Consider the following 112,919-nt stretch of genomic DNA (forward strand, 5'->3'; position numbering starts at 1 on the left):
CCGGCCCGGCGACGGCGATGGTGAGCTCCTGCTTCCAGTCCTCGGGCATCTCGGCGAACCGGGCGACGCCGCCGAACAGCCAGAGGGTGATGGACTCGATCTCGTAGCCGTACTCCATGGCGACCAGGGAGTGGCCGAACTCGTGAAACAGGATGCAGGCGAACAGCCCGGTGGCCGCCGCCGCCCCCAGCACCCACGGCATCGATCCCGCGGTCAGCGCCTCGACGGGCATCGCGACGTCGAAGAGGCCGTTCAGGACGTCGACGAGGTTCCCCACGTCCGCCCCGATCAGCCACGCGAACAGCGGAAGCACGACGAGGAAGGTCAGATCCAGCCTGATCGGAATGCCGAACGCAGTCCCGATGCGGATTCCACGCATACGGGTCGTTGCGCCGGAACGGACTTAACTCTTGTACGGCGTGTCCGACACGACTTAGTTGGTCTCCGGTCTACCACCGCCCATGAGCCAGGAGTCCACTGCTCCGGTCGTCAGGCGCGCCGTCGACGTCGAGTACGAGTCCGTCGACGCCGCTCCCGGCCTCTCGAAGGGGGTCTTGATCGACGAGGACGACGGCGCACCCAACTTCGCGATGCGCCGGTTCACGCTCGACCCCGGCGCCGAGGTGCCCAGACACACCAACGCGGTCGAACACGAACAGTACGTCCTCGAGGGGGAGTACGTCGTCGGCATCGACGGCGAGGAGCACACGGTGTCGGCGGGCGATTCGCTGCTCGTCCCCGCGGGCGTCGTCCACTGGTACCGCAACGAGAGCGACGGGATGGGCGCGTTCGTCTGTGTCGTCCCCAACGGCGACGACACCATCGAACTCGCCGCCGAGTCGAACGGCTGAAATACCCGGTTCCCGTAGCGCTCCCCGTGTCACGGCAGGTCGGCCGCGTCGAGACGCTCTTCCTCCACGGGCGCGACGACGACGTTCTCGTCGCCGTCACCCGCGACGGCGAGCGGGTGTTCCGGGGTGTCCTCGACCTCAAGGAGACGGACGCCGGTCCCCGACCCGGACGCTTCCGGATCAAGCGCGGGTCGACGGAGGAGCCACGCGACCCGAGCCAGTTCGTCGAACTCGCGCGCCGGGCCGAGCACATCCGCATCTCCCAGCAGACGTCGGCGACCGACCGGGAGCGGATCGGCGACATGCTCGACGGCTACCAACTCGACGCGCTGACGGTCCGGACCTGTCGCTACTGCGCCTCCGAGGGTCGGTACTCGCCCATCACGGAGGACACCGCGATCAAAGCGGATCGGGATCACATCTGTCCCGACTGTGCGAAACGCGAACTCGACGGCGAACTCGCCTACGCCGGCGGGTTGACGGGTGCGGCACAGGACCGTCTCGAGGAACTCCTGTTGGAGGTGCAGGACCTGGACCGCATCGTCAACCTCCTGCAGGGCGAACTCGATCCGGACCTCACGAAGTTCGACGAGATCGGCGCGACCGTCGACGACGTCGACCCCGTCCCGACGAGCGAGTTGGACCTCCACCCGGACCTGAAAGCACAGGTCACCGGCCGGTTCGACTCCCTGCTCCCCGTCCAGAGCCTCTCGGTCCGTAACGGCCTCATGGACGGCGACGACCAGCTCGTCGTGAGCGCGACGGCGACGGGGAAGACGCTGGTCGGCGAACTCGCTGGCATCGACCGCGCGCTGAAGGGAAACGGAAAACTGCTCTTTCTCGTCCCGCTCGTCGCCCTCGCCAACCAGAAGGCGGAAAACTTCGAGGAGCGGTACGGCGACCTCGTCGACGTGACGATCCGCGTCGGCGGCAGTCGCGTCACCGACGACGGCACGCGCTTCGACCCCTCGGCCGACGTGGTCGTCGGCACCTACGAGGGGATCGACCACGCGCTCCGGACCGGCAAGGACCTGGGTGACGTGGGGACCGTCGTCATCGACGAGATTCACACGCTGAAGGAGGGCGAACGCGGCCACCGCCTCGACGGGATGATCTCGCGGCTGAAGGGGTACTGCGAACGTCGGGCCGATCGGCGCGGCAACTACACCGGCGCGCAGTGGATCTACCTCTCGGCGACCGTCGGCAACCCCGAGTGGCTGGCCCGACAACTCCGCGCGACGCTCATCGAGTTCGAGGAGCGACCAATCCCCATCGAGCGCCACGTCACCTTCGCCGACGCCCACGAGAAGACCCGGATCGAGAACCGCCTCGTCCGCCGGGAGTTCGACAGCAAGTCCTCGAAGGGGTATCGCGGCCAGACGATCATATTCACCAACTCCCGGCGGCGGTGTCACGAGATCTCCCGCAAACTGGAGTACGACTCCGCACCCTACCACGCCGGCCTCGATTACGGCCGTCGCAAGCGCGTCGAGCGCCAGTTCGGCGATCAGGATCTGGCGGCCGTCGTCACGACCGCCGCCCTGGCCGCCGGCGTCGACTTCCCCGCCTCGCAGGTCGTCTTCGACACGCTGGCGATGGGGATCGAGTGGCTCTCGGTCCAGGAGTTCGAACAGATGCTCGGCCGGGCCGGTCGCCCCGACTACCACGATCAGGGGACCGTCTACCTGCTGGTCGAACCCGACTGTGCCTACCACAACAGCATGGAGATGACCGAAGACGAGGTGGCGTTCAAGCTGTTGAAAGGCGAGATGGAGGACGTCCGCACCGAGTACGACCTGTCGGCGGCCGCCGAGGAGACGCTGGCCAACATCGTCGTCGCGGGCACGGGAGCGAAACGCCTCAACGACCGGATGCTCGGCGACGTACCGACCAAACGCGCCATCGCCAAACTGCTGGAGTGGGAGTTCATCGATGGTCTGGAACCGACGCCGCTGGGGCGGGCAGTGACCCGACACTTCCTCGCGCCCGACGACGCCTTCGCCATCCTCGACCGGATCCGGCAGGGACTGGACCCCTACGACATCGTGGCCGAACTCGAACTCCGGGACGAGGACCGGTAGTCATTCACGATAGGACTCCATGCGGTCGACCCACGACTCGGGGAGCGGCCGCGATCCGCCCTCCTCGGGGTCGACGTACACCTGCACCGTCTCGGCGGTCGCGGCGACTCGCTCCCCGACCCGGACCTCGTACGCGGCGGTGACGCTCGACTCGCCGATCTCCCGGACGCCCATCGCGACCGTCACCGCCCCGTCCTCCAGTGCGACCTCGCTGCGGTAGTCGATCTCTAAGTTCACGAGGACGGTGTCGATGTCGTCGAGGCCGACGCCCAACACGTCGGCGTAGTAGTCGACGCGCGCCTGTTCCAGATACGTCGCGTAGACGGCGTTGTTGACGTGGCCCATGGCGTCCACGTCGCGGAAGCGAACGCCGAGTTCCGTCTCGTACTCGAAGTCGGACATACACGCCGTGTGGACGACCGGGCAGTTGTGCCTACCGGACTGCGGCGGGGATTTATACGCTCGACCGCCCACGCTGGGACCGATGTCCACCACACCTCCGTCGCCGCCCGCAGCGGTGACCGTCGTCGGCGCGGGGACGATGGGCCACGGTCTCGCCCTCCAGTTCGCCCGTCACGGTGCGACCGTCGTGCTCGTCGACCACCGACGGTCGAACCTCGACGACGCCCGAGACGGCGTCGACGACACACTCGACTTCCTCGGTTCGGCGGGGTTGCTCGACGCCGATACGGATCCCGACGCCGTTCGGGACCGCATCGGCTATACGCTCGACCTCCCGACCGCCGCGGGCGACGCCCCGCTCGTCGTCGAGACGGTGGCCGAGGACCTCGACGTGAAGGAGTCGGTGTTCGAGGAACTGGCCGCCCACGCGCCCGACGAGGCCGTCCTCGCCACCAACACCTCGGGCATCCAGATAACCGACGTCGCCGCGGCGGTGCCCGACGCCGCCGACCGGGTCGTCGGCTGTCACTGGTGGAACCCGCCGTACCTCCTGCCCACCGTCGAGGTGGTTCGGGGCGCGGAGACGAGCGACGACACCGTCGACCGGACGGCGGCGTTCGTCGAGGCCGTCGGCCGCGACCCCATCGTCGTCGAACGCGACGTGCCGGGATTCGTCTGGAACCGGATCCAGTTCGCCGTCCTCCGGGAGTGTGTCCACCTCGTGACCGAGGGGGTCGCCTCCCTTCCGGACGTCGAACGGGCGGTCCGGGACGGCTACGCGCTGCGGACCGCCGCTATCGGTCCCTTCGAGACGGCCGACCTCGCTGGTCTCGACCTGTTCCGGACCATCGCGTCGAACCTCTACCCGCACCTGAGCGACGCGGACGAACCCGGACCGTTGTTCGACGACCGGATCGACGCCGGGCGCGGCGGCGTCGACGACGGTGCCGGCTTCCACGAGTACGACGACCCGCCCGCGGACGTGATCCGCCGGCGAAACCGCCGAGTGGCGGCGATCAGGCGGGCGGTGGAGGATTAGCGTGACGATTCGAGGGGGACGAAGGCGTCGGCGTCTGCGGTCAACCAGTGGGTGAGCCGTTCGGTCTCCGTCGCCTCCGGCGGGTAGAGCGTGCGTCGGTCCGCCGCGCCGTCGTACGTGACCACGACGGCACACAGGCGACCGGTGTCCGCGTCGTGGTCGCCGTCCGGGGCGGCGGGACCGGGCGTGGAGGTGTTCGACATGTCGCGTCCGGTGATAGGTCGTCGTCACCTTTAGTCACTGCTATGTCGGGTTCGTCTCCGTCGGTACCGCTCGTAGCGCTCCGTACCGCCTACGTCCGCTCCGGAGGACTCCCAAGCGTTTCGATTGGAGATCACGGCCCGACCGCCGTCTCCGCGGGCGACGACGATCGGTCGCTCGAATGTTTAAATACGGTCGAACACAACCGACGGACGACTCGTGACCTCGAGCGACCCGATCCGATCCGAGGATCTCGAACCGGGCGCCGACCTCTCGGGAGTGGACCTGTCCGGCGCGTCGCTTCGGAACGTCTCCCTGTCCGAGGCCGACCTCTCGAACGCGAACCTGCGTGGGGCGAACCTGCCGAGCGCCAAGTTGGATGGGTGTGACCTCTCGGGGGCCGACCTGACGGGGACCGATCTCCGGTCGGCCACCCTCGACGGTGCCAACCTGGACGGTGCGACGCTCGCGAACGCGGAGCTGCTGGAGGCCGACCTGACGGCGACGACGTTAGTGGAGGCGGATCTCTCGTCCGCGGAGTTACGGCACGTCGACGCGTCGGGTGCCGACCTGACACGCGTGACCGCCGTGGAGACGGATCTGTCGAACGCGACTTTCGAGGAGGTGACCCTCGCGTTCGCCAACCTGTTCGGGTCGACCCTCTCCCGAACCACGTTCGTCGGTTCGGACCTCACGAACGCAAACCTCGCTACCGTCACCTATTCGAGCGCGAACTTCTCCGAGCGCGACCTCTCGGACACCGACCCGAGCGGTGCGACGACGTCGCGCTCCGACCGGACCGACGCCCCCCGATTCGTCGGGGTCGACCTCTCGAACGCGGAGTTCGCCGACGCGGACCTCGTCGGAGCCGACTTCTACTGGTGTGTCCTCTCGGGAACGGACTTCGACGGTGCGGATCTCGACGCCGCGAACTTCGTCGAGACGGCTACCGACGACGCCGTCGGTCTCGACGAGACCGTGGGTCTCTCCCGATCGGATCTCACTTCGGGTACCGTACTCGATTCCATCTCACTCCCGGGGATCGATCTCTCCGGTGTGGACCTCTCCGAGGCCTCGCTGGCCGGTGCAGACCTCTCCGACGCATCGTTGGACGGCACCGACCTCTCCGGTGTGGACCTCTCCGAGGCCGACCTTCGGGCGGCCTCCCTCGGGTCGGCGACGCTCGATGGGGCGAACCTTCGGAACGCCGTTCTGGTCGGCGCGAACCTTGGCGGCGCCGATCTCTCGGACGCCGACCTCCGCGGTGCGTCGGTGCGGGGTGCCGATCTGTCGGGCGCTCGCCTCCGTCGAACCGATCTCGGGAGTTCGGACCTCGGCGATGCGATCCTCGCCGACGCCGATCTCACGGATGCGTGTCTCTTCGAAGCCGACCTCTCGAATACCATCCTCGACGACGCCGACTTCACCCGTGCCAACCTACTGAACGTCGATCGGCGACCGCCGTTGCCGGACGGGGAACGCGAACACGCGGTCACCGAGGCCGACATCCAGCCGAAAGTCGACCTCGGCGGGAAGCGACTCGCGGGGATGGATCTCGCCGGCAGCGTTCTGTGGGGTGCGGACCTCTCCGAGGCGGACCTCTCCCACGCGACCCTGGCGGACGCGGACCTCACGAAGGCGACCCTCTCCGGGACCGATCTCTCACGGGCGGACCTGTCTTCGGCTGACCTCGCACGGGCGGACCTGTCCGGTGCCCGGATCGAAGGGGCCGACTTCTCGAACGCCGATCTCGAGGCGGCTGATCTCACCGGCGTCTTCGGAGGCGAGCTCTACTCCACCTCGTTCGACGAGGCCGGGCTACACGCCGCGACGTTCGTGGATGCCGATATCCCGGACACGACGTTCACGGATGCCGATCTCAGCGATGCCGATCTCAGCGATGCCGATCTCAGCGAGTCGGTGTTCGGCGGTGCGGATCTCGACGGCGCGACGTTCTCGAACGCGTCGCTGCGCGGAAGCACGGTGTCGAACGCGGACTACGGGAACGCGGAATTCGACCCGCTGGTTCGGCTCAAACTGTCGCTGAACGTTCTCTGACCGCCGATCAGGTGTCGGCGACGACCCTGGCACCGACGCCGACGAGTCCGCCGGCGACACCCACTGCGGCGACTGCGAAGACGGCCCGGACGCCGACGGCGTCGGCCACCGGTCCGAACACCACCGGCGCGAGGAACTGGCCGAGGTAGCCGACCATCGCGACGTACGAACTGAACTGGCCCTGTCGCCCGGGGGGGACCAGTTCCTCGACCCACAGTAACACCGTCGGGAACACGACTCCCTGACCGAGGCCGAACAGGACGACGGGAACGAGGGCGGCCGTCGCCGTCGTCACGACCGTCGCGACGGCTAACCCGACCGTCCACGCGCCCAGCGCGCCCAGCGTGAGCCGCCGGTGGTCGAACCGGCGCGTGAGCCGGTCGTAGACGTAGGCACTGGCACCGCCGGCGATCCCGAGCGCCGAGAGGTAGAGGCTGATGCCGAGCGACGACGCCACGCCGAACGTCTCGAGGACGCGCGGGTAGTAGACGACGATGGCGTAGAGCAACAAGTTCGCGGCGAAAAAGAGACCGTAGACGAGGCCGAGCAACGGTGTCGACCGGGTGACACGGGCGAGCGCCCGGACGCCGCTCTCGTCGTCTTCCCGCGGGGCGACTGCCGGTTCCGGCACGGTCAGGACGGCGACGGCCCCCAGCGGAAGCGCGAGGAGGTAGACTCCGAACGGGCTGTGCCACGAGAGGGTTCCGAGGACACCGCCGACTAGCGGCCAGACCGCCGCGCCGAGGCTGTTTGCGCTGCCGCGCAACCCCATCGCTCGGTCCTTCGCTGCCCCCTCGTAGAGGTTGTAGATCAGTACCGTGATCGACGTGTAGACGAACGTGACGGCGACGCCGAGGACCGCCCGCGAGACGAGCAACGTGGGGAACGACTCGACGACGAGGCCGGCGCCGCCAGCGATCCCGTAGAGCGCCAGTCCGAGGACGTACGGTCGTCTGGGGCCGAACCGGTCGATCAGCCCACCGGCGACCGGGCCCGCGAGAACGATGAAGAGGCCGTGGGTCGTGATGACGAGGCCCGCGAGCGACTGGGAGACACCCAGACTCTCCCCAACTTGGTTGACGACCGGACCGAGAATCGCCCCGGCCATCACGGTGAGCGTCCCCGAGGCGACGACGACCCAGAGGGCGTTCGACGGCGAACGCCAAGACGACACACGGGCGGCCGCCTCTTCGCTCATATGGGACGTCCCGACCTTCGGATCGTGCCGGCAAGAGCGTGCCGTCCCCGGAAGCCCGTTCCCGGTCTCCGCCGCGGTCCCAGCCGTCGGCACGAGCGAACCCTATTTGTCGGTTCCTGTGGTGTGTTCGCCCGTGTACTCCGACGACGAGGAGGTCGCGGTCTTCACCGCACTCGCACACGCGACCTTCCACGTGTACGAGCTCTCGATCCCGCTGTTCATCCCCGTCTGGCTCGACGTCTTCTCGGCGTCGACGGCGACGCTCGGTATCGTCGTCGGTGCGGGGTACGCGTTGATCGGGGTCGGTGCGCTCCCGAGCGGCGTCCTCTCGGATCGGTTCGGCTCCAAGACGCTCGTCGTCGTCGCCGTCGGCGGCATGGGCGGTGGCTTCCTCGTCCTCGCGGCCGCTCGGGGTGTCGCCGGTCTCGCGGCCGTGCTCCTGTTGTGGGGGGCCGCGGCCAGCATCTACCACCCCGCCGGGCTGTCGCTCATCAGTCGCGTCGCGGAGAACCGAGGGGCCGTCTTCGCGTACCACGGCGTCGGCGGCAGTCTCGGCACCGTCGTCGGTCCGGCGGCGACGGCGGTGCTTCTGGCCGTCGTCGACTGGCGACTCGCCGCCGTCGGCCTCGCCATCCCCGCCGCGGCGGTGGTCGTCTCGGGCTCGCTCTCGGGCGTCGAGGACGCACGGGGGAGCGACGGCGGCGTGACCGACCTCCCCGAACTCGTCGCCGACACCCGCGCGCTGTTCACCGCCGGGTTCGCGCTCACGCTGGTCGTCGTCATGCTGTACGGGACCTACTACCGCGGTCTGCTGACCTTCCTGCCCGAGTCGCTGTCCGGACTGGCCGTCTTCGACGCCGTCGTCCTCGCCGGGTGGACCGTCGACCCAACGCAGTACGTCTACGCCGGCCTCCTCGCCGTCGGAGCGGTCGGGCAGTACGCCGGCGGTCGACTCACGGACCACGTCCGCCCGGAACTGGCACTCGTCGGTGCCCTTGGAACCCTCGCCGTCGCCGCCGTCGCGTTCGTCCCGGCGTCTACGGTCGGCCCAGCCCCGTTCCTCCTCGTCTGTGGCGTCCTCGGACTCGTCCTGTACGCCGTCGCGCCGATCTACCAGGTGGCGATCGCCGTCCGGGCACCGGAGGACAGCCACGGCCTCTCCTATGGCTACACGTACCTCGGGATGTTCGGCGTCGGTGCCCTCGGGGCCGCCATGGCCGGGACGGTCCTCACTCGCGCCGGGACGGGGGCGCTGTTCTCGACGCTCGCGCTCCTCGCGGCCCTCGCGGCGGCCGTCGCGGTCCTCCTCGTGCGCCGTCGCGTGTGATCCCCGCGACCGACCGTGTTTTATCCGTTCCCGTCCACCTCCGGGTATGTCCAAGGGCTGGACCCACGTCGACCTCGCGGACGTCGCCCCGAACCCCGAGAAGCCCGGCACCCGCATGGCGCTCTCGCCGCCCCTCGGTATCGAGGCGTTCAACCTCAACGTCGCGGTACTGGGGACGGGCGAACGCCTCTCGGAGAACCACTACCACTACCACGAGAACCAGCAGGAACTGTTCCTCGTCGTCGCCGGACGCTGTCGCGTCGAGACCGAGCGCGAGGGGTTCGAGATGGGGACCGACGAGGCCGTCGCCTTCGACGACGGCGAGGCGGGCGCACACGTCGTCCACAACCCGTTCGACGAGCCGTGCCGACTCGTCGCGGTCGGGTGGCCCCAGGACGGTCGGTATCCCGTCCACCAACTGCTGACGACCGAGGAGCTCCGCGAGTCACGGGACGATGATTCGGGCGACGCCGCCGACGCCGAGTGAGGCCGGTCCGCGGCGTCTCTCGCCCAGGTTGGAACGCCACGCCTCGGCCCGGCCAGCGGTATCCTGTTCCAGCCCCATACTGAGAACCCGTTTTTCGCCACCCCCCACGATATCGGCGTCTTCGTCTTCTATGACGGATTCTTCCTTGCAGTCATCGCCGTCATCGCAAGTGCCTACCTAACGGCACGGCACCACCTTGATCTGGGCCTCCCCGCTGACGCTCGTGGCCAGTTGGATACGGTCGCAACGATCGGCCTCTCCGGATCCTCCCTGCTGTATCTCCTCGGGATCCTGCTTTCACTCACGTAACTCACTCGGTGGACCACCCACAACGACCGACGTAACTCGTCAGTACACCGAGATCGTACAGGGAACCCACGAAATGGAATCACCTCGGGGGCTCAGTGAAGCCGAACTTCGGGGACTCAGATCTCAGTCGGAGTGACTTTCACTCATTCTATTCGGCTGATTGATATCGGGCGGTGTGGACATATGCGACCGTTGTGCTGACTACACGCTCCACTTCTCACTTCCCTCCATGATCACACGTATATCAACACTTCACGCGACACGCCAGATATCGAAGCCGACACCACGGCGAGAGCGCGGTTCCGGTACGCGCCCCGGACGCCCCCGATTCCTGCGGGCGGTCGGCGCGACGTTTGCCGCTGCCCTCACCGGTCGTGCGGTAGCCCACGGCCCCGGCCGGCACGTCCGGTAGTATTTAAGTTCCTCCGGCTTCTCGTCCGCGTATGACTATCGTCGCCTGCGTCGACAGAAGCGAGCACGCCACGGAGATCATCGCGGAAGCGGTTCGGCTCGGCGAGGCGTTCGACGACCGGATTCACGCCGTCCACGTCCTCTCGAAGGACGAGTTCGTCGACCTCCAGCAGACGAGCGTCAAAGACACCGGTGCGGAGGTATCCGCCGGTCGGATCGAGTCGCTCGCGGCCGAAATCGCCGCCGACGCCCTCGCCGACGCCGGTGCGAGCGGCGAGGCCGTCGGCCTCGTCGGGGACCCCGCAAGCGAGATCGTCGGCTACGCCGCGGACCTCGACGCGAGGTACGTCGTGCTCGGCGGGCGAAACCAGTCGCGAGTCGGGAAGGCCCTCTTCGGGAGCGTCGCTCAGTCGGTCCTCCTCGACTCGGCGCTTCCGGCCGTCCTCGTCCGCAGCACCGAGTGACCCGTCACCCCCCGTTCCGTTAGCCTTTAGCCACCGGCCGTGCAAGCCCGCGCAATGACTACGCAGGCCCTCGAGCAGCGTGACCTCGCCGTCGTCATCGGCCTCGAGGTCCACGTCCAGCTCGAAACCGACACGAAGGTCTTCTGTGGCTGTTCGACCGAGGCGGGAGACGACGAGGAGCCAAACACCCGGACCTGTCCGGTCTGTCTGGGGCTCCCCGGTGCGCTCCCCGTCCTCAACGAGGCGGCCGTCGAGGCCGCGGTGAAGGTCGGACAGGCGCTGGACGCCGACGTCGCCGAGGAGACCCGGTTCCACCGGAAGAACTACTACTACCCCGACCTGCCGAAGAACTTCCAGATCACGCAGTACGACGCGCCGATCTGTGCCGACGGTTCGCTCGAAGTCGCCGTCGAGGACGACCGCCGGGAGATCGGCATCGGCCGCGCACACCTCGAGGAGGACCCCGGAAGCCTCCAGCACGAGGGTGGCAACATCGAGACGGCCGACCACACCCTCGTCGACTACAACCGCGCCGGCACGCCGCTGATGGAGATCGTCACCGATCCCGACTTCCGGGGCCCGGAGGAGGTGCGGGCCTTCCTCGCGAAACTCGAGGAGGTGCTCGAGTACCTGGGCGTCTTCGACGCCTCCCGCGACGGGAGTCTCCGGATCGACGCCAACATCTCGCTGGTGCCGGCCGACGAGATGGCCGACGACGGCAGCGTCGACGACGCGGTCCTCGCCGACGCCAACCGGACGGAGGTGAAGAACATCTCCAGTCACAAGGGCGCGGAGAAGGCGCTGGCCTACGAGGTGACCCGGCAGAAGAACGCCGTCGAGCGGGGGCGCGGGGTCGAACAGGAGACCCGCCACTGGGACGAGAGCCGCGGCATCACCGTCTCGATGCGCTCGAAGGAGGAGGAGAAGGACTACCGCTACTTCCGCGAGGCGGACCTCCCGCCCTTGCGGGTCTCGGACTGGACGGAGCGGCTATCGATCCCGGAACTGCCCGACGCCCGCCGCGACCGCTTCCGCGAGGCGTACGGTCTCGACGCGGAGGCGGCGTCGAAACTCACCTCGACCAAGGAAGTCGCGGACTTCTTCGAGGACGTGGCCGATCGGTTCGACCCCGACCTCGCGGCGACGTGGGTCGCCGACGACCTGCTGGGCGAACTCAACTACCGCGACATGCAGGTGACGGACGTCGAGGGGCGCCTCGACGAGTTCGCTCGGCTGATCGAACTCGTCGACGCCGACGAGATCACGGAGAAGAACGCCCGCGAGGTGGTGTTGCGGACGATGCTCGACGAGGGGATCGGTCCGGACGCAGTCGTCGAACGCGAAGGGCTCGGGAAGGCCGACGACGACGCCGTCGCGACGGCCGTCGTCGAGGCCATCGAGGAGAATCCCGACGCGGTCGAGGACTACCACGCCGGCGAGGGGGGTGCGCTCAACTTCCTCGTCGGACAGGTGATGAGCAAGACGGGGGGGAGCGCCGACCCCGGTACCGTCAACGGCCTCCTCCGAGAGCGACTGGACGACGCCGGCGACTGATTCGCGCCACGGGGCACGCGTCACACGCCGCGAGGCGCGGCCGGCCACCGCCCCGCGTGCGCGTTCGCCCCCGCGCTGTCTGTCGATCACGGGCACGAAAGGTTTAGACGGGTGGTCGGCGTACGACTCGCCGATGAACCGCGGCCCCGAGTTGATAATCACCGAGAAGGACAACGCCGCCCGTCGCATCGCGGAGATTCTGAGCGACGGGAGCGCGGAGAGCGACCGCGTCAACGGTGTCAACGTCTACAAGTGGGGTGGCAAGCGCTGTATCGGTCTGTCGGGTCACGTCGTCGGTGTCGACTTCCCGCCGGAGTACGACGGCTGGCGGGACGTGGAACCGGTCGAACTCGTCGACGCGGAGATGGAGAAACGCCCGACACAGGAGAACATCGTCGCCGCGCTCCGCCGTCTGGCGCGAAACGCCTCCCGGGTCGTCATCGCGACGGACTACGACCGCGAAGGGGAGTTGATCGGGAAGGAGGCGTACGAACTCGTCCGCGAGGTCAACGACGACTCGCCGGTCGACCGGGTCCGTTTCTCCTCGATCACCGACCGCGAGGTGACCGAGGCGTTCGCCGACCCCGACGACCTCGATTTCGACCTCGCCGCCGCGGGCGAGGCCCGACAGATCGTCGACCTGATGTGGGGGGCGTCGCTGACGCGCTACCTCTCGCTGTCGGCCGGCCAACTCGGCGACGACTTCATCTCCGTCGGCCGGGTGCAAGGACCGACGCTGAAACTGATCGTCGACCGCGAGCGCGAAATCGACGCCTTCGATCCCGAGGACTACTGGGAACTGTTCGCCGCCCTCTCGAAGGACGACGAGTCCTTCGAGGCGCAGTACTTCTACCTCGACGACGACGACAACGAGGCCGAACGCGTCTGGGACGAGGCCGACGCGGACGCGGTCGACGCCGACCTCTTGGGGGCGTCGGCGGCGACCGTCGAGGAGGTGCGCAGGCGCACCCGGACCGACGACCCGCCCGCACCGTTCAACACGACGCAGTTCATCCGCGCCGCGAGCGGGATCGGCCACTCCGCCCAGCGCGCGATGAGCATCGCCGAGGACCTCTACACCGCGGGTTACATCACCTACCCCCGGACGGACAACACGGTGTACCCCGAGGATCTGGACCCCCGCGAGTTGCTCGACGCCCTCTCTTCGGGCCGGCGCTTCGGCGACGACGCCGCTTCCCTGCTGGACGCCGATGACCTCACGCCGACCGAGGGCGACGAGGAGACCACCGACCACCCGCCGATCCACCCGACGGACGAACTCCCCGATGCGAGCGACCTCTCGGAGGACGAGTGGGAGGTGTACGAACTCGTCGTCCGGCGCTTCCTCGCGACCGTCGCCGACGCGGCGACGTGGGAGCACCTGCGCGTGGTGGCGACCGTGGCGGGCGAGACGGAGCGCTCGCTGAAGGCCAACGGCAAGCGACTGGTCGACTCCGGCTACCACGCCGTCTACCCCTACCGGTCGACGAGCGAGAACTACGTCCCCGACGTGACCGAAGGCGAGGAACTCGCGGTGACCGAGTCGCGCCTGGAGGAAAAGCAGACCCAACCCCCCCGTCGATACGGCCAGTCCCGCCTCATCGAGACGATGGAGGACATGGGAATCGGGACGAAGGCGACCCGCCACGACGTGATCCAGAAGCTCTACGACCGGGGGTACATCGAGGGCGACCCGCCGCGGCCGACCCGTCTCGCACGCGGCGTCGTCGAGGCCTCCGAGGAGTTCGCCGACCTCATCGTCAGCGAGGAGATGACCGCCCAACTGGAGGAAGACATGCAGGCCATCGCCCGTGGCGAGGCGACCTTAGAGGACGTGACCGACGAGTCCCGCGAGATGCTCGGGCGCGTCTTCGACCGCCTGATGGACTCCCGCGAGGCGCTTGGCGATCACCTCCGCGAGTCGCTGAAGGCCGACAAGACCGTCGGCCCGTGTCCGGAGTGTGGCGACGACCTCGTGATTCGGCGGAGCCGGCAGGGGTCGTACTTCGTGGGCTGTGACGCCTACCCCGACTGTGAGAACACCCTCCCGCTCCCCTCGACGGGCAAGCCGATCCTGCTGGACGACGTCTGTGGCGAACACGGCCTCCACGACGTGAAGATGCTCGCCGGCCGCAAGACGTTCGTCCACGGCTGTCCGCTCTGTGCCGCCGAGGCCGCCGAGGAGGAACCCGATCTGATCGTCGGCCCGTGCCCGGAGTGTGGCGACGACCACGGGGGCGAACTCGCGGTCAAGCGCCTCCGATCGGGTGGACGACTGGTCGGCTGTACGCGCTACCCCGACTGTGACTACTCCCTTCCGATGCCCCGCCGCGGCGAGGCCGAACTCGTCGACGAGACCTGCGAGGAACACGGCCTCCCGGGGATCCGAATCTCCTACGAGGACGAGGACCGCGAGCCCTGGGATCTGGGTTGTCCGATCTGCAACTACCGCGAGTATCGGGCCCGGCAGGAGGGGACGGAACTGGAGAGTATCGACGGCATCGGCGAGAAGACCGCCGAGAAACTGAACGACGCGGGCATCGAGGACGTGGCCGGACTGAAGGCGGCCGAACCCGACGCGTTGGCCGACGAACTCGACGGTGTCGGCGAGGAGACGCTCCGGGACTGGCAGGCCGACGCGGACTGACACCGTCGGCGAGTCGGGCCCTTTTTATCGGCTCCACGGAGTACACTTCGGCAATGAGTACGCCGTGGGACGAGTGGGACCACGTCCTCAAGGTCGACCCCGACAAGGACCTCGTCGCGGGCGAGACGTTCGAGGACGTCTGTGCCACCGGAACTGATGCCATCGAAATCGGGGGGACGACCGGGATGACCAAAGAGAAGATGACGGCAGTCGTCGACGCCTGCGCGAAGTACGGCGTCCCGCTGTACCAGGAGCCATCCAACCCGGCGGTCGTCATCGACGACGACGCGTTGGACGGCTACCTGATCCCGACGGTGTTCAACGCCGGCGACAGTTTCTGGGTCACCGGTGCGCACAAGGAGTGGGTGCGCATCGAGAACGGCCTCGACTGGAGTCGGACCTACACCGAGGCGTACATCGTCCTCAACCCGGACTCGTCGGTCGCGGAGTACACGGAGGCCGACTGCGACCAGTCGGCCGACGACGTGGCCGCCTACGCCGCGGTCGCGGAGAAACTGTTCGGCCAGGAAATCGTCTACATCGAGTACTCCGGGACGCTCGGCGACCCCGAGGTCGTGAGAGCGGCCGCGGACGCGCTCGACGAGGCGACCCTCTTTTACGGCGGCGGTATCGGCGACTACGAGTCGGCCCACGAGATGGGTCGGTACGCCGACGTGGTCGTCGTCGGTGATCTGCTCCACGAAGAAGGCTGTGACGCCGTCCGTGAGACGGTCGAGGGCGTCTCCGACGCCCACGAGTAGCCCCCACGATCACGTCGGTTCGGCCCCCGGTTCGGTCGTCTGCATCCCGCTTTCGTTTCGGTTCTCGGTCCCCTCGACCGGTAGCGTCTCGCTCCAGACCACCAGGGCGACGACGCCGCCGTAGAACCGCACGGCTCCGGCGAGGAGATGCCCGACACCAGGGATCGCTGTGGTGGCCGCCGCGAGCACGATCGCACAGACCCCCGTGACGACGGTGACGAGCGAGCCGAGTAGCCACGCCCGCAGGGTGGCAATCGAGAGCGCCCGTCTGCGGATCCGGCCGACCGCGAACGCCTCGGCCACGTCATCGGTCGTGGCGTACGCCGTCAGCCCGACGGTCGCGAGGTAACCACAGACGGGAAGCACGACCGCCCCGGCGAGGGCGAGGGCCCCCGAGAGCGGTCCCGACGTGAGCGATGCCACGACCGCCGCGGGCCGGAGTGTCGCCGGCGCTCGCCACCGGAGGGACGCCGACGCCGCGCCGACGCCGGCCGTCAGGAGGACCGCGGCCGGGAGGTGGTACGCGACGACGACGCCGGCGGCCCGCGTCCCAGTCCCCACGAGCGACCGTGGGTCGTCGAAGGCCGGGAGCGAGCCGTCGTCGAAGTCGGTCCGGAGGAGGCGGACCGCGTATCCCGCGAGGAGGACGGACGGGAGTACCAGCGGGGCGGTCGCGACGAGCAGTGCGCCGACGAGGACGGTCCGTGGCCACTCGTCCGTGCGGAGCGGCCACCGAACCAGCGAATCGAAATCGTCTGTCATCGGTCCGGGGCGGGGTGGCCGCGTGATCGAGCATAAACCCTCGCCACCGGGTTTTTACTCGGCACCGCGCCAAGGGCCGCCGATGGAGATCACCGACGTACGCGTCGAACGGATCGAGGTGCCGCTGGAGCGACCGCTGGGCGTCTCGCGGGACCGCTCGCTCGACGCGCGCGGCGCGGCGTTCGTCGTCGTGGAGACGGACGCCGGAATCACGGGCATCGGTGAGGGCGTTGGGCCGGAGCCCTATATCGTCGAGCGCATCGTCGAGGAGAAGTATGCGCCCCGCCTGATCGGCGAGGATCCCCTCGATATCGAGCGCCACTGGGCGGCGATGGTGACCGACGACGTGTACAAGGATCGGAAGGGACAGGGTCTCTCGGCGGCCAGCGGCGTCGACATCGCGCTGTGGGACCTCGCGGGCAAACACCACGGCGTCCCCGTCTACCGACTGCTGGGTGGTCCCGTCGACGGCGACCTCAAACCGTACGCGAGCGACCTGTTCTGGCAGGATCCCGAGACGATGGCCGACCGCGCCGAATCCTACGTCGACCGCGGGTTCGCGGGCGTCAAGACCCACCTCGGCCGCGGCATCGACGCCGACGAAAAGCGGGTCGCGGCGCTGCGAGGGGCGATCGGTCCCGACACGGCATTGATGGTCGACATGAACTGCGGGTACGACCGACCGGACGCCCGCCGGGTCGGTCGGATGCTGGAGGAGTACGACGTCTACTGGTACGAGGAGCCCCTGTCGCCGTACGACGTCGAGGGGCTGGCCGCCCTGCGGGAGGAACTCTCCGTCCCCATCGCCGCCGGCGAGAACGAGTACACGAAGTGGGGTTTTCACGACCTGTTCGAGGCCGACGCCGTCGACTACGCCATGCCGGACGTGATGCGCTGTGGCGGCATCACGGAGGCGAAGAAAGTCTGTGCGCTCGCCGAGACGTACGGCACGGTCGTCACTCCCCACTGTTTCACCACCGGTGTCGGTCTCGCGGCGTCGATGCACGTCATGGCCGCGTCGCCGGCCTGCGAGTGGTTGGAGTTCGACCCAACCGACTTCCCGGTGTACGAGGCGCTGTTCGAGACGCCGCCGACGCTTTCGGACGGTCGGATCGCCCTCCCGGAGGAACCGGGGTTGGGCGTCGCCCTCGATCCGGACGTGATCGGCGAGTACCGCGTCGACTGAGTCGTCACGCGGTGTGGGGCGTCGCTACCGAGCGCGAGCGAAAACGGGCGCGTTTAAGGCACGTGATCCGATACGGATAGGTATGGAAAACCGAACGCACGCGGCCGACGCCGTCGCCGGCGAGACGGCCACGGTCGCCGGCTGGGTCCACGAGATCCGGGACCTCGGCGGCATCGCCTTCCTGATCCTCCGGGACCGCACCGGCAAACTCCAGATCAAGTTCGAGAAAGACGAGATGGACGATGGACTGGTCGAGACGGGGCTCGGCGTCCACCGCGAGAGCGTCGTCGCCGTCACGGGCGCGGTCGAAGAGGAGCCACGCGCGCCGACCGGTCTCGAACTCGTCCCCGAGTCCGTCGAGGTGCTCGCGGACGCCGACCCCGAACTCCCGCTGGACCCTTCGGGGAAGGTCGACGCCGAACTCCCGACCCGGCTGGACAACCGCACCCTCGACCTCCGCAAGCCCGAGGTGAAGGCCATCTTCGAGATCCGGAGCGAGATCCTGCGATCCGTCCGGGAGTACTTCCGATCCGTGGGGAGCACGGAGATCAACACGCCGAAGATCGTCGCCACCGGCACGGAGGGCGGCACCGAACTGTTCCCGATCACCTACTTCGGGCAGGAGGCGTTCATGAACCAGTCGCCACAGCTGTTCAAGCAGTTGATGGTCGGGAGCGGACTGGAGCGGATCTTCGAGATCGGCCCGATCTTCCGCGCCGAGGAGCACAACACCCCCCGCCACCTCAACGAGGCGACGATGATCGACTTCGAGTCGGCGTTCGTCGACCACCACGAGGCGATGGACGTCTGTGAGGGGACGCTCAAAGCCGCCTACGAGGGCGTCGCCGAGAACTGCGCCGACGAACTCGACCTACTCGGCTACGACGACTTCGCCGTCCCCGAGGCCGACTTCCCGCGGCTCACCTACGAGGAGGCCATCGAGCGGATCAACGCCACGGGCGAACTCGACGAGCAACTCGTCTGGGGCGACGACCTGCCCACCGAGGCCGAGAAGGCGCTCGGCTCGGACGTTGGCGGTCACTACTTCATCACCGACTGGCCCTCCGAGATCAAGCCCTTCTACATCCAGGACTACGACGACGACCCGCAACTGTCGAAGGGCTTTGACCTGATGCACCCGCGGATGGAACTGGTCTCGGGCGGACAGCGTGAGCACCGCTACGACGAACTCGTCGCCGGCTTCGAACAGCAGGGACTCGACCCCGAGCAGTTCGACTACTACACGAGGATGTTCAAGTACGGGATGCCGCCCCACGCCGGGTGGGCCTACGGCGTCGAGCGACTCGTGATGACGATGCTCGGGTTGGAGAACATCCGCGAGGCCGTGCTGTTCCCGCGAGACAGGCAGCGTCTGAGTCCGTAGGACGAAGACGATCCTGTCGAGCGGGTGCAGGGAACGAGCGGAGCGACGTGAGCGTGTTCACACGGGATCGACAGAGACTGAGTCCGTCGGAGCATCCGTGTCGGTCGGGCGAGGTCGGTGGGACCTGCGAGTCCCGTCAGCCTCCGTCCGATTCGGACCCGAGGAGGTCGTCCGCCACGTCGTCGATCCGGTTCGACGCTTCCTCGGCACGATCGCGGACCTCGGCGGTCCGCTCCTCGAAGTCCACCCGTCGCCGTTCGCCGAGATCTTCGTCGTACTCCAGCACCGTCGACGCGCGGGCGAGGTGGACGTACAGTTCTTCGATGTGAGCCTTGAGCGCCGCCGGGTCGTCCGGGAGTTCCTCGGTCGGCGTGAAGAACGACTCGTCCTCGAGGACATCGCTGGCCTCGACCATCGTCTCCGGTAGGTCGGATCCCTCGTCGTCGCGCATGTCGTGGAATCACGCTTACGACGGCACTTGACTCCACCGCCGCGCCGGTGGTCGGCGGCCGTGGTTCGACGGCCCGTTGTGCGTTCGTGTCCGCTCCGGCGGCGAGGAAACGTTGATGGTGACGACGTACGGTCCGTGGGGACGATGAGCGACGGGAGCCACACGAGGCTACCGCCGAGGATCGACCTCCGACCCGCCGAACCGGTGGACCGCAGCGAGATGACCGACCTCTGGGAGCGGCGCACCGGCTTCGAGATAACGAAGGTCCTCGACGCGGTCTTCGACGACGAGAAGCCGGCCCACGGGGTCGTCGCCACCGAGGTCGAACGGGTCGTCGGGTTCGGGGTCGTCATCCGTTTTCCCCGTGACGCGGCGGTCGACTGGGTCGACGTGGCGCTCGAGGGACGCGATCTGGGCGAGTCGGTGGCGGTCTTTCACGCCGGCGTCGTCGCGCCGGAGTGGGAGGGCAACGGCATCGGAACGGCGCTGATGCGGGCGCGTCTCGACTTCGTCCGGGACGCGTACGACGTCGACGCGGCGGTCGGGATCGCCTGGCTCCGTCCACACACGCGGGACGCCTCGGCGCTGTTCGAGCGGACGGGGTTCGAGCGCCACGGGACCGACGAGACGTACTATCGGCGCGTGGACCGCCCGGTCTGTCCCGACTGTGGCGACGTCTGTGAGTGTCGCGCGGCGGTGTACGTGTGGACGCCCGACGGGTAGAGCGGCGTGAACGGGCGTCAGTGACGTGGGCGGCCGGTTCCGACACGCCTTAATCCTCGCCGCCGCCTCGTCACCGTATGGACGACGAGTGGGCGGACCACGCCACCGTGTTCGTCCCCGGACACGTCACCGGCTTCTTCAGCCCCTGTAGCGCCGACGATCCGGTTCGTGCCGGGTCGCGCGGTGCCGGGGTGACGCTCTCGGACGGCGTCCGGGTGACCGTCCGGGTCGACGACGCCGCGCCGGAGCCGCGACTCACCCTCGACGGCGACCCGCTGTCGATGCCGCCGGTCGAGACGGTGTTGGCCTCCCTCGACGCCGACGGCGTGTGCGTCTCGGCGGAGAGCGACCTCCCCCTCGGAACGGGCTTTGGCGTCTCGGGGGCGATCACCCTCGGGGCGGCGCTCGCGGCGAACCACGCCCTCGACCGCGGTCGGTCGGAGAACGACCTCGTCGCGCTTGCCCACCGCGCCGAGGTGCTGGCGGGGACCGGGCTGGGCGACGTGGTGGCACAGGCTCGGGGCGGGGTTCCGATCCGCCTCGATCCCGGCGCGCCGCCTCACGGCCGTCTCGACGGCGTACCCGCGACCCGGCGCGTCGAGTACGTCACGTTCGGCGACCTCTCGACGGCCGACGTGCTCGCCGGCGACACCGATCCGCTCGTCGACGCCGGGGACCGCGCGCTGTCGCGCCTGGTCGATCACCCGACGCTCCCCGAACTGCTCGCGGCCGCCCGACGGTTCGCCCGGGAGACGGATCTGCCGACCGACCGGGTGCGTGGCGTCGTCGACGACGTGGTCGACGCGGGCGGCGAGGCGTCGATGGCGATGCTGGGCGAGACGGTGTTCGCGCTCGGGACCGGCCTCTCCGATGCGGGCGTCGACGCCGACGCGTGTCGAACCTGCGAGGCTGGCGCACACCTCGTCGCGCCGGACCGGTCCTGATCGCGGCGTTTTTATTCGGTGCGGGACTTCGAGCGAGCATGGCCGAGGCCGAGATTCCGGACGACCACCCCCGCCACGACTCGCTGGTGACGCGCCACCGCATCGAGGACGGCGTCGACGAGGGTATCACCAGCAGACAGGGGCTGATCGCACAGGGGCGCGGCGAGGCCTTCGACTACCTGCTCGGCGAGCGGACGCTCCCCTCGGCGGACGACGCAGCGCGGGCGGCCGCCGCCCACCTCCTGCTCGCCGAGCACCCCGTCGTCTCGGTGAACGGCAACGCGGCGGCGCTCGTGCCGACCGAACTCGTCGCCCTCGCGGCGGCCGTCGACGCGGACTTGGAGGTGAACCTGTTCAACCGCACCGAGGATCGGGTGACCGCCATCGCCGAGTACCTCCGCGACCACGGCGCGACCGACGTGAAGGGGCTCCGGGCCGACGCCCGCCTCCCGAACCTCGACCACGAACGCGCCAAGGTCGACGCCGACGGCATCGCCGACGCCGACGTGGTCCTCGTCCCTCTGGAGGACGGCGACCGTGCGTCGGCGCTCGCCGCCCTCGGCAAGGTGGAGATCGTGATCGATCTGAACCCGCTGTCGCGATCGGCACGGGTCGCGGACGTGCCCGTGGTCGACAACATCCTGCGGGCGGTCCCCGCGATCACCGCCCACGCCCGTGATCTGGCGGACGCCGACCGCGAGACGCTGACGCGGATCGTCGACGACTTCGACGCCGAAGCCACCCTCGCCGCCGCCGAGCGGGTGATCCGGAGTGGCGATCTGGAGTCCGACTGAGCCGTTCGGAACCTCCCGTAGACGACGGCGACCCACCGGACCGGGTCGAGTCGTCGGCGCACCGTCACCCGGTCGACCCCACGTGCCGTGGTATCGTTCCTCGACCGACGAATCCATCGCCCGGTAGCTACATGTCGGCTCCGGACGACGTGTCGGTGTGACTCTCACTCGTCCGTGGCCGCCGTACTTCTTCGGCGTCTACCACTGGCGCGAGCGACTCCGTCGGATCGCCCGCTCGGTTCTCGTCCTCGTCGCGTCGGTCGTGGCGTTTCGCCGTGGCGGGCGGGTGGTCCGCGCCGCCGCGGCGGTCCTCGGGATCGGTGCGTTCGTCCGAGGGGCCGATACGACTCGTCGTCTCTGTTCGCCACCGCCGTGGACGCTCGACCGACCGAAGTACGACGCTCTCGGTACGGTCCTCGCTCTCGACGACGCCGACCGTGTCCTCGACGTGGGGTGTGGCTCCGGCCGGTCGCTGGTCGGTCTCGCCCCACACCTGCCCGACGGCTGCCGGGTCGTCGGCCTCGACGTGTTCGACGACCGGATCATCCTGGGCAACGGGCCGCAGTTGGCGCGGCGGAACGGCGCTCGCGCTGGCCTCGACGTCGCGCCGGTCGCGGGCGACGCCGCGCGCCTCCCCGTCGCGGACGGGGCGTTCGACGCCGTCACCGCCTGCCGGGTGACCCACGACCTCCCCGCAGCCAAGCGGGACGCGGCGTTCGCGGAACTCCGGCGGGTGTGTGCCGACGACGGGACGGTCGGCCTGCTGGAACTGCCGATCACGCCCGACGGCGTCGACGACCACGAGACGTACTGGCGGCGCTGTCTCGAGGACGCCGGCCTCGCGGTCCGACGGGTCGTGACCGTCGACCGGCCGGCGCGCGAGGGGTCCTACGTCGCCATCGCCGCGACGCCGAAGGCGTGAGAATCGGCGGGCTTTAGGGTGCCATCCTCCTGTGAACGGGTATGAGTCACGAAGAGTTCCCCACGGACCGGCCAGCGGTGGTGACCTGCGGGTTGCCGTACGCCAACGGCGACCTCCACATCGGGCACCTGCGGACGTACGTCGGCGGCGACGTCTACGCGCGCGCCCTGCGCAAACTCGGCCAGGAGACGGCCTTCGTCTCGGGGTCGGACATGCACGGCACGCCCGTCGCGGTCAACGCCGAGGAGGCGGGCGTCTCCCCCGAGTCGTTCGCGCTGGACTGGCACGAGACCTACGAGGAGACGTTCCCGAAGTTCCGCGTCGACTTCGACAACTACGGCCACACCCACGACGAGACGAACGTCGAACTGACGACCCAAATCGTCCGTGCGCTGGCGGAGAACGACCACCTCTACGAGAAGGAGATCATGGTGGCCTACGATCCGGCCGAGGACCAGTCGCTCCCGGACCGCTACGTCGAGGGGACCTGTCCCTACTGCGGGGAGCGCGCCCGCGGCGACGAGTGCGACGAGGGGTGTGGCCGCCACCTCGAACCCGGCGAGATCGAGGACCCACGGAGCACGATCACCGGGAACCCGGCGGAGTACCGCGAGCAGACCCACGAGTTCTTCCGTGTCTCCGCGTTCCAGGAGTATCTCGGGGAGTTCATCGACCGTCTCGAGGGTACCCCGAACGCCCGCAACCAGCCCCGGGAGTGGATCGAGGGCGAACTCCGCGACTGGTGTATCACCCGCGACATGGACTGGGGGATCGACTATCCCGACGGCGAGGAGCCACGCTCCTCGGAGAACCGACCGGAGGACGGTGACGGCGAGAGCGATCTGGTCCTCTACGTCTGGGTCGACGCCCCCATCGAGTACGTCTCCTCGACGAAGCAGTACACGGAGCGCGTCGGGGCCGATGTCTTCGACTGGGAGGAGGCGTGGAAGGGCGAGGGCGGCGAGATCGTCCACGTCATCGGTCGGGACATCATCCAGCACCACACGGTGTTCTGGCCCGCGATGCTCTACGGGGCCGACTACGCCGAACCCCGGGCCGTGATGGCCAGCGGGTTCATCACGCTCAACGGGCAGGGGTTCTCCACCTCGCGCAACCGCGCGGTGTGGGCCGACGAGTATCTCGACGAGGGGTTCGATCCCGACCTCGTCCGGTACTACCTCGCCACCAACGGCGGCTTCCAGCAGGACGTCGACTTCTCGTGGGAGCGGTTCCGCGAACGCGTCAACAACGAACTCGTCGGCACGGTCGGCAACTTCGCCTACCGGGCGCTCCTCTTTGCCCACCGGGAGTTCGGCGGGACGCCCGACCCGGAGGCCGGCATCTCCGAGGAGGTGCGCGAGCGCATCGAGGCGGCCATCGACGAGTTCCGAGCCGCCGTCAACGACTACTCGGTGCGGAAGGCGGGCGACGCCGCCGTCTCGCTGGCCGCCTTCGGCAACGAGTACATCCAGCGCAACGAGCCGTGGAACCTCGTCGACGAGGACCCCGACCGCGCGGCGCAGGTCATCCGTGACTGCGTGCAGGTCGCGAAGGCCGTCTCCGTCCTCTTCGCCCCGGTCGCGCCCGGCTCCTGCGAGCGCCTCTGGTCGCAGGTCGGCGGCGAGGGTTCGGTCACCGACGCCGAGGTCGGAGCGGCGCTGGAGCCGCCGGCCGCCGACCTCGACGAACCGACGGAACTGTACGAGAAGATCCCCGAGGAACGCGTCGAGGAACTCAACGCGAAACTGGCCGAACGCGTCGAGGCGGCCGACGGTGAGAGCGACGACGGGGACGGCGCTCCCGACTCCGACTCCGACTCCGACCTCGACCCCGTCATCGACGACCGGATCGACTTCGACACCTTCGAATCGCTCGATATCCGCGTCGGCGAGATCATCGAGGCCGAGGGGATCGAGGGTGCGGACGACCTCGCCCGACTCGTCGTCGACATCGGCGTCGAGGAGCGACAGATCGTCGCCGGCATCAAACGGCTCCACGACCTCGATTCGCTGCCGGGGACGCGCGTGATCGTGTTGGCGAACCTGGAACGTGCCGAACTGTTCGGCGTCGAGTCGGACGGGATGATCCTCGCGGCCGGCGAGGAGGCCGACCTGCTGACGACGGTCGGGGACGCGGTCCCCGGCGAGCGGGTTCGCTGATCCCCGTCGCAACCGGCTTTTTGACCCACCCCGTCGAAGGACGCGGTATGAGACGAGCGAAGATCGTCTGCACGCTGGGTCCCGCCTCGGACGACCGGGCGACGATCCGCGAACTCGCAGACGCAGGCATGGCCGTAGCCCGCCTCAACGCGAGCCACGGCTCACACGACGAACGCGCCGAACTCGTCCGACGCATCCACGCCGTCGACGAGGCCATCGACGATCCACTCGCGTCGATGCTCGATCTGCAGGGGCCGGAGGTCCGGACTGCTCTCCTCGACGAGCCGATCGATCTGGCGGCGGACTCGACGGTCCGGTTCGTCGAGGGTGACGCCGCGACGCCCGAAGAGGTCGGCCTCTCCTACGCCATCGGTGCGGTGGACCCGGGCGATACGGTCCTCCTCGACGACGGCAGGATCGAGACGCGGGTCGAGTCGGTCGACGGCGAGACCGTGACCGCGAGCGTCGTCTCCGGCGGCGAACTCGGGAGTCGGAAGGGCGTGAACGTCCCCGGAGTCGACCTCGACCTCGACGTGATCACGGCGTCGGACCGCCGCGACCTCGAGGTCGCCGTCGAGGAGGACGCCGACTTCGTCGCGGCGAGTTTCGTCCGCGACGCCGACGACGTCTACGCCGTCAGTTCCGCCATCGAGGACCTCGGGGGCGACATCCCCGTCGTCGCCAAGATCGAACGCGCGGACGCGGTCGACCACGTCGAGGGCATCGTCGACGCCGCCTACGCCGTGATGGTCGCCCGGGGTGACCTCGGCGTCGAGTGTCCCCTCGAACACGTCCCGATGGTCCAAAAGCGGATCATCCAGAGCGCACAGGACGCGGGCGTCCCCGTCATCACGGCCACGGAGATGCTGGACTCGATGGTCTCCTCGCGCCGGCCGACGCGGGCGGAGGCCTCCGACGTGGCCAACGCCGTCCTCGACGGGACGGACGCGGTGATGCTGTCGGGCGAGACGGCCATCGGCGAGCATCCCGTTCGCGTCGTCGAGACGATGAACCGGATCGTCCAGGAGGTTGAGGGGAGCGACGCGTACACCGAGTCGACCGAGCGGCGAGTGCCGAAGGCGGCCGAGGGCTCCCAGACCGAGGCGCTGGCGCGGGCGGCCCGGTATCTCGCGCGCGACCTCGGGGCCGCGGCCGTCGTCGCCGTCTCGGAGTCGGGGTACACGGCCCGCGCGACGGCGAAGTTCCGCCCCGAAGTCCCGGTGGTGGCGACGACACCCCGCGACCCCGTCCGCCGCCAACTCGCGCTCTCGTGGGGGATCGACGCCCAGTACGCCCCCTACCGCGACGACATCGACGACATGATCGACGCCGCCGTCGACACGGCCATCGACGCCGGGGTCGCTGAGAGCGGTGACACCGTGGTCGTCCTCTCGGGGATGATGACCGAACTGGAGGGGACCAACACCACGAACATGCTGAAGGTCCACGTCGCCTCCGAAGCGGTCGCCACGGGCCGGAACGTCGTCGGCGGGCGGGTCACCGGGCCGGTGTTTCGCTGTGCGGACGGCGACTTGTCGGGTGTGCCGGCCGGGGGCATCGTCGTCCTCCCCGCGACGTTCGACGGGGAGTTCTCCGGCGACACCGACCGCATCGGCGGGGTCGTCGACGCCCGTCCCGGTATGACGAGCTACGCGGCACTGGTCGCGCGCGAACACGCCGTCCCGATGATCAGCGGTGCGCCCCTCCCCGACGAGGTGGCCGACGGCGCGACGGTCACGCTCCACGCCGACCGGGGCGTCGTCTACGACGGCGACGTACGGCCACACGAACACTGACGCGGTCGGTACCCCTTTCACTCGGCGGCCGTTATCGGGCGCTATGAGCCAGCGACCCGACGACGCCACGGACGCCGAGGGCGAGAACGGTGAGTCCCAGTGGCGGTTCGCCGTCGACGACGTCGGCGAGGACGCCCCCGAACCGGACACTATCGACCCCGAGACGCCCGTCTTGGAGAACGTCGTGTTCGTCCTCCTCGGCGTCGCGCTCTCGGTGTTCGTCTTCTACGCGGCCGTCGGAAGCCTTTGATTCCGGCAGATCGTCAATAGTCTTTTGTTCGTACTGACGAAACCACAGGTATGATATCTCTCGATTCACAGAACCGGATCATCCTTCTGGTTCTCGGGCTTCTGGTGCTTCTCGCTCCGGTGGTCCTCCTCGTGTTGACCCTCGGCTTTCTCGTCATCACGGGCGACCTGATTCTCGGACGGGTCACACCCCTCGAGTTCCTCGAACTCTATGTCATCGACTTGGCGGTGTTGCTGGCCGTCGGCTACGGCGTCTACCGGCTGACCCTGTGGCTGGTCGCCCACCGCATCCCCGAGTCCCTCGACGATCTGGAGGCGGCTGCCGCCGCCGAGGACGACGACGAGGACGTCGACTGAGTACCGGCGGTCACCTCGGTACGCCGGATGTCCGTCGATCCGAGTCGCCGCCGTGACGACCGATGAGGAGACAGGTACGTTATATACGGTTCTTTCATTGACGAACCGTCATTCAAACCGGCTAGTTTATGCTGTTCCGTCGAATAAGTACGGGCACTACGGAAGCATGGACCCACACAGGGACGTCCGATCATATCGGTACACGCGCGGACGATCGACCAGCGTCGTGACCGACGACGTGGACGAGGCCGAGCGATGAAGGAACTCGAACGCGACCTCGGACTCCCGTCGGTTCTCGCGATCAGTATCGGCGCGATGATCGGCAGTGGCATCTTCATTCTGCCGGCGCTCGCCCTCGAAATCGCCGGTCCTGCGGTGATTCTCGCGTACCTCCTCGCCGGGTTGCTCGTGGTGCCGGCCGCCCTCTCGAAGTCGGAGATGGCCACCGCGATGCCCGAAGCGGGGGGGACGTACATCTACATCGAACGCGGGATGGGTCCACTGCTCGGAACGGTCGCCGGCGTCGGGACGTGGTTCTCCCTCTCGTTCAAGGGGGCACTCGCCCTCGTCGGCGGCGTGCCGTACCTCCTCCTCCTCTTCGACCTGCCGCTGAAACCCGTCGCCCTCGGGTTGGCGGGAGTCCTGATTCTGGTGAACCTGATCGGCGCGAAACAGACCGGGCGGCTCCAGGTCGCTATCGTCGTCGTCATGCTGGCGGCGCTGGGGTGGTTCGCCGCCGGGAGCGCGCCGGGCGTGCAGTCGGCCAACTACGCCGACTTCTTCGCCGACGGGATCGGCGGCCTCCTCGCCGCGACCGGACTCGTGTTCGTCTCCTACGCCGGGGTCACGAAGGTCGCGAGCGTCGCCGAGGAGGTCGAGGATCCGAGTCGGAACATCCCGCTCGGCATCCTCGGCTCGCTCGCGTTCACGACCGTCCTGTACGTCGCCATCGTCGCCGTGCTGGTCGGCATCACCGATCCGGGAACCGTCGCCGGATCGCTGACGCCGGTCGCCGACGCCGCGGCGGTGACACTCGGGGAGGTCGGTGTCGTCGCGGTGATCCTCGCGGCCATCCTCGCACTCGTCTCGACGGCCAACGCGGGCATCCTCTCCTCGTCGCGCTACCCGTTCGCGATGAGTCGGGACGGTCTCGCCCCGCCGTCGCTGTCGGGCGTCAGCGACCGATTCGGCACGCCGGTCACCTCGATCACGCTCACGGGTGCCGTGTTGTTGGTGCTCATCGCCTTCGTCCCGATCCTCGACATCGCGAAACTGGCCAGCGCGTTCCAGATCATGGTGTTCGCGCTGATCAACGTCGCCGTCGTCGCGTTCCGCGAGGGGAACGCCGAGTACGATCCGCCGTTCAGATCGCCGCTCTACCCGTGGATGCAAGGCTTCGGCGCGGTCACGGGTGTCCTCCTGTTGACACAGATGGGGCCGATCGCGCTCCTCGGCGCCCTCGTCATCGTCGTCGGGAGCGTCCTTTGGTACGCCGCCTACGTCCGACCGCGGGTCCGCCGGGAGGGCGTCGCGACGGACGCGATCCGCCGACAGGTCGGCCGGGACGCACTCACGGACGTCGCGGACGCGACCGAGGACGGCACCCACGAGGTGCTCGTCGCGCTCCCGAAGGAGATCGGCCACGACCGCGAACGCGCCCTCGTCGCCCTGGCCGCCGACGTCGTGCGTCCCGACGACGGGCGCGTGATCGTCGTCCGGTTCGAGGAGATTCCGGACCAGGCACCACTCACCGAGGACGCCACCGTCCAGTCCTCGGCGGACGTCTCCTTCGAGACGCGGATCGAGGCGCTCGCCGACGAGGTCGGCGTCGCGGTCGAGGCCGACGAGGTCGTCAGCCACGACACGAAACACGCCATCGTCAACTTCGCAGAGGGGCACGGCATCGACGCGATCCTCGCCGAACACGAACCGCTCCGCCTCCGCTCGCGACTGCTCGGCGACCCCGTCGACTGGGTCGTCCGACACGCACCCTGCGACGTGCTCCTCGTCGACAACCTCGGCTACGACGACCCCGAACACGTCGTCCTCGCGGGCGACGGAACCCCGTTCTCGCCGCCGACCGTGACCGTCGCGGGTGCCGTCGCGGACGCCAACGGCGGCCACATCTCGCTGTGGTACCCCGACGACACCGACACCACGGAGCAACACCGAACCACCATGGACGACTACCGGACGGACCTCTCGGAGACGCTGTCGGTGCCGATCCGTGCCGGTTCCGCCTGGCCCGACGGCGGGACACGGTCACCGCCCGACCTCCTCGTCCGAAGCGGCGACGATCACCGGCTTCGGAGCGCCCTCTTCGACGACGACTCGTTCGTCCCGAATCCCGGCTGTACGACCGTCACCGTCTACCCGCGGGCCGATCGTCGACCACCCCTCGGGCGTCGGTTGCTCGAACGGTTCGTCTTCTGACGACCGCGTCGGTCGCCCCCGATATCGCCGTCAGCGCGCCGTCTCGATCCCCGTTCGCACGCCGTGGCGAAGCCTGTCCGCGACGTCCGAGAGCGCCCGCGCCGCCCCGACGCCGACCCGGGTGGCCGCCCCGCGTAAGCGACCTCCTCCGGCCCGAACCGCGCCCGCGAACCGTCGGCCCGAACGGGCGGTTCGCCCGCGGACGAAGACAGAGCCGACGAGCAGTGCGACGACCGACGCGGCCGCGTACCGGCGACACCCCGACGCGGTCGCCCGTACCCGCGAGGTGACCTCGGTCGCGAGGGTTCGTCCGGCGGCGACACTCCGCTCGACCCCTCGGCGGAGCCCGCCGATGGCAACCGACGCGGCGTCGCGCCCGGCCGCCCCGACCCGTGCCAACCCCTCGGTCGCCGTCGCCGCGGCCGCCCGAACCCTGCCCGTCTCGGGGTCGGCGTCACCCTCTGTCTCGTCGGGGGCCTCCGTCTCCACGTCCCTCAGGACGCTCCTCGCGATGCGGTCGGCACCGTTCTCGTAGTTCGGTGCCCCCGGCGGCGCGGTGACCGCCTCCACGACGTCGAACGGTGTCTCGGCGACGGCGAACCCGTCGAGGTCGAACCGCTCGATCCGGTCGGCCACCGCCCGCTGTTCGTCGGTCGCGGGGTGGACGATACACGGGGTTTCGGCGACGGCCGCGTCCATCACCGTCGAGTAGCCCGAACAGATCACGAGGTCGGCCGCCCGGAGGTAGGGGAGCAGCGACGGGGTCGTCTCCCAGTCGTCGTCGGCGACGTTGGTGACGTCGTAGTCGGGGGCGTCCAGCGTCCCGGCGATCCGGTCGAGTTCCGAGTAGTGGCTCGGCACGACGAAGACGTCGGCGACGTCCCGGGGCTCCGGCTCGGCCGCCCCGGTCAGCGCGACCGGCGGGACTCGGGTCACGCCGTCGGGTTCCGACTCGGTGCGGGGCCACACCGCCGGATAGAACAGGCGTTCGGCGGCAGTGCGCTGGACGTCGGTGTGGAACGCGGCCCCGGCGCGTTCGATCCGGTCGTCGTACAGCGCCGGGAGGTCGTGTTTCAGGGCGTACAACCGCGTGTCGGTCCTGACGGCCGCCATCGCCGCGAACATGTCGTCGGTGACGACGGCGTCCGGATCCGTCTCCCGGAGCCAGCGGACGAGTTCGGTCACGCGTGCCGTCGTCGCGGGGAGGCTCCGGGCGAGGACCCCCCGCAACGACCCCCCTTGGTACGTGTCGATGTAGTCGACTGCCGTCGGTTCGAACGCGTCGTAGCCGTTGAGCGCGACGAACGCCTGGCCGGCACCGCCGCCGGCGACGGACACCTCGGCGCCCGCGTCGGCGAGGGCGTTCGCGACGGCCAGCATCCGGGTCGCATGGCCCGCCCCCTCCGGGTAGTGGACGACCGCGATGCTCGGGGATGTGGTCATACCGGAGGGGACGTGCGTCCAGTTATCAGCCTTGTGGCCCGACCAGAATAGTAATGTTCGTCGTGTCGAAACCGTTGGCACGATGAAGGACGGCGAACTGGACTCCGTCGACAGGTCGATCCTCTACTACCTCCAGCAGGACGCCCGGCGGACGTCGTCGAGCGACATCGCGAAGCAACTCGATCTGTCGTCGAGCACCGTTCGGACGCGGCTCAACAAACTCGAGGAGAGCGGCATCATCCGGGGCTACCACATCGACATCGACTACGATCTGGCGGGCTACCCGCTGTACACCAAGATCATCTGCACGGCACCGGTCACCGAGCGTGACAGCCTCGCGAACGAGGCCCGGAAGATCCACGGCGTCACGGCCGTCCGCGAGATCATGACCGGCAAGCGCAACGTGTACGTCAACGCCATCGGCGAGGATCACGACGACCTCAACCGCATCGCCGAGGAGCTCGACGACATCGGCCTCGAGATCGTGGACGAACAGCTCATCCGGGACGAGTACGTCTGTCCGTACCACGGCTTTCTCGACGCCGGTGACGGCTCCCCACCCGTCGACGCCGACGACGACGTGACCGAGCACTGACCTGCGATCGGGGTCGATCCGGCGGCCGGTAGTATAAACGCACGCGGCCCAAACCGTCGGGTATGGTCGTCCCCATGGACCTCCTGCAGACGGGGATCGAACTCGGGCCACAGACGCTCCCGCTGTTGCTGGTGGCGGCGGGGCTCGTCCTCTCCATCGCGGAGGCGATGGCTCCGGGAGCCCACTTCGCCGTGCTGGGGGTCGCGCTGCTCGCCGCCGGTCTCGTCGGGATGGTGCTCGGCCCGCTCGCCGGTCCGGCCGTACTCGGCGTGCTCGTCTTCGTCTTCGGCGCACTCGCGCTGGTCGGCTACCGTCGGTTCAACTTCTACGGCGACGCGGCCGCCGGCAGGACGAGCGACTCGGACTCGCTCCGTGGTCGGACTGGGCGCGTGACCGAGCGTGTCACCGAACAGTCCGGCGTGGTGAAACTCGACAGAGGTGGGTTCGACCCCAACTACGCCGCCCGCTCGTTGGACGGCGAGATCCCCGTCGGGGCGGAGATACTGGTCGTCGATCCCGGTGGCGGAAACGTGCTCACCGTGGCCTCGCTCGACGACGTCGAGGACGACATCGACGCCGAACTCGCCCGCGGGCGGGAGGAGGGGGACGGGACTGCGGAATCGGGATCCGAGAGCGACGACGAGGACCCCGAGGACGAACCCGAACGGGCCTGACGGGGTTCGAACGCCACCCGACGGGTGGCCGGTGTCACCGTGGCGTTTAAATCGCCGCCGCTCCGAACGACACACAATGGCTTTTGAGGAGTTGCTGAGCGATCCGGTGATTCAGAAGTACCTCCACGAGCTCGTCGGGCCGACGGGGATGCCGGTCGCCGCCGCGCCGCCGGACGGCGAGGTGACGGACGAGGAACTCGCGGAGGAACTCGAATTGGAGTTGAACGACGTGCGTCGCGCCCTCTTTATCCTCTACGAGAACGACCTCGCCAAGTACCGTCGCGTCCGCGACGAGGACTCCGGGTGGCTCACGTACCTCTGGACGTTCGAGTACGAGAACATCCCGGAGAACCTCGAAGAGGAGATGCACCGCCTGCTCGACGCGCTGGAGGAGCGCCTGGAGTACGAGCGAACCCACGAGTTCTACCTGTCGGAACCGGCGGGCATCCGCTTCGAGTTCAGCGAGGCGATGGAGTTCGATTTCCAGTGTCCGGAGACGGGCGCGCCGCTCGAACCGATGGAGAACGACGAACTCGTCGAGGCGACCGAACGGCGTATCGAGGAGCTCCGAAACGAACTCAACGTGGACGTCACCCGCTGATGGTCGTCCTCGCAACCAAGTGTTACGTCGAGGGCGACGCCCGCGAGCGGGCACTCGACGGGATGGACGCGCTGGTCGACAACGCCATCGGTGACCTCGACGTCGAGTGGGAGGTCGGCGTCCGCCACGACGACTTCGTCTCGGTGACCATCACCGGCGACGACGCCGTGGCCGCGCGCAACGCCCTCGGCGAGGAGTGGGGGACGATCGGCACCGGCTTCGAGGACGGCGAGACGTACGTCGGGACGCTGATGTCGTGGGACGAGGGGGGGATCGTCCTCGACGCCGGCGAGCGGATCCGGATCCCGGCCGACGAACTCGGACTGGGGCCGGGGTCGCCGTCACAGATCCGGGACCGCTTCGGGTTGGTCCAGCACCTCCCCCTGCGCTTCACCGCGGGCGACCCGCCGCGTCTGGCCGACGTCGAGCGCGACCGGCTGTTCGGGTGGGCTCGCGGCGACACCGGCCGGCTGAACGTCAACAGCGCCACTCGTGGTGAGGTGCGGGCGACGGTCAACCGCGCGGGCCACGCCCGCGACATCGTCACTGTCGAGCGATTGGGGCTACTCGAACAGAGCGTCGTCTGTGCCGAGGGGACCGACCCGCCGGGACTGCTCGCCAGCGTCGGCGAGTACCTCCCCGCGGAGCTGAAATGCGTCATTCCCGGATAGATGAACCGGCGTCACCTGCTCCCGCTCGCGCTCGCCGCGTTACTCCTCACGTCGGGATGTGCCGGCTTCTTCGGCGGGGGGTCGGTCTCCGCCGAGCAACTCGACGAGGACCCGCCGTCGCCGTACGTCTGGAGCAGCGACGTCGACGCCCACATCACGATCACCGAGGACGCCCAGTTCCAGGCCGTGTACGCACTCGACGACTCCTCGATGGAGTTGTTCCGTCGCGACGGCTTCGGCGGCCGAAACGCCATCCCCGTCTCGGCGGTCCGCTATCGCTATCCCAACGGAACGGTGATCTCGGGGACGGAACTCGTCGCCCGCGGCGGCTCGGTGAACCGGTCTCGCGAGCGTGTGTCGGTGACGCTGCCCGACGACGCGCCGGCCGACGGCGGCGGCCAACTCGCCTTCACCTCCTCCAGTACACCCAAGCGGTTCAGCCTCCCGACGTTCGTCAACGGGTCGTACGCTGTCGTCCTGCCGCCGAACCGTCGTATCGCGGTGTTCCCGTTCGGGCAGGCCAGCCCCGGCGGGTACGAGGTCGAAGCCGAGGGTGACCGCCGGATCGTCCGCTGGGAGAGCGTCGAGACCGACGCCATCTCGGTGCAGTTCTACCTCCAGCGCGACCTGCTGATCTTCGGTGCCGCGGCGGCGGTGCTGGTCGCGGTGGGCATCGGTGGCGGGTTCTACTACAAGCGCCGCATCGAGGCGCTCCGGCGGCGACGCGAGGAACTTGGTCTGGACGTGGAGACCGGCGACGACGAGTTCGGCGACGACCCGCCACCCGGGATGGGGTAGCCGGACACCGAGCCCACGCCCGATCGGTGTCACGGTAGTTTTCAACCTCGGCCACCTACGTCGGCGTATGCGAGTCGCGGTCGTCACCGTCGGCGACGAACTACTCTCCGGGGATACGGTCGACACGAACGCGTCGTGGCTCTGTGACCGCCTCGACGAGCGTGGGGTGTCGGTCGAGCGTATCACTACGGTTCCGGACCGCGTCGCCGACATCGCGCGCGTCGTCAACGAGTACCGCGCGGAGTACGACGCCGTCGTCGTCACCGGCGGCGTGGGTCCGACCCACGACGACGTGACGATGGAGGGTGTCGCCACGGCGTTCGGCCGCGAGGTGGTCCACAGCGAGGCGGCCGAGGAGTGGTTGACCGACCACGGCGACTACGCCGCCGCCGACCTCACCGAGGGGACAACACACCTCCCCACCGGGGCGCGGCTGCTCCCCAACCCCGAGGGTGTCGCGCCGGGGGCCGCCCTCGACCGGGTCTACGTCCTGCCGGGCGTCCCCGACGAGATGAAGGCGATGTTCGAGGGTATCATCGAGGAGTTCGAGGGCGACCGCACCCACGTCGAGGTGGTGCGGACGGCCGAACCCGAGAGCGCACTCATCGACCGTATCGAGGCCGTCCGCGAGGAGTTCGACGTGACCGTCGGAAGCTACCCCGGCGACGACGTTCGCCTGAAACTGACCGCGGCCGACCCGGAGACGGCGTCGGCCGCGGCCGCGTGGCTCCGACAGCGGGTCGACCCCGCCTGACCGCCTATCGCCCGAGATACAGCAACCAGAGGACCGTCAGTGCGAGACTGGCGAGCAGTACGGCCAGACCGGTCTCCGCGATGGGGAGGGGTTCCCCGTTCTGTAGCGGAAAGAGTGGGTTCATACCCGTCCCTATCAGTGGCAGTCGCTTAAGTTTTCGTCACCAGTCGCGTCGCTTTTTCCCCGCCGGCCCCTAGCCCTCAGTATGCGAATCGGCTTCGTGGTCAACCCCATCGCCGGCATGGGCGGGCGGGTCGGCCTGAAGGGGACGGACGGGAAGGTCGAGGAGGCCCGCGCCAAGGGGGCCGACCCCCGGGCACCGGACCGGGCGAGCCGTGCGCTCGCGGCCATCGCCGATCGTGTGGGCGACGCGACGCTGGTTACGTGGGACGATCCGATGGGTGCGGCGCTCGCCCGCGAGGCGGGCTACGACCCCGACGTGGTGGGCGAACCATCGGACACGGAGACGGACGCCGACGACACGCGAGCGGCGGTCGAGGCGTTCCTCGAGGCGGGCGTCGACTTGGTCTGTTTCGTCGGCGGGGACGGCACCGCGGCGGACGTGGCCGACGCCCTCTCCGGGACCGACGTGCCGATGCTCGGCGTGCCCGCGGGCGTGAAGGTGTACTCCTCGGTCTTCGCCGTCTCGCCCGAAGACGCGGCGGACGTAATCGCAACCTTCGAGCGAATCGAGCGCCGGGAGGTGATCGACATCGACGAGGACGCCTACCGCGAGGGGTCGGTCGACCCGGAGCTCCGGGCGGTGGCGCGAGTGCCGGTCGGCGAGGACCTCCAGTCGTCGAAACAGACGGGCAGCGGCAACGTCGAGTCGCTGGCGGAAGGGTTCGCCGCCGAGGTCGACCCCGAGGTGACGTACGTCCTCGGGCCGGGGAGCACCGTCGGTGCGATCAAGGCGGCGCTGGGGTTCGAGGGCTCGCCGCTCGGGGTCGACGTGTGGCGCGACGGCGAGGTGCTCGCGGCCGACGCGAGCGAGTCGGCGATCCTCGACTGTCTGGGCGAGCGCAACGTGATCGTCGTCTCGCCCATCGGCGGGCAGGGGTTCGTCTTCGGCCGGGGGAACCCACAGCTCTCACCGGCGGTCATCCGTCGGTGCGAGGTCGAAATCGTCGCCTCGCGGACGAAACTCGACGATATCGGGCGGCTCCACGTCGACACCGACGATCCGGACCTCGACGCCGAACTTCGGGGGTGGGCCCGCGTTCGCGTCGGTCGCTTCGAGTCCCGACTGCTGGAAGTCGCCTGAATCGCCGGACATCAACAGCATTTATGATGTATTATGGCGAATGGTGAAGATTAAGGTCTCTGGATGGGATACGTGTCGTATGGAGACACGGAAAGTCCAACGGCTGGGACCGTCGACGCTGGCGATGACGCTCCCGGCGGAGTGGGCCAAGGAACACGACGTCGAGAAAGGCGACGAGGTGTCGCTTCGGATGGGCGGAAAGGGGACGCTGACCGTCCTCCCGGAGTCGGCGAGCACCGAGGGGTCGACCGCGACGATCAACGCCGACAACCTCGACGCTGGCGCCCTCGAACGAGCCATCGTCGCCCAGTACGTCCTCGGGCGGCGCGTCATCCACATCACGAAGTCAGAGGGCGCACTCGACAGCGAACATATCAACGCCGTCTACCGGGCCGAGACCCAACTGATGGGCCTCGGCGTCATCGAGGAGACGCCAGAACGGATCGCCATCCGGTGTTCGGTCGACCCCGAGGACTTCACGCTCGACAACCTCCTCGAACGCCTCGAGAACACCGGCGGGACGATGCGCAACGAGTCGGTGAAGGCCATCGCCCACGGCAACGCGGACTTGGCCGAACGGGCGCTGAACCGCGAGCGACAGGCGAACAAGATATTCGTCCTCCTGCTTCGTCTGATCTTCATGGCCTACCAGAACCCGAACCTGGCGCGGGCGGTCGGTCTCGAGTCCGGGTTCCCACTGATCGGCTACCGCTCGGTGGCGAAGAACCTCGAACTCACCGCGGACAACGCCGAGGACATCGGCAACATCGCCCTCGACGCGACGAACAACACCCTCGACGTCGACGGGTCGACGATGCGGCGCATCCGTGACTACACCGAGCAGGTCGACGAGATCACGGCGACCGCCGTCGAAGCCGTCGTCGAACGCGACTACGACAAGGCCATCGCAGTCGGGCGGATGTTCGAGGAGATCAGCGACCGCGAACTCGAGATCATCAAGGACCTTCCCGACATGACGAAGGTCGAACTCCTGCGGACCCGCGAGGTACTCGTCAGCCTCCAGCAGACCGCACAGTACGCCATGCGAAACGCGGAAATCGCCGCCAACCTCGCGCTCAACGAGGAGTCGGAACACGTCGCGATCGAGTAGCGGCGCCTACCTGACCGGTTCCGTCACGTCGCCCGGCGAGCGCACACCCAGGAGGCCGCCGTCGTCGGTGGGGACGGGTGTCGGCGTCGCGGTCGGTTCGGCGGTCGGCGTCGCCGTCTCTCCGTCGTCGAGGAGGCCACCGTCGTCGGTGGAGGCGGGTGTCGGCGTCGCGGTTGGGGTGGAAGTCGTCGTTCCGCCGTCGCCGTCTGTCGGCGTCGCGGTTGGGGTGGAAGTCGTCGTTCCGCCGTCGCCGTCTGTCGGCGTCGCTGTCTCACTCCCGTCCCCGTCGTCGGCCGGCGTCGGCGTCGCCGTTCCGTCGTCACCCTCGGCCCCGTTCGACCCCTCTTTGTTGCCGAAGATGTCCGTCTCGATGGTCTCCGTGTAGGTCAGGGGATCCATCGGTATCTCGACCGTGCCCGTCGGGAGCTCGACCCGCGCGGCGAAGTCGATGCGGGGTTCGGTCACCTGGTCGTCGTTCAGGTGGGTCACCCACCACTCGTCGATGTTCTCGTTGTTCAACACCGTCGTCGCGCGGATCGTTCGGGTCTCGCCCGGCGGGATCACGCCGTGGCCCTCGGTCGCTCCCGACCCCATCTCGACGCCGTTCATCGTCGCCTCGTAACCGAGTTCGGAGACGGGGACTGGGTACGGGTTCGGGTTGGAGACGACGAAGCGCATGTCGATCCGGGTCGCCGACTCGTCGACCGACCCCCACTGGGCGCTCGTCTCCTCGATGTAGAGGATCGGTTCGCCGTTCGCTCCCTCCTCGCCGACCGGTCGGCGCTCGGTGGAGTTGAACGCCGAGATGATGTCGGTCTCGATGGTCCGCGTCACCTTCGGCGCGCCGAAGGACGCCCCGAGTACCGAGGAGTGGACGTCGGCGTTGACCGCCAGTTCGGTCCGCTCGCCGTTTCGGATGTGGCTCACCCACCACGGCGGGATGCGCTCGTTGGCGAGGCTCGTCGTCATCGGCACCGTCGACTCGCCACGGGGGATCGAGACCCCGTCCTTGACACCGGTCGCCATCCGGATGCCGTTCATGTCGACGGCGTAATCCACCGTGAGGCCGCCGAGATTTGCCCCGATCGGGTTCGGGTTGGAGACCCGGAGGTCGCTCTCAATCACCGTCGCCGTCTCGTTGACCTCGCCGAACCGGTTGTCGACGCCGTCGACCGACGGTTGACTGAAGACGAGAACGGCGACGGCGGCGAGGAGGATCACACCGACGACGAGCAGTCGCCGGACCGAGAGGTGTGAGCGGAGCCGAGAGAGCATACCGCCCCCACGAACGGGCCGGTGATACGAGTTGTGGCTCCGGCGGCGAGCCTACGAGACTTTTTAACCCTCCGGTCGTAACGCGCAACCGCTCCGAATGTCTCGACACGCAGCCAGACCTCCCGGTGACCGGGCCGACCTCGACTGGTGTCACGAGGCGGTGCAGGGTGTCTCTCGAACGTTCGCGTTGACCGTCGACGTACTCGACGAACCGATGGCGTCGTACATCTGTATCGGCTACCTGCTCTGTCGCGTCCCCGACACGGTCGAGGACGCCGACCACATCCCGCCTGCGGCGCAGGCACGACTCCTCCGCGAATACGACGCGGTCCTCGACCCCGACGACGACACCGACCCCGAGGCGTTCCGGACGTCGGCCGACGAGTGGCTCCCGGCGCCCGACGAACGGACCGACGACTGGGAGGTCGTCGCCAGCACCCCACGGATCGTCCGAACCTTTCGGGCTCTCCCCGACGACGTGCGCGAGGCGGTCACGCCGCCCGCCCGCGAACTCGTCCAAGGGATGGCGATGTTCGTCGAGCGCTACGCCGACGAGGGCGGACTCCGCATCCAGTCCCGCGAGGAACTGGAGGAGTACTGCTACTACGCCGCCGGCACCGTCGGCACCCTCGTCACCAACCTCCTGGCGCGTGGCGATCTCAGCGAGGGTCGTCGCGCCCGCCTCTACGACACCGCCGAGGAGTTCGGCCTCCTGCTCCAACTGGTCAACGTCGCCAAGGACGTGTACGACGACTTCACCGAGGAGGACAACGTCTACCTGCCGGCCGAGTGGCTGGCGGTCGAGGGGGTCCCACAGGAGGCCGTCGTCGACCCGGCCCACGAGTCCGGTGCAGCGGCGGTCGTCCGTCGCACCGCCCGCCACGCCCGCTCCTACCTCGACGACGCCCAGACGTATCTGGAGACCGTCCCGACGACCGACGGCAACACCGTCGCTGCGTGGGCGATTCCGTTTCTGCTCGCCGTCGGAACGCTTCGTGAACTCCTCGCCCGCCCGGAGGACGCCCTCTCCGAGACCGGCGTGAAGATCTCGCGCCAGGAGGTGTTCGCCGTCGTCACCGAGATGACGACCGCCGACTCCCGTGCACCCCTCGGCGACCTTCGCGAGGACATCGCCGGCCAACCCTTCCACCGGGCGAGCGGGCAGGCCGACTAAGTGACGACGGCGTAGGTCATCAGGAACCCGAAGTACAGCGCCACGAGCGCCGCCAGTGCGAGCAGTCTGAACCGCTGGAGGTCGGCCACCTCGGACTCGTGGGCGGCCTCGAAGGCCTCGCGCTCGGCCGCCGACAGATCGGCCGCGTGGTCGAGGCCGCGGTGGAGGGATAGATACTCCTCGTCAGCGAACGGCCGTCCGCACCGCTCACAGACGTGTGCGGACGCGCCGGGCGGGACGTGTGTGTCGTCGGTCGGGTCGATAGTGTCGTCGGTCGTAGTCATGGGCTCGGTCACGAGGCGATGAAGGGCGGCGGGACGTACGGTTCCGCGACGATCCAGAGGCTGAGCATGGTGTAACAGACCATCACGGCGGTCACGCCGTACTGACTCCGGACGGCCTGCAGGCGCGAGGGGAACATGTCGTACGCGGTGGCGTGGGCGACCCAGACTGCGAGGAGGTGTCCGAGCAGGACACAGGCGAGTTCGACTCCGCCGAACCACGAGGGGAGGGCGGCCAACTGTGGCGGCGTCGCCGGCGGAGAGAGGGGCGCGGCGGCGACGGCCGACAGCGTCGGCCCGAGCACCAGCACCGACCCGACGTTGTGCGCGAGGTGGTAGCCGGCGGCGATAGGAAGTAAGGAGGGGGCGAACCGGCGCGCGAGATACGTCGTCGAGAGGTACGTCTCCGCCCGTCGCCGGCCGAGTCGCGCCGCCGCGCGGTAGGCCAGGTAGAACAGGGCCACCCCCGCGAGATACGCGCCGACGTAGACGGCGAGCGCCGGGACGCCGACACCGGCGACTGCGCGCGCGCCGGCCGCCCACGCCCCGGTCGCGACGAACCCGTCGTACGTGGTGACGAAGAGGAGGGTGACGACGAAGGCCACGTCGTCGCGGCCGTCGAGGGTCACGTGGGGGAGCGCGCCGCCGGGGAGGCGCAGATGGAGGCGGCCGTCGTTGACGCCGACCGGGGCGAGCCACCCGTAGAACCGGAAGGCACGCGCCAGGGGGTCGACGCTCTCGAACCACCGGTCCGCGCCGACGACGGCGCTCCCGGCGACGGTCGCGGCGGTGTACGCCACGAGGACGGTCGCGAGCAGACGTGGGTCGTCCGCCAGCGGTGTCGCGACTTCGATCCACACGAGAGCGAGGAGGCCCGCGACGCTCGGCCACGACCCCAACCGGTCGGAATACGACCGGTCGAGCGAGGGGACACGCGCCGCCAGGGCGCGAAAGGGATTGAGCGTCGGCCACGAGTTCCCCAGCAGGTAGGTCGAGGCGACGTACCCGCCCCACCAGCCGACCCAGACGACGAGGACCGCGAGGTTGCGGACGCCGGTCGACGGCCCGACGTAGCCGACTGCGACCGTGACTCCGAGGAGGAGGACGGCACCGCCGCCCGCGAGCGACCGGACGATCCGGCCGGGTGTCGGTAGCGGGCGTCCCCAGTCGTGGACGGCGTCGACCAGTCGTCGGTCGGTGACGAAACTCGCGAGCAGGAACGAGACGCCGACCACGCCGCCCCCGGTGAGCAAGAAGAGCCACGTCGGGACGGTGATCGGGTCGCGCCCGGTACCGCGGAGGCCACCGCTGTGGGCGGCCGCGACGCCGGCACAGCAGAGCAGGAGTGCGATGCTGACGCTGACACCGACCCCGAGTGCGACGCGACGCTGACGCTCGATCATCGACAGGTGATTTGGCCGTCGTCGCCGTGTAGTTTCCGGAACCGATCGGGTCGCCGGCGGTTGGGAGGATTTTTGGTAATCGAATCTCAACGGGAGCGTATGAGTACCGATCACGGCGGGGACGACCACGAACATCACCTCCCGGCGGTGGAGGACTGGCCGAGGGGGTTCGGCGAGGCGAGTTGGTGGCCGTTCATCACCGCGTTGAGTGCCGGTGGCATCTACCTCGGTGCCGCCCTGTTCATCGTCGCAGGCGGTTCCGACTCGACGATCAACCCGATGTACGCGCCGCTGCTCACGGCCTCGAGCGTCGGCGGCTTCCTCTTCGGGCTGTACGGGTGGGTCTACCACGCGTTTGTCTCCGAATTCTGGTCGAGCGACGCCGACGAGACGAGTTCGTCCGCACTCCGTTGGGGAATGATCGCCTTCCTCGGCTCCGAACTCGCGACGTTCGGTGCGGTGTTCACGTACTACTTCTTCATCCGTGCGGGGACGTGGCCGCCGGGCGAACTCCCCCACCTGACGGGATCGCTCGTCATCATCAACACGGTGATCTTGGTCGCGTCGAGTCTCACCCTCCACTGGGCGCACGTCGCCATCCGGAACAACGACCGCCGCAAGTTCCTGATCGGACTGCTCGCGACGCTCCTGCTCGGTGTCGTCTTCATTGGGGGTCAGGTATACGAGTACTACGAGTTCATCGTCCACTCGCAGTTCACGGTCACCTCGGGCTTTTTCGGCTCGGCGTTCTTCGGGTTGACCGGGCTGCACGGTCTCCACGTCTCGCTCGGCGGCGTCCTCCTCGCCATCGTCACGGTCAGGGCGCTCGCGGGGCAGTACTCCGCCGACCGACACGTCTCGGTCAGCACCGTCTCGATGTACTGGCACTTCGTCGACGTGGTGTGGATCTTCCTCGTCGTCATCCTCTACCTCGGTGCCTCGCTCGGGGCGTAACCGTCCCCCGGCGTCGCCGTAGATTTATGTAGGTTCACGCGGCAGACGTGGACATGGAGGATTTCGAGCAGCTCGTATCGTCGCTCACGCCCAGAGAAGAGAACGACGAGATCAAACTCTACCAGAACACCGTCTCCGTCGCCTGTCCCGTCTGTGAGGACCCGTTCGACGACCTCGTGGTCTGCAAGAACGAGGCGACCAGCCTCGAACAGATCGAACCGCTGGACATCTGCGTCACCATCCACGACGGCAGTCCGCTCCTGTTCACGCACAAGCACTGAGCCCCACACCGCAGTCCTGCGGATTCGGCCCCTCCACAGCACGTAAGCCGCTCGGCCACCGACCGCGTGGTATGCCACGCGAAGTCACCCACACCGCGACCGGGCCGAAGATCATCACCCCCGACGACATCGACGACGACAAAGGCGACGTCGCCGTCTGTCTGTGTGGACTGAGTGCGGCGTACCCGTTCTGTGACGGCTCGCATCGACGGGCCGAGGGTGAGGACCCGGACGAACGGTACAAGTACGTCGACGGGGAGCGCCGACGGGTGACCGTGGCCTTCGCCGACGAGGAGGAGTGAGTCCGCCGCCGGAAAGTATTTGCGTCGCTTTCCTCCATATTCACGCGATGGACGGCGAGATTCTCGACGCGGTGACCGAGTGGGGAACCCGTTCCGTCGGGGACGGCGTCAGTGGGTTGTACACTCTCGCCGACGCGGACTTCTCCGGGGCCGTGACCGACGGGACCGCGTGGGCCTTCTTCCTCAACGGTCGGGTCGTCGGCGTCTTCGACGGCGACGTCGACGACTTCGAGGACGCCTCGTTGACTGCGTACACGGCCCCCGACATCTCGCTGCCGCTGTTGTACACCATGCAGGTGGGTGGTGGCGAAACGCGGGGCCAGTACTACTCGAACGAGACACCGCTGTCCGAGATCGACGACACGCTCTCTACCGGCAACTTCGTCGGCTACGTCGAACTCTCGGAGAACGTGCTCTCGGGGGACTACTACGTCGTCTACTACGGCGGGCGGTCGCTCCCGGTCGCCTTCGTCGGCAACGAACCCCGGCTCCTCACCGGCGACGAGGCGTTCGACCGCGCGGCCGACGAGGTCGGTATCTACTCCGTCGTCGACGCGGACGTGACGGTCGTCGACCTGCCCGACCGTCCCGATCCGGTCGACGAGGGGACTGGAACGGCGGTCGCGGCGGGAGCGGTAGACTCCGAAGATAGCGACGGGACGGTCGTCGAGGGCGCGGCGGGAGACGACGAGGAGACGGTCGAGGAGGGGACGACCGATCGGTCGCCGTCGAACGCCGGCACTGGTGACGACGCCGGCGGTGGAGTGAGCACCGATACGGTCGCGGACGACGACCGGGCCGACGCTCCCGGCGACGGGACGGTGTCCGAGAGCCCGGACGTGGACCTCGAACCGGCCGTGGAGGCCTCGACGGACGCTTCCGAGACGGCCTCGACGGAGCCCGACGTGACCGACGCCGACGATTCGGCCGTCACGGAATCGACCGCGAGCGGGACGCCAGCGGTACCGACCGACGTCGGGGCGGCGGGAGAGACCGAGACCGAATCGGATGTCGGTAGCGACACACCGGATGCCTCGACGGCGGGCGCGTCGGTCCCCGACCACGACGCGTCCGACGAGGTCGACCGTCTCCGTCACGAACTCGCCGACGTCCGGGACACACTCGCGGAAACGGCGTCCGAACGCGACGAGTACCGCGAGGAGGTCGAGCGACTTCGCGACCGGATCGAGCGCTTGGAGGCGGGGAGGACGGAGACGGATCCGGACAGCGGGACGGAACGGACGCTCGCGCCCGAGGAGGCGATCGCAGGGACGAACCTCTTCGTCAGATACGAGGACAAGTCCGGTGCGACGGTCGAGCGCGCCGCGGCGGGCCGCGTTCCCCCGGAGGAGTTGCGTGCCAACCTCCGGATCGAATACCACACCGAGTTCGAGACGGCGGACGTTCGGGTCGACGGTCGGCCGTTCGAAGCGTTCCTCCGCGGGACGGTCGAACACCGGTTCACCGAGTGGCTGTTGACCGAGTTACTCTACGAGATCCGACGGGTCGACGCCGGATCCGGCGTGTCGAAACTGTACGAGGCGGTCGAACGGATCGACCGGATCGACCTTGACGGCGAGGTGGCCGTCGATACCTCCGAGTCCGACGCTGATGCCGATGCCGAGGGGACGGCCGTATCCTTCGACGTGGTGTGCCGGGACAAGATGGGCGATCCGCTGTTCGTCGCCGACTTCTCGGACTCCCGCGATCCGACGCGGGCGCCGACGATCGAGTCGATCCTGGACGGGGCGACGTCGGTCGGTCGGTCAACGCCGTCGCTCGCGGCGGCGGCCGTCGTGACGACGAGTTTCTTCGATGCCGACGCGATGGAGGCCGCGGTCGACGCAACCAGAGGTGGGTTGTTCAGTCGGAGTTCGCGACGGAGTTACGTGAAGATCTCACGCAAACACGGGTTTCACCTGTGTCTGATCGAGGCGCGAGACGAGGACTTCTTCCTGACAGTTCCGGATCTCTAACTCTGGATCTCGGCGGTCTCTTCGATCTTCATCGAGTCGAGTTTCTCGACGATGGAGTCGATCTTCTCGTCGAGTTCGTCGACGAAATCCGCGGTGTCCTCGGTAGTGATCGCACCCTGGCTCGACGGTTCGATGAGGTTTTCCTCCTCGAGGACGCGGAGAGAGTACCGGACCTTGTGGTGAGGGTATCCCGTCTCGTTGGACATCTTCACGATACCGATCGGTTCGTTCCCGATGACCATCTTCAGCACCTGAAGATGTCGTTCCAGCATATCGACTTCTTTCTCGAGCCTGTCTATCATGACACTTGTTAACTTGTCGTTGCGGGTTTTAAAAGTTGCTGTGAGTGTCGGCGATCGAAAACCGGCGTTTGATAGTCGGAATGGGAGAGGTTAACGCTTCGGGTCGGCGTCGAAGTTGCGGGAAACCGCTCCGATACCGTCGCATCGGGCGTTTCGCGCCGTGTGTGTCCGTGATCACGGGGGGTCGCCGGAGTGATGGGCGTATCGTAATCGGTTTAGCGAGTCGGACGAAACGCACGGTCGGATATGACTGTCACCATCGTCGGATCCCAGCTCGGAGACGAGGGCAAGGGTGCCCTCGTCGACCTGTGGGGTGGGAACGCCGACATCGTGGTCCGGTATCAGGGCGGGGACAACGCCGGCCACACCGTCGTCGAGAGTGGTGAGGAGTACAAACTCTCCCTGGTTCCGAGCGGGGCCGTTCGCGGAAAGATCGGCGTCCTCGGCAACGGCTGTGTCGTCAACCCGCGGACGCTGTTCGACGAACTCGACGCCCTCCGTGACCGTGGGCTCGACCCCGACGTCCGCGTCGCGCGCCGCGCCCACGTCATCATGCCGTACCACCGCGTCCTCGACGGCATCGAGGAGGAGGCGAAAAGCGACGACGACCTGGAGGCCGGGACCACGGGCCGCGGGATCGGCCCGACCTACGAGGACAAGGTCGGTCGCCGCGGGATCCGGATCGGCGACCTGCTCGATCCCGACGTGTTGTGGGACCGCTTGGAGTACGTCGTCCCACAGAAGCGCGCGGTCGTTGAGGACGTCTTCGGCATGGAGGCCGGCGAGGAGTTCGACGTCGACGCGCTCCACGAGGAGTTCGCGGCCATCGGCCGCCGCCTCGACGAGGAAGGGATGACCGTCAACGCGGGCGACTTCCTCGGCGATAAACTCGACGCGGGCGAGAACCTGCTGTTCGAGGGCGCGCAGGGCACCTCTATCGACATCGACCACGGCATCTACCCCTACGTCACGTCCTCGAACCCGACTGCCGGCGGCGCGTCGACGGGCACCGGCGTCGGGCCGACGGTCGTCGGACAGGGAGAGGTCGTCGGCATCGTGAAGGCCTACCTCTCGCGGGTCGGCACCGGCCCCCTGCCGACCGAACTCGACGGCGACGACGAGGACCTGGCCGACTACATCCGCGAGAAGGGCGGCGAGTTCGGCACGGTCACGGGTCGGCCGCGCCGCATCGGTTGGCTCGACGTGCCCATGTTGCGCCACGCCGCCCGCGTGAGCGGCTTCACCGGCATCGCGGTCAACCACCTCGACGTCCTCGCCGGGATGGACGAGGTGAAGGTCGGCGACGCCTACGAACTCGACGGCGAGCGCTTGGAGACGATGCCCGCGACGACCGAGCGGTGGGCCGACTGCGAGCCGATCCTGAAGGAGTTCGAGCCGTGGCCCGAGGTGGACTGGGCTGCCGTCGCCGACGACGGCTACGACGCGCTCCCCGCGGCCGCACGAACCTACCTCGACTACCTGAGTTCGGAGGTCGGCGCACCCATCTACGCCGTCGGCGTCGGCCCGGACCGCGCCGAGACGGTCGAACTCGTCGACCCCTTCGAGCGGGACGCGTAGGCCGCCCCGCGACGACGCGGTGCGTTTTTGTTCGTCCCGGCACTGACTCCCGACGTGCACCGCTCGATCCGCTACGCCGTCGCCCTCCTCGTCGGCATCGGACTCGCCGCCATCGCTGGCGTCGTCTCCGATACGCACGGTCTCTCGTTGCTCTCCGTCGCAGTCGTCTACAGCGCCACCACCGCCCTCGTACTCGCCCACCGGGGCACCTGGGCCGACCTGTCGAGTCGAACGACGGAGTCGTCACGGAAACTCGGAGCCGTCGGCGGCGGCGTCGGCGCCTTCGCGGGGTCGACGCTGCTACAGGTGTCCATCCCGGTCGGCGTGACCGGACTCGGGTTGTATCTGTTCGGCATGGCCGTGACCGTCGCGGACGTGTCGCCGGTCGCCGACGGCTGACACCGCCGGTGTCCGGTTCGTCGCCGGGGTAATCTTTTACCGTCGGATCGCCGACGTACACACATGGTGACCACGACCGAGCGGGACGGCATGACGTGGTACGAGTGCGAGACCTGCGGTATGCTGTTCGACGCCGAGGAGGACGCGGCCCAACACGAGGATCACTGCGACGGCGACGAAGCCGACCCGTCCTACCTCCAGTAGCCTCACTCCTCGACCAGTTCGTACGACTGTTCGCCCCAGTCGTCCTCGACGAACACGAACACGCGGCCCCGAACCACCGACGGTTCGGCCTCGATCCGGCACCGCATCCCGTCCGGCGTGGCGACGGTGACGCCGGGGAAGAGTTCCTCGGCCTCGCCGCCGTCGAGGACGATCCGTCCCACACCCGTCGAATCTAGGATGTCGTCGTGGGTCTTCCGGTCGTTGACGTAGATCATCACGCCCTCGGTCCCTTCCGAGTCGGTGACGAGGACGTGTACTTCTTTTCCGGGACCGGTCGTGAGCGTCTCGCCCGCCGTCTCGGGCACGCCGCGGTAGAACGTCGTCCGTCCGTCGAGATACTCGACTTCCACCCCGCCGTCGAGGAGGTCAACGGAGAGGGTGCTGGGCGCGACGTCGTTGCGGATGGTCATACGCCCGTTACCGTCCGCCCGGGCAAAAACGTCGCGTCACGGGACGGACTTATGACCGAGCCGTCCCTCCTCGGCGGTGTGTTCCGATCGGACGACTCCGTGTGGCGTGTGGCCGCGACGACTGGGCTGGTGTATCTGCTCGCACTCGGTGGCCTGTTCGTTCTGCTGTTCCTGGTGCCGTACCTGCTGTGTTGAAACAGACGGGCGTGGCGCTTACGCGAACGCCGGCGACGTGCCGTGGTCGGTCGATTCGGCGCTGATCTTCTCCCACGCAGACACGAAGTCGTCCATGTAGATTTCGGTCCGGTCGTCGCGGATAGCGAACATCCCGGCCTCGGTGCAGACCGCCTTGATGTCGGCTCCCGAAGCGTCGTCGGCCATGTCGGCCAGTTCGTCGAAATCTACGTCGTCGGCGACGTTCATGTCCCGGGTGTGGATCTTGAAGATGATCTCGCGCCCCTCCTCGTCGGGCTTGGGCACCTCGATGAGGCGGTCGAACCGGCCGGGTCGGAGGATGGCGGGATCGAGCATGTCGAAGCGGTTGGTCGCGGCGATGATGCGGACCTCGCCCCGTTCCTCGAAGCCGTCCATCTCGGAGAGGAGTTGCATCATCGTCCGCTGGACCTCGGCGTCGCCCGAGGTCTTCGAATCCGTTCGCTTCGACGCGATGGCGTCGATTTCGTCGATGAACAGGACGGCCGGCTCGTTCTCGCGGGCCACCTCGAAGAGGTCGCGGACGAGTTTCGCACCCTCGCCGATGAACTTGTGGACGAGTTCCGATCCGGCCATCTTGATGAAGGTAGCGTCGGTCTGGTTGGCGACGGCCTTCGCGAGCATCGTCTTGCCCGTCCCCGGTGGGCCGTGCAGGAGGACGCCCGACGGCGGGTCGATGCCGACGTCCTCGAACATCCCGGGGCGTTCGAGAGGCATCTCGACCGTCTCGCGGACTTCCTTCATCTGCGCTTCGAGGCCGCCGATGTCCTCGTAGCGCACGTCCGGGCTGTGGTCGACCTGCATCACGCGGGCCCGAACGTCCGTCTCCTTGTCGAGGCGCTTGACGACCGAGAGGGAGTTGTTCACCGCGACCCGCGCGTCGGGTTCGAGGTCGGATCGCATCTCGTCAGTGACCTCCGTCACCGCCTCTTGGTTGTTGCCGTGCTGTTTGATGATGACGCCCTCGTCGGTCATCTCTTGGACCGTCGCGACGAACAGCGGCGACTGCTTGAGCTTCTTGTTCTCGTGGGTGAGCCGTTCGAGTTTCTGCTGGTACTTGTTGTTCTCGGCGTTGGCGTCCAGCAACTTGTCCCGCATCTCCTCGTTTTGTCCCTCCAACACGTCGAGGCGCTCGCGGAGCGCTTCGATCTTCTCCTGTTGAGACGCCGCCTCCTCGTCGTAGGGGAGGTCGACCTCGTCCACAGTATCGGTCATTGCGCGTTTTAACGCGCAGACTCATAAGAGACTTCGGGTGCGTGCGGTCTTCGCCGCCAGCCGTCCCCGCTCGACCCGTGGCGACCGACGATATATAACTCGTGAAAATATCTGGAGATAGCAAATATTATCACACTGTATGCCCGAGCGAAACACGACATGAGCACGACCGAGGACGTTCCACGCGACGCCGCATCGGATCGGTGGGCCGACGTGCGCGATTTGCCGCCCAGCGCGAAACTCGTCGCGAAGGTGCTCGACTACAACGAGACGTTGAGCCAGAGTCAACTCGCCGACGAGACGTTGTTACCGCCGCGGACGGTCCGATACGCCTTGAGCCGACTCGAAGACGCCGACGTGGTCGAGACACGGATTTCGTTTTCCGATGCCCGAAAGCGGCTCTACTCGCTGAAGATTTAACACCGAGAGGGCACCTATCCGGCCCCGTGACCGACGACGTCCGCGCGGCGCTTCGTGCGCTCGCGACCGACGGGTGTGTCGACGGCGACGGCGGGCCAGCGGCCGTCGTCGACGAGGCCGAGACGGCTTGTGGCGACGCCCGCGACGCCGCGGCCTTCCTCGTGGACGGCGGCCTCGACCGACTGCGCGCGGCGGTCGACCGTGCTGACTCGGAGACGGCGCGTCGAGGACGGCGCACGCTCGACGACCTCCGTCGGTTTCGGCTGGCCGTCGCGGACCACTTTCGCTCCGGTCGCGGAACGGTTTTGAGTCCCGGCGAGAAACGATCGGAGCGATGACTCGGGTGATCCACACCGGCGACACCCACGTCGGCTACCGACAGTACCACTCGCCGGACCGCCGGCAGGACTTCCTCGACGCGTTCGAGGCGGTGATCGACGACGCCGTGGACGCGGACGTCGACAGCGAGGGGCCGGACGCCCCTCTGGCCAACGGCGGAGCCGTTGACGCGGTGGTCCACGCCGGCGACCTGTTCCACGACCGCCGGCCCGACCTCCCCGATCTGCTCGGGGTGCTCTCTGCGCTTCGGGACCTCTCGGCCGCCGGCGTGCCCTTTCTGGCCGTCGTCGGCAACCACGAGGCGACCCGCGGGAGCCAGTGGCTCGATCTGTTCTCCGACCTCGGTCTGGCGACGCGACTGGACGACACCCCGACCGTCGTCGGCGACACGGCCTTCTACGGTCTCGATCACGTCCCCCGGTCCCGGCGCGACGACCTCGACTACGACTTCGTCCCCCACGACGCCGACACCGCCGCCCTCGTCGCCCACGGTCTGTTCACCCCGTTTCCCCACGCCGACTGGGATACGGAGACGGTACTCGAGGAGGCGACCGTCGACTTCGACGCCGTGTTGCTCGGCGACAATCACGTCCCCGACCGTGCCGAAATCGAGGGGACGTGGGTGACCTACTGCGGGTCGACTGAGCGCGCAAGCGCGGACGAACGCGACGCGCGTGGGTACAACCTCGTCGAGTTCGGGCCCGACGCCGGCGGCGACGCGACCGTCGACATCCGGCGGCGGTCGCTGGATACGCGCCCGTTCGTCTTCGTCGACGTGGAACTCTCCCCCGGCGAGGGCGTCGACCGCGTCCGCGAACAGGTCCGTCAACACGACCTCTCGGAGGCGGTGGTCGTGGTGACCATCACCGGCGACGGCGACCCCGTCGCCCCAGCGACCGTCGAGGAGGCCGCGGTCGAGGACGGTGCGCTGATCGCGCGCGTCACCGACCACCGGGCGGTCGGCGGCGACGCGACGGCCGCCGCCCCCGACGTGGACTTCGCCGACCCGGACGCCGCCGTCCGGGAACGACTCCGCGGGATGGAACTCTCCTCGCTCGGTCGTCGCCTCGACGAGACGGTCCGCGACGACGCGGTGGCCGACTCGAACGTCCGCGACCGGGTCGCCGAGTTCGTCGCCGACGCCGACCCGGTGGCGGTGGTCAACGACGAAGTCGACGAGGCCGACGGTGACTCGTCCAGTGATGCGGACGACGAGACACCGGACGCCAACGCGGACGACCCCGAGGACCAGGTGTCGATGGAGGACTTCCTGTGAAGTTCGATCGGATCCGGCTGCGGAACTTCCGGCCGTACGCCGACGCGGACCTCGATCTACGGGACGGCGTGACCGTGATCCACGGCCTCAACGGGAGCGGGAAGTCGTCGCTCTTGGAGGCGTGCTTCTTCGCGCTGTACGGGTCGACGGCGCTCGATGGCACCCTCGACGAAGTTATCTCCAACGGCGAGGAGGAGGCCGAAATCGACCTGTGGTTCACCCACGCGGACGGCGACTACCACGTCCACCGCCGCCTCCGGACGTCCGGCGACCGGACGACGACCGCCGACTGCGTCCTCGAGGGACCTGACGTGGCGGTCGAGGGCGCGCGCGACGTGCGGGCGTTCGTCGCCGACCTCCTCCGGATGGACGCCGAGGCGTTCGTCAACTGCGCGTACGTCCGACAGGGAGAGGTGAACCAACTCATCAACGCCTCGCCCGAGCAGCGACAGGACGTGATCGACGACCTCCTGCAGTTGGGGCGGCTGGAGGAGTACCGCGAACGCGCCGCAGACGCCCGCCTCGGCGTCGAGGACGTCCGCTCGGAGAAGCGGGGCGAACTCCGGAAGGTGGAGTCACAGATCGAGGCCAGAGAGGAGAAGGGTCTCTACGCGGCGCTCGACGAACTGGAGGGCCACCTCGCGGACGTCGACGAGCGGATCGAACACTACGAGCGCCAGCGGCAGAAGGCCGAGCGGACGAAAACCGAGGCCGAGGCGGTCCTCGAGGAGTACGAGGCAAAGCGGGCGGACCTCGACGCCGTCGAGGACGACATCGCGGAGTTGGAGACGACGATCCGGGAGGCCGAGAGCGAGCGCGAGGACCACCGCGAGGCGGTCCGCGAGGTGCGCGAGCGGATCGTGGAGTTGGAGACCGAACTCGAGACGCGTCTCGACGCGACGGAGTTGGACGAGGCGACCAGCGACGCCGTCGAGGCGCGTCGGGAGGAACTGGCCGAACGCGAGGAAGAGGTCCGGGACGCCCAGTCCGAGGCGAACGCGTCGGCGACGGCCCTGCGAAACCAGGCGGAGAACCTGGCGGCGAAGGCCGACGACCTGGCCGACCGCGCCGACGAAGCCGACGCGCGGGCTGTGGACCGTCGCGAGGCGGCGACGGAGCGCGAGGACGCCGCGGCGGAGCGGGAAGCCATCGTCGAGAACCTCGACGCGGAGGCGGCGGACCTCGAAGGCGAGTTCGACGACGCCCCCGTCGACCGCGGCGAGGCGGCTGACCGACGGGACGAGTTGCGCGAGCGCCGTGGCGAGACCCGCGAACGGGTCGCGGAGCTTGAAGCCACGCTGTCGTCGGCCCGCGACCGGGTCGACGAGGCCGAGGACCTGCTCGACGCCGGCAAGTGCCCCGAGTGTGGACAGCCAGTCGAGGACTCCCCACACGCCGACCGGATCGAGGAGTACCGCGAGCGGGTCGACGGCGTGGAGTCCGACTTGGCCGACACCCGCGAGCGGGCGGCCGACCTCGACGACCGGATCGAAGCGCTCGACGCCCTCGTCGAGGCCGAGGACCGATTAGCCGACATCGACGCCGAGCGCGACCGCCTCGAGGAACTGGCGGCGGCGGACCGTGAAGCGGCCGCCGACTTCCGTGACGACGCCGAGGAGGCCGGCACGGAGGCCGCCGACCTCCGTGAGCGGGCGGCGGAGACTCGTGAGGTCGCCGCCGAGAAGCGTGCGGAGGCGGCCGACGCCGAGGAGCGTGTCGAGGACCTGACAGCGGAGCTCGACGCAATCGAGGACCGTCGGGACCGCCTCGATGCGATCGAAGAGCGACTCGACCGGATCGACGACTGCGAGGCGACGATCGAGCGCCGCAGCGAGAGCGCCGAACGGATCGCGGAGACGAACGAGGAGCGTCGCGACCGACTCGCCGAACTGCGGGAGCGCCGCGACGACCTCCGCGAGGCGGTCGACGACGACGCGGTCGAGGCAGCCCGCACGAACAAGGAGAACGCCGCGTCGTACCTCGAAGACGTCGGCGAGAAACTCGACGAACTGTCCGACCGGCGCGACGAACTGCAGGCGAAGACCGGGGGTGTGCGAAGCGAGATCGACGCGCTCGAGAGGCTTCGGGACGAACGCGACGAGTTGGCCGACCGCGTCGCCGCCCTCGACGACCTCCACGAGGAGTGTTCGCAGTTGGAGGCCACTTACGGCGACCTACGGGCGGAACTGCGCCAGCGCAACGTCGAAACCCTCGAACGTCTACTGAACGAGACGTTCGACCTGATCTACGGCAACGACGCCTACGCCCACCTCCGGCTGGACGGCGACTACGAACTCTCGGTCGTCCAGAAGGACGGCAGCGAACTCGACCCTGCACAGCTCTCGGGCGGCGAGCGCGCCCTGTTCAACCTCAGCCTTCGGTGTGCGATCTACCGTCTGCTGGCCGAGGGAATCGACGGTGCGGCCCCGATGCCGCCGCTCATCCTCGACGAACCCACCGTCTTCCTCGATGCCGGCCACGTCTCCCGACTGGTCGACCTCGTCGAGGAGATGCGCGACTTGGGTGTGGCACAGATCGTCATCGTCAGCCACGACGAGAAACTCGTCGGCGCGGCCGACGACCTCGTCCGTGTCGAGAAGGACCCGCGGACGAACCGCTCGACGGTGTCCCGGTCCCGGCCGGCGACCGTCGCCGAGGAGTGATCACTCACGCAGCAGCGACACTGCCTCCCGCGTCGTCTCGGTGGCGTCGTAGCCCCGCTCCCCCGCGACGCGCGCCTCGGCGATCAGCCCGGCGGCCCGACACTCCGCGAGCAGTCCGTGCAGGTCGCTCTCACAGAGGTCGTACGCCTCCAAGAGCGTCCGCACGGCGAGCGGTCCCCGATCGGCGAGTTCGACCAGCAGGCCGAGTGCCTGTTCGTCGGGGGTCGCGGTGAGGAGCCGTCGAACCGACGCCGGCACCGCACCGGCCGCGGTCACGAGCGGCGACGCCTCGTCGTCGACGGTCAACGCGTCGTTCGGCAGGTAGCGTTCGCTCCCGGTTTCGGGGTCCCGGACGAGACTCGACTCCGACGACTGCTTCACGAGCAGGAACGTCCTCCCATCGTCGTCCCGGACGGTTCGCATGGTCGACGGGTGGTGTGGGGCGGAGTTAGGCGTTCCGCTCGTCGGCCCCGTCGTCATCGGGACCGGTCGCTTCGCCCTCCTCGCCGTGGCGCGTCTCGAACGCGCGGTAGTGTTGGTAGACGCGGACGCCCGCGACGGCTCCGACGGCAACCGCGGCGAGGCCGAGGGTCCACTGGCCGCGGAAGTACACGAGCATGGGTCCGAGGGCGAAGCCGAACACCGCGACGTTCGCCAGTAGAACGCTCCGCCAGAACGTCTCCATGATCTCGGGGTCGACGTCCGTCTCGTCGGTGTCGGGCGTGGGGATCCGCGGCAGGTCCTGCTCGGGGTCGCCCCAGCGGGACTCCGGGTCGACTTCGGGGTCCGGTTGCTCGGGTTCGTCCGGCCACGGATCGAGCGGCACGCTGAGAGCGTGCGAGCGCGGCGGCAAAAGGGTTCGGTTGCGGCCTTACGCGTACTCGTGGACGGACACCGCCCTCGACGACTCCACCCACGCGAGGGGGTTCTCCGCGTCGTAGAGTACCGTCCCATCCTCGACTTCGTACGCCTCGACGGTGTCGGTCCCGTCGTGATCCGGACGTCGGTCGTCAGCACTGTCCCACCTGCCTTCGTCGACGTGGTCGGACATCGTCACGGAGATTTGGTAGGGAATCACATGGTATATGTCTTTTCGTCGTGGCAGACGTTCCGTCCCGAGTGGCTGGGTTTTTACCGGGAAGCCCCGAAGGGGTCGGCATGACTCAGACCGAACTCACCGGGTCTTGGGGCACGACGGACGCCGAGAGACCCGACGCTGAGGCGGTCGCCGTCGCCGGTGACGCGGGGCAGTCGGTCGCGGAAGTCGTCGACGCGGCGGACCTGAAATTTCCGGACCCCGAGGGGACGGTCGACCTCTCGGTCACGCAGGTGGACTACACCGTCGAGGGAGGGGGTGCCGAGGAGTACCCCGTCGTCCACCTGTTCGGCCGACGGGCGGACGGCACGGCCGAACACGTCCGGGTGCTCGGGTTCGAACCCTACTTCTACGCACCGACGGCGAGTCTCGACGACGACGACCTCGACCGCGACGTGATCACGCGCACCGAGACGGGGTACGAGAGCATCCGCGGCGAACCGCTGACGAAGATCTGCACGCGGACGCCCCGCGACGTGGGGCAGATCCGCGACGAGTTCGACCACTTCGAGGCGGACATCCTCTTTCCCAACCGACTGCTGATCGACAAGGACATCGGCGGCGGCGTTCGGGTCCCGGTCCGGCGACTGGAGAGTGGTCCGATTCAGGTCCCACACGACGAACTGGCCGCGGTCGGTCCGCCCGAGGCCGACCTCAGGGTGAACACCTTCGACATCGAGGTCGACGACCGCTCGGGCTTCCCCGAGGAGGGTGAGGAGACGGTCGTCTGTCTCACCAGCCACGACTCCTACCGCGACGAGTACCTCGCGTGGCTCTACGAGGCCCCCGACGGCGACGGGGCGGTATCCGATGGCCTCGACTACGACGCCCTGAGCGACGGGATGGACGTCGACGTCCGGTCGTTCCCGACCGAAGCGGCGATGCTCGATGCCTTCCTCTCCTACGTCGAGGAGACCGACCCCGACGTACTGACGGGGTGGAACTTCGAGGACTTCGACGCTCCGTATCTCATCGACCGACTGGAGACCGTCGGCGCGCGCCCGGACGTAGACGCCGATCTGAACCCCGAGCGTCTGTCGCGGATCGACGAGGTGTGGCGGAGTGACTGGGGCGGCCCCACGGTGAAGGGACGGGTCGTCTTCGACCTCCTGTACGCCTACAAACGCACCCAGTTCACCGAACTGGAGTCGTACCGCCTCGACGCGGTTGGCGAACAGGAACTCGGCGCGGGCAAGGAACGCTACACCGGCGACATCGGCGACCTGTGGGAGGATGACCCCGAGCGCCTGTTGGAGTACAACCTCCGGGACGTGGAACTCTGTGTCGAACTCGACCGCAAGCGCGATATCATCTCTTTCTGGGACGAGGTGCGGACGTTCGTCGGCTGTAAGTTGGAGGACGCCCCTACGCCGGGCGACGCCGTGGACGTGTACGTCCTACACAAGGTCCACGGGGACTTCGCCCTCCCCTCGAAGGGGCGGGCCGACGCCGAGGACTACGAGGGCGGCGCGGTGTTCGACCCCATCACGGGTATCAAGGAGAACGTCAGCGTCCTCGACCTGAAGAGCCTGTACCCCATGTGCATGGTCACCATCAACGCCTCCCCGGAGACGAAAGTCGACCCCGAGGACTACGACGGCGACACCTACCACGCCCCCAACGGGACCCACTTCCGGAAGGAGCCGGACGGCGTCATCCGGGAGATGGTCGACGAGTTGCTGGAGGAGCGCGAACAGAAGAAAGCCGAGCGCAACGACCACGCCCCCGACAGTCAGGCCTACGAGCAGTACGACCGGCAGCAGCAAGCTGTCAAGGTAATCATGAACTGTTTCACGTCCGACACCGACGTGTTGACGCCCGACGGTGTCAGAAATATCCGGGACCTCGCGGTCGGCGACGACGTGTACTCGATCGACCCCGAAGCGATGAGTCTGGAGGTGAAACCGGTAACCGAGACCCACGCGTATCCGGACTACCGCGGCGATCTCGTCGACATCGAGACGAGTAAGATCGACTTCAGCGTCACGCCCAACCATCGGATGCTCGTCCGGAAGGACGACACCAACGGTGTCTCGTGGGACGACTTCCGGTTCGTCGAGGCCGGCGACCTGACCGAGTCGTCACACTACGAACTGCCACACGGCTGGGACGCCCCCGACGGTGAACGAGTTGACACCGTCGATCTGACCGAACTCCTCGACGGCGACTACGAGGTGTGGGCGAACAACGAGGTTCACGGACACACGCTCGCTGCCGAATTCGGCTGGTATCCGGACAAGATGGAAAAACAGGGCAGCGACGGGACGGGATACGTCCTCTCGGCCGCGCAGTTCGACGACCACCGAGAGTATCTGGACGACCACTGCTCCGAGTTCTACGTCCACGCCGAGCGTGGTCGGAAGTGGATACCCCGATTCTACGACGGCGACGACTTCCTCGAACTGTTGGCGTGGTACACCACCGAAGGATCGGTGTACACGTCCGAAGACAAACAGTTCGACGACGCGTTCCGCGGGTCGGCCACGACGGTGAACATCGCACAGGACGTCGTCGCCGACGGCGGTGACGTGGACGAGCACACCGCAATCGGCGAACTCCTCGATCGGATGGGGTTCGACCACTACGCCGACGAGCGAGGATACCAGTTCACCTCCCGACTTCTCGGGCGATGGCTCGAAGAAGCGTGTGGCGAGAACAGTTTCGAGAAGCGGATTCCGGAGTTCGTGTTCGAGGCGAGCGCAGAACAAAAAGAGCGATTCCTCGACACGCTGATCGCCGGCGACGGCGACCGGCAGGTGAACAGTTGGCGGTACTCCACGGCGAGCGAACGACTACGTGACGACGTGCTCCGCCTGTGTGCTCACCTCGGCCTGACCGCGAACTACAACCGCGATGGCGACACGTGGCGCATCTACTGCACCGAGAACGCCACGAACAGTTTCCGGATGCACCGCTCGGGCGGTCGAAGCACCGCCGCCGACGGCGCGTACTGTGTCACCGTCGCGGACAACAACACGCTCCTCGCGGGTCGGAACGGTACATTCCAGTTCGTCGGCAACTCTCTGTACGGCGTTCTGGGATGGGACCGGTTCCGTCTCTACGACCGGGAGATGGGCGCGGCCGTCACCGCCACCGGCCGCGACGTCATCGAACACACCCAGTCCGCCGCCAACGACGTGGGGTACGAGGTGGCTTACGGCGACACCGATTCAGTCATGTTAGAAATCGGAGAGGGAACCGTCGCCGACGAGGTCCCCGACGAGGTACGGGAGGCCCACCCCGACGCCGACGAGGCGGACCTCCGGCGCATCGCCGGGGCCATCGAGACGGGCTACGAACTCGAGGAGAGCATCAACGACTCCTACGACGCCTTCGCCCGCGAGGAGTTGAACGCCCACGAACACCGCTTCCAGATCGAGTTCGAGAAGCTCTACCGGCGGTTCTTCCAGGCGGGCAAGAAGAAGCGCTACGCCGGCCACATCGTCTGGAAGGAGGGAAAACACGTCGACGACATCGACATCACGGGCTTCGAGTACAAGCGCTCTGACATCGCGCCGATCACCAAGGAGGTTCAGCGACGGGTCATCGAGATGATCGTCACCGGCGACGACGTCGACGACATCGAGGAGTACGTCCACGACGTGATCGCCGACTTCGAGGCAGGGAACGTCGATTTAGACGACGTGGGTATCCCCGGCGGGATCGGCAAGCGACTCACGGCCTACGACACAGACACGGCACAGGTCCGGGGCGCGAAGTATTCCAACCACCTCCTCGGGACGAACTTCCAGCGGGGGAGCAAGCCAAAGCGCCTCTACCTGAAGAAGGTCCATCCCGAATTCTTCCGGCGATTGGAGGCCGAGGAGGAGTTCGATCCACAGACCGACGACCTCTACGCGTCGTTCAAGCGCGACCCCGACGTGATCTGTTTCGAGTACGCCGACCAGATCCCCGAGGCGTTCGAGATCGACTGGGACAAGATGCTGGAGAAGACGCTCAAGGGACCGATCGAGCGGATCATCGAGGCACTCGGCCTCTCGTGGGACGAGGTGAAAAGCGGCCAGCGACAGACCGGACTCGGCCAATTCTGAGCCGGCTCTTCCGGCTGTGAAAATATTCCTTTTCGATACGGAAACTCGAAGGGGGAGAATGCGTAAGCATTATGCGTGTTACACTCCACCCGTACCATAGGGAAATGGCAACACTACAGATCAACAACCTTCACGCGGAAGTCGCAGAAGAGGACGGCGAAACAATCCTCCGTGGCGTCGATCTCGAGGTCGATTCGGGCGAGATTCACGCCCTGATGGGCCCCAACGGATCGGGTAAGTCGACCACCGCGAAGGTGATCGCCGGTCACCCGGCCTACGAGGTCACCGACGGCGAGATCACCCTCGTCCTCGACGACGAGGACCTCGACGACATCGACGGGGAGGAACCCGACGAAAAGCGGACGTGGAACCTCCTCGAACTCGAACCCAACGAGCGCGCGGCACTCGGCATCTTCCTCGGTTTCCAGTATCCGGCCGAGATCGAGGGTGTCACCATGACGAACTTCCTCCGACAGGCGCTCAACGCCAAACACGAGGAGCGCGAGGAGCTGTTCGAGGAGGAGGAAGAGGAGGCCGACGCCGACGAGGACGACGCCGGCTACGACACCTCCCCGATGGAGGGTGACGTCGACGACGGCGAGATCGGCGTCGCCGAGTTCCAGCAACTGTTGAAAGAGAAGATGGAGCTGCTGGACATGGACGAGAAGTTCGCCCAGCGCTACCTCAACGCCGGGTTCTCCGGCGGCGAGAAGAAACAGAACGAGGTGCTGCAGGCGGCGATCCTCGAGCCCTCGATCGCGGTGCTCGACGAGATCGACTCCGGCCTCGACATCGACCGGCTGCAGGACGTCTCCGAGGGGATCAACGCCCTCCGCGACGAACAGGGCACGGGTGTTCTCCAGATCACCCACTACCAGCGCATCCTCGACTACGTCGAACCGGACCACGTTCACGTCATGATCGATGGCGAGATCGCGAAAAGCGGCGGTGCGGAACTGGCCGAGAAGCTCGAGGACGAAGGTTACGACTGGGTCCGCGAGCAGGTCTACGAGGCGGCGTAACGTGAATAGTTTACGCACAAGCATATAAGCAAACAGGATTAACAACATACGTATGAGCTCGAACGAGGATCTCAAAGACACCAACACCGAAGCGCGATTCGAATTCAAGAAAAAGGAGCGCTCCTCCTTCCAGGCGGAGAAGGGCCTCACCGAGGAGACGATCCGCGTCATCTCGGAGGACAAGGGCGAACCGGAGTGGATGCTGAAGCGGCGTCTCCGCGCACTGGAGCACTTCCAGGAGATGCCGATGCCCACGGACTGGCCTGGCCAGCCCGACCTGAGTGAGGTCGACGTCGACGAAATCGTCCCGTACATCCGGCCCGACGTCGAGACACGCGAGAGCGTCGACGACTGGACGGACCTGCCGGACGACATCAAGGACACCTTCGACAAACTGGGTATCCCCGAGGCCGAGAAGAACGCCCTCTCGGGTGTCGGCGCGCAGTACGAGTCCGAGGTCGTCTACCAGAACATGCAGGAGCAGTGGGAGGAGAAGGGCGTCATCTTCTGCAACATGGACGAGGCCGTCCGAGAGCACGAGGACCTCGTCCGCGAGCACTTCATGACGAAGTGCGTCCCCCCGAGCGACAACAAGTTCGCGGCGCTCCACGGCGCCATCTGGTCCGGTGGGTCGTTCGTCTACGTCCCGGAGGACACCGTCGTCGAGATGCCCGTGCAGGCGTACTTCCGGATGAACTCAGAGGGGATGGGTCAGTTCGAGCACACGCTCATCATCGCCGAGGAGGGGTCGGAGGTTCACTACATCGAGGGCTGTTCGGCCCCGAAGTACTCCGCGTTCAACCTCCACTCCGGCGGCGTCGAGGTGTTCGTCGGTGAGGACGCACACGTCCAGTACTCTACGGTCCAGAACTGGTCGAAGAACACCTACAACCTGAACACGAAGCGTGCGCTCGTCGAGGCCGACGGGCGCATGGAGTGGATCTCCGGCTCCATGGGGTCGAAGGCGACGATGCTCTACCCCGCCTCGATCCTCAAGGGTCGGGGCGCGTCGGACAACCACATCACCATCGCCTTCGCGGGCGAGGGTCAGAACATCGACACCGGGGCGAAGGTGTACCACAACGCCCCGGAGACGAAGTCGACCATCGAGTCCAAGTCCATCTCGAAGGACGGTGGCCGCACCAACTACAGAGGACTGGTCCACATCGCGGACGGCGCGTCGGACTCCTCGACCGCCGTCGAGTGTGACGCGCTGATGTTCGACAACGAGTCCACGTCGGACACCATGCCGTACATGGAGATCAACGAGTCGAAAGTCGACGTGGCCCACGAGGCGACCGTCGGGAAGATCGGCGACGAGGACATCTTCTACCTCCAGAGCCGTGGCCTCGACGACGACGACGCAAAGCAGATGATCGTCTCGGGCTTCATCGAACCGCTCACCGAGGAACTGCCTATCGAGTACGCGGTCGAACTCAACCGTCTCGTCGAACTCGAGATGGAGGGGAGCCTCGGATAACCATGAGTGCGCAGGTACCAGCCGACCTCTCGGAAGCGACGGTCCACCAGATCGCGGAGCGCCGCGACGAGCCGGACTGGCTCCGCGAGACGCGGCTCAAGGCGCTCAAGGCGATGGATCGCCTGGAGATGCCCGACGTCATCAACACGCCCGGACGTCGGTGGACCGACCTCGACCAACTCGACTTCGGCGAACTGGCCGACCCGCTCAACCAGTCCGACGACACCGAACGCGTCACGGACGAGGGCGTCGAGGTGCTGTCGTTCACCGAGGCGATGGTGGAGTACCCGGAGCTCCTCGAGGAGAACTTCGGCTCCGTCATCGACCCGGAGACGAACTACCTGACCGCGCTGTCGGTCGCGCTGTTCACGACGGGCACCTTCGTCTACGTCCCCGAGGGCGTCGACGCCGAGGACGTGACCATCCGGACGGACATGAACTCGCGGTCGCTGTTCAGCCACACGCTCGTCGTCACCGAGGACTCGTCGTCGGTGACGATCCTCGAGCGGATCGACACCGGCGACGAGGCCGTCGAGGGCGAGCGCTACTACAGCAACCTCGTCGAGGTCGACGCGGGCGAGAACAGTTACGTCCAGTACGGGTCGCTCCAGACGCTCGATCGGGACACGTACAACGTCACGCTCAAGCGCGGCGACGCCGACGTGTACGCGACGATCGACTGGATCGAGGGCAACCTCGGCTCCCGGCTTACCCGCTCGGACATCGAGACGGAGCTCAACGGCGACAGCTCCGAGAGCCAGATCGTCGGGGCCTTCTTCGCCCACGAGGACCAGCACTTCGACGTGAACGCGCGAGTGTGGCACGAGGCCGAACACACCACGGCCGACCTGGTCACGCGGGGCGTCCTCGACGACACGGCGCGCTCGGTGTACGAGGGTGTCCAAGACGTCGGCCGTGACGCCTGGGACACCAACTCCTACCAGCGGGAGAACACGCTTATGCTGAGCGACGACAGCGAGGCCGACGCCTCGCCGAAGCTCATCATCAACAACCACGACACCGAGGCGTCCCACTCTGCGACGGTCGGACAGGTCGACCAGGAGGACCTGCTGTACCTGACCTCCCGATCCATCTCCGAGCGCGACGCCCGGAACATGCTCGTTGAGGGCTTCTTCGTCCCCGTCTTCGAGGAGATCGCGGTCGACGAACTCCGAGAGGACCTCCAGTCCCGGATCAGGGCCCGCCTGCGCGAGTAGTTCCGAGGACTGGAACTGGACCGCTCGACGGGCACAGGGAACGCCTTAAGTTCCCCTCGCCCCGAACACGTCGTATGACCGTCCCGGCCACACGCGTCGTCGTCCGGAGGTGGCACGCACCGCCATGAGCGTCAGCCACCGGGTCGGCTCCGACCACCAACTCGCCCGCCTGCTCCAGATCGGTATCGTCTTGGAGGAAGTGGTCGAGGCCCGCGCCCACCACCACTACCAGTCGCTCGACACGGAGGCGGAGGCTGCGACGCTCGACCCCGAAATCGAAGCCCTGCTCGCCGGTGCCGCCGAGGAGTCGGCCGTCCACCGCGAGCGGTTGGAAGAGTTGATCGCCGACCTCGACGCCGAGAGCGTCCCGTTCGAGGACATCGAGCGACTCGTCGAGGCACAGTACGGACAGACCAAGCCCGACGACTTCGACGGCGTCCTCTACGATCAGCTCTGCAACGAGGAGACGGCGTACAAGTTCTACGACGATCTGGTAGCGGCGATCGAGGCCAGCGACGCGCGATTCTCGATCGACCGCGACCGGGTCCTCGACACCCTGCGATCCATCCGCGAGGAGGAGGCCGAGGGGGTCGAAGAGGTGACGACCATCATGGAGGAACGCGACTAGCGATGAACACGGCAGACCAGTACCTCAAGGCGATCTACCTGATTCAGGAGATGGAAGACGGTCCCGCGTCGACCGGGACGCTTGCGGACATGCTCGACGTGAGTCCCGCGAGCGCCAACGAGATGATCGGCAAACTCGAGGGCCGCGGCCTCGCCGACCACGAGAAGTACAAGGGTGTTCGCCTCACCGACGAGGGCATCGCCCGCGCTCGGGACGCGCTACAGACGTACTGCATCATCGAGCGGTTCCTCGCGAACGTCCTCGACGTGGAGGATTTCCGTGCCGAGGCTCGCGATCTCGAAGCCGTCATCGACGACACAGTGGCCGAGCGCCTCGATACGATCATCGACCGCAACCCCAACTGTCCGGACTGTTTCGACGCCGAAAGCGACGCCTGCCGGGAACTCGAAGTCGAGTGTGAGCGGCCGGCGGACTGATCGCGAACGGCCGGATTTATATCTCGTGCGCGTCGAGTGACGACCGAAGTGCCGATGCAGTCCCGTGGTGTAGTGGCCAATCATCTGGGCCTTTGGAGCCCAGGACGGCGGTTCGAATCCGCCCGGGACTATACTTTTCAAAGAACGAATCTAAGGAATAAATAACCGACTCTGGATTCGACGCAGTGCACGGAACGTAGGGAGGCGACCGTGATCAGAATCGACGCGACCGTTTCCAGTCTATGTGACAGTCTCGTCCCCTGTTACGTCCGTCCCTTTCTCACAAAAATTCCCGAACGTTTATATGAGATGCTTGGGCGTGTATCTACGTACCATGTCAGCGTCTCGCAGCCCAATACAAGCGTTCGGCCAAGGGATGGCCAACTGGTCGGAGAAGTGGATCCCGAACCCGTTCCTGTTCGCTGTACTGCTCACGATCATCGCGTACATCGCGGCGAACGTCGCGACACCAGACGGTCCGATCGAAAACGTCCGGAACTGGTACGGCGGGTTCTGGACGCTACTGACGTTCGCGATGCAGATGGTGCTCATCCTCGTGACCGGATACGCCGTCGCGGACTCCGATTTGGTCAGTAACTACCTCGACAAGCTCGCCGCGTGGCCGGACAACAACTCGCAGGCGGCGGCCCTCACCGGCGTCGTCGGCATGTTCGGCGGCTACTTCCACTGGGGCGTCGGCCTCATCGTCGGGGCGATTTTCGCCATCTTCGTCGCCCGCGCCGGCTACAAGCGCGGGAAGACGTTCCACTACCCCATCCTCTGTGCGGCCGGCTACACGAGTCAGGTCATCTGGCACGTCGGTCCCTCGACGAGTGCGGGATTGCTCTCCGCGACGGAGGATCACCCCTTCGTCGACACCATCGGCGTCGTCCCGCTCTCGGAGTCGGTGTTCACCGTGTACGCCCTCGGCATCGCCGTCCTCGTCCTGATCACGGTCACCATCACGCTGTACTTCCTCGCTCCAGAAGAGGAGAACGCGACCGGCATCGAGGACTACGCGCCCAGCCTCCTCGACGCCGACATCGAAGCGCTCTCGGAGCCGACCGACCCCGAACCCCAGACCGACGGCGGCGTCGAGCAGGCCACGCCCGCGGATCGGATCAACGACAGTCGGCTCATCGCGTACCTCCTCGCCCTCGGGATGCTCGTATACATCGTCGACTACCTCGCACAGGTCGGCACCATCGGCGAGGCGCTCGACCTGAACCTGTTCAACTTCATCTTCATCACGCTCGGCCTGTTCCTCCACAAGACGCCGCGGGCGTACATGGAGGCGATCCGCGACGCCACCGAAGGTGCGGCGGGCATCATCCTCCAGTTCCCGTTCTACGCCGGCATCCTCGGCATCATCAGTGGCTCCGGCCTGTCCGACCTCATCGCCGAAGCGCTCCTCGACATCGCGACGCCCGCCACCTTCCCCGTCATCGCGTGGCTGCTGGGCGGCGTTATGAACCTGTTCGTCCCGAGTGGCGGTGGTGAGTGGGGGATCATCGGCGGCATCATCGGCGGCACGGCCGTCGAACTCGGCGTTCCGCCGGGCAAGGCCATCATCGCCTACGGCACCGGCGACATGTGGACCAACATGTTCCAGCCGTTCTGGGCCATCCCGCTACTCGGCCTGACGAAGGTCCGGGCCCGGGACATCCTCGGCTACACGATGATCATCATGATCGTGCTGACGCCGGTGTTCGGGCTCGGACTGTACTTCCTGCCGTACTGAATCGCCCGCGTTCCGCGAGGGATCGGTCCCTCGCTCCCGTCAGTACCAGACGCTCCCGGCCGTGACGTTGATGTCCTGACCGGTGACGTGTCGCGCCTTCTCGCTCGCGAGATACGCGACCATGTTCGCGACGTCCTCCGGATCGACGAGGTCGCCGAGTGCGGCGTCGTCGGTGAACACGCGGCGCTTGGCCTCCTCGTAGGGGACGTCGAGTTCCGCGGCCTGTTCCTCGATCACGTCCCGGATGCGGGGCCCCTTCGTCGCACCGGGACACACCGCGTTCGCGGTGACGCCGTCGTCGCCGAGTTCGAACGCGAGCGTCCGCGTGAATCCGATGACGGCCATCTTCGAGGCGGTGTACGGCGTGCGGTTCTCCAGCGGTCGCTTCCCGCTGATCGAGGAGATGTTGACGACGCGGCCGGCGTCGCTCGCCCGGAGGTGATCGACTGCGTGTTTGGTCGTCCGGAACATCCCGGTGACGTTGACGTCCATCGTCGACTCCCACTCCGCGACGGTCACGTCTTCGACGGGTGCAGTCGGCCCGGCGATGCCGGCGTTGTTGACGAGGATATCCAACCCCTCGAACGCCTCGACCGTCTCCTCGATCGACGACCGGACGGAGTCCTCGTCGGTGACGTCCGTCCGGACGGGAAGCGCCCCCTCGCCGATGGCGTCGGCCGTCTCTCGGATCCCGTCGCCCCGGGCGGCGACGGCGACGCTCGCTCCGTCGGCGGCGAGCGTGAGCGCGATTTCGCGCCCGATACCCTGGCTGCCGCCGGTGACGAAGGCGGTTCGATCCTCCAGTGGCTCACTCATCGCGCAGGCGGGCCTCCGCGGAGAGTTGGTGGCCGTGTGTTCCCTCCAGTTCACAGATGCGGGCGGCCCACTCCGCAACCTCCGCCGCGCCCTCGGCGGTCGCCTCCTGGTGGGTGAGCGTCTTCAGGTACGTCCCCACCCAGATGCCGCCGCTGTAGCGGGACACCTCGAGCGTCGGGAGGCTGTGGTTGGTACCGACCGCCTTGTCCCCGAACACGACCGGGGAGTGTTCGCCGATGAACAGCGACCCGTAGTTCCGGAGGCCGTCGACGAGGTCGCGGGGCGAGTCGACCATCAACTGGAGGTGTTCCATGGCGTACTCGTTAGCCGCCTCGACGGCCGTCTCGCGGTCCGGAACGATCAGGACTTCGCCGTTCTCCGCCCACGACTCGCGGGCGACCTCCTCGGTGCGGAGCCCCGGCAACTGGTCGTCGACGGCCTCCATCACGGCCCGGGCGTGGTCCTCGTCGAGGTCGATCAGGACGGGACGCGAGTTCGGGTCGTGTTCGGCCTGTGCGAGTAGATCCGTTGCGACGAGGCCGGGGTCGACGGTGTCGTCGGCGACGATCAGCACCTCGGTCGGCCCGGCGAGGAAGTCGATCCCGACGTGGCCGTACACCTGTCGCTTGGCCTCCGTCGTGAACACGTTTCCGGGGCCGGCGATCTTGTCGACGCTCGGGATCGTCTCGGTGCCGTAGGCCATCCCCCCGATGGCCTGTGCGCCGCCCGCGACGTACACCTCGTCGGCTCCCGCGCTGTCCATCGCGTACAGTTGTGCGGACTGGATGGTGCCGTCGGACTGTGGCGGCGCACAGGCGACGACGCGGTCGACCCCGGCGATCGTCGCGGGGACGATCGACATCGCGGGTGCGGCGACCAGCGGGTGGCGACCCCCGGGGACGTAGACGCCCGCGGTCTCGATCGGAACGATCCGCTGTCCGAGGTAGACACCGTCCTGGAACTCCTTCTCGAAGGACTGGATGTGATCGCGCTGTTCCTCGTGGAACCGCCGGACGTTGGCGATGGTGTGGTCGATCGTCTCGCGTTCGTCCTCGGTGAGGTCCTCCCGGGCCGCCTCGATCTCGGCCTCCGAGACGCGGAGATCCTCCCGGTCGACCTCGTCCCACCGCCGTGTGAACTTCCGGATCGCGTCGTCGCCGTCCGCCCGTACGTCCGAGAGGACGTCGTGGACCGCGTCGGTCACGTCCTGTGGGATCTCGAGCGAGACGTCCGCCGCTTCCTTGAGATACGTCCCATCGGGATGCATACATCGTGCTTCCCCTCGAGCGTATAAAAGACTGCGTTCGGCACGCCACCGACCGGGACCACCCGGATTGATCGCCGTCCCGACGAGACGGCGGGGAACGGAACGGAACGGATACACGGCGTCCGTTCGACGGAGCGCCGGTTTCCTCCACCCACCTATATCACTGCCTCGCACGTACCACCGCACGATGGCTCCCTACGAGGCCTTCGACGAGGACGTGGAGGTCCACGGTCGGACGGTTCTGGCCGTCGTCGACGACGCACTCGCCCGCTTCTCGGAGACGTACCGGGAGACGGCCCGCGACGCCCTCGCGGCCAACGGTATCGACGACCCGTCGACCGAGGAGTGGTATCCACAACAGGCCTGGCTCGACACCTTCGAGACCATCGCCGACGACCTCGAACCGCACATTCTGGATCGTCTGGGCGAACAGATCCCCGACGTCGCGGCGTGGCCGTCGGCCCCGTCGACCGTCGCCGACGGACTCCGGTCCATCGACGACGCCTACCGCGACAACCATCGCGGCGGCGACATCGGACACTACGAGGTCGAGGCGACCGGCGACCGTACGGCGACGGTGACCTGTCTGACACCCTACCCCTGCGAGTTCGACCGGGGGCTGGTTCGTGCCGTTGCCCGCCGGTACGCGCCCGTGGAGTCGTTCGTCTTCGTCGAGGAGCGTGGGGACCAGTGCCGGCGGGACGGCGACGACGTCTGTATCTACACCGTCTCGTGGTGATCACTCCCCGTCCTCGTACTGCTCGATGGCCTCGATCAGTTCCGCGGCCGAGTGTCGGGTCGCCAGCTCGAGGAGCGTCTCGACGTCGTCGTACGTTCGGGATAGTCGCCGGATGCGGTCGTACTCGGCCGTGCCCGGTTCGACGCCCGCCGCGTCCAGTCGGGACAGCGCTCGATCGAGGGTGCGCCGCGTCGTCGCCATCTCGCGGGCGACGTACTGCTGAAAGACGTTCTGGACGACGTACCAGAGATCAGTCGCGGCCTCGAACTGCACCCGCCGCCCGCCGCCGCCGGACGACCGACGACGGATCAGTCCGACGCGCGTGAGCGTGCGGGTCACGTTGCTGATGGTCGATTTCGCGTACCCCGTCTCCTCGACCAGTTCCGGAATCGAAAGGGGTTCGATCGCGAAGTAGAGGACCCCGTACACCCGTCCCGCGCTCCGACTCAACCCGTACACCTCGACCGACCGCTCTATCGACTCGATCACCTCCTCTCGGACCGCCTCGCGGTCGGCGTCGGTCATCGTCGGTCCCCGCTCTCCGCCCGGTCGAGCCACCATCCTGTCACGTCCGCACCGACGGAGCGTAAGTATTAAATTGTTTGGTCTGTTTGTTTGGTTTGAGCCGAACAAGCGAAACGAACCGCTCGCCCTCGGCTCTCCCCCTGACGCTCCGACGGTTCGCGCGTCGGTCTCGATCCGACACACCGGACTGTCTCCCTCCACGAACCATGTCATACCACACGCTCCGCACTCGTCCACGCTGTGAACGCTTGGCCGACCGGTCGGTGAATGATCCGGTCGCCGTCGGCCTTCCGGTCACCCTCCTCCTCGCCCTCGTCCACCCCTTCTGGACGCTCGCGGCCCTACTCGCCCTCGCTGGCGGCTACTGGCTGTCCGTCGGTCGTCGACCGGACTCGTCGTAACGCCTAATAGTCGAACACCCCTTTTTTCGGTAATGACTGACTCACGAACGCAATGGAGGTGGGAGTGTGGGGATTGAGATCAAGGAGTCCGCCGTCTCGGACGAGGCGTTCGAGGAGATGAAGGGGTTCGTCTCGGACTACCTCGCGGCCAGCGTCGAGGCCGAAGAGGACGGCGGCCGGATGCGGTGGTACCCGTGGCACAGCGCCGAGTACCGCTTCAACCACACGCTGAACGTGGTCGACTTGGCGACCGAGATCGCGGACCGCGAGGGCGCCGACGTCGACGTCGTCCGCGTCGCGGCGCTGTTTCACGACATCGCGAAACTCGAGGCGGCCCAAGAGCGCCACGCGGACGAGGGTGCGCGCGTCGCCCGCGAGTATCTCGACACGCGCGGCGACTACCCCCAGTCGTTCGTCGAGCAGGTGACCCAGTCGGTTCGCGACCACTCGTACCAGGGTCCCCTCGACGACGTGTCGATGGAGACGCAGTGTCTCATCGAGGCCGACGTCCTCGACAAGGTGGGGGCCAACGGTGCGGTGTTGATGCTCCTGCGGATGGGGTACGAGTCCCGCACCCACATGGACGCAAACGAGATGGTCGAACGCGTCGTCGAACGCGGCCACGACGCCGCCGACCGGGTCCAGAGCGACGCGGCCGAGAGCATCGCTCATCAGCGACTGAAGCGTGTCGTCTGGTTCCGGGAGTGGCTCGAAGAGGAAGTGCCGGGTATGGACCCGGTGTAAGTTAGTAGTCGCCGGTTTGAGCCGTCTCGGCCCCGGTTTCGCCCCGACCGGCGGTCGACGCCGGCTCCGGCAGTTCGTCGCGAACGTCCTCGCGGCTCTCCTCGGCGATGACCTCCGCGTACGCGTCGGGCATCACCTTCGTGAAGTTCCGGACCTCGACGCCCCACTCGGAGAGCAGCGCTTCCGCGCGGTCGCTGTCGGTGTAGTCGGAGTGGTTCTCGACCAGTCGGCGGAGCATCGTCTCGTCCGACTCCTTGAGTTCGTCCTCGACGGTGACCATCCCGGTGTTGACACGCCCCTCGAACTCGTCGTCGGGGTCGTAGACGTAGGCGATGCCGCCGGACATGCCGGCCGCGAAGTTCCGCCCCGTCTCGCCGAGGACGGCCACGACGCCGCCGGTCATGTACTCACAGCCGTGGTCGCCGACACCCTCGACGACCGCCTTCACGCCGCTGTTGCGGACCGCGAAGCGCTCGCCCGCGAGGCCGTTGACGTACAGTTCGCCCTGGGTCGCTCCGTACAGACAGACGTTGCCGACGAGGATGTTCTCCTCGGGTTCGTACGCGGCCGTCTCGGGCGTCCGGACGATCACCTTGCCGCCCGACAGCCCCTTGCCCACGTAGTCGTTTGCCGCGCCGACGAGCTCCATCGTCACGCCGTCGGCGAGGAAGGCCCCGAAACTCTGCCCGGCGACGCCGTCGAAGGTACACGAAACGGTGTCCTCGGGCAGGCCGCTCTCGCCGTATCGCTGGGAGATGCGGTTCGACAGCATCGCACCCACCGCCCGGTCGCCGTTTTCGATGTCGCGGCGCAAGTGGACGGGTTCGCCCTCCTCGATGGCGTCCGTCGCCGCCCCGATCAGGTCACGGTCGATGTGGGTCCCGACGTCCGCGTGTTTCTGCTCGCGGATCTTGTGGCGCTCGTCCCCCTCGGGGTCGGCGATGATGGCCGAGAGGTCGAGGTGTTTGGCCCGGGGGTGGTCCGTTTCGACCTGTTCGAGGAGGCCGGGCCGACCGATCATCTCCTCGAGGCTCCGGAAGCCCAGGTCGGCCATGATCTCGCGGAGTTCCTCGGCCAGGAAGGCCATGTAGTTGATGACGTGATCCGGCTGTCCAGAGAACCGCTCGCGGAGGTCCCCGTCCTGCGTGGCGACGCCCGTCGGACAGTTGTTGGTGTGACAGATGCGCGCCATCACACAGCCCGAGGAGATGAGGCTGGCCGTCCCGAAGACGTACTCCTCGGCTCCCAGAAGCGCAGCGACGGCGACGTCGCGACCGGTCATCATGCCGCCGTCCGCGGAGATGCGGATGCGGTCGCGGAGCCCCGTCGCCCGGAGCATCTGGTTGGCCTCCGCCAAGCCGAGTTCCCACGGCAGGCCGGCGTTCTTGATCGACGTCTTGGGCGACGCGCCCGTACCCCCGGAGTGTCCGGAGATGTGGACCACGTCGGCGTTGGCCTTGGCGACGCCGGCTGCGATGGTACCGATCCCCGCCTCGGCGACGAGTTTCACGTTGATGTCGGCCTCGGGGTTGGCCGTCTTCAGGTCGTGGATCAGCTGTTTGAGGTCCTCGATCGAGTAGATGTCGTGGAGCGGCGGCGGCGAGATGAGACCGACACCCGGTGTCGAGTAGCGGACGTGGGCGATCATCTCGTTGACCTTCTTGCCCGGAAGGTGACCCCCCTCGCCGGGCTTGGACCCCTGGGCCATCTTGATCTGTAGCTCATCGGCCGAGGAGAGGTAGTTCGAAGTGACGCCGAACCGACCCGATGCCACCTGTTTGATGTTGCACTCCTTCTCCGTCCCGAACCGTTCCGGCGGTTCACCCCCCTCGCCGGTGTTGGACTTCCCGCCGATGCGGTTCATCGCGATGGAGTTGGTCTCGTGAACCTCCGGCGACAACGAGCCCAGCGACATGGCGGCCGTCGAGAACCGCTCGACGACCTCGTGGACCGGCTGGACCTCCTCCAGTGGGACGGGGTCGCGGTCGCTGTCGAACTCCAGTAGGCCACGCAGCGTCTGGAGGTTCTCCTGCTGTTCGTTGATCATCTCCGCGAACTCCGTGTACTTCTCGTAGTTTCCGGAGCGGACCGCCTGCTGGAGCGTCCCGACCGTCTTCGGGTTCCACTGGTGGTGGATGCCGTCCGAGCGGTGTTCGTACTCGCCCTGCCGTTCCAGGTCGGGGTCGTCGCCGTAGGCGACCGCATGGCGCGCGAGCAGATCCTCCTCGATCTGGTCGATACCGATCCCCTCCGTCCGGATCTCCGTCCCCTCGAAGTACTCGCGGACGAAGTCCGAAGAGAGCCCGACCGCCTCGAAGATCTGTGCGCCCTGGTAGCTCTCGACGGTCGAGATGCCCATCTTCGCCATCGTCTTCAGGAGACCATCCTCGAGCGCCTTCGTGTAGCGGTCGATGGCCGCCTCCTCGTCGGCCCCGTCCGGTCCGGCGACGATGTCACAGATGCTCTGGTAGGCGAGGTAGGGGTTGACCGCGTCGGCCCCGTAGCCCACGAGCGTGGCGAGGTGGTGGACCTCGCGGGGGTCGCCCGACTCGACCACGAGTCCGGCGTGGTTGCGAAGCCCGTTCCGGACCAGCGCGTGGTGGACGCCGCCGGTCGCGAGCAGACTCGGGATCGGAATCCGGTCGGGACCGGTGTTTCGATCCGAGAGGACGACGATGTCCGCGCCGGCCTCGATGGCCTCGCGGGCGTCGCGGCGTAGGTCCTCGACGGACTCCCGCAGGCCGGTCCCCTCCTCGTAGGTCATGTCGACGACGGTCGACTCGAACTCGCCGTCGTAGGCCTTGATCTCCTCGGTCTGGGCGTCGGTCAGCACCGGCGAATCGACGACGAGTTGGCGGGCGTGTTCCGGCGACTCGTCCAGCAGGTTGCGCTGGGGGCCGAGCCGGGACTCCAGACTCGTCACCAGTTCCTCGCGGATGTAGTCGATCGGCGGGTTCGACACCTGCGCGAACAGCTGTTTGAAGTACGTGAACAGCGGGCGGTTGAAGTCCGACAGCACCGACAGCGGCGTGTCGTCACCCATCGACCCGACCGGGTCCTTGCCGTCCTCGGCCATCGGCTCGACGAGGTGGTCGAGTTGGTCGTACGTGTAGCCGAAGGCGGCTTGCTCGGCCCGGAGCGTCTCGACCCGGCCGCGGGGTTCGTAGTCCTCGCTCGCCGTCTCGCCGAGGTGGCGCTGTTCCTGTTCGATCCACTCACCGTACTTCTCGTCGGTGAGGTCGTCGAACACCTCCTCGTCGGGGACGATCCGACCCTCCTCGGGGTCGGCGACGAGCAACTGCCCCGGCTGGAGGCGGTGACGTTCCTCGATGTCCGCGGGATCGATGTCGAGCGCACCGGCCTCGCTGGCCATGATGAGTCGGTCGTCTTCGGTCACGTCGTACCGGCAGGGTCGGAGCCCGTTGCGGTCGAGGGCGGCGGCGATCCGGTCGCCGTCCGTGCCGACGACCAGGGCTGGCCCGTCCCACGGTTCGACGAGGCTCGCGTGGTAGTCGTAGAACTCCTTGCGGTCCTGGCTCATCTCCTCGTCCTTGCGGAAGGCCTCGGGGATGAGCATCCGGAGGGCGTGGGGGAGGTCACGGCCGCCTTGGACGAGGAGTTCGAGTGCGTTGTCGACGGAGGCGGTGTCGCTCTGGTTGGGGTCGTTGATGATCGGCTTCAGCGTGTCGAGGTCGTCGCCGAAGTCCGGATGTTCGAGGTCCGTCTCCCGGGCCCGCATCCAGTTGATGTTGCCGCGGATGGTGTTGAACTCGCCGTTGTGGATGATGTTGCGGTACGGGTGTGCGAGATGCCACGCGCCCAGCGTGTTCGTCGAGAACCGGGCGTGGACGAGCACGAGCGTCGACTTGACGCGCTCGTCGACGAGGTCGGGGTAGTACGTGGGGAGCTGGGTCGCCTTCAGGAGTCCCTTGTAGACGAGCGTTTCGCGGTCGAGCGAACAGATGTAGAACCGGTCGGCACCGGCCGAGTCGAGCTCGTCGATGGCGTTCTCGACGGCCCGGCGCGCGACGTAGAGCGCGCGGTCGAACTCGTCGTCATCCATCCCCTCGGTCGGCCGGATGAACGGCTGGTAGACGTCCGGCTCGGAGTCGAGCGCGGTCCGTCCCAGTTCCGTATTGTCCGTCGGCACGTCCCGCCAGTGGAACACCTCGACCCCGTGTTCGGCCAGCGTCCGCTCGAAGATGGTCATGAGTCCCTGCCGGGCCGCACCATCCTGTGGCATGAACACGGAGCCGACGGCGTACGTCTCGGGCAGGTCGCCGACGACGCCCTCGAAGAACTCGTCGGGTCGCTGGATCATGATTCCCGCTCCGTCCCCGGTGGCCTCTTCGGCCCCCGTGGTCCCCCGGTGTTCGAGGTTGATGAGGAGGTCGATACCGTCGGCGACGGTCTGGTGGGAGTCGCCGCCGTCGAGGTCAAGAACGACTCCTACACCACAGTTCGATCGGTCGTCGGTGGGATCCGCAAGCCCCCGCTGATCGGCGTGGGCGTCTCTCCGCGGCTTGGTCATAGGCGGCTTACCACGCACCCCCTTATCAGCCTGTTCCTGATATCGTAACAGTTCATTAGTCACATACAAGGTAATATATACCATACTAGGAGTGCGGGGAAACCGACCCCCCGGCCGATCCGGGGAATCGTACGGATTATTGTAAGTTATCACCGGTGAGTCGCCGGACCGCCTTGGCGACCCACCGGCAAACAGTTACAACAAACCGTATCAGTACGACCGTGCGAAGTAGGCCGTCTCGACTGCGTCGTCGTCACAGAGGGCGCAGGTCTCGCCCTCGTGGATCGTCTCCCCGGAGTCCTCGAAGGGGACCATGACGATTTCGGCGGCCATCTGGTCTTTGACTTTCGCCTCGCAGCCCTCGTCGCCACACCACGGAGTCTTCACGTAGCCGCCGTGTTGCCCGAGGGTGCCCAGGACGTCCGCCCGGTCCGACGCCTCCCGGACGTTCGCTTCGAGGTTCTCCTCGGCGGCGGCGTACAGTTTGGCGTACACCTCGTCGAAACTCCCCTCGACGGCGTCGACGATGTCCGAGCGATCGGCCTCGACCGACTCGCCGTCCGGTCGGTGGACGAGCGTCGCCGCCGACTCCTCTACCTCGTTCGGGCCGACCTCGATACGGACGGGGACGCCCTTCAGTTCCCACTCGTTGAACTTGAACCCCGGATTGTGCTCGTCGCGGTCGTCGAGTTCGACGCGGATTCCGGCCTCGCGCAGGTCGTCGGCGATACCCTCGGCGTAGTCGAGGACGTCCTCCTTGGTCTCTTTCTGCCAGATCGGGACGATTGCGACCTGTTCGGGGGCCATCGTCGGTGGCAACACGAGTCCCTGATCGTCGCTGTGGGTCATGATGAGCGCGCCGAGTGCCCGCCAGGAGACCCCCCACGAAGTGGTGTGGGCCACCCGCTCGTCCTCGTCCTCGTCGGTGAACGTGATGTCGAACGCCTCGGCGAAACTCCGCCCGAGGTGGTGGCTGGTCGCGCCTTGGACGGACTTGCCGTCGGGCATCAGCGCCTCCACCGTCGTCGTGGTGTCCGCGCCGGGGAACTTGTCGTGTTCCGGCTTCTTCCCGCGGAGCACCGGCATCGCGAGGACGTCTTCGTACAGGTCCTCGTACTGGTCGAGACGGGTCATCGTCTCCGCCCACGCGTCCTCGTCGCTCGCGTGTGCGGTGTGGCCCTCCTGCCAGAGGAACTCCTTGGTCCGGAAGAACGGCTTCGTCTCCGTCGCCTCCCACCGGATCACGCTACACCACTGGTTGATCCGCATCGGCAGGTCGCGGTGACTCCGGATCCACCGGCTCAGATACGGCGCGATGATGCTCTCGCTGGTCGGCCGGACCGCGAGTCGCTCCTCCAGTTCGTCGTAACCGCCCTGCGTGACCCACGCCACCTCGGGGTCGAACCCCTCGACCACGTCCTTCTCGCGTTCGAGGTACGACTCCGGGATGAGCATCGGGAAGTAGGCGTTCCGGACGCCGGTCGCTTTGAACCGGTCGTCGAGTTCGTCTTGGATCCGTTCCCAGAGCGCGTACCCGCGCGGGCGCGTGATGATGAACCCGCTCATGCCTTCCGGCGCGTAGTTCGCCAGTTTCGCCTTCCGGACGACTTCGGCGTACCACTCGCCCGTGCTGTGTTCTTTCGACTCGGTGATCCCGAGTTCCTGATCGTCGCTCATTACCCGAAGGTACGCGAGACGTGGCTTAAAACGTGCGAAGCGCCTACGTCGAGTCCTTACACTCCTCGGCGTACGCGTCGGCCAACCGTGTCGGCTCCGGGAGTTTGTAGCCGTCACACAGGCGTTCGATCAGTCCGACGGCCGTCTCCGCGTCGACCCGGTGGCCCGGGCTCACGTACAGCGGGTTGATGACCGGGTTCGAGTCGTACTGCCGGGACTGGTAGGCGTAGCCGAGGACGGTCCCCTCGGGGGCGTCCACGGACTCGTCGGCCCGAACCGGCGCGCGCCACCCCTCGGGGTTCCCGTCCGTCTCGCCGTCGGCCCGTCCACAGAGGAGGCTCTTGGCGACGCCGACGCTCGGCACGTCGAGGACGACGCCCAGATGCGTCGCGAGGCCCGCCTGTCGGTAGTGGATGCGCCCGCTCCCGTCGAAGACGACGAGGTCCGGCGTCGCCTCCAGTTCTTCGAACGCCGCGAGGATCGGCCCACCCTCCCGAAAGGAGAGCAATCCGGGAACGTACGGAATCGAGAGGTCGGTCACGGCGTGGGCGCGTTCGACCACGTCGCCCCCGCGAAGGCATACGACGGCGCTGACCGCCCGTCCGTCGAGGAAGGCCTGATCGACCCCGGCGACGAGGGGGCGGTCGTCGCCGCCGAGCGTCGCGTCGGCGGACAGCGAGACGGCCGCCGGATCGACCCCCAGGTCGTCGTCGAACCGGGCAGCGTCGGCTACCTCGCGCTGCAGTGCCTCCATCTCCGCGCGGGAGTCCGAGGAGTCGGGGACGAACTCGGGGCAAGCGGGGATCACGTGGTCACCGACGTCCGGGACCGCCGGGACCACCCGGTCCACCGGGACCCCGGCCGCCTCCGAAGGTGAGTCGGTCGGGCACCCGCCGCCGGCCCTCGACCCGCTTGCCGTAGGCCAGTCCGATCACGAGTCCGATCAGGTGCGCGAGGTGGGCGACGTTGCCCTGCCCCACCGACGCCGCCGACTGCGGCGAGAGGAAAAAGAGCACGGAGATGAGCGAGAACCCCGCCGTGAACAGCCACAGCGGTACCGGGATGATGAAGTAGAGGTAGATCCGCAGCCCGGGGTTGAGAACCGTGAGCACGCCGAGAACGGCGAAGATGGCGCCGCTGGCCCCGACGACGCTCACGACGCCAGAGGGCCCCAGACTGCCGAGCGCGATGCTGGCCCCGACGAAACCCAACCCGGCCAGCGCGCCGGTCACTATGAAGAGGGTGGCGAAACGTCTGGACCCGACGTGGCGTTCGACCAGCGGGCCGAAGAAGTACAGCACGATGCTGTTGCCGGCGATGTGGTAGAGGCCGCCGTGGGCAAAAATCGAGGTGAGCCACGTCCAGACGAAAAACAGGCGATCCGACCGCAGGACGAACAGCGCCGACATGACCTCCCGGCCGAACAGGGCACCGACCAGCAACTGCAGCGCGAACGTGATCCACATGAGCCCCAGAAACAGGTACGCCACGTTGCCACGGAAGTAGGCGAGGAGACCGCCCGTGCCGGTCACTCGGTCGAGGTTCGGTAGAGACGACGACAGTCCCCCATCGCTCCCGCCCTCGTCGCGGACGCTGTCGTCGAAGCCGCTGTCGAATACCCCGTCCGGATCGTTCCACTCGTTCAGCCCGGGACAGTCGTGGTTCTCCGGGAGGCGGTGTTCGGCACAGAACGTCTCGCCGCAGCGTCGACACTGATACGGCAAGTCCTCGTGACTGCCGCACTCGTCGCACTGAGCCATTGGTGACTCCTAACGGAGGCCCGATTAAAAAGGGGTCGCTCGTCCGTCGCTCCCGCAGGTTAGGCGAACGTCTCGTCGTAGAGGTCGATTGCGTGTTCGATGGCGTCTTTGGCGGCCGCCTTGTCCTCCCAGCCCAGCGTCTCGACTTCCTTGCCCTCCTCCAAGTTCTTGTACGTCGCGAAGAACTCGTCGATCTCGTCGAGGGTCTGTTGGGGGATGTCGTCGAGGTCGTCGAGGTGGTCGAACCGCGGGTCCTCGGTCGGGACGGCGATGACCTTGTCGTCCTGTTCGCCGTCGTCGTCCATCTTCATCATCGCGATGGGTCGCGCCTCGACGATACAACCGGGGAACGTCGCGTCCTCGACGAGGACGAGGACGTCGAAGGGATCCTCGTCGTCGTAGTACGTCCGCGGGATGAAGCCGTAGTCGCTCGGGTAGTGGACGTTGCTGTGGAGGACGCGGTCGAGGACGACGCCGGGGACGTCCTTGTCGTACTCGTACTTGTTCCGTTCGCCCTTGAGACACTCGACGACGGCGGTGATCGTCTCGGGCGGGTTCGGACCGGGCTCGAGGTCTTCCCACAGATTCACCATGCCGATACGTCGGCAGAAGTGCCAAATAGTCCTTTCGGGACGAATCACGCCAACACGAATGAAAAAGTACATGAACGGCCGACTCGGAGTTCCGGTGACGGTGCTGGCGGGGTTACAGCGCCACCCCGCACGCTTGACACCACTCGGACGCCGTGGCGACGACTCGCCGTCGTCATTCCGGCCCCGAACCAGTCTCGGCAGAAACATGTTCGGGGTCGGTAAAATACGATTCTGCAGTTATACGGCCGAAACGCGCCGTTAACGAGCGAGTTGAGAAGCGTTAAATATCCCGATGACATGTCTGTACGTATGTCAGAGGCACAAACTGTCAGTAGCGGCTCCGGTATCGTTCGCGACCTCACTGCGTTTCAGCACAACATCCTGGTCATCCTCTCGGAAGAACCCATGTACGGACTGGCGATCAAACGCCAACTCGAGGAGTATTACGGGACCGAAGTGAACCACGGCCGCCTCTACCCCAACCTCGACGACCTCGTCGAGATGGATCTGGTCGACAAGAGCGAACTCGACAAGCGGACGAACCAGTACGAACTGACCGAGAAGGGCAACGAAGCAGTGCTCGGTCGTCTCGAGTGGGTCCTCTCGAAGTTCGTCACCGACGACGACCGGGCCGATTCGGTCCGCGCCCTCGTCGACGCGCAGCACTAGCGTTCGGGCATCGCCGTTTCCGTCACTGCGAAGACGTGCTCCAGCGACCGCTCCACCACGGCGCACTGTTCGTCGCTGGGCCACGCGTTCCGCGGGTAGTACTCCGTCAGGAACTCCCGTAACTCCGCCGCCGTCGCCGTCTCGACCCCTCGGGCGTAGTGGTTCCCCATGAAGTCGGCGAACGCCCGCGCGTTCGCGGCGTGGACCTCGCCCGCCCGCTCGCGCACCTCCTCGACGACGGCGGCGTTGTGGTCCTCGACCGACTCCCACTCCTCGGGGTCGCCGCTCCCCGACAGCGGGATTTCGACCGCCCGGTCGGTGTCCTCGATGCTGTCCATCCGCGCCGTGTCGCCGTCGAGCCACTCCGTGGGGTAGAGGACGAGGGTGTCGTCGGCCTCTCGGAGTCGGGCGGTGAACCCGTGTTCGGCCAGCCGCTCGTCCCGGTCGCGTTCGTACGCCGCTGCCTCGGTATCGTCGGTCGCCCGTCGGGCCAGACGGGTGAGCCGTTCGGCTTCCTCCCGGACGTCTCGTGGCAGTTCAGACATCGTCGAGCGCCTCGTTCGCCAGTCCGTCGGCGCGGTCGTTTATCTCTCTCGGGACGTGCTCCAGCGACCAGCGGTCGAACGTGTCGAGGAGTTCCCGGGCCCGGACCCGTCGCTCTCGGAGTCCCGGGTCGTTCGTGTCCCACTCACCCCGGACCTGCTTGACGATCAGTTCCGAGTCGCCGCGCACGTCGACCTCGTCAAATCCGTGGTCCCGAGCGACTTCCAGCGCTCGCACCAGTGCCTCGTACTCCGCGCGGTTGTTCGTCGTCTCACCGATCGCCCCGCTTCCCTCGTCGACGATGCCGTCCCCGGAGACGATCACCCACCCGACGGCGGCGGGACCGGGGTTACCACGGCTCGCCCCGTCGAAGTAGACGTGTGCCCTGCCGCTCGAATCCGCCAGGAGCGCGGTCAAGTCGGTCGGTTTGGCCCCTTGAACGACGACGCTGTCGTCGTAGGCGACCGCGACCGCGTCGCCACGCTCCGCGCGCCACCGCTCGTGGTCCGTGTTCCCCGCTTCGACGGCGACGCCGGCCTCTTCCAACCGCCGTCGCGCCGTGTCGGGATCGCAGTCGATGGTCGGCATCGACGGTCCTTCGTGGGACCGACTCAAAAGGCGGTCGTTCCGCGGACGTGGCACCGGCGCGGCCCGCCGGTCGTCACTCGATGGTGATCGTCGCCGTCGTCGTCTCCCGATCGTTCACTCGGAGGTCGACCTCGTACTCTCCGGGTTCCGAGGGGTTGTCGACCGCCGGGTAGCCGAGGACGATCACGTCGCCCTCCTGGAGCGTGTGGCCGGTGTCGAGTGTCACGTCGAAGGAGTAGGCGTTGTTGTTGACGCCGCTGACGTGGGTCTCGTCGAACCGTCGGTCGATCTCCCCGTCCCCGTCGGTGTCGACGCCGAGGGTGATGGCCTCGTGTCCGGCCGAATCGACGGTGAAGTCCTCACGGGGGTAGGTCGCCCCGACCGCCGTCCACTCGGTCCCGGCCAGATCCTCGCCCACCTCGATCCGGAGCGTCTGGTTGACGTCCGTCGCGTCCGGGGCGTCGTCCTCGACGGCGACCCCTTCGTCGGGGGTCGACGCGTCTCCACCGTCGCCGGATCCGCCGCCCGGGACCGCCGAACACCCGGCGAGTGCGACCATCGCAACCAGTACGACCGCGAGTGCAGTTCGTCTCACGCCCCCATCTGTGTTCGCTCGCCCGATACCTCTGTCGGACTCCGGTGGGCCACAAAACGTGTGTCGGCCGACGGGCCGCCTCCTCGTCGGCCTCTTTCGGCAGTACAGTTAAGTATCACCAAAGTACGACTATAAAAACGCGATGACACGGCCCACCCGCCAGCGGGACGACCGGACGCGATGGCAGGGCGAGGACGAGACGGAGGCCGACGGGGACGTCGACCTCGACGACCTCGACCCGGAGGACCTCGTCAGGACGGCCGACGGCGAACTGATACACGAGGAGACCGGGCTCATCATCGAGGAAGAGCAGATCGACCCCGGCCCGGAGTGGCGGGCGTTCAACCACAAGGAACGACAGGAGAAATCGCGGGTCGGGGCCCCGACGACCCAGACGATGCACGACAAGGGGTTGACGACGACCATCGACTGGAAGGACAAGGACGCGTACGGGCGGTCGCTCTCCTCGGAGAAACGCTCCCAGATGCACCGGCTGCGCAAGTGGCAGGAGCGCATCCGGACGAAGGACGCGGGCGAGCGGAACCTGCAGTTCGCGCTGAGCGAGATCGATCGGATGGCCTCCGCGCTCGGCGTCCCCCGATCGGTGCGGGAGGTCGCCTCGGTGATCTACCGGCGCGCGCTCAACGAGGACCTCATCCGCGGCCGCTCGATCGAGGGCGTCGCCACCGCCGCCCTCTACGCCGCCTGTCGGAAGGAGGGCATCCCCCGATCGCTGGAGGAGATCTCCGAGGTGTCGCGGGTCGAACGCAAGGAGATCGGCCGGACCTACCGCTACATCTCCCAGGAACTCGGCTTGGAGATGAAGCCCGTCGACCCGAAGAAGTACGTCCCCCGGTTCTGTTCGGAACTCGAACTCAGCGAGGAGGTTCAGGCCAAGGCCAACGATATCATCGAAACCACCTCGGAGAAGGGCTTGCTGTCGGGGAAGTCGCCGACCGGGTTCGCGGCGGCGGCCATCTACGCGGCCTCCCTGCTCTGTAACGAGAAGAAGACCCAGCGCGAGGTGGCCGACGTCGCCCAGGTGACCGAGGTCACCATCCGCAACCGCTACCAAGAGCAGATCGAGGCGATGGGCATCCACAGCTAGCACGACAGGTTCAAATCCCGTCCGGCGGTATCGCCCGTATGCGCCTCGACGAGTTCGTCGACATCGAGGCCAACGAACGCGCCGAGCGACGCCGCCTCGCGAAGGAGAAGTCCTACGATATCCTTGACCACGTGGAGTCCGTCGCCGACCGCGTCGAGCGGACGGTGTCTGGCGATTCGATCGTCGGCAGCGTCTCGCCCTCCATCTTCGTCGGGCGGTCGAGCTACCCGGAGGTGTCGACGGGTATCCTCTCGCCGGTCGGCAACGAAGGGTCGGCCGCCGACTTCGTCACCAGCGGCGCGTGGTACGACGACGGTGTCGACTTAGAGGAGGTGTTCCGCCGCCGGACGAGTCTGCTGAACGCCCGCCGGTCGTCGACGGTCGACGTCTCGGAGACGTGGGACGGTTTCGTCGGCGTCGGTCGCGAGGTGGCCATCGCCGACCGCCCGGTCGACGTGGAACTCGGGCTCGGCGGTGACCCCCGCGTCGACTTCGACGCCGACGGTGCCTCGCCGCCGACCGGTCCGCGCGCCCCCGCGGAGTCGGCGTCGCTCGGCGAGAACCCCCACGTCCCGAGACCGATCAAGAAGACCCTCGAGGACGACGACTGGCGCGCGGAGGGGGCGATCACCTATCTCTACCGTCGTGGGTTCGACGTGTACGACGTGAACACGATCCTCTCGGCCGGCGCGCTCGGCCGGGGTGAGAACCGCCGCCTCGTCCCGACGCGGTGGTCGATCACCGCCGTCGACGACACCGTCGGACAGTACCTCCGTGGCTCGTTGCGCGACGCCCCGAGCGTCGACGGCGTGGAGATCCACCGCAACGAGTTCCTCGGCAACGCCTACTGGGTCATCCTCGCGCCGGGACAGTGGGAGTACGAACTCGTCGAACTCAAGGCACCGGGGAGCGTCTGGAACCCGGACCCCGAGGCGGGCATGTGGCTCGCGGCCGACCGCGAGGGGTACGAGGGTCGGACCGGCTACGTCGAGGAGACGGCCGGCGCGTACCACGCCGCGCGGCTGGGCGTCCTCGAACACCTGGAGGATCGGGGTCGGCAGGCGAAGTGTCTCGTCCTCCGGCACGTCTCCGACGACTACTGGGGACCCGCGGGCGTCTGGCAGGTCCGCGAAGGCGTCCGCAACGCCTTCGACGACGACCACGCCACCGCCGAGACGCTCGCCGAGGCGGTCCGGGGTGTCGTCGACTACCTCCCCACCTCGCTGTCGGCGCTCCGGCGGAAATCGGCGATGGTCGCCGGCCTGCAGACGACGCTCTCGGAGTTCTAGAGCGCCGCGAACGCGGGCCCCAGTGGGGGTCACGGTCCGCGTCGACCGTCTCGTCGAACGGGCCGGACGGTGAGAACGCCACGAGACGCCGACGCCCGAGCCCACGAAGCCGGCAGACGGCGAGGAAAGCGTTTAATTAGTACTGTCGGTATCGTGTGTCATGGCTCTGGATCGCATTCTCGCCGTCGGCGACGGCGTCGCGGATGCGCTTCCCTCCTCGGTCGACCCAGTCGTCGTCGGAACCGCGGCCGACGCCCGCCGCCACCTCGACGCGAACGCCGACGCTATCGACGGCGTCGTCACCGCGTACGACCTCCCCGACGGCGACGGACTCGGTCTCCTCGAGTGGATCCGGGTCGATCGTCCCGACCTCCCCGTCGTCCTCTATCCCGAACACGGGAGCGAGCGTATCGCGAGTGAGGCCGTCGCCGCGGGCGTCACCGACTACGTGCCACGGTCCGCGGACGTCGACCTCGGCGAGCGACTCCGAGAAGCCGTCCGGACGCGACCGGACACGGCTGCGGCGAGGCGGTTCCGGCAACTGCGGCGGGCCTTCCCCGACGTGGGCTTTCTCGTCGACGCTGACGGGCGATGTCTGGAGATGTTCGCCGGCCCCGACACGCCCGACTCCCTCCCCGACGACCCGGAGCGGATCGGGGGGAGCCGACACGAGGCGGTCCTGCCCGAATCGGTCGCGGACACCATCTGGGCCGCCATCGACTGCGCGATCGAGACGGGAGCGGTCCGGTCGGTCGAGTACCGACTCCCGGACCGGGGCGACGAGGAGTGGTTCGAGGCGCGCGTCGCCCCCGTGGACGCGGAGACGGCCGTCGTGGTCACTCGACGGATCACCGACCGAAAGCTCGCTCGGCGCGACCTCCGGCGCAAGCGCGCCCACCTCTCGCAGGCCCAAGAGATCGCCTCCTTCGGGAGTTGGTACCGGGACTTCGAGGCGGACACACTCTGGTGGTCCGAGACGGTGTACGACATCTTCGGGTGCTCGCCCGACGACACGCCCACACACGACCTGTTCCTGTCGTCGGTCCATCCAGCCGACCGGGAGCGCGTTCGACGGCGGTGGGACGCCGCTATCGAGGGCGAACCGTACGACGTCGAACACCGCGTCTGCGTCGACGGCGAGGTCCAATGGGTCCGCGAAGTCGCCGAGATCACCTTCGACGACGGCCGGCCCGTCGAGGCTGTCGGCGTCGTCAACGACATCACCGACCGCAAGGCGTACGAGCGCCGACTGGAATCCCACAACGAGCGTCTCGACGTCCTCCAGCGTATCGCCCGCCACGACATCAGAAACCGAATGAACGTCGTCCTCGGCTGCGCGGCGGATCTGCGTCGCACGATCGGCTCCGGCGACTCGGACCGGGAGGCGCTGCTCGACTGCATCGACGACGCCGCACAGCGACTCCTCGACATCGGTCGACAGCTCCGCGACGCCGAGCGGATCGTCGCGGGCGACGCCGACCGCCGACCGATCGACGTGGCGTCGCTCGCGACGGACCTCGTCACCGAGTTCGCCGCCGACAACCCCGACTGCGAGTGGTTCGTGGCGGTCCCCGATTCGCTCCGGGCGTGGGCGACCGCCTCACTCCCCCTCGCGATCACGAACGTCCTCGAGAACGCGGTCGAACACGCGGACGCGACACGTCCCCGTATCGCGGTCGTCGTCGACGACTGCGGGGGTCACGTCGAACTCCGCGTCGTCGACGACGGTCCCGGCATCCCCGAGGTGGAACGTGATATCCTCGTCGGCGAGCGGGAACGCTCACAGGTCGTCCACCCCAGCGGGCTCGGCCTGTGGCTCACGCGCTGGATCGTCGGCAACTCGGGCGGGAGACTCGACCTCGCCGACGGACGCAGGGGTGGCACCGTCGTCACCGTCCGACTCGACCCAGTCGTCGAGGACTGACTCCGATCACACCGGGAGCGGGAGCCACGACAGCCACCTGACGACCACCGGCGTCGGGATCAGCGGCGGGTGGAGCACCAGCCAGTCGAGCAGTGCGAGGCCGGCTCCGTGGGCCACCACCGACGGGAGGATGGACTCGCTGTGGTAGTCGACAGCCCCGAAGAGCACGTCGGTCGGCGCGGACAGGAGCAGTTCGACGGGTGGCTTGTGGACGTGGTGGGCCGCGTAGACGACGGGACTGATGAAGACGCTCTTCGGCCCGAGTTCGCGGATGCCGACACAGAGCAACCCACGGTAGTACACCTCGGCGGCCGCGGCGACGACGAACTGGGCGACTGCGTGGGGGAGGAAGGCGGTCAGTGTCGTGTCGGTCGCCCACATCGGGTAGTACGCTCGGATCGTCGGCAGCGACGACCCGACGACGTAGAAGGGGGTGACGAACAGCGCGAGCACGACGGTGTTCCTGATGGTTCGGCGGTCGACCCGCCACCCCAGGTCACGACCGTGGACGAGAGCCAGTGCGACGGGCACACAGACGAAGACGACCACGTCGCGGACGAGGCGAGCGCCGAGGCTCGTCGGGGGGACGGCCCAGAGCGACCAGACGACAGCTACGACGAGTCCGGCGAGCAGCGAGCGCTGGACCCAGGTGAGTGGGAGCCGACGGGGTGACACCTCACTCCTCGGCCGTGGCGACCGAGCCGGTGCCGATCACCGACCGGACCGCCGAGAGGAACGTCTGTCGCGTGTCGAAGTACGTCTCGTCGACCTCGCCGAGCACCGAGTCGATCGTCCGCGGGCCGTCGGGCGTCCGGATCGTCGCGTCGCCCTCCTTCTCCCGCACGGCGCTCGCTTCCTGTGGCCAGGTGAGCCGCGAGGCCACTCGTGCGAGGGGTGCGCCCTCGACGGGGTCTCCCTCGCCCAGTTCGACCGTGGGCTCCGCCTCGGCGTCGTCCGCGTCGTCAGCCATGCGCGCCACTACTGTTGCCCCCGGGTTAATCCCTTCGGACCGGCCGATCGCCCCGCCGTCACACGCCCGTCTGACGTAGCGTTTTGTGGATGGGTGGCGTAGGGGAGGACATGACCAGTCTCGGGGAGGTCTACCACGGGGACGACCGGAGCGGCCCGAGTCTCCGGCAGATCTACGCGGGCGGGAGTCTCTTTCTCGTCGGCATCACGCTCGTCGTCGCGGGTATCGTCGTCGCCACGACGGACGTGTTGCTCGGTGGCGGAATCAGCTTGTTCGATGTCCGCGAGTACGGCGGTATCCTCGCCGGCCTCGGAGTGCCGGCCGTCTTCCTCGGCATTTCGGCCGTGTTGCCGGCCAAGCGATCGACCCGCGCCGCAGCGGGGATCGGTGCCAGCGTCGCCATCCTCGGCGTCGCGCTCTTCGCCCACGCCTACCCCTGCCGGTGGTCGGGTGCGAACTGCGCGCCCGGCATGGTCGACCTGACCCTGCCGACCGTCGGCATCTACTTCCTGGGCGCGCTCACCACCTTCTGGTGTCTGTTCGTCGGTATCGCCAACTTCAAGACACGAAACGATCCCGGCGGCACCGTCACCATGGAGGTCACCCGACAGGGCGAGACGAAGGTGATCGAAGTCGACCGATCGGCTGCGAGTGGGAGCGTCGGTCTCGGTGGCGGGACCGCCACACCGACGGGAACCGTCAGCACGCAGGTGAGCGACGGCGGTGCGGACGACGACGACGACATCCGCGAAGTCGCGTCGGTCACCGGAACCGACGCCTCCGCCGGTGACGACACCGATCCCACGGCGCCGCCGTCCGGTCCGAGCGGGCCGCCGTCGCCGTCCACCTCCCGGTCGTCCGCAGGGTCTGAGGCCGCCGGCGACGACTCGTGGACCTCGACGACCGCGACCGAGACGTCCACCGACACCTCCGACCGCTACTGTGGCAACTGCGACCACTTCGAGTACGTCCGGACCGAGCGCGGTATCCAGCCCTACTGTGGCTTCCACGACGGCGTGATGGCCGACATGGACGCCTGCGATGACTGGAGCGGCCGCTGACTAGAGACACACACCAGACGACGTATAACCAGTCGTCGGCTACGATCAACCGATGCGATCGACCGACACGCGACGGTGGCAGTTCGTTACGGTTGCGTGCGTGGCGTTCCTGCTCGTCGCGTCCGTCGGATCGTTCGTCGTCGACCTCGGATCGGCTCGTCCCGATCCGGTGGCGTACGACGAGACGGTGAAACTTGGCCTCTCGGCGGAGGTCGAACAGACGGCCGAGCACGCCGGGGCGTCGATTCCCCGAGTCGAGGTGTTCTACTCGCAGTACGAGTACGTGGTCGGCTACACCGGCGTCGGGCAGGCCATCGCGGCGCTCGACGACCCCGGCCGGGAACGACAGTTCGGCTACCCCCTCGCCGTCTACGCGTCGGACTACGCCGGGCGCTCGCCACGCTGTGTGGGTGGCACGCTCGTCACGGCGACGAACCCCGACTGGGCACCGGTGACCGAGATGCGGTTCGTGATCGGGAGCGACGCCCGGGTCGCCGGCGATCAGGTGGTCGTTCCGTTCTCGTCGTCGTCCGACGCGGCCGACTTCGCCGCGGACTGTGGCGGACGGATCGTCGACTGGGACGGCCTCCGCCGAGACCCGCCGTCGGTGACCGGAGCAACCGACGTGGCGTCCGCGGTCGACGACCGACGGGACGCCGCGGACCGACGGACTGCGACGGCGCGAAGGCTCCTCGACCGCGAGGTGTCGGTCGTCGTCGGACGCGACGCGCCGACGATTCGGGCTGCGGTCCGTACGGCACCACCCGACACGACCGTCGTCGTCCCGCCCGGAACCTACGCGGAACGCGTCGTGGTGAACCGATCGATCACGCTCCGAGGCGAGGGGGCGACGCTCTCCGGTGGCGGGAACGGGACTGTCGTCGACGTCCGCGCGGACGACGTGGCCGTCACCGGCTTCACGATTCGGGGTGTCGGTAACGCGACCCGCTCGGCCGACGGGAGCGGCGACGGGAGCGGCGACTGGGACGCACAGATCCAGCGTGGCTACGGCGGCGGCGACGCCGGCGTCGTCGCGAGGAACGTCTCGGGGGTGTACGTTCGGAACGTGACCGTCCACACGCCGGCAAACGGCGTGTTGCTCCGACGGACTCCGGGTACGGTCGTCGAGGGAGTGGCCGTGAACGGGACGGCGGAGTGGGCTGACGGCTTCATGGGCGTCATCGCGATGAACGCGCCCGTCGTGGTGCAGGACTCGGTGATCGATGGGGGTCGCGACGGCGTCTACCTCCACCGTGCGGGCGGCACCGTCGTCCGGAACAACACGTTCCGCGGACAGCGCTTCGGCGTCCACCTCATGTACACCTCCGACACGCTGGTCGCGGACAACGTGGCCCGTGGCCAGGTGTCGAGTGGCCTGGTGGTGATGACCCGCCCGTCCGGGAACGCCATCGTCGGCAACGACGTGCGCCACGCCAACGGCGGTATCTTCGTCGGCGGCGCGCACAGTTACGTCGCGGACAACGTGGTCGCCGACACCGACAGGGGCCTCGTCTCGTATGCCACACAGACGACGTTCGAGCACAACGTCCTCTACGGCAACGGCGTCGGCTTCGCCGTCTCGACGGTCGTGCCGTCGAACCGGGTCGTCGACAACGATTTCGTGGCGAACGACCGACACGCCACCGCCGGCGCGGGTGCACTCCGGTTGTTCACCCACGAGGGGCGTGGCAACTACTGGGAGGGGGCCTACGACCCGACACCCGGCGACGGACCGACGCTCGACCGGGCGTACGCGCCGACTGATCCGATCGACCGCCGACTCCACCGAACCGACGCGGCGGTGACGCTTCGCTCCGCCCCGACCGTCCGGGCGATCCGGTCGTTCCGCGGGACTACGCCCGGTTTCCGCCGGGGGAGCATCGTCGACACCGCACCGCTCGCCCGTCCGGCGAACCCGGCGACCCTCGCTCGTGTCCGTAACGAAACCGGGACGGGGGGTGACCGATCGTGACCGGCAAGACGTTTCTCCGCGTGACGGACGTGACCCGGCGCTTCGGCGACGTGACCGCGCTCTCGGACGTCTCGGTCGACGTCGCGCGGGGAGAGGTCGTCGCGCTCGTCGGGCCGAACGGCTCCGGGAAGACGACGCTGCTGCGCGTGCTCGCGGGGTTGCTCGATCCGACCGAGGGCGCCGTCGGGTACGAAGGACCGTCGGCGGTCCGTCCCATCGGCTACCTGCCACAGGAACCGACGTTCCGCCCCGGGTTCACCGCGCTGGAGACCGCGCGGTTCTACGCCCGTCTCGTCGGCGCCGATCCGGTCGCCCTGCTGGACCGGGTCGGCCTCGAGGCCGTCGCGGACCGCCGGGTCGAAGCGCTGTCGGGCGGGATGACGAGGTTGCTCGGCATCGCACAGGCGCTGACGGGCGATCCGCCCGTCCTCGCCCTCGACGAACCCGCGAGCGGTCTCGACCCGTCGATGAGCCGACTGGTGTTCGACGTCGTCGAGACGCTCGGCGACGAGGGCCACGCCGTCGTCGTCACGTCGCACGACCTCCCGTTGGTCGAGCGATCGGCCGACCGGGTCGTCGTCCTCGATCGGGGGGCCGTCGTCGCGACTGGGACCCCGGCCGAACTCCGCGACCGGACCGGCGACTCGCTTCAGGACGCGTTCGCCTCGTTGGTCGGTGACGAGGACGGGATCACGGCGGTCCGAACTGAGGGGTCGGAGTGACGGGGGCGCTCGACGCGTTCTGGACGGTGTTCGTCCGGGAGGTCCGTGCGGCGTCGCGAACCCGAACCTACGCGTTGCTGGCGCTGGCGGTTACAGCCGTCGTCTTCGGCGTCGCCCGCGGGGGCAGTGGGCCGGCGGCCGGCTACGTTCCGACGGTGGTCGACCTCCTGCTCGTGGTCGAACTGCTCGTACCCGCCGTCGCCTTCGCCGTCGGGTACCGGGCCGTCAGCGACGACGCCGAACGGGGACGGCTCGAGGTACTCGACACTTATCCGCTTCCCGCGCCGTCCTACGTCGGCGGGGTGTACGCCGGCCGGGCCGTCGTCCTGTTGGCTATCGTCTCGGCACCCCTCGCACTACTCGGACTCCACGTCGCGACGACGGCCGCCCCCGAGACGTCCGTCTTCGCCACCCACCGCGGCGTCGACTCGCCGATCCTGTTCGTCCGGTTCCTGGTTCTGACGGCCGCCTTCGCCCTCGTCTCGCTCGCGGCCGCCGTCGCGCTCTCGGCGCTCGCCGGCTCCCGGAGCCGAGCCATCGTTCTCGCCCTCGTGGGCCTCCTCGTGGTGATGGTCGGGGCCGACATCGCCGTCGTCGGCGCGCTGATCGGCGGCGTCGGACCCGACCTCGACGCCCTCCTCGCTCTCTCGCCGACGAGCGCCTACCGTGGGCTGGTGTTCGAGTCGGTGCTGTACGTGGCGTTCGCCGACCGAAGCGCATTCGTCTCGGTTCCGGTCGCGACGGCGAGCCTCGTCGTCTGGTGGCTCGGATCGCTGTTCGTCGCTACTTTGGGCGTCCACACCCGGACGGGCTGAGCCGACGCCACCCGCGCCGCTCACTCCGTCGTCCCACCGTCGTCGTGGAGGCCGGTGTCGACGAGCCGCATGAACCGGTCGACGAGGCGGTCCGCGAGCGACGGCGTGACCGTCCGGAGTAACTCGAGGGTCTCCTCCGGGCGCGTGAGCCCCACCTCGACCTGCCCGCGGTCGCCGTAGGATCGCTCGACGATGTCGGCGTCCTCTAGCGTGTCGACGTGCCACGAGACGGTGCTCCGTGCGATGTCGAGACGCTCCGCCAGCGTCGACGCCGACAGGTCGCCGTTCTCGAGCAACTCCGTCACGAGTTCGCGCGCCGTCTCGCGCCGGTATAGCGAAACCACCCGACGCTCCCACGCGTCGTACTCGGTGTCGAAGTAGTGGGTACGTCCCCGAATCCGCTCGGCGACGACGTCGTCGCGCCGCGCCAGACGGTGTAGGTGGTACTGGGCCTGTCCGGTCGCGATGTCGAGATTCCTGACGAGTTCGTTGAAGTGGACCCCCGGATTCGTCCGGACGTGGTCGCGGATCTGACGTCGCATCTCGCTCATACGAGGATGTAGCGCCGTAGTGACCGATCGTCTACCGCCGATTCCCAGCTACTGGGAACGACTACCCCCGCGCGACGAGTTCCCGAGAGATGGACTCCGCCTCGATGATCTCGCCACCGTACGTCGACGCGAACGCCTCCGCCGCGTCCGACTCGCCGAACGGTACGATAGCCGGTCCCATCGCTCCCTCGACGTCCGTGCCGGCCACCACGTCCAAGTCCTCGGTGACGGTGAACGGCTCCGCGGTCAGGTGTGCCGACAGGACGCGGGTGTCGCCCTCCTCCCGGACCGAGTAGTCGACGGTCGCGTAGTCGGTCAGGTAGGTCACCTGTGGCGTCCAGCCCCGATCGGCCCTCGCGAACCGGTGTCTGAAGGTACAGATCGTACTGCAAAAGCGGGCGGGCGGGTCGTGTCCGTCCGGCTCGTTCTCCCGGTAGTAGGTCTGTCCCACCGGTCCGGGCTGGCGGTCGATCACCATCCCACACTGGTCACAGCTTCCGCCGTCGGTCAACGAGATCGGGTCTGGATCTTCGGTCGAGCCCGCACAGCCGGCGAGCGCGATGGCGGCCGACGCCCCGACGACGACGCGACGGCGGGTCGTGACGAACTGCCGACGATCGGTCATACGTGTCGTTGTGCGGCACGCGACAAATCGTTCGTGGTGTACCCGTCGAAACACCGATCACGCCGTCGTGTCGACGCCGTCGGTGACGACGTACGCGGCCGTCAGGATCACGACGGCGATGGCGAAGTCGGAGAGATGCTCGACGAGGTGGTGAGCGACCATAGGGACCGCTCCGAGGACGGTTCCGATCCCGACCAGTGACCGAACGACGAGGAGTCCGATAGCTCCCGCCAACAGCGTGTACGACCGCGATCCACGGCGTCTGGCCGCGACGACCGCGACGCCGAACAGCGCCACCGTTCCGGCCGTCGCGAGAGCGAGGACGACGAGCAACACGAGCGCTTCCCCGGTACCCAGCCAGTTTCCCATCGGAAGGGGCATCCCGGTTCGTCCCTGTCTCCTCGTCCGTTCAATATGTTGTGGCTCGGACCCACCCGGTGCCGGCCCCCGACGGTCGGTCACGGGAGCCGTCGCGCCACGTCGTCCCAGTGGCTCCCGATCCAGAACTCGGTTCCACACCGCTCACACCGCCAGACCCTCGTCTCGGACGGGTCGGGGGCGTGATCGGGCGTCTCGGCCGTCGGATCGACCCGCTCCAGACGGCCGTTACAGCGGCCACACCGTCGTGGCCGGTCCGGGAGCGAGAGCCGAACGCCGGCCGCCCGGAGTTCCTCACACTGCGCCTCGACGTCCCGCGCCGTGAGGCGGATCGCCCCCTCGGTTCGGGCCGCGAGGTCCGCGTCGCGCGTGACGAGCGTCCGCCCCTCCCGGTCGGCCAGGGCGCGGACGGCGTCGTCGGCCTCGACGCCGCGGTCGAGCGCGTAGGCGGCGTCGTGACCACACATCCGGAGGTACGTCGCCAGTGTCCCGAGCATCGCGTCGAGGAGGAACCGCTCCCGGTCGGTCATCCGAGGAACGACTGCAGCGCCCCCAGCGAGCGCGCGTTGACCACGTCGGCGGCTTCGGCCCACCCGCGACGCGCCGTGTGGACGCCGTAGCGCCGGAAGTCGAGTTCGTCGACGCTGTGGGCGTCGGTGTCGACGGCGATCGGTGCCCCGGCCTCGACCGCCACCCGGACCGCCTCGTCGTTCAGGTCGAGCCGGTGGGGGTTGGCGTTGACCTCGAGTGCGGTCCCCGCGTCGGCGGCGGCGGCCGCGAGGCGGTCGAGGTCCGGATCGAGTCCCGGTCGGTCGTTGATCAGTCGGCCGGTCGGGTGGCCGAGCACGTCCGTCTCGGGGTGTTCGACCGCGGCGACGAGGCGGTCGGTCGCAATCTCCCGATCCTGGCCGAGGCCGCTGTGTGGCGACGCGATCACGATGTCGAGCGCGGCGAGGAGGTCGTCGTCGACGGAGAGGTCGCCCTCCGCGTCGACGTTGGCTTCGACACCGTGGAACACCGTGATGTCGGCGTCGGCGGCGGCCGCCTCGACCGCGTCCACCTGCTCGCGGAGCCGTTCGTCGTCGAGGCCGACGCCGCCGACCATCCCCGGGCCGGTGGCGTGGTCGGTGACCGCGAGGTAGTCGTCGCCCCGTTCGGCCGCCGCCGCGATCATCGTCTCGACCGACTCGGTCCCGTCGGACCACTCGGTGTGCGTGTGGAGGTCCCCCCGAAGGTCCGACTCGACCAGAGGATCGGGGAGTCGCCCCTCACGGGCGGCTTCGAGTTCACCTCGGTCCTCGCGCAGTTCCGGCGGGATCACGGGCAGGTCGAGGGCGTCGTACAGGTCGGCCTCCCGCTCTCCCCCGAGACGGCGACCGGCACGCTGGTCGGCGTCCGTCCCGTCGACCTCGCTCACGTCGAAGACGCCGTACTCGTTGATCTTCAGGTCGCGCTCGATGGCCAGGTTGCGGAGGTGGACGTTGTGAGCCTTGCTCCCCGTGAAGTACTGGAGGGCCGCGCCGAACTCGTCGGGGACGACGACCCGGCAGTCGACCCGCATCCCCCGGGCGCGGACGCTCGCCTTCGTCGTCCCCGACTCGATGGTGTCGTCGACGGCCTCCCAGTCGAGGAAGGCGTCGACGGCCGCGGCCGCGTCGTCGCTCGCCACCAGTACGTCCACGTCGCCGATCGTCTCGCGCCACCGCCGGAGCGACCCGGCGACCTCGACGCGCGCGACGGGGTCGGCGTCGCCGAGGTGGTCGAGGAGGACCTCCGCGACGGGACGGGTGTCGCCCAGCCGCTCTCGCTCCCGTGCCTGCCGCGCGAAGGCGACGTTCTCGAGGATGTTCGACTCGGTCGTCTCGCCGAACCCGGAGACCTCCCGAATCTCGCCGTCGCGGGCGGCCGCCTCCAGTTCGTCCAGCGTAGTGATCCCGAGTGCCTCGTACAGGCTCCCGACGGTCTTCGGGCCGACGCCCTCGACGCTCGTCAGCGCCGCCATGTCGACCGGAAGCTCCTCGCGGAGCTCCGCCAACTCTTCGATCTCCCCCGTCTCGACGTACTCGACGATCTTGGCCGCGAGCGCGTCGCCGACGCCGTCGATCCCCTCGACGGCTTCTTTCCCCTCGGCGACCAGTTCCTCGACCGGTGTCGGGTGGTCGCGGACGTTCTCGGCGGCGCGACGGTAACTGCGCGGTTTGTACTCGACGCCCGTCGCCGCCAGCAGGTCGGCCATCTCCTCGAACCGGGTGGCCACCTCGTCGTTGCGGTTCACGTCCGCCCCCGCGTGTTGTGGCTCGTGTCGTCGTGGCCAAGCGCCTTCCGGAGGAACTTCATCCAGCGCTTGCGGTCTGCGGCCTCCTGTGCCTCGGCCTCGCGTTCGAGGTCGGTGGCGTCCAACCCTTCGAGGGCGTCGAGTGCGCGGTCGATGCCGATGATGCTCTCGGCCAACCGCTCGCCTTCGTCGAAACTCACCGCCCCCTCCTCGATGCGTTCGAGCCGCTGGATGCGCTCGCGCCGGAGGTTCCGCTTCGCCCGCTCGACTCGGTCACGCTCGCCCGGCGGCACCGTCTCGCGGCGCTTGATCTCGAAGACGAACTCCTGGAGGTCCACCTCCTCCCCCTGGACCGCGATGGTCTCGGGGATCTCTGCCCCCACCGTCGCGGCCTCGCGCTCGACGCGTTCGAGGAGTTGTTTGCGCTCGAACTCTTTCACGACTCCCCGTTGGCGGGCAGCTCACTTCGCTCCTTCGCCGTCTCGGTGTACGGCTCCTCTATGTCCGGGTCGCCGCCGAGCGCGCTTCCGGCCTGTCGCGTGACGAGGTCGAAGACCGCGACCACCGGAAAGAGGACGCGCTCGACGGGTCGGATCGGCCGGGCCGTCCGGAGCGACCACGCTTCGGCGTTGCCGAGACCGTACGACTTCGGCAGGATCTCGCCGAAGACGAGGACGACGCTGCTGGCGACGACGGTCGTCAGGAGGACGGCGGTGCCCTCGGCGAAGTGGTTCGCGAAGAGGACCGCGAGGATGCTGGAGATGGCGACGTTGACGACGTTGTTACCGACGAGCAGCGTCACCAGCAGGCGGTGGGGATCCTCGCGGAGGTCGGCGACGATGCTCGCACGCCCGTCGCCGGCGGCCACGCGGCCGTCGAGCCACTCCGTCGAGAGCGAGAAGACCGCGATTTCGGTACTGGAGAAGAAGGCACTCGCCACCAGGAGCCCGACCAGTACGACGCTCACGGCCGTCGAATCCAGCGCGTTCGTGTGATCCCCTCCTCGCGGGTGCCCGAAAAATCCGGCGTGGGTCGAGACGGAACGTTCTTGAATACGGCCAGACCATTCCCGGCAAATGGATCGTCCCGGCGCTGGCACCGGGTCCGGCGGCGTCGAGGTGAGCGTCGTCCTCCCCGCGTACAACGAGGCCGACACCATCGAGTCGACGGTGCGGACGACGCTGTCGGCCCTCGGCGAGTTCCTCCCTCCCGGCACCTTCGAGGTGCTCGTCGCCGAGGACGGCTGTGAGGACCGGACGCCGGCCATCGCCGACCGCCTCGCCGCCGCCGACGACCGGGTGCGTCACGTCCACAGCGACGAGCGCCTGGGCCGTGGCGGCGCGCTCGAACGCGCCTTCTCGACCGCCCGCGGCGACACGCTCGTCTACTTCGACACCGACCTCGCGACGGACATGCGCCACCTCGAGGAACTGATCGAGCGGGTTCGCTCCGGCGACGCCGACGTCGCCACGGGGTCGCGCTGGCTCCCCGGCGAGGTGGCGGACCGCCCGGCCAAGCGGGGCGTCCCCTCCCGCGTGTACAACCGACTCGTGCGCCTCTTCTTGCGCTCCTCCCTTCGGGACCACCAGTGTGGGTTCAAGGCGCTGAGCCGCGAGGCGTTCGACCGCCTCCACGACGACGTCGAGGACGACCACTGGTTCTGGGACACCGAACTCCTGATCCGCGCCCAGCGAGCGGGACTGACCGTCGCGGAGTTCCCCGTTGAGTGGGAGCCGAAAGGCGACACGAAGGTGGATTTGGTGCGTGACGTGTTCGGGATGGGGAGTCAGATACTGCGGCTGTGGTGGCAGGTGTCGGTGAGTCCCCGGATCACCCGGCGGGTGAGCGTCGGCGCGGGGGCGCTCCTGACCGTCCTCGCGCTCGCCCTGATGACGGTGTATCTCGACCCGCAGGCCGTCCTTCGGGAACTGGAGAGCGCCGACCGCGGTCTGGTCGCCGTCGCCGCGCTCGTCTACCTCTGTTCGTGGCCGCTGCGGGGTGCGCGCTACCGCGACATCCTCGACGAACTCGGCTACCGCGAACGCCTCGGCTTCCTCACGGGTGCGGTGTTCATCAGTCAGACCGGGAACCTCGTCTTTCCCGCACGGGCGGGCGACGCCGTCCGGGCGTACGTCGTGAAGGCGCGGCGGTCGATCCCCTATCCGACGGGCTTTGCCTCGCTCGCCGTCGAGCGCGTCTTCGACCTCCTGACGATCACCGTCCTCGGCGCGACGGTGCTCGTCGGCTTCGTCGTCACGGGGTCGACCGACCAGGTGGTGTCGGCCGTCTCCGGCGGCGTCCCCGGCGTCGACCCGCGGAGCGCCCGGGTCGCGCTCACCGTCGCGGCCGGCGTCGCGGTCGCGGCCGTCGTCGCCCTCGCCGTCATCGTCGCCAGCGCGCGCCGCGAGGGGAACCTGATCCGCCGGTCGCTGGCCCGCGTGAGCACTGACTCCTACGCCGACTACGTCGCGGGGATCCTCGAACGCTTCGTCGTCGACGTCCAGACGGTGGCCGCCGACCGCACCGCGTTCGCTCGCATCGGCGCGAACAGCCTCGCCATCTGGGGACTGGACGTGGTGACGGCGATCATCGTCCTTGCGGCGTTCGACGTGGGGTTGGCGCTCCCGACGCTCGTCGCCGTCGGCTTCTTCGCCGTGAGCGTCGGCAACCTCGCGAAGGTGTTGCCCCTCTCTCCCGGCGGAATCGGCCTCTACGAGGCCGCCTTCACCCTCCTGGTCTCCGGGTTGACGCCGGTGGCCGGCCCGACGGCCTTCGGCGCGGCCGTCCTCGACCACGCGGTGAAGAACCTCATCACCGTCGCCGGCGGCGTCGTCTCGATGCTCGCGCTCAACGTCTCCCTGACCGCCGCCGTCGACGAGACGGGCGAGGCCGAGCCGCCCGATCCGGGGCCGGATTCGGACTAGTGAAGCAGGTCGGCGAGGCGCTCGACCCCGTCGATCAGGGTCGGGCTCGGCTGGTTCAGAAGCGAGTCGTCGACGACGTGGACCGTCGGGTCGGCGGCCCACTCCCGGTCGGCGATCGTCGCTGGGTCGACACGCTCGCCGTGCCCACAGACGTGGAGGACCGCGTGGTCGGGGTCCGCGGCCGCCACCTCACTCCCGTCGACCGGCCGCGAGCGCTCGCCCGGATCGACGAACGGGTAGCGCCCGCCGGCAGTGGCGACGGCTTCGGGCACCCAGTTGCCGGCGGCCATCGGCGGATCGGACCACTCCTCGCAGTAGATGGTCGGACGGTCGTCCTCGGGTACGCGCTCCCGGACGCGACGGAGTCGGTTCCGACTCCGCTCGGCCAAGCGCTCCCCCGCGTCCGGGCAGCCGACCGCCCGCCCGAGGGCGGCGAAGCCCTCGATCACCGAGTCGAGCGTGTCGGCCGTCGTGTGGTGGACCGCGATCCCTCGGTCGCGGACGGCGTCGCGGACCTCCGCCTGTAGGGCGTCGCCGGTACAGACCAGGTCGGGATCGAGGTCGTCCAGGCGGTCGAGGTCGGGGTCGAGCCACCCGCCGAGCACCGTCGGATCGCCCGCGTCGTCGAGTTCGCCCCGACAGTGGGCCGTGACACCGACGAGGCGGTCGGCGACGCCGAGTTCCCGTAACGTGACGGTGGCGGCCGGTTCGAGCGAGACGATCCGGGCGGGGTCGGGCATGGTCGTCCCCACGCCCCCGACGGACAAGTAGGTCGGGGCGACGGCCCGACGAAAAGCAGGTCGGGGCGACGGCCCGACGAAAAGCAGGTCGGGGCGACGGCCCGACGAAAAGCAGGTCGGGGCGACGGCCCGACGAAAAGCAGGTCGGGGCGACGGCCCGACGAAAAGCAGGTCGGGGCGACGGCCCGACGAACGAGCGGACCGAGGAATCGGGAATCGACACCGATACTTGCCGTCGGTGGGCAGGTGCGTGCGATGCGGACCTCTCACGACCTCCACGTCGGCGACGCTGCCGACATGGACGCCGTCGCGGACGAGTCGGTCCACCTCGTCGTCACCTCGCCACCGTACCCGATGATCGACCTCTGGGACGACCTCTTTACGGCCCGCGACCCGGACGTTCGTGCGGCTCTGGAGGCGGGCGACGGCGACGCCGCGTTCGAACTGATGCACGCCCAACTCGACGACGTGTGGGCCGAGATCGACCGCGTCCTCGCTCCCGGTGGCATCGTCTGTGTCAACGTCGGCGACGCGACCCGCTCCATCGGCGGCGAGTTCCAGCAGTTCCCCAACCACGCCCGCATCGTCGACGCCCTTCGCGCACAGGGGTTGACGCCCCTCCCCGACGTGCTCTGGCGCAAGCCGACCAACAGCCTCACGAAGTTCATGGGGTCGGGGACGCTCCCACCGAACGCCTACGTCACGCTCGAACACGAGTACGTCCTCCTCTTCCGGAAGGGCGACACCCGGTCGTTTCCGCCGGGCGACGACCGGCGCTACGAGAGCGCCTTCTTCTGGGAGGAGCGCAACCGGTGGTTCTCCGACCTGTGGGAGATGCGCGGCGAGTCACAGGGCCTCGACGACTCGGCCCACGAGGAGCGTCGCGACCGCTCGGCCGCCTTCCCGCTCGAACTCCCGCTTCGTCTGATCCGCATGTTCTCGGTACGGGGCGACCGGATACTCGATCCCTTCGCGGGGACGGGGACGACGGCGCTCGCGGCGATGCACGCCGCCCGGAACTCCGTGGGATACGACCTCGACGGCGACCTGTTCGCCACCCTCGACGACCGGGTTGCGGACCTGCCCTCGGCGTCCCGACGGCGGGTCGCCGCTCGCCTCGACCGCCACCGCGAGGCCATGACCGACCGCGACGGCGACTACCCGGCCGAACACTACGACTTCGACGTGGTGACCGAGCGAGAGCGGCGCATCCGCTTCTACGCCGTCGCGTCGGTCACGACGCGGGAGGCGGGGCGGGCGTACGTTCTCGATCACGTCCCAGTCGACGGGACCGATTTAACTCCCCCCTCCGAAGATGGGGTATGAACTTCGACTCGTTCGTCCTCGCGGCGGCGACGGCCGACCTCGGCGACGAACCGGCGGCCCGACCCCACGCCGACGCCGTCGAGTTCCGGATGGACCTCGCGACCGATCCGCTGGCGGCCCTCGACGACTACGACGGCGACTTGCCGATCATCGCCACCAACCGTGACCCCGCGGAGGGCGGCGAGGCGGCCGACGACGAGGCCGACCGCCTCGCCGTCGTCGAGGCGGCGAGCGCCGTCGACGCGGTGGGGGCGGTCGATATCGAACTGTCGAGCCTCCGTGCGTCCGTGGGTGCGGACACCGCGGTGACCGCCCGCGACCACGGCGCGAGCGTCGTCGCGTCGGTCCACGACTTCGAGGGGACGCCCGCCGAATCCCGACTGACCGACCTGCTCGCAGCCGCCGCCGACTACGGCGACGTGGGCAAACTGGCGGTGACGGCGACCGACCGGGGTGACGCCCTCGCGCTCCTCTCCGCGACGCACGCGGCGACGGTGCGGGGTGACCGCGTGGCGACGATGGCGATGGGCGAGGCCGGTCGGCACACGCGGGCGGTCGCCCCGTGCTACGGGTCGAAGATCGGATACGCGCCCGTGGATCCGGCGGAGGCGACCGCACCGGGACAGTACGACTTGGCGACACTCGCCGACTTGCTCGACCGTCTCGGTGCCCGCCAGCGGACGACCGACCGATAGGGTATAAACGCGTGGCGTACACACCTCGGCGGCATGGTCGACTCGGACCGACGGGCGCTCGTCGCCGTCGCGGCGAGTGCCGTCGGCGCGCTGTTCGGTGTCGCGGGGTTGGGACACGCGTATCTCCGCGAGTGGGCCCGCGCGTTCGCGTGGTTCACGTTCGTCCTCGGGACGGGTCTTCTCCTGATCGCGGCGTTCACCGATCCGACGACGGTGACACTGGAGACGCTCCCGCTCCGGGTGACCCTTCCGCTTGCCGCCCTGCTCTTGGTCCACACCCTCGACGCCTACTACGTCGCTCGCCGGCCCCCGGCGTCCGGGTCCGCGGCGCCCTCGGCGGCCACGGACGGCCCGACCGTCGACTGCCCGTCGTGTGGCCGTGAACTGGATCCGGAGCTATCCTTCTGCCCGTGGTGTGCCGGTCCCCGGACCCCCGACGACGACGCCGACAGCCCGGAGTGACCGCTTACGGAAGTGCAAAGAGAAGGCTCCGCCTTTCAGGGCGGGGAGGATGTCAAGTCCGCAGGAAGTAGACCTGTTTCCGCGCGTCCTTGAAACTGTAGCGCGATCCGACGATGTCGGACTCCTCGAGCCGATTCAGCGCGTAGCGAACCGTCCGATCGGGGAGCAGCGACTCCTCGGCCAGTTGTCCCTGCGAGAGCGGTGACTCGCCTTCCAGAACCTTCGCGACGAGTTTCGCGCTCGGCGGCAAGTCGCGCAGCCGATCGCGGTATTCGGTGGTGGTCAGTTCCTCGTCGCCGACGGAATCCGTCGCTGTGGTGCTCATACCGCTACGTTTCCGGGGGTAGTGGTAAAGGTTGTCTCCATACGTGTGGTAACACAGTAGATTCCTTATATGCCATTAATGACAAGGAGGGCCGAGGCGGTGGCGACGCAGTATCCAGTACGATTTTAACTTCGGGCCGAGAGGCACGTAGCGTGAAAGGAGAGGAGTGGTATCAGGCCGACGAGGTCGCCCAGGAGTACGACGCCAAGCGGTTTTCGCGTGGTGGGCGTCTCATCGACCGCCGGGAGAAACGGGCCGTCCTCGAAGCTCTGAACCCCGTCGAGGACTGCGACGTCCTCGAGATTGCCTGTGGGACCGGGCGGTTCACCGTCATGCTGGCGGAACGCGGGGCCGACATCGTCGGACTGGACATCTCCTCGGCGATGCTGTCGCAGGGTCGCGAGAAGGCCCGCTCCGCCGGTGTCCGCGACCACATCGAGTTCCTCCGTGGCGACGCCGCCCGACTCCCCTTCCCCGACGACCACTTCGACACCGTGTTCGCGATGCGCTTTTTCCACCTCGCGGACACGCCGGCGAAGTTCCTCGCGGAGATGTCCCGCGTCTCGAAAGGACAGGTCTTCTTCGATACGTTCAACGATCGGAGTACGCGCGTCCTCTACAACTGGCTGCTCCCGATGGGGTCCCGGCTCTACGGCCGGGCGGAGGTCGAACGCCTCATCGACGGAGCGGGACTGACGCTCACCGACGCCGGCCACGATTTCGTCCTCCCCTACGGGTTCTACCGCAAGATCCCCAACCGACTGGCGGGGGCGTTCCGGAACGCCGACACCACGGTCGGTGGGACGCCACTGGGTGACGCCCTCGCCTCCGTGTCGTACTGGTGTGCGGAGGTCTGAGACGCGGATAGGGAACTGTCGAGTGGGAATCGTTATGGTGACGGAGTCGGTTGTTCGGGTATGGACCTCTCGGTAGTGATACCGACCCTCAACGGTCGGGACCGGCTCGCCGCCAGCCTCGACGCGCTGGCCGTGCACGTCCCGGACGCGGAGGTCGTCGTCGTCAACGGGCCGTCCACCGACGGCACTACCGGGATGCTTCGTGACCGCGACGACGTGGACGTACTGGTCGAGGTGTCGGCTCGGACGGGGACCGTCGCACGCAACGCCGGACTGGAAGCCGCGACCGGGGACGCGGTGGCGATCCTCCGCTACGACCTCGTCGTCGAACCGTCGTGGCTCGACGGCGTGGAGGACGGGTTGGCGGAGGCGTCGGTCGTCACTGGCCCCACCCACCGCACGCTCGACGGCGGTATGACGACCGAGGAGTCCGAACGGCGGACGGTCGGCTCCCGGGAGGTAACCTACTTCAACGGCGGCAACGTGGTCTTTCGGCGACCGGTACTCGACGCCCTCGACGGCTTCGACGAGTACTTGGAGACCGGCGGCGGCCGCGACGCCGCACACCGCCTCGCCGGCCTCGGCTACGGCGTCGCCTGGCGCTCCGAGATGGGGGTGCGACAGGAGTACTCCGCCGACGGCGGCGTCGCCATCGACGACCGCGGCGGCGAGTTCCGATCGCTCGCCTACCGACTGGTGAAAAACTACGGGGTGCGGCCGGCGGCCACCGGGACAGCCCGGCGCGCGGTCCGGGACGCCGTCGCCGCCGGGCGCGAGGTGATTCGCGGTGACCTCGACCTAACCGAGTGGTTCGCGACCGGGCGGGCCGTCGTCGGGGGCGTCGTCCGCGGGGCCGTCGACGGCGCGGCCGCCAGGCTACGGGATCGATCACCCGCACACAACCCCCACGGTGTCTCCGACCGTGCGGACCGGGCGGTCACGCGCTACGACTGGCGCTGACCGACGTGGTCGCGACACTCACTCGATATCGAGGCCGAGGCACACGGCGTCGCCGACGTCGAGTCCGAACCGTTCGTCGCCGCGGCCGTCGTTGACGTCACACTCGACGTAGCCGTGGCTCCCGACGGTGACGAGTGCCTCGCCGGGGCGGACGGCCGCGAACGTCTCCCCGACGGGCACCCGGTCGCCGTCGACCCGGACCGTCCCGCGGCCGTCGAGGACCGTCCCGGGAACGTTCGTGACGACGTTGCCGAAGTCGTCGACTGCGAGCACCTCCCCCGTCGCCCTGTCGCCGTCGACGCGTGCCTCGGGCAACCGGAGGTCGACACTCGGATCGGCCGGAGTCAGGCGGTCGAGGGCGTCGAGTGTGTCCGGGTCGCCGGCTTCGACCGCGTCGTGGACCGCCGCCGCGAGCGGCGCGAACACGTCTCGGCCGTGGAAGGTGGTCGAGGCGGGGTCGCCGGGGTCGGCGTGGAACCAGTCGATCGCCCCGTCGTCGCCCGCGACCCGCCGCGCCGCGGGGCACAGGAGGCCGTTGTCCGGCCCGACGAACGCGTGGCCGGCCGCCGTCCCGACGAGGACGTCTCGGTCGGTGCCGACGCCGGGATCGACGACCGCGAGGTGGGTCGCCGGTGGGAACGTGGGCCAGACCTCGCGGAGCCAGAACGCCGACTCGCGGATCCCCCCGCGGGGGAGGTCGTGGCTCACGTCCACGAGACGGGCATCGCTCCGGCGCAGCACGACGCCCTTCATCGCGGCCGGGTACGGCGAGCCGAAATCGGAGGCGAGAGTGATCATCCGTTGGTGTCGGTCTCGCTCACGCGCTGGATTCGCTCGATGCCACCGACCTCCTCGATGACGCCCACGACCGGTTCGGGGACGAGATGTCGCCACTCGCCGCCGTCGATCATCCGATCGCGGAGTTCCGATCCTTCGAGCACGTCGCGGTTGTACATGGGCGACTGGCGGACTTCCACGTCCGCCTCCTCGAACAACTGGATGACGAGCGGGTTGTTGGAGTACGCCACGTCGAAGGCGGGGGACATGCTCCGGACGTGGCTCACCCAGACGGAGTTCCGGTCGAGATCCTCGATCGGCACGACGTACGTCGTGAGGTCGAACTCGGCGACGGCCTTCGTCACCATCATCACGCGTTCGCCGGCGGTGAACGGGTTGCGTCTGGAGTGGGAGTGGCCGGCACTCCCGATGCCGAGGACGAGTTCGTCCACTTCGGTGACGATCTCCTCGACCATCTGGTGGTGGCCGTCGTGATACGGCTGGAACCGGCCGATGTAGAACCCCCGCATGGTCTCAGTGTCGACGTACGTGCGCGCATTTATAAAATCGACGAGTCGGACTCCCCACCGAATTACGACGATAGAACCGCCTCAAACTCCCATACTGCTGGCTCGACGGAACGCTGCGTGGGGAGAAAGTATATCAGTTGCGCACCCTTCAGTCAGAGCAACGATACCGTTCTATGAACGACGACACGAACACGGACGAGCGTCTCGCCGATGGCGAGGAACGCAGTTCCTCGGACAGTCGGCCGGAGGCCGACGACAGCGAGGAGCAACGCTCCTCTGGCAACCGGACACAGTCCGGTGACAGCGAGGGCCCACAGTCCGGCGACGACAGGGAATCGGAGATCCCTGGGGAAGCCGGTAACGGCACCGAGCGGGTCGACGACCCGCCCGCCGACGATCCGGACGGGATCGACGAGTGGGGTGACGAGGTTCCCACCCCGTCCGGTCCGGATTCGGACGACGAGTCGGACGAGGAGCGGTCCATCGACGACCTCGGGAGCGACGTCGAAATCGACGCCGAGATCGACGAGGACGCCGAGGACGACCTCCTCGGCGGCCTTCGGATCGACTCGACGGCCGAGATCGAAGTACCCGACCGCCTCGTCGATCAGGTGATCGGGCAGGAACACGCCCGCGACGTGGTGATGAAGGCGGCCAAGCAGCGCCGCCACGTCATGATGATCGGCTCGCCCGGGACGGGCAAGTCGATGCTCGCGAAGGCGATGAGCGAACTCCTCCCCAAGGAGGAACTGCAGGACGTTCTCGTCTACCACAACCCCGACGACGGCAACGAGCCGAAAGTGCGGACGGTCCCCTCGGGCAAGGGCGATCAGATCGTCGAGGCCCACAAGGAGGAGGCGCGCAAGCGAAACCAGATGCGCTCTTTCTTGATGTGGATCATCATCGCCATCGTGCTCGGCTACTCCCTGATCATCGCCGGGAACATTCTGCTGGGCATCCTCGCGGCCGGGATCATCTACCTCGCGTTTCGCTACGGCTCCCGTGGCTCGGACGCGATGATTCCGAACCTCATCGTCAACACCGCCGAACAGCAGACCGCGCCGTTCGAGGACGCCACCGGTGCTCACGCGGGCGCGCTCCTGGGCGACGTCCGCCACGACCCCTTCCAGTCCGGCGGCATGGAGACGCCGAGCCACGACCGCGTCGAACCCGGTGCCATCCACAAGGCCAACAAGGGCGTGCTGTTCGTTGACGAGATCAACACGCTCGACGTCCGCTCCCAGCAGCATCTCATGACCGCGATCCAGGAAGGCGAGTTCGGCATCACGGGCCAGTCCGAGCGCTCCTCGGGCGCGATGGTCCAGACCGAACCCGTCCCCTGTGACTTCGTCATGATCGCCGCGGGGAACCTCGACGCGATGGAGAACATGCACCCCGCGCTCCGCTCGCGCATCAAGGGGTACGGCTACGAGGTCTACATGGACGACACCATCGAGGACACGCCGGACATGCGCCGGAAGTACGCCCGCTTCATCGCCCAGGAAGTCGAGAAGGACGGCCGCCTCCCCCACTTCACCGACGACGCCATCGGCGAGGTCATCCTCGAGGCGCGCCGCCGCGCCGGCCGGAAGGACCACCTGACGCTTAAAATGCGGAACCTCGGCGGACTGGTCCGCGTCGCGGGCGACATCGCTCGCGCCGAGGACGCCGACTACACCACCCGGGACCACATCCTGCAGGCGAAGGGTCGCTCCCGGAGCATCGAACAGCAACTCGCGGACGACTACATCCAGCGGCGCAAGGACTACGAACTCCAGGTCAACGAGGGGTTCGTCGTCGGCCGCGTCAACGGACTGGCCGTCATGGGCGAGGACTCCGGTATCGTCCTCCCGGTGATGGCGGAAGTGACACCCTCTCAGGGACCGGGCGAGGTCATCGCCACCGGCCAACTGAAGGAGATGGCTCAAGAAGCGGTGTCGAACGTCTCGGCCATCATCAAGAAGTTCTCCGACGAGGACATCACCCAGAAGGACATCCACATCCAGTTCGTACAGGCGGGTGAGGGCGGCGTCGACGGCGACTCCGCCTCCATCACCGTCGCTACGGCGGTCATCAGCGCCCTGGAAGGCGTCGGCGTCGACCAGTCGCTGGCGATGACCGGATCGCTCTCGGTCCGCGGTGACGTCCTCCCCGTCGGCGGCGTCACGCACAAGATCGAGGCCGCCGCCAAGACCGGCATGGACCGGATCATCATCCCCGAGGCCAACCTGCAGGACGTGATGATCGAAGACGAGTACGAGGAGATGGTCGAGATCATCCCCGTCAGCCACATCAGCGAGGTTCTCGACGTGGCGCTCGAAGGCGAACCCGAGAAGGACTCGCTGGTCGACCGACTCAAGGACATCACCGGATCGGCGCTCGACAAGCAGAGCGTCAACCAGGGCCCGAGCAGTCCCAGCCCGCAGTAGTCGTGCCAGTGCCGGAGTGGACGGCCTTCGCCGGCTTCGTCGGCGTCGTCCTCGCCGGACTCCTCCTTCTCGCGCGCGCTTCGACCGGCGTCGTCGACACTCCCGACTATCCGACGACGCTCACCGACCGCGTCGGCCCGACGGCGCCGACCGACGCCCCGACGGTGCGGCGGCCGGCGACGCCACCGACGCTCCCTTCCGCCGGGATGTTGTTCGCCAACGTCGCCGTCTCGCAGGGGTTTTTCGCCACCGTACTGATCGTGGGAGCGTGGTACGCGTCGATCCCCGCCTCGGCGTTCGGTCTCGGGGGCGACGCCGTCTCCCCCGCGTCGCTCGGGGTCGGCCTCGGTCTCGGCGTGGCCCTCCACGCCGCCAACACGGTCGGTTCCCGGGTCGGCGAGCGCTTCGGCCTCGGCGACTCGGCCACGCTCCGCCGTGCGATGGCTCCCGACTCGGCGCTCGGGTGGGCCGTGCTGTTCGCCGTCGTCCTTCCGCTGGTCGCGGGGTTCGAGGAACTCCTCTTTCGGGGCGTGTTGGTCGGCGTCTTCGCGGCGGGGTTCGACGTCTCGCCGTGGCTGCTCGCCGCTCTGTCGTCGGTCGCGTTCGCCCTCGGCCACGGCGCACAGGGACGGGTCGGCGTCACCGTCACCGGCCTCCTCGGGTTCGTCCTCGCCGCGGCGTTCGTCCTCACCGGGAGTCTGGTGACCGTCGTCGTCGCCCACTACCTCGTGAACGCCCTGGAGTTCGCGGTCAACGAGTGGGCTTAGGCTTCGAGGGCGCGCAGTCGCTCGGCGACGTCGGGCGGGGTGGCGCCCGGGCCGGTGATCCGGTGATCGGGGACGAACAGCGGCGTGGGATTCGACCGGAGCGCGGTCCGGACGGCCTCGAGGTCCGACTCCTCGTCGTCGTCGAGGCCGGCGAGTCGCGCCAGCCGCGCCACCCCGATCGTCTCGCCGTACGGGACCGTCCGGACGGCCTCCAGCACCTCCCGTTGCTCCGTCGGGACGGTGAGCGCCACCGTCACGTCGTCGAAGTGGTCGTCGTCGCCGTCGAGGTAGTCGAAGATGCGATCCAAGAGCGGGTGATCGGGGTCGGCGTCGGCCGGTGGTGTCTCGGGAAAGGAGACGCTGATGACGCGCCCGCCGGCGACGCCGAGCTGGACCGCCCGCCCCAGCGTCGGTGACTCGTGGGCGTGGATGCCCTCCATGGTGGCGAATGGATCGGTCGACGCAAAAGTGGGACGCAAGCCTTATGTGCAGATAAGTCCGTTAGTGTACAATGATGGGCGCTAATGAGGAAGACTTGAACCCAGCGGTCCGCTCGATCCTGGCGGCCGCGCGCGACCGCTCCGGCGGGACGGAGCGCGTGTCGGTCGACGCCCGGTCGTTTCCGGTGGCGGTCGCCGAGGCCGAAGCGGACGGGCGGGTGCCGGTTATCGCGGAGGTGAAGCCGACGAGCCCCACGACCGAGGGGCGCCGTGACGACGACCCGGTCGACCTCGCGCGGGCGATGGCCGACGGCGGTGCGTCGGCGATTTCGGTGCTGACCGAACCCGACCACTTCGGCGGGTCGGCCGGCGCGTTGACCCGCGTCCGGGCGGCCGTCGACGTGCCAGTGCTTCGCAAGGACTTTATTTTGACGGAGTCCCAACTCGACGTCGTGGCGTCGGATCTGATCCTGTTGATCGCGCGGTTCGTCGACGATCTCGACGAACTCCTCTCGGCCGCCGAGGACCGGGGGTTCCAGCCCCTCGTCGAGGTCCACACACGCGAGGAACTCGACCGTGCGGTCGCGGCCGGCGCGGACCTGATCGGCGTCAACAACCGGGATCTGGCTCGACTCGAGGTCGACCTCGAGACCTTCGAGTCGCTCGCGCCGGGCGTGCCCGAGGACGTGACGCTGATCGCCGAGAGCGGGATCGGCTCGGTCGACGACGTGGAACGGATGCGGTCGGCGGGGGCGGACGCCCTGCTGATCGGCAGTGCGATCATGGACGGCGACGTGACGGCGAACGTGCGGCGACTCACCACACAGCAATGAGTTCTCACACAGGCAAGTTCGGCGAGTACGGTGGACAGTACGTTCCCGAGGCGCTGATGCCCGCCATCGAGGAACTGGAAGACGCGTACGAGCGGTACGTCCTCGACAACGAGGACGGCTTCATGGACGAGTTCCGGGGGCGACTGGCCGACTTCGGCGGGCGACCGACGCCCCTCCAGCGTGCCGATCGGCTCTCGGAGCGCTACGACACCGACGTCTACCTCAAGCGCGAGGACCTCCTCCACGGCGGCGCACACAAGTTGAACAACGCGCTCGGCCAGGTGTTGCTGGCGAAGTACATGGACAAGGAGCGAATCATCGCCGAGACGGGGGCCGGCCAGCACGGTACCGCGACGGCCATGGCGTGTGCTCACCTCGGGATGCCCTGCGAGGTGTACATGGGTCGGCGCGACATCAACCGCCAGCGTCCCAACGTCTTCCGGATGCGCCTCAACGGGGCCGACGTCACGCCCGTGACGGTCGGCCGCGGAACGCTGAAGGAGGCCATCAGCGAGACGATGCGGGACTGGGCCGAGAACGTCGAGGACACCCACTACGTCATCGGCTCGGTCGTCGGTCCTCACCCCTTCCCGGCGATGGTGCGTGACTTCCAGCGCGTCATCTCGGAGGAGGCACGCGAACAGGTCCGCGAGAAGGCCGGTCGCCTCCCCGACTCGGTCCTGACGTGTGCCGGCGGCGGGTCGAACACGATGGGGCTGTTCGCGGAGTTCGTCGACGACGAGGGGGTCGACCTCTACGCCGTCGAGGCCGGCGGGAGCAGTTTGGAGGTCGACGAGAAGGAGGGGATCGCCCCCAACTCGGCGACGCTCTCGACCGGGACCGACGGCGTCCTCCACGGTTCGCGGACCCGCGTCCTGCAGGATCGGGACGGCCAGATCATGGAGTCACACAGCGTCTCGGCGGGGCTGGACTACGCGGGTGTCGGCCCCGAACTCGCCGACCTCGTGGATCGGGAGCGCGTCACCGCCGTCAACGTCGACGACGACGGCGCGCTCGAAGGCTTCCACCGACTCTCGCAGTTGGAGGGGATCATCCCCGCCTTGGAGTCGGCCCACGCGCTGGGCTACCTGGAAGACAACCACGACGCCCTCGGCGACGTGATCCTGCTCAACATCTCCGGACGCGGCGACAAGGACCTCGAGACGGTTCTGGAGGAGACCCACGACCGCGACATCGAGGGCGCGCCGGACATCGAGACGTTCGCCGCGACGGGGGGGTTCCAGTGAGCTCCATCTCCGAGGCGTTCGCCGACGGCCCGGCCTTTATCCCTTACCTCGCGGCCGGGGACCCCGACTACGAGTCGTCGCTCGCGTACGTCGAAGCCCTCGAACGCGGCGGTGCGGACGTGATCGAACTCGGCCTCCCCTTCTCGGAACCCATCGCGGAGGGGCCGACGATCCAGAGCGCCATCGTGCGCTCTCTCGAAGCGGGGATGACTCCCACGCGGTTCTTCGAGTTCGTCGCGGACCTCGACGTCGACGTCCCGCTCGTCTGCATGACCTACTACAATCTGATCGCGCAGTTCGGCGAGGACGGCGAGCGGGGCCCCGAGGCGTTCGTCCGTCGTGCCGCCGCGGTGGGTATCGACGGGTTCGTCGTCCCCGACCTGCCGGCGGAGGAGGCCGGCCCGCTCCGGGAGGCCTGCGACGAGTACGGCTGTGAACTCGTCTTCATCGTCGCGCCGACGACCCGCGGCGACCGACTGGAGCGTATCATGTCGCAGGTGTCGGGCTACGTCTACGTCCAGGCGCGTCTCGGGACGACCGGGGCGCGAACCTCCGTCTCGGATCAGACCGAGGAGAGCCTCGCGCGCATCGCCGACTGGGACGTGCCCAAGGCGGTCGGGTTCGGCATCTCGACGGGTGACCACGCCCAGCGGGTGATCGAGGCCGGGGCCGACGGCGTCATCGTCGGGTCGGCGCTCGTCGACATCGTCGCACAGGGCGCCGAGCGCGACGATCCGGCCGTGACGGTGGCGAGTAAACTGGAGGGCAAGGCCCGCGAACTCAAGGAGGGGGCCCTCCGCGGGGCGTCGACGGCGGACGGACGACCGCATCCGGAACGTACATAAGCACCACTGGTACAGGGTAACACATACTGATGAACACGGGAACACGCGCGCGCCTCCGCCGCATCTCGACGGACGACCGCTACCTCATCGTCCCCATGGACCACGGCGTCACCATGGGCCCGGTGAAGGGGTTGGTCGATATCGAATCGACCATCGACGCCGTCACCGACGGCGGCGCGGACGCCGTCCTCACGCAGAAGGGAATCGCACCCCGCGTCCACGACAACAAGAACGGCTCGGGCTTTATCGTCCACCTCAACGGCTCGACGAACATCGGCCCGGACGAGGCCGACAAGCGCGAGACCGGCAGCGTCGAGGCGGCGCTCCGGGCCGGTGCCGACGCCGTCTCCTTCCACATCAACGTCGGCTCCGAGTACGAACCGAACCAGATGACCGACCTCGCCCGCGTGACCGAGCGCGCGACGGAGTTGGGGCTGCCGACGCTGGCGATGGCGTACGCGCGGGGCCCAGATATCGCCGAGGACGACCCCGAAGCGCTCGCCCACGCCGTCCGCCTCGCCGAGGAACTCGGTGCGGACGTGGTCAAGACGGGATACAGCGGCGACGGCGACAGTTTCGGACCCGTCTGTGCCGGCACCCGCCTGCCGGTCGTCATCGCCGGTGGCAGCCGTGGGACGGATCGCCAGACCGTCGAGATGGTCCGCGGCGCGATGGACGGTGGGGCTGCCGGCGTCTCGATGGGTCGGTCGATCTTCCAACACGACGACCCCGGTGCGATTACCCGCGCAATCGCCGCGGTCATCCACGACGACGCGGGCGTCGACGAGGCGCTCCGGCGGGGCGGCCTGCTCGAAGCGTGATACGGATTATCGTAAGTCAGTACCGGTGAGTCGCCGGATCGCCTTGGCGGCTCACCGGTAAACAGTTACAATAATCCGTATGAGTCCATCCGCCACGTTGAAGCCACGTCCCGTCGAGGTGTAGACAATGACACGGAGCGTGTGGCTGAAGGCCGACGGCGACGTCGGCGACTGGGAGCGACGGAAAGAGCGCATCGTCGCCGGACTGGAGGCCGGCGTCGACTGGGTGCTCGTCGACGAGACGGACGTGGCGCGGGTGCGTGACCTCGGCGACGTGAACGTGGCGGCCTTCCGGGCCGACGCCGACCTCGTCGAGGACGCCGAACCCGAGGGGACGACGGCCGACGCGTACGTCGTCGGCAAGAACGGCGAGGGTGACGGCACGGTCGACCTCCCGCCCGACTTCTCCGGGTCGGCCGACCTCTCGACGCTCCGCCGGGACGGCGACGCCCCGCAGGGAGCCTACGTTCGCATCTTCGACGAGGAGTACGAGGGCTTCGCCGAGGCCGCGGCCGACGAAGCCGAGTACACCATCGTCGTCGCCGAGGACTGGACGATCATCCCGCTGGAGAACCTCATCGCC

General features: G+C 68.0%; 113 protein-coding genes, 1 tRNA gene and 2 pseudogenes (2 of these 116 only partly in view). 75 read left to right on the forward strand and 41 right to left on the reverse strand.

All coding sequences use genetic code 11. The annotated features are described in order from the left end of the window. A protein-coding gene (locus tag NBT81_RS05015) for a CBS domain-containing protein (RefSeq protein ID WP_338741483.1) crosses the window boundary here: on the reverse strand, positions 1-379 show its 5' end (the start). 809 nt of this gene lie to the left of the window's left edge; the window shows 379 of its 1,188 coding nt (coding positions 1-379); the start codon lies at positions 377-379; the stop codon falls past the left edge of the window. A gap of 82 nt (positions 380-461) precedes the next feature. Between NBT81_RS05015 and NBT81_RS05020 the strand changes: the two genes are divergently transcribed. After that, positions 462-851, forward strand: a complete 390-nt coding sequence (locus NBT81_RS05020) for a cupin domain-containing protein (RefSeq protein WP_338741484.1) — start codon at positions 462-464, stop codon at positions 849-851. 26 nt (positions 852-877) lie between these two features. Continuing rightward, positions 878-2,932: a DEAD/DEAH box helicase gene (locus NBT81_RS05025; RefSeq protein ID WP_338741487.1), complete on the forward strand. Its 2,055-nt coding sequence runs from the start codon at positions 878-880 to the stop codon at positions 2,930-2,932. Here NBT81_RS05025 and NBT81_RS05030 read toward each other — a convergent pair whose 3' ends face one another. Then, a complete protein-coding gene (locus NBT81_RS05030) occupies positions 2,933-3,334 on the reverse strand; it encodes a thioesterase family protein (protein ID WP_338741490.1) in 402 nt (133 codons plus the stop codon). It lies immediately after the preceding gene. 82 nt (positions 3,335-3,416) lie between these two features. Between NBT81_RS05030 and NBT81_RS05035 the strand changes: the two genes are divergently transcribed. Next, positions 3,417-4,373 (forward strand): 3-hydroxyacyl-CoA dehydrogenase family protein, encoded by a 957-nt coding sequence (locus tag NBT81_RS05035; RefSeq protein WP_338741493.1) that lies wholly within the window; start codon positions 3,417-3,419, stop codon positions 4,371-4,373. Here NBT81_RS05035 and NBT81_RS05040 read toward each other — a convergent pair. Next, complete coding sequence (locus tag NBT81_RS05040; RefSeq protein ID WP_338741496.1) at positions 4,370-4,576, reverse strand: DUF7511 domain-containing protein; 207 nt, start codon at positions 4,574-4,576, stop codon at positions 4,370-4,372. The genes NBT81_RS05035 and NBT81_RS05040 overlap by 4 nt on opposite strands. Before the next feature lie 217 nt (positions 4,577-4,793). Between NBT81_RS05040 and NBT81_RS05045 the strand changes: the two are divergent. Beyond that, positions 4,794-6,014, forward strand: a pseudogene (locus tag NBT81_RS05045) (pentapeptide repeat-containing protein); the annotation flags it as partial. Positions 6,015-6,137: 123 nt separating this feature from the next. Beyond that, positions 6,138-6,632: pseudogene (locus NBT81_RS17305) on the forward strand (pentapeptide repeat-containing protein); the annotation flags it as partial. A 7-nt stretch (positions 6,633-6,639) separates the two neighbouring features. On the opposite strand, the gene NBT81_RS05050 reads toward NBT81_RS17305, so the two are convergent. Beyond that, complete coding sequence (locus NBT81_RS05050; RefSeq protein WP_338741502.1) at positions 6,640-7,830, reverse strand: MFS transporter; 1,191 nt, start codon at positions 7,828-7,830, stop codon at positions 6,640-6,642. Positions 7,831-7,963: 133 nt separating this feature from the next. Here NBT81_RS05050 and NBT81_RS05055 point away from each other — a divergent pair, with 133 nt between their 5' ends. The 6 genes from NBT81_RS05055 to NBT81_RS05080 all read left to right on the forward strand — a co-directional run bounded on the left by NBT81_RS05055 (position 7,964) and on the right by NBT81_RS05080 (position 15,790). Beyond that, positions 7,964-9,157, forward strand: coding sequence for an MFS transporter (locus tag NBT81_RS05055; RefSeq protein ID WP_338741505.1), 1,194 nt, complete (start codon positions 7,964-7,966; stop codon positions 9,155-9,157). A gap of 46 nt (positions 9,158-9,203) precedes the next feature. Beyond that, positions 9,204-9,644, forward strand: a complete 441-nt coding sequence (locus NBT81_RS05060) for a cupin domain-containing protein (protein WP_338741508.1) — start codon at positions 9,204-9,206, stop codon at positions 9,642-9,644. A gap of 752 nt (positions 9,645-10,396) precedes the next feature. Continuing rightward, positions 10,397-10,828, forward strand: a complete 432-nt coding sequence (locus tag NBT81_RS05065; protein WP_338741511.1) for a universal stress protein — start codon at positions 10,397-10,399, stop codon at positions 10,826-10,828. A gap of 54 nt (positions 10,829-10,882) precedes the next feature. Continuing rightward, the gene (gene gatB, locus NBT81_RS05070) at positions 10,883-12,382 is read left to right on the forward strand and encodes an Asp-tRNA(Asn)/Glu-tRNA(Gln) amidotransferase subunit GatB (protein ID WP_338741514.1); all 1,500 of its coding nucleotides are present in this window, start codon (positions 10,883-10,885) and stop codon (positions 12,380-12,382) included. A 133-nt stretch (positions 12,383-12,515) separates the two neighbouring features. After that, entirely contained in the window at positions 12,516-15,029 is a 2,514-nt protein-coding gene (locus NBT81_RS05075; RefSeq protein WP_338741517.1) for a DNA topoisomerase I, read from the forward strand. Positions 15,030-15,082: 53 nt separating this feature from the next. Next, positions 15,083-15,790: a phosphoglycerol geranylgeranyltransferase gene (locus NBT81_RS05080; protein ID WP_338741520.1), complete on the forward strand. Its 708-nt coding sequence runs from the start codon at positions 15,083-15,085 to the stop codon at positions 15,788-15,790. Between the two features lie 9 nt (positions 15,791-15,799). Here the strand turns inward: NBT81_RS05080 and NBT81_RS05085 are convergent, their stop codons facing one another. Continuing rightward, positions 15,800-16,552: a DUF4013 domain-containing protein gene (locus NBT81_RS05085; RefSeq protein WP_338741522.1), complete on the reverse strand. Its 753-nt coding sequence runs from the start codon at positions 16,550-16,552 to the stop codon at positions 15,800-15,802. Between the two features lie 82 nt (positions 16,553-16,634). Here NBT81_RS05085 and NBT81_RS05090 point away from each other — a divergent pair, with 82 nt between their 5' ends. Beyond that, complete coding sequence (locus tag NBT81_RS05090) at positions 16,635-17,738, forward strand: mandelate racemase/muconate lactonizing enzyme family protein (protein ID WP_338741524.1); 1,104 nt, start codon at positions 16,635-16,637, stop codon at positions 17,736-17,738. A gap of 82 nt (positions 17,739-17,820) precedes the next feature. Further along, positions 17,821-19,122, forward strand: coding sequence for an aspartate--tRNA(Asn) ligase (gene aspS, locus NBT81_RS05095; protein ID WP_338741526.1), 1,302 nt, complete (start codon positions 17,821-17,823; stop codon positions 19,120-19,122). Positions 19,123-19,258: 136 nt separating this feature from the next. Here the strand turns inward: aspS and NBT81_RS05100 are convergent, their stop codons facing one another. Then, positions 19,259-19,573 carry a hypothetical protein gene (locus NBT81_RS05100; RefSeq protein WP_338741529.1) on the reverse strand — a complete coding sequence of 105 codons (315 nt, stop codon included), beginning with the start codon at positions 19,571-19,573 and terminating at the stop codon, positions 19,259-19,261. A gap of 144 nt (positions 19,574-19,717) precedes the next feature. Here NBT81_RS05100 and NBT81_RS05105 point away from each other — a divergent pair, with 144 nt between their 5' ends. The 9 genes from NBT81_RS05105 to NBT81_RS05145 all read left to right on the forward strand — a co-directional run bounded on the left by NBT81_RS05105 (position 19,718) and on the right by NBT81_RS05145 (position 29,950). Beyond that, positions 19,718-20,296: a GNAT family N-acetyltransferase gene (locus NBT81_RS05105; protein WP_338741532.1), complete on the forward strand. Its 579-nt coding sequence runs from the start codon at positions 19,718-19,720 to the stop codon at positions 20,294-20,296. 77 nt (positions 20,297-20,373) lie between these two features. Continuing rightward, positions 20,374-21,240 (forward strand): pantoate kinase, encoded by an 867-nt coding sequence (locus NBT81_RS05110; RefSeq protein WP_338741534.1) that lies wholly within the window; start codon positions 20,374-20,376, stop codon positions 21,238-21,240. A 38-nt stretch (positions 21,241-21,278) separates the two neighbouring features. After that, on the forward strand, positions 21,279-22,034 hold the full coding sequence (locus NBT81_RS05115; protein WP_338741537.1) for a 4-phosphopantoate--beta-alanine ligase: 756 nt from the start codon (positions 21,279-21,281) through the stop codon (positions 22,032-22,034). 157 nt (positions 22,035-22,191) lie between these two features. Continuing rightward, on the forward strand, positions 22,192-22,956 hold the full coding sequence (locus NBT81_RS05120; RefSeq protein WP_338741540.1) for a class I SAM-dependent methyltransferase: 765 nt from the start codon (positions 22,192-22,194) through the stop codon (positions 22,954-22,956). A gap of 41 nt (positions 22,957-22,997) precedes the next feature. Next, positions 22,998-25,115, forward strand: a complete 2,118-nt coding sequence (gene metG, locus NBT81_RS05125; RefSeq protein ID WP_338741543.1) for a methionine--tRNA ligase — start codon at positions 22,998-23,000, stop codon at positions 25,113-25,115. A 47-nt stretch (positions 25,116-25,162) separates the two neighbouring features. Next, positions 25,163-26,911, forward strand: a complete 1,749-nt coding sequence (gene pyk / locus NBT81_RS05130) for a pyruvate kinase (protein WP_338741546.1) — start codon at positions 25,163-25,165, stop codon at positions 26,909-26,911. A 43-nt stretch (positions 26,912-26,954) separates the two neighbouring features. Beyond that, on the forward strand, positions 26,955-27,161 hold the full coding sequence (locus NBT81_RS05135) for a DUF7312 domain-containing protein (protein WP_338741548.1): 207 nt from the start codon (positions 26,955-26,957) through the stop codon (positions 27,159-27,161). Positions 27,162-27,211: 50 nt separating this feature from the next. After that, positions 27,212-27,517 carry a hypothetical protein gene (locus NBT81_RS05140; RefSeq protein WP_338741551.1) on the forward strand — a complete coding sequence of 102 codons (306 nt, stop codon included), beginning with the start codon at positions 27,212-27,214 and terminating at the stop codon, positions 27,515-27,517. Between the two features lie 255 nt (positions 27,518-27,772). Further along, positions 27,773-29,950, forward strand: a complete 2,178-nt coding sequence (locus NBT81_RS05145; RefSeq protein WP_338741554.1) for an amino acid permease — start codon at positions 27,773-27,775, stop codon at positions 29,948-29,950. Between the two features lie 30 nt (positions 29,951-29,980). On the opposite strand, the gene NBT81_RS05150 is transcribed toward NBT81_RS05145, so the two are convergent. Then, the gene (locus tag NBT81_RS05150) at positions 29,981-31,393 is read right to left on the reverse strand and encodes a hypothetical protein (protein ID WP_338741557.1); all 1,413 of its coding nucleotides are present in this window, start codon (positions 31,391-31,393) and stop codon (positions 29,981-29,983) included. 82 nt (positions 31,394-31,475) lie between these two features. Here NBT81_RS05150 and NBT81_RS05155 point away from each other — a divergent pair, with 82 nt between their 5' ends. The 8 genes from NBT81_RS05155 to NBT81_RS05190 all read left to right on the forward strand — a co-directional run bounded on the left by NBT81_RS05155 (position 31,476) and on the right by NBT81_RS05190 (position 37,861). Then, a complete protein-coding gene (locus NBT81_RS05155; RefSeq protein WP_338741559.1) occupies positions 31,476-31,988 on the forward strand; it encodes an Lrp/AsnC family transcriptional regulator in 513 nt (170 codons plus the stop codon). A gap of 62 nt (positions 31,989-32,050) precedes the next feature. Beyond that, on the forward strand, positions 32,051-32,662 hold the full coding sequence (locus tag NBT81_RS05160; protein WP_338741561.1) for an NfeD family protein: 612 nt from the start codon (positions 32,051-32,053) through the stop codon (positions 32,660-32,662). A gap of 76 nt (positions 32,663-32,738) precedes the next feature. Beyond that, entirely contained in the window at positions 32,739-33,263 is a 525-nt protein-coding gene (locus tag NBT81_RS05165) for a transcription factor (protein WP_338741563.1), read from the forward strand. Further along, a complete protein-coding gene (locus NBT81_RS05170; protein WP_338741564.1) occupies positions 33,263-33,934 on the forward strand; it encodes a DUF2110 family protein in 672 nt (223 codons plus the stop codon). Before NBT81_RS05165 ends, NBT81_RS05170 begins: the two co-directional genes overlap by 1 nt. After that, positions 33,935-34,732: a DUF5803 family protein gene (locus NBT81_RS05175; protein WP_338741565.1), complete on the forward strand. Its 798-nt coding sequence runs from the start codon at positions 33,935-33,937 to the stop codon at positions 34,730-34,732. 67 nt (positions 34,733-34,799) lie between these two features. Beyond that, the gene (locus tag NBT81_RS05180; protein ID WP_338741567.1) at positions 34,800-35,486 is read left to right on the forward strand and encodes a competence/damage-inducible protein A; all 687 of its coding nucleotides are present in this window, start codon (positions 34,800-34,802) and stop codon (positions 35,484-35,486) included. Between the two features lie 205 nt (positions 35,487-35,691). Continuing rightward, a complete protein-coding gene (locus NBT81_RS05185; RefSeq protein ID WP_338741569.1) occupies positions 35,692-36,750 on the forward strand; it encodes an ATP-NAD kinase family protein in 1,059 nt (352 codons plus the stop codon). A gap of 79 nt (positions 36,751-36,829) precedes the next feature. Beyond that, positions 36,830-37,861: a phosphate uptake regulator PhoU gene (locus NBT81_RS05190; RefSeq protein ID WP_338741570.1), complete on the forward strand. Its 1,032-nt coding sequence runs from the start codon at positions 36,830-36,832 to the stop codon at positions 37,859-37,861. Positions 37,862-37,867: 6 nt separating this feature from the next. Here NBT81_RS05190 and NBT81_RS05195 read toward each other — a convergent pair whose 3' ends face one another. Further along, a complete protein-coding gene (locus NBT81_RS05195; RefSeq protein WP_338741573.1) occupies positions 37,868-39,136 on the reverse strand; it encodes an LEA type 2 family protein in 1,269 nt (422 codons plus the stop codon). 97 nt (positions 39,137-39,233) lie between these two features. On the opposite strand from NBT81_RS05195, the gene NBT81_RS05200 reads away from it, so the two are divergent. Further along, the gene (locus NBT81_RS05200) at positions 39,234-40,310 is read left to right on the forward strand and encodes a phytoene/squalene synthase family protein (RefSeq protein ID WP_338741575.1); all 1,077 of its coding nucleotides are present in this window, start codon (positions 39,234-39,236) and stop codon (positions 40,308-40,310) included. Here NBT81_RS05200 and NBT81_RS05205 read toward each other — a convergent pair. Both NBT81_RS05205 and NBT81_RS05210 read right to left on the reverse strand, forming a co-directional pair. Continuing rightward, complete coding sequence (locus NBT81_RS05205; protein WP_338741577.1) at positions 40,307-40,594, reverse strand: DNA-binding protein; 288 nt, start codon at positions 40,592-40,594, stop codon at positions 40,307-40,309. The genes NBT81_RS05200 and NBT81_RS05205 overlap by 4 nt on opposite strands. 8 nt (positions 40,595-40,602) lie before the next feature. Next, positions 40,603-41,994 carry a hypothetical protein gene (locus NBT81_RS05210; protein ID WP_338741579.1) on the reverse strand — a complete coding sequence of 464 codons (1,392 nt, stop codon included), beginning with the start codon at positions 41,992-41,994 and terminating at the stop codon, positions 40,603-40,605. Positions 41,995-42,093: 99 nt separating this feature from the next. On the opposite strand from NBT81_RS05210, the gene NBT81_RS05215 reads away from it, so the two are divergent. From NBT81_RS05215 to NBT81_RS05230, 4 genes are all read left to right on the forward strand, one after another. Then, complete coding sequence (locus tag NBT81_RS05215; protein WP_338741582.1) at positions 42,094-42,948, forward strand: heme-copper oxidase subunit III; 855 nt, start codon at positions 42,094-42,096, stop codon at positions 42,946-42,948. A 53-nt stretch (positions 42,949-43,001) separates the two neighbouring features. Then, positions 43,002-43,229, forward strand: coding sequence for a DUF7385 family protein (locus NBT81_RS05220; protein ID WP_425498741.1), 228 nt, complete (start codon positions 43,002-43,004; stop codon positions 43,227-43,229). Positions 43,230-43,300: 71 nt separating this feature from the next. Beyond that, on the forward strand, positions 43,301-43,531 hold the full coding sequence (locus tag NBT81_RS05225; RefSeq protein ID WP_338741586.1) for a CDGSH iron-sulfur domain-containing protein: 231 nt from the start codon (positions 43,301-43,303) through the stop codon (positions 43,529-43,531). Positions 43,532-43,578: 47 nt separating this feature from the next. Beyond that, the gene (locus NBT81_RS05230) at positions 43,579-45,507 is read left to right on the forward strand and encodes a DUF7527 domain-containing protein (RefSeq protein WP_338741588.1); all 1,929 of its coding nucleotides are present in this window, start codon (positions 43,579-43,581) and stop codon (positions 45,505-45,507) included. Here the strand turns inward: NBT81_RS05230 and NBT81_RS05235 are convergent. Further along, positions 45,504-45,809, reverse strand: a complete 306-nt coding sequence (locus NBT81_RS05235) for a hypothetical protein (protein WP_338741589.1) — start codon at positions 45,807-45,809, stop codon at positions 45,504-45,506. The two genes, NBT81_RS05230 and NBT81_RS05235, sit on opposite strands and share 4 nt — an antisense overlap. A gap of 246 nt (positions 45,810-46,055) precedes the next feature. Here NBT81_RS05235 and NBT81_RS05240 point away from each other — a divergent pair, with 246 nt between their 5' ends. The 3 genes from NBT81_RS05240 to NBT81_RS05250 all read left to right on the forward strand — a co-directional run bounded on the left by NBT81_RS05240 (position 46,056) and on the right by NBT81_RS05250 (position 47,990). Next, the gene (locus tag NBT81_RS05240; RefSeq protein ID WP_338741591.1) at positions 46,056-47,387 is read left to right on the forward strand and encodes an adenylosuccinate synthase; all 1,332 of its coding nucleotides are present in this window, start codon (positions 46,056-46,058) and stop codon (positions 47,385-47,387) included. A gap of 54 nt (positions 47,388-47,441) precedes the next feature. Beyond that, on the forward strand, positions 47,442-47,786 hold the full coding sequence (locus tag NBT81_RS05245) for a hypothetical protein (protein WP_338741593.1): 345 nt from the start codon (positions 47,442-47,444) through the stop codon (positions 47,784-47,786). 63 nt (positions 47,787-47,849) lie between these two features. Continuing rightward, a complete protein-coding gene (locus tag NBT81_RS05250) occupies positions 47,850-47,990 on the forward strand; it encodes a DUF7128 family protein (RefSeq protein ID WP_338741596.1) in 141 nt (46 codons plus the stop codon). A gap of 2 nt (positions 47,991-47,992) precedes the next feature. On the opposite strand, the gene NBT81_RS05255 is transcribed toward NBT81_RS05250, so the two are convergent. Continuing rightward, the gene (locus NBT81_RS05255; RefSeq protein ID WP_338741598.1) at positions 47,993-48,421 is read right to left on the reverse strand and encodes a DUF5796 family protein; all 429 of its coding nucleotides are present in this window, start codon (positions 48,419-48,421) and stop codon (positions 47,993-47,995) included. A 51-nt stretch (positions 48,422-48,472) separates the two neighbouring features. On the opposite strand from NBT81_RS05255, the gene NBT81_RS05260 reads away from it, so the two are divergent. Continuing rightward, positions 48,473-48,616 carry a hypothetical protein gene (locus NBT81_RS05260; RefSeq protein WP_338741600.1) on the forward strand — a complete coding sequence of 48 codons (144 nt, stop codon included), beginning with the start codon at positions 48,473-48,475 and terminating at the stop codon, positions 48,614-48,616. An 18-nt stretch (positions 48,617-48,634) separates the two neighbouring features. Here the strand turns inward: NBT81_RS05260 and pan1 are convergent, their stop codons facing one another. Then, a complete protein-coding gene (pan1, locus tag NBT81_RS05265; protein WP_338741603.1) occupies positions 48,635-49,849 on the reverse strand; it encodes a proteasome-activating nucleotidase Pan1 in 1,215 nt (404 codons plus the stop codon). A gap of 159 nt (positions 49,850-50,008) precedes the next feature. Between pan1 and NBT81_RS05270 the strand changes: the two genes are divergently transcribed. From NBT81_RS05270 to rad50, 4 genes are read left to right on the forward strand one after another with little or no spacing between them, the layout of a single operon-like run. Beyond that, entirely contained in the window at positions 50,009-50,269 is a 261-nt protein-coding gene (locus tag NBT81_RS05270) for a helix-turn-helix domain-containing protein (RefSeq protein WP_338741606.1), read from the forward strand. A 26-nt stretch (positions 50,270-50,295) separates the two neighbouring features. Further along, positions 50,296-50,607: a hypothetical protein gene (locus tag NBT81_RS05275; RefSeq protein ID WP_338741608.1), complete on the forward strand. Its 312-nt coding sequence runs from the start codon at positions 50,296-50,298 to the stop codon at positions 50,605-50,607. Then, positions 50,604-51,884, forward strand: a complete 1,281-nt coding sequence (mre11, locus tag NBT81_RS05280) for a DNA double-strand break repair protein Mre11 (protein WP_338741610.1) — start codon at positions 50,604-50,606, stop codon at positions 51,882-51,884. Before NBT81_RS05275 ends, mre11 begins: the two co-directional genes overlap by 4 nt. After that, positions 51,881-54,547 (forward strand): DNA double-strand break repair ATPase Rad50, encoded by a 2,667-nt coding sequence (gene rad50 / locus NBT81_RS05285; protein WP_338741612.1) that lies wholly within the window; start codon positions 51,881-51,883, stop codon positions 54,545-54,547. Before mre11 ends, rad50 begins: the two co-directional genes overlap by 4 nt. Here the strand turns inward: rad50 and NBT81_RS05290 are convergent, their stop codons facing one another. Genes NBT81_RS05290 through NBT81_RS05300 form a run of 3 tightly spaced genes read right to left on the reverse strand, consistent with a single transcriptional unit; the run spans position 54,548 to position 55,598 of the window. Continuing rightward, positions 54,548-54,970: a DUF7346 family protein gene (locus NBT81_RS05290; RefSeq protein WP_338741614.1), complete on the reverse strand. Its 423-nt coding sequence runs from the start codon at positions 54,968-54,970 to the stop codon at positions 54,548-54,550. 25 nt (positions 54,971-54,995) lie between these two features. After that, positions 54,996-55,373 (reverse strand): DUF7322 domain-containing protein, encoded by a 378-nt coding sequence (locus NBT81_RS05295; RefSeq protein ID WP_338741616.1) that lies wholly within the window; start codon positions 55,371-55,373, stop codon positions 54,996-54,998. A gap of 45 nt (positions 55,374-55,418) precedes the next feature. Beyond that, on the reverse strand, positions 55,419-55,598 hold the full coding sequence (locus NBT81_RS05300; RefSeq protein ID WP_338742499.1) for a DUF7331 family protein: 180 nt from the start codon (positions 55,596-55,598) through the stop codon (positions 55,419-55,421). A 107-nt stretch (positions 55,599-55,705) separates the two neighbouring features. Here NBT81_RS05300 and NBT81_RS05305 point away from each other — a divergent pair, with 107 nt between their 5' ends. The 8 genes from NBT81_RS05305 to NBT81_RS05340 all read left to right on the forward strand — a co-directional run bounded on the left by NBT81_RS05305 (position 55,706) and on the right by NBT81_RS05340 (position 66,220). Continuing rightward, on the forward strand, positions 55,706-59,695 hold the full coding sequence (locus tag NBT81_RS05305; RefSeq protein WP_338741618.1) for a DNA polymerase domain-containing protein: 3,990 nt from the start codon (positions 55,706-55,708) through the stop codon (positions 59,693-59,695). A 104-nt stretch (positions 59,696-59,799) separates the two neighbouring features. Continuing rightward, positions 59,800-60,717, forward strand: a complete 918-nt coding sequence (locus tag NBT81_RS05310; RefSeq protein ID WP_338741619.1) for an ABC transporter ATP-binding protein — start codon at positions 59,800-59,802, stop codon at positions 60,715-60,717. A gap of 52 nt (positions 60,718-60,769) precedes the next feature. Further along, positions 60,770-62,197: a Fe-S cluster assembly protein SufB gene (gene sufB, locus NBT81_RS05315; RefSeq protein ID WP_338741620.1), complete on the forward strand. Its 1,428-nt coding sequence runs from the start codon at positions 60,770-60,772 to the stop codon at positions 62,195-62,197. A gap of 2 nt (positions 62,198-62,199) precedes the next feature. Beyond that, complete coding sequence (sufD, locus tag NBT81_RS05320) at positions 62,200-63,414, forward strand: Fe-S cluster assembly protein SufD (protein ID WP_338741622.1); 1,215 nt, start codon at positions 62,200-62,202, stop codon at positions 63,412-63,414. Between the two features lie 124 nt (positions 63,415-63,538). Next, positions 63,539-64,042 carry a ferritin-like domain-containing protein gene (locus NBT81_RS05325; protein ID WP_338742500.1) on the forward strand — a complete coding sequence of 168 codons (504 nt, stop codon included), beginning with the start codon at positions 63,539-63,541 and terminating at the stop codon, positions 64,040-64,042. A 2-nt stretch (positions 64,043-64,044) separates the two neighbouring features. Then, positions 64,045-64,479: a metal-dependent transcriptional regulator gene (locus NBT81_RS05330; protein WP_338741624.1), complete on the forward strand. Its 435-nt coding sequence runs from the start codon at positions 64,045-64,047 to the stop codon at positions 64,477-64,479. 58 nt (positions 64,480-64,537) lie between these two features. After that, positions 64,538-64,610 (forward strand) — tRNA-Gln (locus NBT81_RS05335). 203 nt (positions 64,611-64,813) lie between these two features. Further along, positions 64,814-66,220, forward strand: a complete 1,407-nt coding sequence (locus tag NBT81_RS05340; RefSeq protein ID WP_338741625.1) for a short-chain fatty acid transporter — start codon at positions 64,814-64,816, stop codon at positions 66,218-66,220. A gap of 39 nt (positions 66,221-66,259) precedes the next feature. Here NBT81_RS05340 and NBT81_RS05345 read toward each other — a convergent pair whose 3' ends face one another. Beyond that, the gene (locus tag NBT81_RS05345; protein ID WP_338741627.1) at positions 66,260-67,036 is read right to left on the reverse strand and encodes an SDR family NAD(P)-dependent oxidoreductase; all 777 of its coding nucleotides are present in this window, start codon (positions 67,034-67,036) and stop codon (positions 66,260-66,262) included. Continuing rightward, complete coding sequence (gene hisD, locus NBT81_RS05350; protein WP_338741628.1) at positions 67,029-68,303, reverse strand: histidinol dehydrogenase; 1,275 nt, start codon at positions 68,301-68,303, stop codon at positions 67,029-67,031. The genes NBT81_RS05345 and hisD overlap by 8 nt, the downstream gene beginning before the upstream one ends. Before the next feature lie 187 nt (positions 68,304-68,490). On the opposite strand from hisD, the gene NBT81_RS05355 reads away from it, so the two are divergent. Continuing rightward, entirely contained in the window at positions 68,491-69,042 is a 552-nt protein-coding gene (locus NBT81_RS05355; RefSeq protein ID WP_338741629.1) for a hypothetical protein, read from the forward strand. On the opposite strand, the gene NBT81_RS05360 is transcribed toward NBT81_RS05355, so the two are convergent. Next, positions 69,043-69,567, reverse strand: coding sequence for a GbsR/MarR family transcriptional regulator (locus NBT81_RS05360; protein WP_425498770.1), 525 nt, complete (start codon positions 69,565-69,567; stop codon positions 69,043-69,045). Between the two features lie 206 nt (positions 69,568-69,773). Between NBT81_RS05360 and NBT81_RS05365 the strand changes: the two genes are divergently transcribed. Continuing rightward, entirely contained in the window at positions 69,774-69,968 is a 195-nt protein-coding gene (locus NBT81_RS05365; RefSeq protein WP_338741631.1) for a hypothetical protein, read from the forward strand. A 66-nt stretch (positions 69,969-70,034) separates the two neighbouring features. After that, a complete protein-coding gene (locus NBT81_RS05370; RefSeq protein WP_338741632.1) occupies positions 70,035-70,712 on the forward strand; it encodes an HD domain-containing protein in 678 nt (225 codons plus the stop codon). A gap of 1 nt (position 70,713) precedes the next feature. Here the strand turns inward: NBT81_RS05370 and gltB are convergent, their stop codons facing one another. The 5 genes from gltB to NBT81_RS05395 form a co-directional block, all read right to left on the reverse strand. Continuing rightward, the gene (gene gltB, locus NBT81_RS05375; protein ID WP_338741633.1) at positions 70,714-75,243 is read right to left on the reverse strand and encodes a glutamate synthase large subunit; all 4,530 of its coding nucleotides are present in this window, start codon (positions 75,241-75,243) and stop codon (positions 70,714-70,716) included. A 210-nt stretch (positions 75,244-75,453) separates the two neighbouring features. Continuing rightward, positions 75,454-76,920, reverse strand: coding sequence for a proline--tRNA ligase (gene proS, locus NBT81_RS05380; RefSeq protein ID WP_338741634.1), 1,467 nt, complete (start codon positions 76,918-76,920; stop codon positions 75,454-75,456). 43 nt (positions 76,921-76,963) lie between these two features. Then, complete coding sequence (locus NBT81_RS05385) at positions 76,964-77,728, reverse strand: endonuclease V (protein ID WP_338742501.1); 765 nt, start codon at positions 77,726-77,728, stop codon at positions 76,964-76,966. Positions 77,729-77,732: 4 nt separating this feature from the next. Continuing rightward, entirely contained in the window at positions 77,733-78,680 is a 948-nt protein-coding gene (locus NBT81_RS05390) for a rhomboid family intramembrane serine protease (protein ID WP_338741635.1), read from the reverse strand. Between the two features lie 59 nt (positions 78,681-78,739). Then, complete coding sequence (locus NBT81_RS05395; protein WP_338741636.1) at positions 78,740-79,273, reverse strand: inorganic diphosphatase; 534 nt, start codon at positions 79,271-79,273, stop codon at positions 78,740-78,742. 309 nt (positions 79,274-79,582) lie between these two features. Here NBT81_RS05395 and NBT81_RS05400 point away from each other — a divergent pair, with 309 nt between their 5' ends. After that, the gene (locus NBT81_RS05400) at positions 79,583-79,942 is read left to right on the forward strand and encodes a PadR family transcriptional regulator (protein ID WP_338741637.1); all 360 of its coding nucleotides are present in this window, start codon (positions 79,583-79,585) and stop codon (positions 79,940-79,942) included. Here the strand turns inward: NBT81_RS05400 and NBT81_RS05405 are convergent. The 3 genes from NBT81_RS05405 to NBT81_RS05415 all read right to left on the reverse strand — a co-directional run bounded on the left by NBT81_RS05405 (position 79,939) and on the right by NBT81_RS05415 (position 81,668). Next, entirely contained in the window at positions 79,939-80,487 is a 549-nt protein-coding gene (locus tag NBT81_RS05405) for a DUF7108 family protein (protein WP_338741638.1), read from the reverse strand. The two genes, NBT81_RS05400 and NBT81_RS05405, sit on opposite strands and share 4 nt — an antisense overlap. Then, positions 80,480-81,073 carry a ribonuclease HI gene (rnhA, locus tag NBT81_RS05410; RefSeq protein ID WP_338741639.1) on the reverse strand — a complete coding sequence of 198 codons (594 nt, stop codon included), beginning with the start codon at positions 81,071-81,073 and terminating at the stop codon, positions 80,480-80,482. The genes NBT81_RS05405 and rnhA overlap by 8 nt, the downstream gene beginning before the upstream one ends. Positions 81,074-81,146: 73 nt before the next feature. Further along, complete coding sequence (locus tag NBT81_RS05415) at positions 81,147-81,668, reverse strand: hypothetical protein (RefSeq protein ID WP_338741640.1); 522 nt, start codon at positions 81,666-81,668, stop codon at positions 81,147-81,149. A 142-nt stretch (positions 81,669-81,810) separates the two neighbouring features. Here NBT81_RS05415 and NBT81_RS05420 point away from each other — a divergent pair, with 142 nt between their 5' ends. The 3 genes from NBT81_RS05420 (at position 81,811) to NBT81_RS05430 (ending at position 85,989) form a co-directional block, all read left to right on the forward strand. Continuing rightward, a complete protein-coding gene (locus NBT81_RS05420; protein ID WP_338741641.1) occupies positions 81,811-82,776 on the forward strand; it encodes a transcription initiation factor IIB in 966 nt (321 codons plus the stop codon). 38 nt (positions 82,777-82,814) lie between these two features. Beyond that, entirely contained in the window at positions 82,815-84,065 is a 1,251-nt protein-coding gene (nreA, locus tag NBT81_RS05425) for a DNA repair protein NreA (protein ID WP_338741642.1), read from the forward strand. Positions 84,066-84,225: 160 nt separating this feature from the next. Further along, a complete protein-coding gene (locus NBT81_RS05430) occupies positions 84,226-85,989 on the forward strand; it encodes a hybrid sensor histidine kinase/response regulator (protein ID WP_338741643.1) in 1,764 nt (587 codons plus the stop codon). A 6-nt stretch (positions 85,990-85,995) separates the two neighbouring features. Here NBT81_RS05430 and NBT81_RS05435 read toward each other — a convergent pair whose 3' ends face one another. Further along, the gene (locus NBT81_RS05435; RefSeq protein WP_338741644.1) at positions 85,996-86,664 is read right to left on the reverse strand and encodes a CPBP family glutamic-type intramembrane protease; all 669 of its coding nucleotides are present in this window, start codon (positions 86,662-86,664) and stop codon (positions 85,996-85,998) included. 1 nt (position 86,665) lies between these two features. Then, entirely contained in the window at positions 86,666-86,959 is a 294-nt protein-coding gene (locus NBT81_RS05440) for a DUF5789 family protein (RefSeq protein WP_338741645.1), read from the reverse strand. A 110-nt stretch (positions 86,960-87,069) separates the two neighbouring features. On the opposite strand from NBT81_RS05440, the gene NBT81_RS05445 reads away from it, so the two are divergent. Genes NBT81_RS05445 through NBT81_RS05460 form a run of 4 tightly spaced genes read left to right on the forward strand, consistent with a single transcriptional unit; the run spans position 87,070 to position 91,529 of the window. Then, positions 87,070-88,020 (forward strand): DUF7139 domain-containing protein, encoded by a 951-nt coding sequence (locus tag NBT81_RS05445; protein ID WP_338741646.1) that lies wholly within the window; start codon positions 87,070-87,072, stop codon positions 88,018-88,020. A 52-nt stretch (positions 88,021-88,072) separates the two neighbouring features. Further along, a complete protein-coding gene (locus NBT81_RS05450; protein ID WP_338741648.1) occupies positions 88,073-89,992 on the forward strand; it encodes a NosD domain-containing protein in 1,920 nt (639 codons plus the stop codon). Further along, a complete protein-coding gene (locus NBT81_RS05455) occupies positions 89,989-90,714 on the forward strand; it encodes an ABC transporter ATP-binding protein (RefSeq protein ID WP_338741649.1) in 726 nt (241 codons plus the stop codon). The genes NBT81_RS05450 and NBT81_RS05455 overlap by 4 nt, the downstream gene beginning before the upstream one ends. Further along, on the forward strand, positions 90,711-91,529 hold the full coding sequence (locus NBT81_RS05460; protein ID WP_338741650.1) for an ABC transporter permease subunit: 819 nt from the start codon (positions 90,711-90,713) through the stop codon (positions 91,527-91,529). Before NBT81_RS05455 ends, NBT81_RS05460 begins: the two co-directional genes overlap by 4 nt. Before the next feature lie 20 nt (positions 91,530-91,549). Here the strand turns inward: NBT81_RS05460 and NBT81_RS05465 are convergent, their stop codons facing one another. The 7 genes from NBT81_RS05465 to NBT81_RS05495 all read right to left on the reverse strand — a co-directional run bounded on the left by NBT81_RS05465 (position 91,550) and on the right by NBT81_RS05495 (position 96,325). Beyond that, entirely contained in the window at positions 91,550-92,080 is a 531-nt protein-coding gene (locus NBT81_RS05465) for a winged helix-turn-helix transcriptional regulator (protein ID WP_338741652.1), read from the reverse strand. A gap of 61 nt (positions 92,081-92,141) precedes the next feature. Next, positions 92,142-92,705 carry a nitrous oxide reductase accessory protein NosL gene (locus NBT81_RS05470; protein ID WP_338741654.1) on the reverse strand — a complete coding sequence of 188 codons (564 nt, stop codon included), beginning with the start codon at positions 92,703-92,705 and terminating at the stop codon, positions 92,142-92,144. A 57-nt stretch (positions 92,706-92,762) separates the two neighbouring features. Further along, positions 92,763-93,086 (reverse strand): DUF7471 family protein, encoded by a 324-nt coding sequence (locus tag NBT81_RS05475; RefSeq protein WP_338741656.1) that lies wholly within the window; start codon positions 93,084-93,086, stop codon positions 92,763-92,765. A 77-nt stretch (positions 93,087-93,163) separates the two neighbouring features. Further along, positions 93,164-93,613, reverse strand: coding sequence for a Mut7-C RNAse domain-containing protein (locus tag NBT81_RS05480; protein WP_338741658.1), 450 nt, complete (start codon positions 93,611-93,613; stop codon positions 93,164-93,166). Further along, the gene (gene polX, locus NBT81_RS05485; RefSeq protein WP_338741659.1) at positions 93,610-95,358 is read right to left on the reverse strand and encodes a DNA polymerase/3'-5' exonuclease PolX; all 1,749 of its coding nucleotides are present in this window, start codon (positions 95,356-95,358) and stop codon (positions 93,610-93,612) included. The genes NBT81_RS05480 and polX overlap by 4 nt, the downstream gene beginning before the upstream one ends. Then, entirely contained in the window at positions 95,355-95,798 is a 444-nt protein-coding gene (locus NBT81_RS05490) for a DUF5788 family protein (protein ID WP_338741661.1), read from the reverse strand. Before NBT81_RS05490 ends, polX begins: the two co-directional genes overlap by 4 nt. Further along, positions 95,795-96,325, reverse strand: coding sequence for a DUF21 domain-containing protein (locus tag NBT81_RS05495; protein WP_338741662.1), 531 nt, complete (start codon positions 96,323-96,325; stop codon positions 95,795-95,797). The genes NBT81_RS05490 and NBT81_RS05495 overlap by 4 nt, the downstream gene beginning before the upstream one ends. 109 nt (positions 96,326-96,434) lie before the next feature. Between NBT81_RS05495 and NBT81_RS05500 the strand changes: the two genes are divergently transcribed. Beyond that, a complete protein-coding gene (locus tag NBT81_RS05500; RefSeq protein ID WP_338741664.1) occupies positions 96,435-98,282 on the forward strand; it encodes a flippase-like domain-containing protein in 1,848 nt (615 codons plus the stop codon). On the opposite strand, the gene NBT81_RS05505 is transcribed toward NBT81_RS05500, so the two are convergent. Continuing rightward, on the reverse strand, positions 98,279-99,022 hold the full coding sequence (locus tag NBT81_RS05505) for a helical backbone metal receptor (protein ID WP_338741665.1): 744 nt from the start codon (positions 99,020-99,022) through the stop codon (positions 98,279-98,281). The two genes, NBT81_RS05500 and NBT81_RS05505, sit on opposite strands and share 4 nt — an antisense overlap. A gap of 255 nt (positions 99,023-99,277) precedes the next feature. On the opposite strand from NBT81_RS05505, the gene NBT81_RS05510 reads away from it, so the two are divergent. The 3 genes from NBT81_RS05510 to NBT81_RS05520 are packed head-to-tail and all read left to right on the forward strand — an operon-like array spanning position 99,278 to position 101,505. Next, positions 99,278-100,348 carry a site-specific DNA-methyltransferase gene (locus tag NBT81_RS05510; RefSeq protein ID WP_338741667.1) on the forward strand — a complete coding sequence of 357 codons (1,071 nt, stop codon included), beginning with the start codon at positions 99,278-99,280 and terminating at the stop codon, positions 100,346-100,348. Further along, positions 100,345-101,043 carry a type I 3-dehydroquinate dehydratase gene (locus NBT81_RS05515; RefSeq protein WP_338741668.1) on the forward strand — a complete coding sequence of 233 codons (699 nt, stop codon included), beginning with the start codon at positions 100,345-100,347 and terminating at the stop codon, positions 101,041-101,043. Before NBT81_RS05510 ends, NBT81_RS05515 begins: the two co-directional genes overlap by 4 nt. A gap of 33 nt (positions 101,044-101,076) precedes the next feature. Next, on the forward strand, positions 101,077-101,505 hold the full coding sequence (locus tag NBT81_RS05520) for a zinc ribbon domain-containing protein (protein WP_338741670.1): 429 nt from the start codon (positions 101,077-101,079) through the stop codon (positions 101,503-101,505). A 52-nt stretch (positions 101,506-101,557) separates the two neighbouring features. Here the strand turns inward: NBT81_RS05520 and NBT81_RS05525 are convergent, their stop codons facing one another. Beyond that, positions 101,558-101,830 carry a helix-turn-helix domain-containing protein gene (locus NBT81_RS05525; protein ID WP_338741672.1) on the reverse strand — a complete coding sequence of 91 codons (273 nt, stop codon included), beginning with the start codon at positions 101,828-101,830 and terminating at the stop codon, positions 101,558-101,560. 152 nt (positions 101,831-101,982) lie between these two features. Here NBT81_RS05525 and NBT81_RS05530 point away from each other — a divergent pair, with 152 nt between their 5' ends. Further along, positions 101,983-102,687, forward strand: a complete 705-nt coding sequence (locus NBT81_RS05530) for a class I SAM-dependent methyltransferase (RefSeq protein WP_338741674.1) — start codon at positions 101,983-101,985, stop codon at positions 102,685-102,687. A gap of 60 nt (positions 102,688-102,747) precedes the next feature. After that, positions 102,748-103,647, forward strand: a complete 900-nt coding sequence (locus NBT81_RS05535; protein ID WP_338741676.1) for a glycosyltransferase family A protein — start codon at positions 102,748-102,750, stop codon at positions 103,645-103,647. A gap of 18 nt (positions 103,648-103,665) precedes the next feature. Here NBT81_RS05535 and NBT81_RS05540 read toward each other — a convergent pair whose 3' ends face one another. Both NBT81_RS05540 and NBT81_RS05545 read right to left on the reverse strand, forming a co-directional pair. Continuing rightward, positions 103,666-104,445: an SAM hydrolase/SAM-dependent halogenase family protein gene (locus NBT81_RS05540; protein WP_338741678.1), complete on the reverse strand. Its 780-nt coding sequence runs from the start codon at positions 104,443-104,445 to the stop codon at positions 103,666-103,668. Beyond that, positions 104,442-104,954, reverse strand: a complete 513-nt coding sequence (locus NBT81_RS05545) for a nicotinamide-nucleotide adenylyltransferase (RefSeq protein WP_338741679.1) — start codon at positions 104,952-104,954, stop codon at positions 104,442-104,444. The genes NBT81_RS05540 and NBT81_RS05545 overlap by 4 nt, the downstream gene beginning before the upstream one ends. Positions 104,955-105,127: 173 nt before the next feature. Here NBT81_RS05545 and lonB point away from each other — a divergent pair, with 173 nt between their 5' ends. Continuing rightward, positions 105,128-107,383, forward strand: coding sequence for an ATP-dependent protease LonB (gene lonB / locus NBT81_RS05550; RefSeq protein ID WP_338741680.1), 2,256 nt, complete (start codon positions 105,128-105,130; stop codon positions 107,381-107,383). Positions 107,384-107,391: 8 nt separating this feature from the next. After that, positions 107,392-108,150: a CPBP family intramembrane glutamic endopeptidase gene (locus tag NBT81_RS05555; RefSeq protein WP_338741681.1), complete on the forward strand. Its 759-nt coding sequence runs from the start codon at positions 107,392-107,394 to the stop codon at positions 108,148-108,150. On the opposite strand, the gene NBT81_RS05560 is transcribed toward NBT81_RS05555, so the two are convergent. Continuing rightward, positions 108,147-108,590 (reverse strand): MGMT family protein, encoded by a 444-nt coding sequence (locus tag NBT81_RS05560; protein WP_338741683.1) that lies wholly within the window; start codon positions 108,588-108,590, stop codon positions 108,147-108,149. The two genes, NBT81_RS05555 and NBT81_RS05560, sit on opposite strands and share 4 nt — an antisense overlap. Before the next feature lie 74 nt (positions 108,591-108,664). On the opposite strand from NBT81_RS05560, the gene trpC reads away from it, so the two are divergent. The 5 genes from trpC to NBT81_RS05585 form a co-directional block, all read left to right on the forward strand. Next, positions 108,665-109,423 (forward strand): indole-3-glycerol phosphate synthase, encoded by a 759-nt coding sequence (trpC, locus tag NBT81_RS05565; RefSeq protein WP_338742502.1) that lies wholly within the window; start codon positions 108,665-108,667, stop codon positions 109,421-109,423. Next, positions 109,420-110,670, forward strand: a complete 1,251-nt coding sequence (gene trpB / locus NBT81_RS05570; protein ID WP_338741685.1) for a tryptophan synthase subunit beta — start codon at positions 109,420-109,422, stop codon at positions 110,668-110,670. The genes trpC and trpB overlap by 4 nt, the downstream gene beginning before the upstream one ends. Beyond that, positions 110,667-111,515: a tryptophan synthase subunit alpha gene (gene trpA, locus NBT81_RS05575; protein WP_338741686.1), complete on the forward strand. Its 849-nt coding sequence runs from the start codon at positions 110,667-110,669 to the stop codon at positions 111,513-111,515. The genes trpB and trpA overlap by 4 nt, the downstream gene beginning before the upstream one ends. A gap of 29 nt (positions 111,516-111,544) precedes the next feature. After that, a complete protein-coding gene (locus NBT81_RS05580) occupies positions 111,545-112,336 on the forward strand; it encodes a 2-amino-3,7-dideoxy-D-threo-hept-6-ulosonate synthase (protein ID WP_338741687.1) in 792 nt (263 codons plus the stop codon). Positions 112,337-112,463: 127 nt separating this feature from the next. Continuing rightward, positions 112,464-112,919: the 5' end (the start) of a 3-dehydroquinate synthase II gene (locus NBT81_RS05585; RefSeq protein ID WP_338741689.1), read on the forward strand. Its footprint extends 720 nt past the window's final position; the window shows 456 of its 1,176 coding nt (coding positions 1-456); it begins with the start codon at positions 112,464-112,466; its stop codon lies beyond the right edge, outside the window.

Origin of the sequence: Haloplanus sp. CK5-1, from assembly GCF_037201915.1 — an archaeon.
Classification (GTDB): domain Archaea; phylum Halobacteriota; class Halobacteria; order Halobacteriales; family Haloferacaceae; genus Haloplanus; species Haloplanus salilacus.

Bases quoted from the DNA above. Each gene is read 5' to 3' on its own strand.
- NBT81_RS05020 (WP_338741484.1), top strand. From the start codon at position 462: ATGAGCCAGGAGTCCACTGCTCCGGTCGTCAGGCGCGCCGTCGACGTC.
- NBT81_RS05030 (WP_338741490.1), bottom strand. From the start codon at position 3,334: ATGTCCGACTTCGAGTACGAGACGGAACTCGGCGTTCGCTTCCGCGAC.
- NBT81_RS05035 (WP_338741493.1), top strand. From the start codon at position 3,417: ATGTCCACCACACCTCCGTCGCCGCCCGCAGCGGTGACCGTCGTCGGC.
- NBT81_RS05040 (WP_338741496.1), bottom strand. From the start codon at position 4,576: ATGTCGAACACCTCCACGCCCGGTCCCGCCGCCCCGGACGGCGACCAC.
- NBT81_RS05050 (WP_338741502.1), bottom strand. From the start codon at position 7,830: ATGAGCGAAGAGGCGGCCGCCCGTGTGTCGTCTTGGCGTTCGCCGTCG.
- NBT81_RS05060 (WP_338741508.1), top strand. From the start codon at position 9,204: ATGTCCAAGGGCTGGACCCACGTCGACCTCGCGGACGTCGCCCCGAAC.
- NBT81_RS05065 (WP_338741511.1), top strand. From the start codon at position 10,397: ATGACTATCGTCGCCTGCGTCGACAGAAGCGAGCACGCCACGGAGATC.
- gatB (WP_338741514.1), top strand. From the start codon at position 10,883: ATGACTACGCAGGCCCTCGAGCAGCGTGACCTCGCCGTCGTCATCGGC.
- NBT81_RS05075 (WP_338741517.1), top strand. From the start codon at position 12,516: ATGAACCGCGGCCCCGAGTTGATAATCACCGAGAAGGACAACGCCGCC.
- NBT81_RS05080 (WP_338741520.1), top strand. From the start codon at position 15,083: ATGAGTACGCCGTGGGACGAGTGGGACCACGTCCTCAAGGTCGACCCC.
- NBT81_RS05085 (WP_338741522.1), bottom strand. From the start codon at position 16,552: ATGACAGACGATTTCGATTCGCTGGTTCGGTGGCCGCTCCGCACGGAC.
- NBT81_RS05090 (WP_338741524.1), top strand. From the start codon at position 16,635: ATGGAGATCACCGACGTACGCGTCGAACGGATCGAGGTGCCGCTGGAG.
- aspS (WP_338741526.1), top strand. From the start codon at position 17,821: ATGGAAAACCGAACGCACGCGGCCGACGCCGTCGCCGGCGAGACGGCC.
- NBT81_RS05100 (WP_338741529.1), bottom strand. From the start codon at position 19,573: ATGCGCGACGACGAGGGATCCGACCTACCGGAGACGATGGTCGAGGCC.
- NBT81_RS05105 (WP_338741532.1), top strand. From the start codon at position 19,718: ATGAGCGACGGGAGCCACACGAGGCTACCGCCGAGGATCGACCTCCGA.
- NBT81_RS05110 (WP_338741534.1), top strand. From the start codon at position 20,374: ATGGACGACGAGTGGGCGGACCACGCCACCGTGTTCGTCCCCGGACAC.
- NBT81_RS05115 (WP_338741537.1), top strand. From the start codon at position 21,279: ATGGCCGAGGCCGAGATTCCGGACGACCACCCCCGCCACGACTCGCTG.
- metG (WP_338741543.1), top strand. From the start codon at position 22,998: ATGAGTCACGAAGAGTTCCCCACGGACCGGCCAGCGGTGGTGACCTGC.
- pyk (WP_338741546.1), top strand. From the start codon at position 25,163: ATGAGACGAGCGAAGATCGTCTGCACGCTGGGTCCCGCCTCGGACGAC.
- NBT81_RS05135 (WP_338741548.1), top strand. From the start codon at position 26,955: ATGAGCCAGCGACCCGACGACGCCACGGACGCCGAGGGCGAGAACGGT.
- NBT81_RS05140 (WP_338741551.1), top strand. From the start codon at position 27,212: ATGATATCTCTCGATTCACAGAACCGGATCATCCTTCTGGTTCTCGGG.
- NBT81_RS05145 (WP_338741554.1), top strand. From the start codon at position 27,773: ATGAAGGAACTCGAACGCGACCTCGGACTCCCGTCGGTTCTCGCGATC.
- NBT81_RS05150 (WP_338741557.1), bottom strand. From the start codon at position 31,393: ATGACCACATCCCCGAGCATCGCGGTCGTCCACTACCCGGAGGGGGCG.
- NBT81_RS05155 (WP_338741559.1), top strand. From the start codon at position 31,476: ATGAAGGACGGCGAACTGGACTCCGTCGACAGGTCGATCCTCTACTAC.
- NBT81_RS05160 (WP_338741561.1), top strand. From the start codon at position 32,051: ATGGTCGTCCCCATGGACCTCCTGCAGACGGGGATCGAACTCGGGCCA.
- NBT81_RS05165 (WP_338741563.1), top strand. From the start codon at position 32,739: ATGGCTTTTGAGGAGTTGCTGAGCGATCCGGTGATTCAGAAGTACCTC.
- NBT81_RS05170 (WP_338741564.1), top strand. From the start codon at position 33,263: ATGGTCGTCCTCGCAACCAAGTGTTACGTCGAGGGCGACGCCCGCGAG.
- NBT81_RS05175 (WP_338741565.1), top strand. From the start codon at position 33,935: ATGAACCGGCGTCACCTGCTCCCGCTCGCGCTCGCCGCGTTACTCCTC.
- NBT81_RS05180 (WP_338741567.1), top strand. From the start codon at position 34,800: ATGCGAGTCGCGGTCGTCACCGTCGGCGACGAACTACTCTCCGGGGAT.
- NBT81_RS05185 (WP_338741569.1), top strand. From the start codon at position 35,692: ATGCGAATCGGCTTCGTGGTCAACCCCATCGCCGGCATGGGCGGGCGG.
- NBT81_RS05190 (WP_338741570.1), top strand. From the start codon at position 36,830: ATGGAGACACGGAAAGTCCAACGGCTGGGACCGTCGACGCTGGCGATG.
- NBT81_RS05195 (WP_338741573.1), bottom strand. From the start codon at position 39,136: ATGCTCTCTCGGCTCCGCTCACACCTCTCGGTCCGGCGACTGCTCGTC.
- NBT81_RS05200 (WP_338741575.1), top strand. From the start codon at position 39,234: ATGTCTCGACACGCAGCCAGACCTCCCGGTGACCGGGCCGACCTCGAC.
- NBT81_RS05205 (WP_338741577.1), bottom strand. From the start codon at position 40,594: ATGACTACGACCGACGACACTATCGACCCGACCGACGACACACACGTC.
- NBT81_RS05210 (WP_338741579.1), bottom strand. From the start codon at position 41,994: ATGATCGAGCGTCAGCGTCGCGTCGCACTCGGGGTCGGTGTCAGCGTC.
- NBT81_RS05215 (WP_338741582.1), top strand. From the start codon at position 42,094: ATGAGTACCGATCACGGCGGGGACGACCACGAACATCACCTCCCGGCG.
- NBT81_RS05220 (WP_425498741.1), top strand. From the start codon at position 43,002: ATGGAGGATTTCGAGCAGCTCGTATCGTCGCTCACGCCCAGAGAAGAG.
- NBT81_RS05225 (WP_338741586.1), top strand. From the start codon at position 43,301: ATGCCACGCGAAGTCACCCACACCGCGACCGGGCCGAAGATCATCACC.
- NBT81_RS05230 (WP_338741588.1), top strand. From the start codon at position 43,579: ATGGACGGCGAGATTCTCGACGCGGTGACCGAGTGGGGAACCCGTTCC.
- NBT81_RS05235 (WP_338741589.1), bottom strand. From the start codon at position 45,809: ATGATAGACAGGCTCGAGAAAGAAGTCGATATGCTGGAACGACATCTT.
- NBT81_RS05240 (WP_338741591.1), top strand. From the start codon at position 46,056: ATGACTGTCACCATCGTCGGATCCCAGCTCGGAGACGAGGGCAAGGGT.
- NBT81_RS05250 (WP_338741596.1), top strand. From the start codon at position 47,850: ATGGTGACCACGACCGAGCGGGACGGCATGACGTGGTACGAGTGCGAG.
- NBT81_RS05255 (WP_338741598.1), bottom strand. From the start codon at position 48,421: ATGACCATCCGCAACGACGTCGCGCCCAGCACCCTCTCCGTTGACCTC.
- NBT81_RS05260 (WP_338741600.1), top strand. From the start codon at position 48,473: ATGACCGAGCCGTCCCTCCTCGGCGGTGTGTTCCGATCGGACGACTCC.
- pan1 (WP_338741603.1), bottom strand. From the start codon at position 49,849: ATGACCGATACTGTGGACGAGGTCGACCTCCCCTACGACGAGGAGGCG.
- NBT81_RS05270 (WP_338741606.1), top strand. From the start codon at position 50,009: ATGAGCACGACCGAGGACGTTCCACGCGACGCCGCATCGGATCGGTGG.
- mre11 (WP_338741610.1), top strand. From the start codon at position 50,604: ATGACTCGGGTGATCCACACCGGCGACACCCACGTCGGCTACCGACAG.
- NBT81_RS05290 (WP_338741614.1), bottom strand. From the start codon at position 54,970: ATGCGAACCGTCCGGGACGACGATGGGAGGACGTTCCTGCTCGTGAAG.
- NBT81_RS05300 (WP_338742499.1), bottom strand. From the start codon at position 55,598: ATGTCCGACCACGTCGACGAAGGCAGGTGGGACAGTGCTGACGACCGA.
- NBT81_RS05305 (WP_338741618.1), top strand. From the start codon at position 55,706: ATGACTCAGACCGAACTCACCGGGTCTTGGGGCACGACGGACGCCGAG.
- NBT81_RS05310 (WP_338741619.1), top strand. From the start codon at position 59,800: ATGGCAACACTACAGATCAACAACCTTCACGCGGAAGTCGCAGAAGAG.
- sufB (WP_338741620.1), top strand. From the start codon at position 60,770: ATGAGCTCGAACGAGGATCTCAAAGACACCAACACCGAAGCGCGATTC.
- sufD (WP_338741622.1), top strand. From the start codon at position 62,200: ATGAGTGCGCAGGTACCAGCCGACCTCTCGGAAGCGACGGTCCACCAG.
- NBT81_RS05325 (WP_338742500.1), top strand. From the start codon at position 63,539: ATGAGCGTCAGCCACCGGGTCGGCTCCGACCACCAACTCGCCCGCCTG.
- NBT81_RS05330 (WP_338741624.1), top strand. From the start codon at position 64,045: ATGAACACGGCAGACCAGTACCTCAAGGCGATCTACCTGATTCAGGAG.
- NBT81_RS05340 (WP_338741625.1), top strand. From the start codon at position 64,814: ATGTCAGCGTCTCGCAGCCCAATACAAGCGTTCGGCCAAGGGATGGCC.
- NBT81_RS05345 (WP_338741627.1), bottom strand. From the start codon at position 67,036: ATGAGTGAGCCACTGGAGGATCGAACCGCCTTCGTCACCGGCGGCAGC.
- hisD (WP_338741628.1), bottom strand. From the start codon at position 68,303: ATGCATCCCGATGGGACGTATCTCAAGGAAGCGGCGGACGTCTCGCTC.
- NBT81_RS05355 (WP_338741629.1), top strand. From the start codon at position 68,491: ATGGCTCCCTACGAGGCCTTCGACGAGGACGTGGAGGTCCACGGTCGG.
- NBT81_RS05360 (WP_425498770.1), bottom strand. From the start codon at position 69,567: ATGACCGACGCCGACCGCGAGGCGGTCCGAGAGGAGGTGATCGAGTCG.
- NBT81_RS05365 (WP_338741631.1), top strand. From the start codon at position 69,774: ATGTCATACCACACGCTCCGCACTCGTCCACGCTGTGAACGCTTGGCC.
- gltB (WP_338741633.1), bottom strand. From the start codon at position 75,243: ATGACCAAGCCGCGGAGAGACGCCCACGCCGATCAGCGGGGGCTTGCG.
- proS (WP_338741634.1), bottom strand. From the start codon at position 76,920: ATGAGCGACGATCAGGAACTCGGGATCACCGAGTCGAAAGAACACAGC.
- NBT81_RS05390 (WP_338741635.1), bottom strand. From the start codon at position 78,680: ATGGCTCAGTGCGACGAGTGCGGCAGTCACGAGGACTTGCCGTATCAG.
- NBT81_RS05395 (WP_338741636.1), bottom strand. From the start codon at position 79,273: ATGGTGAATCTGTGGGAAGACCTCGAGCCCGGTCCGAACCCGCCCGAG.
- NBT81_RS05400 (WP_338741637.1), top strand. From the start codon at position 79,583: ATGTCAGAGGCACAAACTGTCAGTAGCGGCTCCGGTATCGTTCGCGAC.
- NBT81_RS05405 (WP_338741638.1), bottom strand. From the start codon at position 80,487: ATGTCTGAACTGCCACGAGACGTCCGGGAGGAAGCCGAACGGCTCACC.
- rnhA (WP_338741639.1), bottom strand. From the start codon at position 81,073: ATGCCGACCATCGACTGCGATCCCGACACGGCGCGACGGCGGTTGGAA.
- NBT81_RS05420 (WP_338741641.1), top strand. From the start codon at position 81,811: ATGACACGGCCCACCCGCCAGCGGGACGACCGGACGCGATGGCAGGGC.
- nreA (WP_338741642.1), top strand. From the start codon at position 82,815: ATGCGCCTCGACGAGTTCGTCGACATCGAGGCCAACGAACGCGCCGAG.
- NBT81_RS05430 (WP_338741643.1), top strand. From the start codon at position 84,226: ATGGCTCTGGATCGCATTCTCGCCGTCGGCGACGGCGTCGCGGATGCG.
- NBT81_RS05440 (WP_338741645.1), bottom strand. From the start codon at position 86,959: ATGGCTGACGACGCGGACGACGCCGAGGCGGAGCCCACGGTCGAACTG.
- NBT81_RS05445 (WP_338741646.1), top strand. From the start codon at position 87,070: ATGACCAGTCTCGGGGAGGTCTACCACGGGGACGACCGGAGCGGCCCG.
- NBT81_RS05450 (WP_338741648.1), top strand. From the start codon at position 88,073: ATGCGATCGACCGACACGCGACGGTGGCAGTTCGTTACGGTTGCGTGC.
- NBT81_RS05465 (WP_338741652.1), bottom strand. From the start codon at position 92,080: ATGAGCGAGATGCGACGTCAGATCCGCGACCACGTCCGGACGAATCCG.
- NBT81_RS05470 (WP_338741654.1), bottom strand. From the start codon at position 92,705: ATGACCGATCGTCGGCAGTTCGTCACGACCCGCCGTCGCGTCGTCGTC.
- NBT81_RS05475 (WP_338741656.1), bottom strand. From the start codon at position 93,086: ATGCCCCTTCCGATGGGAAACTGGCTGGGTACCGGGGAAGCGCTCGTG.
- NBT81_RS05480 (WP_338741658.1), bottom strand. From the start codon at position 93,613: ATGACCGACCGGGAGCGGTTCCTCCTCGACGCGATGCTCGGGACACTG.
- NBT81_RS05500 (WP_338741664.1), top strand. From the start codon at position 96,435: ATGGATCGTCCCGGCGCTGGCACCGGGTCCGGCGGCGTCGAGGTGAGC.
- NBT81_RS05505 (WP_338741665.1), bottom strand. From the start codon at position 99,022: ATGCCCGACCCCGCCCGGATCGTCTCGCTCGAACCGGCCGCCACCGTC.
- NBT81_RS05510 (WP_338741667.1), top strand. From the start codon at position 99,278: ATGCGGACCTCTCACGACCTCCACGTCGGCGACGCTGCCGACATGGAC.
- NBT81_RS05515 (WP_338741668.1), top strand. From the start codon at position 100,345: ATGAACTTCGACTCGTTCGTCCTCGCGGCGGCGACGGCCGACCTCGGC.
- NBT81_RS05520 (WP_338741670.1), top strand. From the start codon at position 101,077: ATGGTCGACTCGGACCGACGGGCGCTCGTCGCCGTCGCGGCGAGTGCC.
- NBT81_RS05525 (WP_338741672.1), bottom strand. From the start codon at position 101,830: ATGAGCACCACAGCGACGGATTCCGTCGGCGACGAGGAACTGACCACC.
- NBT81_RS05535 (WP_338741676.1), top strand. From the start codon at position 102,748: ATGGACCTCTCGGTAGTGATACCGACCCTCAACGGTCGGGACCGGCTC.
- NBT81_RS05540 (WP_338741678.1), bottom strand. From the start codon at position 104,445: ATGATCACTCTCGCCTCCGATTTCGGCTCGCCGTACCCGGCCGCGATG.
- NBT81_RS05545 (WP_338741679.1), bottom strand. From the start codon at position 104,954: ATGCGGGGGTTCTACATCGGCCGGTTCCAGCCGTATCACGACGGCCAC.
- lonB (WP_338741680.1), top strand. From the start codon at position 105,128: ATGAACGACGACACGAACACGGACGAGCGTCTCGCCGATGGCGAGGAA.
- NBT81_RS05560 (WP_338741683.1), bottom strand. From the start codon at position 108,590: ATGGAGGGCATCCACGCCCACGAGTCACCGACGCTGGGGCGGGCGGTC.
- trpC (WP_338742502.1), top strand. From the start codon at position 108,665: ATGGGCGCTAATGAGGAAGACTTGAACCCAGCGGTCCGCTCGATCCTG.
- trpB (WP_338741685.1), top strand. From the start codon at position 109,420: ATGAGTTCTCACACAGGCAAGTTCGGCGAGTACGGTGGACAGTACGTT.
- NBT81_RS05580 (WP_338741687.1), top strand. From the start codon at position 111,545: ATGAACACGGGAACACGCGCGCGCCTCCGCCGCATCTCGACGGACGAC.